Source organism: Streptomyces sp. WZ-12, from assembly GCF_028898845.1.
Taxonomy (GTDB): domain Bacteria; phylum Actinomycetota; class Actinomycetes; order Streptomycetales; family Streptomycetaceae; genus Streptomyces.
The window spans coordinates 1761757-1877099 of sequence record NZ_CP118574.1 but is presented as its reverse complement, the minus strand read 5'-3'; the positions used below and the strand labels follow the sequence as shown (position 1 = coordinate 1877099).

Genomic DNA, 115343 nt, shown 5'->3' with positions numbered 1-115343 from the left:
CGCCCGGCCCGCGCCGATCAACCGGGGCAGCCGCACCGTCCCGCCGTCGATCAGCGGGACGCCCCACCGCCGACAGAACACCCCGAAGACCGCGCCCTCCTCCGCCACCCGCAGATCGCACCAGAGCGCCAACTCCAGGCCGCCGGCCACCGCGTGCCCGGCGACCGCCGCGATCACCGGCTTGCGCAGCCGCATCCGGGTCGGCCCCATCGGCCCGTCGCCGTCCGGCGCCACCCGGTTGCCGCGCGCGGTGCCCACCGCCTTCAGATCGGCGCCGGCGCAGAACGTGCCGCCCGCGCCCCACAGCACCGCCGCCCGCGCCTCCGGATCGGCGTCGAACGCGCGGAACGCGTCGGCGAGTTGACGGGCCGTCGGGCCGTCCACCGCGTTCCGGGCCGCGGGCCGGGACAGCACCACCGTCGTCACCGGCCCGGCCCGCTCGACCCGTACGGCCGCCTCGGGCTCGTCGGCCATCAGCCGGCGTCCGCGCCGGTCCGGGCGCGCCCGAGGACCGCGGCGTGGTCCACGCCGGGCGGCAGGGTGCCGAAGGCGTGCCCCCACTCGCCGTCCAACCGGGAGGCGCAGAACGCGTCGGCGACCGCCGGGGTGCTGTGCCGCACCAGCAACGACCCCTGGAGCACCAGCGCCAGCCGCTCCGCCAGCGAACGGGCCATGAGCTGGGCCCGCTCCGGGTCGCCCAGGGAGCCGAGCAGCTTCCGCAGCCCGGCCACCGCCGCGTCCAGTCGACGGTCGGCGCCGGCCGCGGCGTCCACCTCGGCGAAGTAGGCGTCCAGCGCGGCCGGTTCGCGGGTCAGCGCGCGCAGCACGTCGAGCGCGGCGACATTGCCCGAGCCCTCCCAGATCGACAGCAGCGGCGCCTCCCGGTAGAGCCGCGGCATCCCGGAGTCCTCGACGTAGCCGTTGCCGCCCAGGCACTCCAGGGCCTCCGCGGCATGGCCGCTGCCCCGCTTGCACACCCAGTACTTCCCGGCCGCCAGGGCCAGCCGGCGCAGCGCCGCCTCCCCGGCGTCGCCGGCCGCCGACCGGTCGACCGCGGCCGCCAGCCGCATCCCCAGCACGGTGGCCGCCTCCGACTCCACCGCCAGGTCGGCCAGGACCGCGCGCATCAGCGGCTGGCGGTCCAACTCCCGCCCGAACGCCCGCCGGTGGGCGGTGTGGTGCAGCGCCTGCCGCAGTCCCGCCCGCATTCCGGCCGCCGAGCCCAGCACGCAGTCCAGCCGGGTCATGTTCACCATCTCGACGATGGTCCGCACCCCGCGGCCGGGCTCGCCCACCGGCCAGGCGACGGCGTCCTCGTACTCGATCTCCGACGAGGCGTTGGAGCGGTTGCCCAGCTTGTCCTTCAGGCGCATCAGCCGCAGCCCGTTGCGGCTGCCGTCCGGCAGCACCCGCGGTACCAGGAAGCAGGTCAGCCCCTCGGGGGTCTGCGCCAGGGTCAGGAAGACGTCGCTCATCGGGGCCGAGGTGAACCACTTGTGGCCGGTGAGGCGGTAGCTCCCGTCCCCGGTGGGCACCGCGGCGGTGGTGTTGGCCCGCACGTCCGAGCCGCCCTGCTTCTCGGTCATCGACATGCCGGCGATCAGCCCGCGCTTGCTCAGCGGGGCGCGCAGCCCGAAGTCGTAAGCGCGGGCGGCGAGCAACGGCTCGTACTGCGCGGCGAGTTCGGGTGCGGCGCGCAGCGCGGGCACCGCGGCGTAGGTCATCGAGATCGGGCAGCCGTGGCCGGCCTCGGCCTGCGACCAGACGTAGAACTTGGCGGCGCGCACCAGATGCGCCCCCGGGCGCCGGTCGGTCCACGGCGCGGCGTGCAGCCCGTGTTCCACCGCGGTGGTCATCAACTGGTGCCAGGCCGGGTGGAATTCGACCTCGTCCACCCGGTGCCCGTACCGGTCGTGGGTGTGCAGCCGGGGCGGCTGCTGCTCCGCCCAGTGGGCCTGGTCTTGCACCTTCGCGGACCCGGCCAGCGCGCCGAGCTCGACCACCTCGGCCTCGCCCCAGGCGCCGCCCTCCCGGCGCAGCGCCGCCAGCAACGCGGGCTCGTCCGCCGCGCTGAAACCGGTCAGCGGCGGGGCCTGATTGGTTACTTCATGGGTGACGGTCATAGCCATGACGTTACAGATTTCATACGGCTGGAGGAAGGGCGTAAGGGCGGCGCGGCGTGGGAGGCCGACCGCCTTGGGGCGCACACCGCGTCCGCATCCCGTCCGCCCCGCCCGTCCGCACGACCTAGACTTCCGGCACCTATGAACGACGCCCCCCTCGCCCTCCGGCCGTTGACCGCCCGCTCCGTCGTGCTGAGCACGCTTCTCGGCCACCACCCGCCGCGGCTGCCGGTGCGCGCGCTGGTGCGGGTCGGTGAACTCTTCGGCATCGCCGAGGGCACCGTCCGGGTCGCGCTCTCCCGGATGGTGGCGGCCGGCGACCTCCGCCAACGGGCGGGCAGTTACGCGCTGACCACCCGGCTGCTGGAGCGCCAGGCCCGGCAGGACGAGAGCCGTGCGCCCCGGACCCGCCCCTGGTCGGGCGAGTGGGAGATCGCCGTGGTCAGCGCGGACGGCAGCCGACCACCGGCCGAACGCGCCGCGCTGCGCCAGGCGATGGCCGCGCTGCGGCTGGCCGAGCTGCGCGAGGGCAACTGGCTGCGCCCCGCCAACCTCGACCGGCCCCGCTCCGAGGTGGCCACCGCGCAGTGCACCTGGTTCACCGGCAGCCCCGACGGCGATCCGGCCGCACTCGCCCGCGGCCTGTGGGACCTGGACGGCTGGGCGGCCCGCGCCGGTGAGCTGTCGGCCGCGCTGGACCGCGCCGACGCCCCGGCCGACCGCTTCACCGTCGCCGCGGCCGTCCTCCGCCACCTCCTCACCGACCCGCTGCTGCCGGCCCTCCTCCTCCCGGAGACCTGGCCGGGCGCCGCGCTCCGCGCCCGCTACGACGCCTTCGAGGCCGAATTCCGGGAGCTCCTCCAGCAGTTCCTCACCTCCGACAGGGGCTAGGGCCTCTCCGCCCCGCCCATCGGAGAGGCCCCAGTGCGCTTGCCCCGCGTACGTGCCACCCCGTTGGCGCGGTGCTCCCCGACCCCCGCGGCCGGCGGGTCGGCGGGGTGGAGGGGCGCACGGGCGGCGCGGCGACGCGCGCGGATGCGGAGCATGCGGGCGGGGGCGGGAGCGCACGGGGCGGGCCGGCCGGGGCGGTCTCGGTGCGCCGGGCCGCTGCGCGCCGCGCGCCCGGCCGCCGGCCGCCGGGCGACCTGCCAACTCCCGCCGAAACCCGGGTGGTTGCACCGCGTCGCGGACCGTGCGCGGCCCGTGCGGCCCCCCGCCGCGCATATGCACCGACGCCGGCGTAGCCACGGGGGGTGACACCCCGAAGTCGAACGGGCGGGCGACTGTCGCCCGGTCCGGCACCCCGGGCACGAAGGGTGCGCCCCTACCCGCCGGGCCCGTGCGCCATGCGGAGGATTCCGTACCCCTTCCGACGGCGAGGGGGCGGGCTGGCCGTCGGAGGCGCTACCGCGCGCCCTGCCCATGCCGACGCGGCCCATGGTTGTCTCTTCCTCGTCGAATTCGATGCACCGCAGAAACGCACCGCAGAAACGCACCGAAGAACGCACCGAAGAACGCACCGAAGAAAACGCACCGGAGAAAAGCGCGCCGCGGAAACCATCCGACGATCCCGAATCCCAGAACTCGCCGAAATCGCTGACACCTCTGCGCACTCGCCGGAATACCGGCCCGACCGGAACCCCGGAACGAGTGACACATCAGTACGCACAGCACAAGCGACGGGAGCACGAACATGGAAACTCAGCAGGTACCGGAGACGCAGGAATCGCCCGCGGCGCAGGAATGCCGGGCAGCGGAAACCCGCGAACCGGCGGACCGGACCACCCGCGGCGAGGCACTGCGCGGCCGGGGGGCCCGGGGCGTCACCGCGGCCGCCGTCCTGCTGGCGGCCGGTGCGCTGGGCGCGGTGTCCGACGAGCCGGCCGAGGCCGCCAGCACCGGCACCTGGGACCGTCTGGCCCGGTGCGAAAGCGGCGGCAACTGGCGGATCGACACCGGTAACGGTTTCTCCGGAGGTCTTCAGTTCGGCCACTCGACCTGGCACTCCTACGGCGGCGGCGCCTACGCGGCGCGTGCCTCCCGGGCCTCGCGAGCGCAGCAGATCCAGGTCGCCGAGCGGGTCCTGGCCCGCCAGGGCTGGGGCGCCTGGCCCGCCTGCTCGGCCTCGCTCGGGCTGCGCGGCACTCCCCACGGCGGCCGCGTGCACACCCTGCCGGCCCGGAGCCACGCCGCGCCGAAACACACCCACAAGCACCACCACGTGCCCGCGGAAAAGACCCACAAGAAGCCGTTGCGCCGGATTTCCGGCGCAATCGTGACGGTCAATATCGGGGACACGCTGAGCGGTATCGCGAACGTCCACGGAAAGCCGTGGCAGGAAATCTACCGCAAGAACCGCCAGGTTATCGGCGAGAACCCGAACCTCATCTACCCGGGTACCCAACTGCGGGTCCACGGCTCCGCTGCGGAGTGAGAAAAGGCGACTGATCGGCCTCCGTAGCCGCTCCTCGTCCGGTCGAATGCGCCGGGAATTCGACCGGACGAGGTCAGCGGTGGATACGGAAATGCCAAGGGTCTTCAGGGGGAAGTGAAAAACGCCCCCCTGGAGAATCCTGGGGAATCCAGAGGCTTTCCGGGGAGTTTCCGAGCCGGCCGCGAGGGGGGAGCGGGCGGGCCGTCCGTGGCGCCGCGGACGGCCCGCCCGACACCGGCCCTAGCTCCGTCGGACCCGTCGCCGGATTTCGTAGGCGGCCAGTACGACACCCAGAGTGAGCAGGCTCAGCCAGAACTGCGCCCGGCTGTCCGGCAGTACCGCCATCGCCCCGATCACCAGCGTCATCAGCGCGATGGTCAGCCGGCTCAGCCACGGATAGCCCCACATCCGCAGGGTCAGCCGCTCCGGCGCGTCGCGCTCCAGCCGGCGCCGCATCCGAAGCTGCGCCACCGCGATCGCCAGATAGACGAACAGGGCAATGGCGCCATAGGAGTTGATGAGGAACTGGAAGACGACATCGGGCGAGATCCAGGCCGCGATCACCGACAGATATCCGACCGAGGTCCCGGCCAGCAGCGCGCGCCGCGGCACCCCGCTCGCACTGACCTTGGTGAAGCCGCGCGGCGCGTCCCCATTGCGGGTGAGCGCGAAGAGCATCCGGGACGAGGTGTAGAGCGCGGAATTGAGGCAGGAGAGCACCGCGATCAACACCAGCGCGTTCATCACCGTGCCGGCTGCGGGCACCGCCAGCCGGTCCAGCACCGCCGCGTACGGACTGACCTCTATCGCCTTCGATGTCCAGGGCACCACCGCGACCACCAGGAAGATCGACAGCACGTAGAACGCGACCACCCGCAGCACGATGGACCGGATGGCGGTGGCCACCGCCCGCTCCGGCTCCACCGACTCCGCGGCGGCGATGGTCACGATCTCCGCGCCGGTGAAGAAGCCGACGCACGGCACGACGGCGGCCAGCACCGCCCCGATGCCCTCCGGCGCGAAGCCGCCGTGCGCGGTGAGCTGCGCCAGCCCGCCGGACGAGCCGGGCCACAGCCCGAGCACATACAGCGCGCCCAGGAACAGGAACACCACGATCGCCACGACCTTGATCGACGAGAACCAGTACTCGAACTCGCCGTAGGAGCGCGCCGACACCAGGTTCGTCGCCGTCAGCAGTGCCATCAGTACCAGGCTGACCGCCCACAACGGGGCGCCGGGCAGCCACAGCCGGATGATCCGGCCGCCGGCCACCGCCTCCACGGCGACCACGATCACGAAGAAGTACCAGTACAGCCAGCCCACCGCGAACCCCGCGCGGTGGCCGAGGGTCTCCCGCACATGCGCGTAGAACGAGCCGAGCGCCGGGCGGGCCACCGTCATCTCGGCCAGCATCCGCATGATCAGCACGGTGAGCACGCCGGCGGCCAGGAACGACAGCACCGCGGCCGGCCCCGCCGAGCGGACCACCACCCCGCTGCCGACGAACAACCCGGCCCCGATCACCCCGCCCAGCGCGATCAGTTGCATATGGCGGCGTTTGAGGCCCTGTTGGAGCCCCGCGCCGGCGGCCGCCGCGCCCGGTTCCGCGGGGGCGTCGGGCCGCGGGCTGGTGTCCGGCGCGGCACCGCCGCCGGAGGCTGTGGTTCCCGTACTCATGGGGCGCGACGCTAACGCGCCAATCCTGCAAGGGTGTTGCGGCAGTGTTTCGGGCGCGTCGGCCGCCCGCCGCGGGCCGCCGCGCCCCGCGGATCACCGCGGCAGCGCGCAGACCGCCATCGGCGCCGGGAACGGCTCGCCCACCCGCACCAGCGTCCCGGCCCGGGCGTCCACCGCGAACACCGTCACCGACCCGGACTTCTGGTTCGCGGCGAACAGCCACCGCTCGTCCGGCGAGAACGCGATCTGCCGGGGGAAGTCCCCGCCCACCGGCACCGTGTCCAGCAGCCGCAGCCGGGCCCCGCCGGCCTCCACGGCGTACCGGGTGAGGGTGTTGTCGCCGCGGTTGGCGAGGAAGGCGAACCGGCCGTCCCGGGTGACCAGGAACTGCGCCGGATAACTGACCCCGGGCCGGGTCCCGGTGGACTGCGGCGCACCGGGCACCAGCCGCCCGGTGGGCGGGTCGTAGCCGCAGACCACCGCGGTGTTGTCGACCTCGTTCGCCAGGTACGCGAACGCCCCCGAGGGGTGGAAGGTCAGATGGCGGGGGCCGGCGCCGGGCCGCAGCGTCGCGTACGACACCTGGGCCAGCGTCCCGGCCCGCGGGTCGAGCCGGTAGCTGTAGACGGTGTCGTTGCCCAGGTCCACGGCGAGCACATGGCGGCCGTCCGGGGCGGTGACGATCTGGTGCGCGTGCGGCCCGGTCTGCCCGGGGCCGGGTGGCGGGCTGTCGTGGACCACCAGGTCGGTCCGCGGCCCCAGCGCGCCGCCGGGCAGGACCGGGTGCACGGCCACGCTCCCGGACAGGTAGTTGGCGCTCAGCAGCCACCGCCCACTGGGGTGCACCGACAGATGGCACGGCCCCGCCCCGCCGGTGGGCTGACCGCCGAGCACCGTCGGCGCGCCGCCGCCCGGCGGCAGGGCGAGCGCCGTCACCGCGCCGTCCTGCTGCTCGTCGACCGCGTACAGCGTCCGGCCGTCCGGTGCCGGCGCCAGGTACGAGGGGTCGGCGACGCCCGGGACGACCCCGGTGGCGGTCAGGGCGCCGCTGGCGGGGTCGTAGGCGGCCAGCCCGATGCCGGTGCCGCCGCCCGGTTTAGAGGTGTACGTCCCAAGGAACAGCGGCCGTGGCCGCGGTGCCGCCCGCGCCGTCCGTGCGCCCCCGGCGGCGAGGGCCACCGCTCCGACCGCCCCGACGAACCCCCGTCGCCCGATCCCGCCCCGGACCCCAGCCGCCTCGCCCATGTCCACCTCCGGTGTCGTGCCGGTCAGCCTGATTCCACCGCCCATCACCCCGCCAGGGCAACGGTCTTGACGTCTCGTCAGTGATCCGGACCCCGAGGACCCCGTACATCCCGATGATGACCAGCACCCCCGCACGTAGCACTCCAGTCGTACGTCACAACCCATACGCGGACGGATTCGCCGCACCCCCTGCCTTCCGTACGTTTGCGATCAAGGCAAACGCTTGATCGAAAGGTCGCGGATCGATGTACGGCAAGGCATTCGCCCCCGAGTACCAGGGCGAACTCGGCTCGGCGCTGAGCGTGAACTCCTCCTATGAGGAGGTACTGGCCACCGCGCACCGGACACTCACCGCCGCGGGCACCGCGCTGGAGCGGTCCAGAGCCCAACTGGCCGTCGCCGAGGCCAATCGGCGGCTGGGCCGGGTGGACGCGGCGGGCGCGGCCTGGCGCGCCGCCTACCGCAGTGCCCGCACCGCCGGCGAACCGGCCGCGATGGCCTGGGCGTTGTGGAGCGGCGGAACCCTGGCCCGCCAGTGCGGCACCCTGCCGCTCGCCCGGCGGCTGCTCGCCCACGCGGTGGCGCTGGCCGAGACCGGCGGCGACCGCCTGGCGCACGGCTACTCCCTCGCCGGGCTCGCCGAGACCGGCCGCATCCAGGGCGACTACGCCGCCGTCGCCGAGCTCCACGAGCAACTCCTCGCGCAGGCCAGGGAGCACGGCGAGGCCCGGCACATGGTCTGGGCGATGTCCGGCATAGCCCAGATGCACCGCAACACCGGCGAGCACGGCAAGGCCCTGGAACTCTTCGAGGAGTCCGCCCGGATCGCCGCCGAGGCCGACGACTTCCGCGGCCGGGCCTGGTCGCTGCGCGGGGTGGCCGACGTGCTCTCGGTCCGCGGCGAACCGGACCGGGCGCTGGCCCTGCTGTCCGAGGCGGAGACCATCTGCCGCACCATGGACCTCGCCGGCGCGCTCGCCTACAACCACAAGATGCGCGGCAACGTCCTCTACCGCGCCGGCCGGTACGCCGAGGCCCGCGACACCTACGCCCTCGCGCTGGGCGAGTTCCGCGAGATGAGCGAGCCGCGCGGGGAGGCGCTCTCCCGGCTGGGCCTGACCAAGTCCCGTGCCCACCTGGGCCGCGACCCGATCGGCACGCTGGCCGAACTCGACGTCCTGGAAGGCGACTTCGCCCGCATCGGGCTCCGGCACGCCCGTGAGATGGTCATCGCCTTCCGGAAAGAGATGACCGCGACACCGGAGGCAGGAATTCCCGCTCCGCGGTCCGGTGCCACCACTCTCCGGTCTCCCGCAGTTCCCACCAGGTCGTGAAGCGGTAACGGAAGACCCGCGCCCGCACCCGGGCCGGCGGCAGATCCGGGAACGGATTGCGGCGCAACAGCCGCACGGTGTCCCGGTCGTTCTCCAACAGCCGCGCCACCAGCGGCACGAACCACGGTCGGGCGTAGGACGGCGACAGCGCCGCGAACCACATCAGCCAGTCCAACCGCAGGTGGTACGGGGCGAACTGGCGGGGCAGGCGCGCGACGTCGCCGGGCTTGCCGTGGAACTCGTAGGCGCGCCACGTCGTGCCGGGCCCGGAGACCGCGTCCGCCGTCCCTTCGAGGACGATCTCCCGACGGACCCGGGTGACGCTGCCGAACGCCCCGTAGGAGTTGACCAGGTGCAGCGGCTCGTACGAGGTGTTCATCAACTGCCCCCGGGTGACGAGGTTGCGCGCCGGACGGTAGCTGAGCGCGGCGACGCCGACCGCGGCGGCGATCACCAGCACCTCGAACCACCCCGGCGGGGCGCCCTGCGCCACCGGGGGACCGGCCCACAGGGGGGCGGCGGTCGACATGGCCAGCGCGATGGTGATCCAGTTCAACCAGGCGAAGTTGCCGGACAGCACCAGCCAGAGCTGGGTGACCGCCATCCCCAGCGCCGCCCACCCGGCCACCGGCTGCGGGGTGAACAACAGGACCGGCAGGACGAGTTGGGCGACGTGGTTGGCGGCCGTCTCGACCCGGTGCAGCGGCCTCGGCAGATGGTGGAAGAACCAGCTCAGCGGGCCCGGCATCGGCTGCGTCTCATGATGGAAGTAGAGGCAGGTCAGATCCCGCCAGCAGCGGTCGCCGCGCAGCTTGATCAGTCCGGCGCCGAACTCCACCCGGAACAGCAGCCAGCGCAGCAGCCACACGAACAGCACCGGGGGAGCGGTGTCGGCGTTGCCGAGGAAGACCGCCAGCGCCCCCGCCTCCAACAAAAGGGTCTCCCACCCGAACCCGTACCAGGTCTGACCGACGTTGACGATGGACAGGTACATCGCCCACAGCACTGCCCACAGCAGCATCGCCGCCCCCAGCGGCACCGCGTCCGCCGCCCCCGCCGCGACCGCCGCCGCCAACACCGCCCCGCCCCAGGCCCAGCCCGCGAAGAAGCGGTCCGAGTAGTGGAGGTGGAAGACCGAAGGGGACAGCCGGAACGGCACCCGCGCCGTGAACGCGGGGATCGGCAACAGCCCCCGGGTCCCCAACAGCGCCCGGAACTGCCGGGCCGCGGCGACGAACGCGACCACGTACAGCACCGCGAGCATCCGCTGGAAGACCAGCCGGCCGAGCCATGCACCAGGATCCGAGAACCATTCCACCCGCCCATGGGTAGCACCGCGGCCAGCGGCGCACGGACCCGGCGCGCGGGGCGGGGCCCTCGCGCATACGGACTACCTTTCCACGCTACGGATCCGCCCCGAACCGGCAACCGCACGGCCCAAGAGCGCGGCGCGCGAGGGGGACGGTCGCCCGAACGGGTGAATGACGGCGCGTGTTCCGGTGCCCGGGTGCGCCCCTTGGCGCCGGGCGGCATTTCCGCCTTCCCGAGACGGGTGGTTATCGCCGAAAAAGTCGCGCGGTCCGCGAGCGGCGCCGATACCCTGGAGGACGACGGACGACCCACCTGGGAGACGCCAACACCATTGGCCCGTCGCGGGAACGCCATGAACCCTGGCCGACCTCCCGGTCCGAGAACAAGGCGCCACCGCGTCGGAACCAATACCTCGAAGAAGGAGTGCGTGGTGGCAGTGCACAAGGCTCAACACAAGCAGCCCCCTTTGAAGCAGGGCGAGCGCCCCGGGCGAATCAAGGAAGTCCGCAATCTTGAGGCGTGGGATCGCTGTTCGCCGGTGCGACTGGCCGGCTGCGAGGACGATCCCATCGAACCCCATATCGTCCGCGGCATCGACTGAGCCCAGAGCCCGGCCGCGGGCGCCCGCCGGCCCCGACCCCTCAGTGGGGTCGGGGCCGGTTTCCTCTTTCTCAGCGGTCAGGGTCGGCGACCGAGCAGACACAGCAGCCGGGTCAGCGCGTCGGCGCCGGCCGGGGGTTGCACCGGCGCGGCGAACAACCCGGAGCCCTCCAACGCCCCGGCGTACGGCTCCACCTCGCGCAGCGCCGCGACCACCAGCGACTCCGGCAGCCGCTCCTCGGCGCCGATCGCCCGCGACAGGTCCCAGGTGTGCACCACGGCATCGGCGGTCATCTGCGTGCAGTACGCGTCGGCCGGGGTGGTGCCGTAGGAGAGGTGGACCGAGCGGTGCAGCGCGCCCGGTTCGGCGAACGCCGCGACGGCCGCCGCCGCGGCGCGGTCCCAGGCCCCGACCGGGTCCTCGCCGAGCTGGTCGCCGTCGAAGTCCCCGTCCAGCGCGGCGATCGTGGACCCGTCGCGCACCAGACGGGGCACCCAGAGCTGCTCCGCGGTCAGGTGGTTGACCAGATCGAACACCGACCACTCCGTGCACGGGGTGGGTGCCTCCCACTGGTCCTCGCGGACGGCGTGGACCCGGGTGCCGAAGAGCGCCAACGCCTCGCCGTGGGAGCGCAGGATGTCGTTGTTTCCCATGGCCCCGAGGATAGGAGCGGCCACCGACGGCGGCGCCCCGTGCGGGGCGATCGGAGCACCGCGCCGCGGGTGCGCCGGGGATGGCGCGGGGCGCTCTGGTGGGCGCGTGACCGTTGGCTGTTCAATGAGCCGGACCGGTGTGCGCCGGTCCTGGCCGCTCCCTCCTGGAGGCACCATGGAAGCCGTCGCACCGTCCACCGTCGGCGCCCCCGCCATCCGCTGCGCCGGGCACGAACGTGGTTATCCGGAGTTCCTCGACCGCGCCGCACGGATCGCAACGGGCCTGGCAGAGCTGGGAGTCGGGCCCGGCGACCGGGTCGCGGTGGTGCTCCGCAACGAGCCCGCGCACCTGGAGATCACCACCGCCGCCGCCCAGCTCGGCGCCGCCGCCGTCCCGGTCAACTGGCACTTCCGCGCGGACGACCTGGGCCATGTGCTCACCGACAGCGGCAGCGCGGTGGTCTTCGCCCACACCGACCTGCTGCCCGCGGTGGCCGCCGTGCTGCCCGACGGCGTCCACGTCATCGAGGTGCCGGTGCCGCCCGGCGTGGCCGCCGCCTGCGGGCTGGCCGTCCCGCCCGTCACCGGCCGGTACCCGCTGCTGGACGCCTGGTTGGCCGACCGGCTCCCGCTGGCCCGTCCCGCCGACGCCCGACCGCCCACCGTGATCTACAGCTCCGGAACGACCGGCCGCCCCAAGGGAGTTCTGCGCGAGCCGGTCACCCAGGAGACGCTCACCGAGGCGGTCGGCGGCTTCCTCGAATACTTCGCGGTCGAGCCCGGCGGCCGGACCCTGATCCCCGCCCCGCTCTACCACGCCTCGCCCAGCCAGCACGCGGTCCTGGCGCTGGCGGCCGGTCTGGACATCACCTTGATGCCGCACTTCGACGCGGAGGAGTTCCTGCGGCTGGTCGAGCGGCACCGCATCGCCCAGACGCAGGTGGTCCCCACCATGTTCGTCCGGCTGTTGCGGCTGCCCAAGGACGTCCGCGAGCGCTACGACATCTCCTCGCTGACCTCAGTGGTGCACGCCGCCGCGCCCTGCCCGCCCCATATCAAACACGCCATGATCGACTGGCTGGGTCCGGTGCTTCGGGAGTACTACGGCGGCAGCGAGACCGGCGCGGTGACCTGGTGCGACAGCGCGGAGTGGCTCGCCCACCCCGGCACCGTGGGGCGCGCCCAGGGCACCTGCGAGGTCGCCGTCCTCGGGCCCGACGGGGCGGCGCTGCCGCCCGGCGCCACGGGCGAGATCTACGTCCGGCCCGCCGACACCTGGCCCCGCTTCAGCTACCTCGGCGACGCGGAGAAACGCGCCGCCATGGAAGCACCGGGCCTGCCCGGTTTCGTCACCCTCGGCGACATCGGCCACCTCGACGACGACGGCTACCTCTACCTCAGCGACCGGCGCAACGACTTGGTGATCTCCGGCGGCGTCAACATCTACCCGGCGGAGATCGAGGGGTGCCTGCTCTCGCTCGAAGGCGTGCGGGACGCCGCGGTGTTCGGCATCCCGGACGAGGAGTTCGGCGAGGCCCTCGCCGCGCACCTGGAGACCGAGGCCGGGGTGCGGCTCACCGCCGCGGCGGTCCGCGACCACGTCGCCGGGCGGCTCGCCGCGTACAAGGTGCCGCGGACCGTGGTGTTCGAGCAGCGGCTGCCGCGGGACGAGTCCGGCAAGCTCTTCAAACGGCAGTTGCGGGACCCCTATTGGGAGGGGCACGGCCGCCGGATCTGAGCCCGGCGACCGCGGCACCGCGCGGCGCTCAGCCGGCCAGCGCGTCGAGCAACGGGATCAACTGCTGCTCCTCGTAGGTCAGATGGGCCTCCAGCTCGTCCGTGAGGCGCTCGACCTCGGCGCGGACCCCGCCGGGCGCGGCGGACGGCTCCGCCAGCGTCCGCCGCAGTTCGGCGAGGAGCGCCGCGATGCGCCGGTGCTCCTCGTCCAGCCGGTCCAGCGCGGGGGCCAACTCCGGCCACCGGTGGCGGAGCGCCGGGAACATCCCGCGCTCCTCGCCGGTGTGGTGGTTGCCCAGGCCCTGGCACAGCGCCAGGCAGTTGACCCGGAGCTGGGCGCCGAGCAGCGGTCCCGAGGCGGTCAATTCCTTCCGGATGGTGCGTAGTTCCCGTCGGAAGGCGTCGTGCACCAGCGTCAGGGTGGCGCCGGGCGTGGCACCGGCGAAGCGCGGCGGGCCGTTCTCGGCCGAGGCCAGCGCCACCACCGGGAGGATGCGGCGGGTCTTGTCCTGGTAGGCGGCCCAGCCGGGGTCGGCCTCCACGGCGCGGGCGAAGAGCCGGTCGCGTGCGGCGCCGGTCAGCACCTCGGCCCGCGCCTCGTAGTCGAACACCCCGGTTTCCACGGTGACCTGGGGGTGTGCGACGAGGTTGTGGTACCAGGCCGGGTGGCGCGGGGCGCCGCCGGCCGAGGCGATGACGAGGATCCGCTCGCCGTCGGGGAGGTAGCCGACCGGGGTGGTGTGCCGGGCGCCGCTGCGGGCGCCGGTGGTGGTCAGCAGGATCAGCCGGCCGCCCTCGAAGGGGCCGCCGACCCGGCCGGCGTTGGTCCGGAATTCGTCGATGACCTGCTGGTTGAAGTCATGGGGCATGAAGGGGTGGTCTCCAGAGGAAGGTGGGGTGCCCAAAGCGCGCGGGCAGCGCGGAGCGACCACGCGACGGCGGCGGTGCGGCGCAGCGGGTCGCGGCGCGGCACGCGGAAGCGCGCGCGGCGGAGGCGCGGAAGAGAAGGAGAAACAGGAGGGGGTGGGAGGCGGGGGCGGGGCTCTCACCCGCCGCGCGGTCACGGAGTGACCGGGTGCCTCACTCGCTCATGGCCCATGGCCGACCCGGTAGTCACGGCCCCCACGTTACGGGCACACGCGTGCGATGCGCAATCCGGCCCTCCGCGCGCCGGCGCACCACCGCCCCTTCCGCCGGCGCGAGTTGGCTGCCACGATGTCCCCCGCTCACTCAAGTGCAGAAACGCTGTTCGTGTACGTGAATATCCATCGCTTCCGTCCCGGAGGGGTGTTCATGGAACGCCGGCACATCCCCACCGTTGCCGTACTGCGCCGGGTCGCCGACCACTGGATCGGCGCGCACCACGACCCCGGTGACAACCAATGGGCCCGGGCCACCTTCTTCTGCGGCCTGTTGGCCCTGCACCGCCTCACCCGCGAACCGCGTTACCTCGCCCACGCCCACGCCTGGGCCGAGCGGCACGCCTACGGCCTGCGCAACGGCCCCACCACCCGGCGCGCCGACGACCAGTGCGCCGGCCAGGTCTACCTCGACCTCTACGCCCTGGACCCGGCGCCCGACCCGGCGAAGCCGGCCGCCATCGAGCAGGCGGTACGGGCGATGGCCGACACCGTCGAACAGCGCCACGACGACTGGTGGTGGGACGACGCGCTGCACATGGCGATGCCGTCGTTCGCCCGGCTCGGTGCGCTGCGCGAGGAGCCCGCCTACTGGGAGGCGATGCACGCCCTCTACCGGCACGCCCGGGACGCCGAGGGCGGGCCCGGCCTGTACGACCCGGCCAGCGCCCTGTGGTACCGCGACAAGCGCTTCCTGCCCGGCGGGATCACCTCGCCGGACGGCGGACCGGTGCGCTGGTCCCGCGGCAACGGATGGGTCGCCGCCGCGCACGCCAAGGTGCTGGCGGTGCTGCCCGACACCTTCGCGCCGGCCGCGGCCTACCGCCGCACCCTGGCCGACCAACTGGCCGCGCTGCGCGCCGTGCAGCGCCCGGACGGCTTCTGGAACGTCAACCTCGCCGACCCCCGGCACCTGCCCGGCCCGGAGACCAGCGGCACCGCGCTGTTCGCCTACGCCGTCGCCGCCGCGATCCGCGCCGGCGTGGTGCCGCGCGAGGGCTATCTGCCGATGGCCGAGCGCGCCTGGGCGGGCATGGTGGCCACCGCCGTGCGCCCCGACGGCTTCCTGGGCTACGTCCAAGGCATCGGTGACCGGCCGGAGTCGGGCCAGCCGGTCACCCGTGACTCCACCGCCGACTTCGGCGTGGGGGCCTTCCTGATGGCCGGCGCGGAGCTCGCCGCGCTCGGCGTGTGAGCGGCCCGCACCGCCCGTCGGCCGCTACTTCTGCGGCAGCACCACCGCCTTGACGGCGTCCGGTTCGCGGGCGCCGGCGGTCAGGGCGCGCTCGGCGTCCGCGAGGCCGTAGCGGTGGGTGACCAGTCGGTCCAGGTCGACCGTGCCGGAGGTGACCAGGGCGAGCGCGGTTGGCCAGGTCCGGGCGTAGCGGAAGGTGCCGGTGACCTCCAACTCGTAGTTCTGGAGGCGGGCGAGCGGGAGGGTGACCTCGTCGCCGCCCATGCCCACCAGGACGACCCGGCCGGCCCGCGCCACCTGGTGGACCGCCTCGGTGGTCGCCGCGCCCGAGCCGGAGCACTCCAGCAGCACGTCGGGCGCGAAACCGGCCTCGGCCAGCGGCCGTTCGGCCACGTTGACCACCTCGGTGGCGCCCAACTCCCGGGCCAGTGCCAGCCGGTGCGGATTGACGTCGCTGACGACGACCTCCTGGGCGCCGAAGGCCCGCGCGCTCTGCAGCGCCACCAGACCGATCGGGCCGGCGCCGGTCACCAGCACCCGGTCGCCGGGGGCGACCCGCGCCTTGCGGCAGGCCCAGACGGCCACCGACAGCGGTTCCAGCAGCGCCGCGGCCTCGTCGGAGACGCCGTCCGGCACCGGATGCACGAAGTCCTCGTGGGCCAGCACGTATTCGGCGAACGCGCCGTCGGCCTGCCCGGGAACGGCGTAGAAGTGCATCGCCGGGCAGAGGTTGTACCGGCCGGCGCGGCACTGTTCGCAGCGGCCGCAGCAGGTGCCCGGCTCGATGGAAACGCGCTCGTTCAGGGAGCGCCGGGTCGATCCCGGGCCGGTCGCGACGATCACGCCGCTGGGCTCGTGGCCCAGGATCAGCGGCCCGTCCGCCCGGAAGCCGCCCAACTCGCCGTGCTCGTAGAAGTGCACGTCGGAGCCGCAGGTGCCGACCGCCAGGACGCGCACCAGGAGTTGGCCCGGGCCCGGCACGGGGACCGGGACCTCCTCGACGGCGAGTTGACGGGGGCCGCGCTGGACGGCGGCGCGCATGGTGGCCGGGACCGCCCGGCCCGCCGCGGCCGTCACGCCGCCGGTCCGCTCGGGACGATCTGCAGCTTGCGTCCGGTGCCCTTCTGGAAGGTCTCCAGGGCGGCGGCGTACGCGTCGAGTCCGAACCGGTGGGTGATCATGGTCTCGCAGTCGATGACGCCCTTGCCGAGCAGCTCCACCGCGCGCCCGTAGCTGTGCAGGATCGCCATGCTGCCGACGATCCGGATCTCGTCGTTGTAGATCCGGAACGGCGAGAACCGCGCGGACTCCTGGTCGGGCGCGCAGCCGAACTGCTGGAAGGTGCCGCCGCGGGCCGGCCGGGTCAGCCCGTCCTCGATGGCCCGGACGTTGCCGGTGCAGTCGGTGACCACCTCCCAGCCGCGCGGGTGGGCGTCGGCCAGCGCGTCGGCGCTGGTGGCGACGGCGTCCGCGCCCAACTGCCGGGCCACCGCCAGCCGGTCCTCGTTGAGGTCCACCACCGAGACCGAGGCGGCGCCGGAGCGCTGGGCGACCTGGAGGTAGAGCAGGCCCATGGTGCCGGCGCCGTAGATCAGGAAGTTGTCGCCCAGTTTGGGGGCGACGATGTCGAAGCCGCGCACGATGGTCGACAGCGGCTCGATCAGCGGGGCGTGCGCCAGCGACAGGCCCTCGGGCAGCCGGTAGCAGTTGCGGACCGGCACCGAGACGTACTCGGCGCAGGCGCCGTCGACGGTGATGCCGATGGTGCCCCAGCGCTCGCAGAGGTTGCCGTGGCCGATGGAACAGTAGTGACAGGCCCCGCAGTAGATCGCCGGGTCGGCCGCGACCGCGTCGCCCGCGGCGAACCCGGTGACCTCGGCGCCCACCGCGACCACCTCGCCGGCGAACTCGTGCCCGGGGACGACCGGATAGCGGGTCGGCCCGAACTCGCCCGCCAGCATGTGCACATCGGTTCCGCACAGGCCCGCCGCCGCGACCTTGACGACCACCTCGTCGGGGCCGGGCGTCGGATCCGGGACGGTGGTGACGTTGAGCCGGTGCGGTTCCTCGATGACTACTGCGCGCATGGACCGTGACCGCCTTTCGGGAGAGGGAGGTTGGGGAGCCGAGGAGGGGAGCGCGGGGGAGCGGGTCTTATGCCGCGCGCAGGTTGCGCGACTCGACCTGCTTGATCTTCTCCACCTTGGGGGCCGAACGGCCGCCGGCGAAGTCGGAGTCCAGCCAGTGCCGCAGGCACACCAGCGCCGCCTCCACGCCCATCGTGCGGCTGCCGAAGCAGGCGATCTGGGCGTCGTTGGACTTGCGGGCCCGTTCGGCGCTGTAGCTGTCGGGGATCTGCGCGGCCCGGATGCCGGGGACCTTGTTGGCGGCGATCGCCATGCCGATGCCGGTGCCGCAGATCAGCACCGCGCGCTCGTGCTCGCCGCGGGCCACGCTGCGCGCGACCCGCTCGGCGACGTCGGGGTAGTCCTCGTCGGCGGTGGCGCTCAGGTCCGTGACGGGATAGCCGTGCTCGGTGAGGTAGGCGGCGATCGCGTCCTTCATGGCGGTGGCGGCGTCGTCGGCGCCGAGCGCGATCGGAGGGGTGCGGGTCACGGTGGGCTCCTCGGGACGGGATGGACGGGTCAGCGGCTGGAGATCTCTTCGAGGACCCTGCGCAGGCCCTCGGGGTCGTGGGCGAGCCGGCCCAGGAAGAGCCCGTCGACGGCACCGGCCAGCTCGCCGTAGGTGCCGGGGCCCGCGGTCCCGCCGTAGATCAGCCGGCCGCGCACGTCGTGGTCGTGCAGCGCGCCCCGGATCGCCGCGGCGATCGCGCGGACGTGCCCGGCGGGCGCCGGTTCGCGGGCGCCGATCGCCCACACCGGCTCGTAGGCGACGATCACCTCGCTGCCGGGTGCGGCACCGGCCAGCGCGGCCCGCACCTGGGTCAGGGTCTCCTCGGCGGCCGCGGTCGGGTCCGCGGCGCGGTGCTCGCCGGCGCAGATCACCGGGACCAGGCCGGCCGCGGTGGCGGCCCGGGTCTTGGCGGCCACCGTCTCGTCGGTCTCGCCGAAGTGCCGGCGGCGCTCGGCGTGGCCGACCTCGACGTAGCGGGCGCCGGTCTCGGCGAGCATTCCGGCCGAGACCTCGCCGGTCCAGGCGCCGTGTTCGGCCCAGTGCACGTCCTGCGCGCCGTAGCCGATGCCGGTGCCGGACAGCAGCTCCCGGGCGTCCGCCAGGGCCGGGAAGGACGGCAGGACGAAGAGGTCGACGGGGCGGGGGAGGCGGGCCAACACCGGGGCGAGGGTGGCGACTTCGCCGAGCCAGGCCCGGGTCTGCGCCAGCCCGAAGTACAGCTTCAGCGAGACGCCCACCACCGGGCGGGGCGCGGCGTCGGCGTCCGCCGCGTGGTGCGGAAGCACGGCCTCAGGAATCACGTCGCTCATGATGTTTCCAACAGAAGCACATGTGAAGTTCTCAAATCAAGACGTGAACTTCACGAGATGTCTGTGATTTTTGGGCCCCTCGGGGTCGGCCGTCGCCCCTACCGCCGGCGCCTCCCGGCCGAGACTCACCCGCCCTCTGATCGCCGGCGCACGCCCCCGATAAAGTCGCCTCACCACAGCAGACCAGGGCAGACCGGCACAGACGCCACCGCTGCCGCACGTTCCGGGGGCCGCTGCCCCGGGGGGAGGACGAACCGCGAAATGAGCCGCCGTTCCCAGGGATTACTCGGCATCTGGGCCGAGGCGCAGCGCCAGCAGCAACGCCGGACGGAGGCCGAGCACCGCGCCCGCGTGCAGCAGCAACGGGAACAGGAACGGCAGGCCCGCGCCGCCGAGCGCGCCATGGCCCGCATGCACCGCGAGCGGCAGACCGCCTACCGCCGGCAGCGCGAGGCCGACGCCCGCCGCCGCACCGAGGAACTCGACGCCCGCGTCACCGCCCTCACCGACCTGCTCGCCGACGGCTGCCGGGCCCCCGCCTTCACCGCCGACGCCCTGCTCCGCCCCGAGCGCGTCGAACCCTTCGCCCCCGGCGCCCTCGCCACCCCGGTGGCCATGCCCGACCCGGCCCGCTACCAGGCGCCGACCGGCGGGCTGCGCTCCGGCGTCCGCCGCGACCGCGACCGGCAGGAGGCCCGCGCCCGCTTCGAACAGGACTGGTACGCCGCCCAGTCCGCCGAGGCCCAGCGCCAGTCCCAACTGGCCGCCTACCGCCAGCAGTACGACCAGTGGGCGGCCGGCGCCCTCGACGGGATACGCCGGCACAACGCCGGCGTCCGGGAGCTGCTCGACGGCCTGCGCGCCGGCGACGCCGACGCCGTCGTCGAATACTTCTCCGCCGCCCTCTACGCCGGCACCTCCTGGCCCGAGGGCTTCCCCCGCCAACTCAGCGCCGGCTACGACACCGCCGCCCGCCAACTGGTCCTCGACTGGGAACTGCCCGGCTACGACGTCGTCCCCGCCGTCAAGGCCGTCCGCTACCTGCCCACCCCGGACGAGGAGCGGGAGACCGCCCGCCCGGCCGCCCAACGCCGGGCCCTCTACCGCGAGGTCATCGCCCAGAGCATGCTGCTGGTCCTGCACGACCTGTTCGCCGCGGACATCTTCGGCGCCCTGGACTCGGTGGCGCTCAACGGCTTCGTCGACGACGTCGACCCGGTCACCGGACGCCCCGCCACCCTCTTCCTCGCCACCGTCCTGGCCCCCCGCAGCGCCCTGGACTCCTACCACCTGGCCCAGGTCAGCGCCCCGGACTGCCTCACCGACGGGCTCCGCGGCCAGCTCTCCGCCCGCCCCGACCAGTGCACCCAGGTGCGCCCCGGCCGGCGGCCGGACGACGTCGCCGGTGGTGCGGTGGTCTCGCACGGCACCGACGGCGAGGCCGATCTGCACGCGATGGACCCGCTCGCCTTCGAGCAGTTGGTCGCCGAGCTGTTCCGCGCGATGGGCATGCAGGCCGTCACCACCCAGCGCTCGGGCGACGGCGGGATCGACGTGGACGCCCTGGACCCGGACCCGATCCGCGGCGGCAAGATCGTCGTACAGGTCAAGCGCTACCGCAACACCGTCCCGCCCACCGCGGTCCGCGACCTCTACGGGACCGTCCAGTCCGAGGGCGCCAACAAGGGCGTCCTGGTGACGACCTCCCAATTCGGGCCCGGCGCCCACCGCTTCGCCCAGGGGAAGCCGCTCACCCTGATCGCCGGCCCCGAACTCGTCGACCTGCTCGGCCGGTACGGGCTGCGCGGCCGCCTCGGACCCGACGACGCGGGCGCCGGCGCACCGGCGCCCGTCGACGCGGCGCCCGAGCACGTCACCCTCGCCATGAACTGGTCCGGCGCGGCCGCCCTCGACGTCTGCGCCCTGGTCTGCAAGGGCGCCGCGGTGCTCGACGACGACCACTTCGTCTTCTTCAACAACCCGGCCACACCGGACGGTTCGGTGCGGATGCTGTCCGGGGTGACGGAGGACCGCGCCGCGCTGCGGGTGCGCTTCGACACGCTGCCGCCCGCCGCCGACCGGCTGGTCCTGGTCGCCGCGGTCGACCAGGAGACCGACCCGGACGGCGACCTCGGCGGCTTCACCGACGCCCGGATCCGGCTGCTGGACACCGCGGGCGCCGAGTTGGACCGGCTCCCGGTCTCCGACGGGCGGCCCGGCGAACGGGCCCTGGTACTCGGCTCGTTCCGCCGCCGCACCGCCGATGACTGGGACTTCGTCCTCGGCGGCAAGGGCTATCCCGGTGGACTGGCCGCCCTGGTGGGCGACTTCGGCATCGAGGTGAGCTGAGACCGGCCGCCACCGCCGGTCAGCTCTGCCACAGCCGGGTCAGCACCTCGTTGACCACCTCGGGCCGGTCCTGGTGCGAGGCGTGGTCGGCGTCCGGCACCCGCACCAGCAGCGCCCCGGGCAGCCCCTCGTCCCACACCGTCACATGCGGCGGTTCCCCGTCCATGCCGGGCACCCTAGGTGCGGGCTCCCCCAAGGGGGCGCCAACAGGCCGGGGAGCGGGGAGTGTTGCCAGAATGGGTGTCGTAACCGGCTTACGGGGCAGTCGAGTTGGTGGTACATGTGACGGGGGCGGGTGTGCCGTGTGCCGTTGCCGGGTGCGTGCCGGGCCGCCGGGCGGGCGGTCGGGTGCCGCGAGGGGGCGTCACCGGGGCGCCGCGCGCGTTCACGGATGGTGATCGCCCCTGGTTCCCGGCCCGAGTCCCCGCCTGGCTTCCGGGGGCGCCCGCCGGGTCGCGGGACGAGCGGACCGCGATCCTCCGGTACGGTCCGCCCTCGGGGTGTGAAACCCTGGTGAAGGAGTAGTGCCCCGCCGACCGTCAGTGCGGCAGCCCAGGAAAGGACCGGAGGGCAGTGAGCGAGAGTGCGGCCGTCCGGCCCCGTAACCCGCGCGGACAGGGTGAGCGCCTGCGCGAGGAGCTGCTGCGGGCGACCGAACGCCTCCTGGAGGAGGTCGGCAGCGAGGACGCGCTGTCGCTGCGCGCGGTGGCCCGCGAGGCCGGTGTGGCGGCGCCGAGCATCTACCGGCACTTCGCCGACAAGACCGAACTGGTCTGGGCCACCCTGGAGATCAGCTACGAGCGGCTGGCGCACGCCATGACCGACGCCGCCGCGCAGGCCGACGACGGCGACCCGGTGGCCCGGCTGCGCGCCCAGCTCCGCGCCTACTGCCGCTACGCCATAGAGCACCCGGCCAACTACCGGCTGCTCTACGAGACCCGGCAGACCCCGGTCGGTCCCGAGCGGCTCGCCGGCCACCCGGCCGGACTCCTGGTGCGCAGCTGGCACCACGCGCTGACCGCCTGCGAGGAGGCCGGCTGGCGGGTGCGCGGCTCGCGCGCCGAGGCGCCGTACCTGCTGTGGTCGGCGGTGCACGGCCGGGTGATGATCTGGCAGGTCATGCCGAGCCGCAAGGACACCAGCCGGCTGGACGGGTTCGTGGAGGAGCTCATCGAGCTGCTGCTGGAGCGCTGAGCCGGGCTTCGAGGCCGACCGCCCGCTTCTCCTCTTCCCCCTCTCCTCCGCCCGTGGCGCCGCAAGGCCCTGGCCGTTCTCTTCCGGCCGGGGCCTTCGTGCTGTGCGTCCGCCCTCTGCCGGGCGTCGCCGGGTGTTCCCTTCCTCACGTTTCGACGGAAACCCCGGGGCGTTTACCCGATCATTACGTGTGTAAGTTTACAGTCGTTAGGCGAAGGATGACTCATGGCGCACACCCCGCGATGTGCGCACGAGGAGCGAGATGACCGAGATGATCGACACCACAGTTCCCGCGGCCCCGGCGCCGTTGCCCGTCCAGCCCCCGAGCGGCTGCCCCTTCGACCCCCCGACCGAGTTCGGCACCCTGCGCGCCGAGGAGCCGATCTCCAGGATCTCGCTCCCCGACGGCAGTTGGTCCTGGCTGGCCACCCGCTACGCCGACATCCGCGCGATCCTCGGCGACACCCGCTTCAGCTCCGACACCACCCTCCATGGCTACCCACTCAGCGGCATGACCGGCGGCGCCAGCACCAAGAACCGCGGCTTCATCCGCATGGACCCGCCGGAGCACACCCGGCTCCGCCGGATGGTCACCCGCGAGTTCATGGTCAAGCGCGTCGAGGCGCTGCGGCCGGAGATCCAGCGCCTCACCGACGAGCTGTGCGACGCGCTGGAGCGCCGGGCCGGCGAGCCGGTGGACCTGGTCGAGGCGCTCGCGCTGCCCGTCCCCTCGCTCGTCATCAGCCTGCTGCTGGGCGTCCCCTACGACGACCACGATGTCTTCCAGCGACTCACCGGCAAGCTGCTCTCCCGCACCATCGCCGAGGACGAGCGCGAGGCCGCCCGGGGCGAACTCCGCGACTACCTCGACCAGTTGGTCACCGCCAAGGAGAAGGAGCCGGGTGACGACATCCTCGGCCGGCTGATCGTCGAGCAGCAGCAGACCGGCGAGATCACCCACGACGAGGTCGCCGCGTTCGCCGCCCTGCTCCTGGTCGCCGGCCACGAGACCACCGCCAACATGATCGGCCTCAGCGCCCTGACGCTGATGCGCTCCCCGGAGACCGCCGAGCGGCTCCGCAGGGAACCGGGCCTGATCCGCGGTGCCGTCGAGGAACTGCTGCGCTTCCACAGCATCATCCGCAACGGCCCGCGCCGGGTCGCCACCACCGACATCGAGATCGGCGGCCGGCTCATCCGCGCCGGCGAGGGCGTCGTGGTGGCCGTCCCGTCCGGCAACCGCGACGCGACGGTCTTCGAAGCCCCCGACCGCCTCGACATCGCCCGGCCCAACTCCCAGCACCACGTCGCCTTCGGCTACGGCATCCACCAGTGTCTGGGCCAGGCCCTGGCCCGCGTCGAGCTCCAGGTGGTCATAGCCACCCTGCTCCGACGCTTCCCCACCATGCGGCCCGCCGTGCCCCTGGACGAGATCCCGTTCCGCACCGACATGGCCATCTACGGCTGCCACTCCCTGCCCGTCACCTGGTGACCGACCGGCCGCACCGATCGCACCGATCGCACCGACCGTCCCACCACCCGTCGACCGACCCCCACGGAGCCACCCCATGAAGATCACCATCGATGCCGAGAAGTGCTGCGCCGCCGGCCAGTGCGTGCTGGTCGCGCCCGAGGTCTTCGACCAGCGCGACGAGGACGGCGTGGTCGTCCTGCTGGACGCCGAGCCGCCGGCCGAGCAGCACGACGCGGTCCGCGAGGCGGCCGCCATCTGCCCCGCCGCCGTGATCGAGGTCCAGGAATGACCGCCCGCCCGATCGCGGTGGTCGGCGCCTCGGCGGCCGGGATCACCGCCGCCGAGGCCCTGCGCCGGGCCGGCTGGGAGGGCCCGCTGACCCTGATCGGCGACGAGCCCCACCTCCCGTACGACCGGCCGCCGCTGTCCAAGCAACTGCTGCACGGCGCCTGGGAGCCGGAGCGCCTGCTGCTGCGCAGCAAGGAGCAGATCGACCCGCTCGGCCTGGAGTTGCGGCTCGGCACCCGGGCCACCGGCCTCGACGTCGCCACCCGCACCCTCACCCTCGACGACGGCGAGCGCCTCGCCTGCGCCGGCGTGATCATCGCCACCGGCGTGGCGGCCCGCACGCTGCCCGCCGCCGACGGCCTCGCCGGGGTCTTCACCCTGCGCACCCTGGACGACGCACTGGCGCTGCGCGACCGGCTGTCCGGCGGCGCCCGCCGCCTGGTCGTGGTCGGCAACGGCGTCCTGGGCTGCGAAGCCGCCGCGGTCGCCCGGGAGTTGGGGCACGACGTTACCCTGATCGGCCGCCAGCCGGTGCCGATGGTCGCCGCCGTCGGCCCGGGAATCGGCGAGCTGCTCGCCGAGGAGCACACGGCCCGCGGCGTCCGGTTGCTGACCGGTGAGGTCGCCGAGTTCGAGGCCGCGAGCGATCCCGCGCCGGGAGCGCCGGCGCAGATCGGCGGCGTCCGGCTGGCCGACGGCAGCCGGCTCCCGGCCGATCTGGTGCTGCTCGCCATCGGCTCCGAGCCCGCCGTGGGCTGGCTCGCCGACCCGGCGCTGGACACCACCGACGGCCTCGGCTGCGACGCCTACTGCGCCGCCGCCCCCGGCATCTACGCCGCCGGCGACGTGGCCCGCTGGGAGCACCCGCTGCACGGCCGCCCGCTCCGCTTCGAGCACCGGATGAACGCCACCGAGCAGGCCATGGCCGCCGCCCGCAACCTCGTCGCCGAGCTGACCGCCGAGCGCGCCGCCGAGGACGACGGCACGGGCGAGGGTGCGGAACGGCCCGAGCGCCGCCCGTTCGCCCCCGTGCCGTACTTCTGGTCCGACCAGTACGGCCTCAAGCTCCAGGCGTACGGGCTGACCGCCGGCGCCGACCAGGTCGAGACCACCGTCCTGGAGCACGACGCCCGCCGCGCCGTCGCGCTCTTCGGCCGGGACGGCCTGGCCGTCGGCGTGCTGGCCTGCGCCCTGCCGCCGCGCCAGATACGGGCCCTGCGCGCCGTGGTCGCCACCCCCGTCCCCTGGGAGGAGGCGCGCGAGCGGGTCCGGGAGGCCACCACCGCCGGCTAACGGCCCGGCAGTTGCTCAGCAGCCGCTGGTCAGTAACGTTGCTCGCCGCCAGTTGCCTCAGCGGCTGCGGTTCGCCGGCTGCCGCCCACCGGCCGCGGATCACCGTCGTCTTGGGGCCGGACGGCACCCCCCCGTCGGCCGTCCGGCGCCCACGAAGCGGACGCCGGGTGGGCGTCGGCGGAGAGTGGGCGCGCCGACGGGCGCAGCGCCCAGCCCCGGCACCCCGCACGGTGTCCGATCATGGAGAGATGACCGACTCGTACGTGCGGGTGCGCGGCGCCCGTGAGCACAATCTCCGCGGCATCGATGTGGACATCCCGAGGGACGCGCTGGTCGCGTTCACCGGGGTGTCCGGATCGGGCAAGTCCTCGCTCGCCTTCGGCACCCTCTACGCCGAGGCGCAGCGCCGCTACTTCGAGTCGGTCGCCCCCTACGCCCGGCGGCTGATCCACCAGGTCGGCGCGCCCAAGGTCGAGGAGATCAGCGGACTGCCGCCGGCCGTCGCCCTGGAGCAGCGCCGCTCCGCGCCCACCTCCCGCTCCTCGGTCGGCACCGTCACCACCCTCTCCAACACCCTGCGGATGCTCTACTCCCGCGCCGGCGACTACCCGCGGGGCAGCACCGAACGGCTCGACTCCGACGCCTTCTCGCCCAACACCGCCGCCGGCGCCTGCCCGGAGTGCCACGGGCTCGGCACCGTCCACCGCGTCACCGAGGACTCCCTCGTTCCCGACCCGTCGCTCTCCGTCCGCGACGGCGCCGTCGCCGCCTGGCCCGGCGCCTGGCAGGGCAAGAACCTCCGCGACATCCTCGCCACCCTCGGCCATGACATCGACCGCCCCTGGCGCGAGCTCCCGGCCGCCGACCGCGAGTGGATCCTGTTCACCGACGAACAACCCGTCGTCACCGTCCACCCGGTACGCGAGGCCGGCCGCATCCAACGCCCCTACCAGGGCCAGTACATGAGCGCCCGGCGTTACGTCCTGCACACCTTCGCCGACTCCAAGAGCGAGACCCTGCGCAAGCGCGTCCGCCAGTTCATGACCGCCGAGCCGTGCCCGGTGTGCGACGGCCGCCGGCTGCGCCCGGAGGCGCTGGCGGTCACCTTCGAGGGCCGGGACATCGCCGCCCTCGCCGGCCTCCCGCTCAGCACCCTCGCCGCGCTTCTTCGCCCCACCGCGGACCGCCCCGGCGACGACCCCGCCCCCACACTCGCCCGCGACCTCCTCGCCCGCATCGAGGTCCTCACCGAACTCGGCCTGGGCTACCTCAGCATGGACCGCCCGGCGCCCACCCTCTCCGCCGGCGAACTCCAACGCCTGCGCCTGGCCACCCAGTTGCGCTCCGGCCTCTTCGGCGTGGTCTACGTCCTGGACGAACCCTCCGCCGGCCTGCACCCCGCCGACACCGAGGCGCTGCTCACCGTGCTCGGCCGCCTCAAGGAGGCCGGCAACACCCTCTTCGTCGTCGAGCACGACATGGACGTGGTCCGGCGCGCCGACTGGCTCGTGGACATCGGCCCGCGCGCCGGCGAACACGGCGGCCGGGTCCTGCACAGCGGCCCGGTCGCCGCCCTCGCGGACGCCGAGCACTCCGCCACCCGCCGCTTCCTCTTCGCCGCCGAACCGCCCCCCGCCCGCACCCCGCGCGCCCCCACCGGCACCCTCGCCCTGCACGGCGTCACCCTCCACAACCTCCGCGACCTGGACGCGACGTTCCCGCTCGGCGTCTTCACCGCCGTCACCGGCGTCTCCGGTTCCGGCAAGTCCACCTTGGTCACCCGGGTCCTCGCGGAGGCCGTCCAGGACCGCCTGGGCACCGCGGACGCCCGCCCGGGCGCCGACGAGCCGGACGGCACCGACGCGGACGCCCCCGCACCCGCGGCCCGCGCCCAACTCGCCGACGCCACCGGCCTGGACGCCGTGGACCGGCTGGTCCGCGTCGACCAGAAGCCCATCGGCCGCACCCCGCGCTCCAACCTCGCCACCTACACCGGTCTGTTCGACGCCGTCCGCAAGGTCTTCGCCGCCACCGACGAGGCCCGCGCCCGCGGCTACACCGCCGGCCGGTTCTCCTTCAACGTGCCCGCCGGCCGCTGCGAGACCTGCCAGGGCGAGGGCTTCACCGCCGTCGAACTCCTCTTCCTGCCCGGCACCTACGCCCCCTGCGCCAACTGCCGCGGCGCCCGCTACAACCCCGAGACCCTCCAGATCACCCACCGCGGCCGCACCATCGCCGACGTCCTGGCCCTCACCGTCGACGACGCCGCGGAGTTCCTCGCCGACGTCCCCGCCGCCGCCCGCAGCCTGCGCACCCTGAAGGACGTCGGCCTCGGCTACCTCCGGCTCGGCCAGCCCGCCACCGAACTCTCCGGCGGCGAGGCCCAGCGCATCAAGCTCGCCACCGAACTCCAGCGGGCCCGCCGCGGCCACACCCTCTACCTCCTCGACGAGCCCACCACCGGCCTGCACCCCGCCGACACCGAGGTGTTGCTGCGCCAGTTGCACGGCCTGGTCGACGCGGGCAACACCGTCGTGGTCGTGGAGCACGACATGGGCGTGGTGGCGGGCGCCGACCACGTCATCGACCTCGGCCCCGGCGGCGGGGCCGAGGGCGGCCGGATCGTCGCCGCCGGCACCCCCGCCGAGGTCGCCGCGTCCCCCGACAGCCGCACCGCCGGATACCTCGCCCGCCACCGGGGAGACGCGCCCCGGCGGTCGCGCCACGACGGACGCCAGTGACCGGACCTCAGGCCGGGGCTCCGCGCCGGCGGGGCCGCCCTGGGGCGGGCGCTGACCGGCCCGCGCGGCCGGACCAGCACCGCCCTGGTCTCCGCCGCGGTGACCTCAGCGCCCGCCGTCGCCCCGCTGCTGCGCGGCTGAGGCGAGCGCCGCCGGCGTCCCCACCGGCGGCGGCTGGCGGGCTCATCCTCGGGCCCGCACTCCGACGCGTCGAGAGGGTCCCGGGTGGCCCGGCAGAGCGTCAGATGCGCCCCGAATCCGGCGCGTTGGCCAGCTCCGACTTCCGGTAGGAGTACGAGAAGTAGATGACCAGGCCGAGCAGGAACCACACCACGAACCGCACCCAGGTCTGCCACTCCAGGAACGTGATCAGCCACAGCGAGAAGCACACCCCGAGCGCCGGCACCACCGGCATGCCCGGCGTGCGGAACGTCCGCGGCAGCTCCGGGCGCTTGTAGCGCAGCACGATCACCGAGACGCACACCACCACGAACGCCAACAGGATGCCGATGTTGGTCAGTTCGGCGGCCTCCCCGATCGGCAGGAAGCCGGCGATCAGCGCGGAGGCGACCCCGACGATCCAGGTGACCCGGACCGGCACGTGGTGGGTGGCGCTGGTCTTGGCGAACCACTTCGGCAGCAGCCCGTCCCGGCTCATCGAGAACCACACCCGGGTGACTCCCAACATGAAGGTGAACATGACCGTGAGGATGCCGATGATCGCGCCGACCGCGATCACGTCCGCCAGCGCGTCCAGCCCGACCGACTTGAACGCGGTCGAGAAGCCGCTCTCCGGGTCGATGTGCCGGTAGTCCTGCATGCCCGTCAACACCAGGCAGGCCAGCACGTACAGCACCATCGAGATGGCCAGCGAGTACATGATCGCCCTGGGCATGTGGCGCTGCGCGTCCCGGGACTCCTCGGCCGCGGTGCTCATCGCGTCGTAGCCGAAGACCGCGAAGAAGACGGTGGCCGCGCCGGTGAACGCGCCGCCCACCCCGAACGGGAAGAACGGGCGGTAGTTGGCGGTGTCGATGTGGAGGAAGCCGACCGCGATCACCAGCAGCACCACCAGCACCTTCAGCCCGACCACGACCGTCTCGAAGCGGGCGGCGTTCTTGATGCCCAGGGTCAGCAGATAGGCGATCAACAGGCAGAGCACCGAGGCGAAGAGGTCCACCCGGTGCCCGGGTCCGGTGCCGGGTGCGCCGAGCATCCAGGCCGGCAGCCGTAGCCCCAACTCGCCGAGCAGGAAGGCGAAGTAGCCGGAGATGCCGATCGCCACCACCGCGACGATCGCGGTGTACTCCAGCAGCAGGTCCCAGCCGATGAACCAGCCGGCGAGCTCGCCGAGCACCGCATAGCCATAGGTGTAGGCCGAGCCCGCCTTCGGGATCAGCCCGGCGAACTCGGCGTAGGAGAAGGCCGCGGCGGCGCTGGCCACGCCCGCGATGAGGAAGGAGACCAGGACCGCCGGGCCGGCCTTCTCGTGCGCGACGGTGCCGGCCAGGGTGAAGATGCCGGCGCCGATGATGCCGCCGACGCCGATCGCGGTGAGTTGCCACAGCCCCAGCTCGCGGGTGAGTTGCTGGGCGGCGCCGCCCTCCGGCTCCTCGATGTGCTCGATGGGCTTGCGGCGCCATACGCCCTGACCCGCGCGCAACAGGCGTGCCATGGATGATCCTCCGTACGCTCGGTGCGTTCCGTCGTGGTGCGACGGCGGATCATCATGGACTGCCGGCGGGGCCGGACGAAGGCGGCGCGGCGGCGGGGGAGCCAATCGGCCCCGGGGCCTCCTAGTCGGCGCCCTCCAGCCGGAAGCCGACCTTCAGACCGACCTGGTAGTGGTCGATCCGGCCCTCGACGATGTGGCCGCGGACCTGCGTGATCTCGAACCAGTCGAGGTTGCGCAGGGTGCCCGAGGCGCGCCTGATGCCGTTCTGGATCGCGGCGTCCACGCTCTGCTGGGACGTCCCCACGATCTCGGTCACGCGGTACGTGCGGTCGGTCACGGTGGTCTCCCTCGCCGGGGCGGCGCTCCGCCCGTCCACCCTCCACCGTGCCTCAGCCCGGCCCGGCCCACCAGCGGAGCCGGAACGGGCCGGCCGGCGACCTACGGCACGACCGTGACCGGCCACCGCCCGGCCTTGACCAGCCGCACCGCGACCGACCCCATGATGCGGTGCCCGGCCGACTCCGAGGCGCCGACCACCACCGCGTCCGCCTTCAGCTCGTCGGCCATCTGCACCATGCCGTTGTACGGGTCGCCGCGCAGGGTGTGGAACTCCCACCGCAGGTGGTATATCCCGTCGATGCGCTCGGTGGCCTCGCGGATCTCGGCCATCAGTTCCTCGGCGACCTCGTTGGTGGCGTCCATCACCGGCGCGCCCATCGCGGCGCCGGTCGCCAGCACCGGCTGGACGTAGACCATCACCAGCTTCGACCCCTGCCGCCTGGCCAGCCCGGCCGCGTACGCCGCGGCGCGCCAGGACGAGTCGGAGCCGTCGACGCCGACGACGATGACCTTCGGGCCGTCCGTTCCGCGCTCGAAAGGCGCGGCTGCGTTGTCCTCCACACCTGCGAGGTTATCCGCACACGCGTGCTGTCGGGTTCAGGGGCCGGGGAGTTGGGCGTCGCCGCCCTCCGGCGCGGCGGGCGCGGGCGGCCAGCGGCCCGGGTCGAGCACCCCCAGCACGTACGCCCTGGCGACCAGCGCGGTGCGGCCCTGGACGCGCCAGCGGCGGGCCAGCCGGGTCAGGTGGTAGTTGACCCCGTCCACCGTCAGCCCCAGGGCACTGCCGATCGCCGCGGTGGTGGCGCCGCCCGCCGCCAGCGCCAGGATCCGGGCCTCCACGGGGCTGGTGGCGGCGCGCGGCGCGGGCGGCGGGGCGGCGGCCGCGGACCCGGTCTCCTCCCACAACAGGGCCAGCAGCGCCGGCGGTTCGGCGGACGGGTCGCCGACCGGATCGATCGTCAGCTCCCCGTGCCGCTCCGGTTCCCCGGGCGCGGTCCGCCAGCGCACCCGCACCGGATAGCGGGACCGGCGGCCCAGCCGCAGCGCCTCCATGATCCGGACGATCTGCGCCGGGTCGCGGGGCCGGAAGCGGTCGAGCAGGTTGCGGCCGCGGAGTTGGCCGGGGACCGCGCCCCACTGCGCGGCCATCGCCGGATTGGCGATCAGCACCTCACCGTCGGCCCGGCACACCGCGATCGGGGTGGGGATGCGGTACAGCAGCATCACGAAGTAGTCCCGGAACGGGTTCACCGGGGACGGGCCCGGCGGCCGGGAGCACTCCGCCGCCGCGCCCCCGTCGTCCTCCCGGGCACCACCGCCCGTCGCCCTGTCCATCGCCCGGTTTCCGTCCCTTCTCCCGTACACCGGTCGCCCTTGCGCATCCCCGCCGCGGGCGCAAGGGTGCCGGGCGAGGAACCACTGCACAATCATGCAGTTCGCCGGGTAAGGGACGGTCATCGGGCCGGTCACGCTGGAGTCATGACCGACACCATCGCGCCCCAGACGGGCGACCGCGCCACCGCCGCCGCGAGCCTCCCGGTCGCCGACCTCACGACGACCGGGATCAGCAACACGCCCATCCAGCAGGCCATGGAGCTGGCCCGGGTCCACGGCCCGGCGTATCTGCGCAAGTTCGGCGCCCGCGAGACGCTGTTCCTCTCCTCCCTCGACCTAGTCACCGAGGTCTCCGACGAGACCCGCTTCGCCAAGGGCGTCTCGGTGGTGCTGGAGGACGTCCGGGAGTTCGCCGGTGACGGTCTGTTCACCGCCTACAACGAGGAGCCGAACTGGGCCCGCGCCCACGAGGTCCTGATGCCGGCCTTCGCGTTGGGCTCGATGCGGACGTACCACCCGGCGATGCTGAGGGTCGCCCGTCGGGTGACGGCGGCCTGGGACCGACGGCTGGCCGAGGGCCGCCCGGTCGAGGTCGCCGAGGACATGACCCGGATGACGCTGGACACCATCGGACTGGCCGGATTCGGCTTCGACTTCGAGTCGTTCTCCCGGGACACCCCGCATCCCTTCGTCGAGGCGATGGTCCGCTGCCTCCAGTGGAGCATGGCCAAGTTCGCCCGCACGCCCGGCGGCGACCACTCCGCCGCCGACGCGGCGTTCCGCGCGGACGCCGACTACCTCGCCTCCGTCGTCGACGAGGTGATCGCCGCCCGCACGGCCGGTGGGGAGCGCCGCGACGACGACCTGCTGGGCCTGATGCTCGCCGCCACGGAGGCCGGCGGCGCGCACCAGGGGCCGGTCCTGGACCTCGCCAACATCCGCAACCAGGTCATCACCTTCCTGATCGCCGGCCACGAAACCACCTCCGGCGCCCTCTCGTTCGCCCTGTACCACCTGCTGAAGGACCCGCTCGCGCTGCGGCTGGCGCAGCGCGAGGCGGACGAACTCTGGGGCGACGACCCGGACCCGGACCCCACCTTCGAGGACATCGGCAGGCTCCCCTTCACCCGCCAGGTGCTGGGCGAGGCGCTGCGGCTGTGGCCCACCGCCGCCGCCTTCACCCGCCAGGCCCGCACCGACACCGTCCTCGGCGGCCGCTACCCGATCGCCGCCGGCCAACTGGTCACCGTGCTCACGCCGATGCTGCACCGCGACCCGGTCTGGGGCGACAACCCCGACGCGTTCGACCCGTTCCGCTTCACCCCGGAGGCCGAGGCGGCCCGCTCCCCGCACGCCTACAAGCCGTTCGGCACCGGTGAACGCGCCTGCATCGGGCGGCAGTTCGCGCTGCACGAGGCCACCATGCTGCTGGCCCTGCTGGTGCACCGCTACCGGCTGGTCGACCACGCCGACTACCGGCTCCGCATCAAGGAGACCCTCACCCTCAAGCCCGACGGCTTCACCCTCGCCCTGGCCCCGCGCACCCCCGCCGACCGGGCCGCGGTCCGCGCCGCGCTCGCCGTGCTGCCCGGCGGCCCGGTCGACCGGGCCGCCCCCGGCGCCGCGCCCGACGACGGCCTGCCCACCCGCGTCCCGCAGGACACCGGGCTGCTCCTGCTGCACGGCAGCAACTACGGCACCTGCCGGGAGTTCGCCGAGCGGCTCGCCGACGAGGCCACCGGCCTGGGCTTCGCCCCCGAGGTCGCGCCGCTGGACGCGCACGCCGGCGGCCTGCCCACCGACCGCCCGATCGTCCTCGTCGCCGCCTCCTACAACGGCCAACCGACCGACGACGCCGCCGCGTTCACCGCCTGGCTCACCGCCGCCCCCGAGGGATCCACCGCCGGCGTCCACTTCGCCGTGCTGGGCGTCGGCGACCGCAACTGGGCCGCCACCTACCAGCAGGTCCCCACCCTGCTCGACGACCGGCTGGCCGCGCTCGGCGGCGAGCGGCTGCTGCCCCGCGCCGAGGCCGACGCCTCCGGCGAACTGGCCACCGCCGTCGCGCAGTTCGCCGCCGCGCTCCGCACCGAGCTGCTGACCCGCTACGGCGACCCGGCGACCGCCGGCGCCCCCGACGGCACCGGAAGCGAAGCCGCCGACCCCGGCTACGCCGTCACCGAGCTCACCGGCGGCCCGCTCGACGCGCTCGCCGCCCGCCACGGCCTCGTCCCGATGGTCGTCACCGAGGCGCACGACCTGACCGCCGAGGGCTGGCCCCGTCCCAAGCGCTTCCTGCGGCTGGCCTTCCCCGACGGCGTCACCTACCGCACCGCCGACCACCTCGCCGTGCTGCCGGTCAACACCCCCGAGGCGGTGGACCGCGCCGCCCGGGCGCTCGGCGTCGACCTCGACACCCTGCTGTCGCTCCGCCCGCCCACGGGCCGCCCGACCCGCGCCACCCTCCCCGTCGACCGTCCTCTGACGGTGCGCCAACTCCTCACGCATCATGTCGAGTTGGGATCGCGTCCGGGCCGCGAGCAGGTGGCGCTGCTCGCCGCGCACAACCCCTGCCCGCCCGAGCGGCACGCCCTGGAACGCCTCCCCGAGGACGACCCGCGCACCGTCGTCGAGCTGATCGAGGCGCACCCGGCGCTGCGCGGCGCGCTGCCCTGGCCGGCGGTGCTGGAACTGCTGCCCCCGCTGCGCCCGCGGCACTACTCGCTGTCCTCGTCGCCCGCCGCCGACCCCCGGCACGCCGAGCTGATGGTCTCGTTGCTGCCCGGCGGCACCGGCTCCACGCATCTGCACGCAGTGCGCCCCGGTGACGTCCTGCTGGCCCGGGTCCAGCCGTGCCGGGAGGCGTTCCGGCTCGACCCGGCCGACGACACCCCGGTCATCATGGTCGCCGCCGGCACCGGACTGGCGCCGTTCCGCGGCGCCGTCGCCGACCGCGTGGCCGCCGGCCAACGGGGCCCGGCCCGGCTCTACTTCGGCTGCGACGACCCCGAAGGCGACTTCCTGCACGCCGCCGAGTTCGCCGCCGCCGAGCGGGCCGGTGCGGTCGCCGTCCACCCCGTCTTCAGCGCCCGCCCCGAGAACGGCCACCGCTTCGTCCAGCACCGGATCGCGGCCGAGGCCGAGGAGGTGTGGGAGCTGCTGCGGGCCGGCGCCCGGGTCTACGTCTGCGGCGACGGCAGCCGGATGGCGCCCGGCGTGCGGGACGCCTTCCGCGCGGTGCACCGGGCCGCCACCGGCGCCTCGGAGCGGGAGTCCGAGGCGTGGCTGCGCGAACTGACCGCCGCCGGCCGCTACATCGAGGACGTCTACGCGGCCGGCTGACGCCCGGTCACACCCCGGCGGCGGGCGCGGGACCACCCCGCACCCGCCGCCGCCTCACTTGCCCGACTTCCCGGACTTCCCGGAGCGGGCCGCCGGCGCCGGCGCCGACTTCCCCGACAACTGCACCACCAGCAACACCACGCCGGTCATCAGGAAGTTGCGGACCGCGGCCTCCACCCCGTTCCACGCCTTCGACTGCCACATCGCGAACCACTCGCCGCCGATCGCCCAGAACCCGGCGCCGAACAGCAGCATCATCATCAGCAGCCCGGTGGTGGCCAGCCGCCGCGCCGCCGCGTCACCGGATCCCCGGCGGAGCACCCCCACCGCCGTCGCCGCCACCAGCGCCGCCACCGACTCCCAGGCGATGATGCCCACGTAGGCGGCGTCCTGCACCGAGTGCGAGGTGATGGCCCGCCACATCAGGTCCGGGTCCTTGAAGGTGGTGTCCATCGCCAGGACATGGCGGACATATGCCTGATTGGTTCCGAAGTCGGTGATGTTGCCGAAGGCGACCAGCGCGATGTAGAGCGCGACGATCCCCGTCAACACCACCGCCGCCCATGACAGTCCGCCCGACCCCGTCCCGCCGTTCCCCCGGTTCCGCATCCGTACATCCTTTCGTTTCGGTGGTTCGCGACGCCGACCGTATCGCGTCCGTTCCGGTGTCCGCTCCGCACCTCCTGCCGCGCCGTCAACTCCCGTACGCTCCTGACTGACCAGGCAGGACGCGAGGGGAAGCGGGGAACATGAACCGGAAGCGGTGTGCGGGAACGGTCGCCGTGGCGGCGGCGGCGATGATCGCGGCACCCGGCGCGGCAGGCGCCGAGACGACCGCCACGACGACCTCCACCGGCTACGGCACCAGCACCGCCGTCGGCGTCCACAACGCCTACGAGAAGGCCAAGTACCCCTACTTCGCCGACGCGTTGGACTCCGGCGCCGCGCTCATCGAGGTGGACGTGTGGACCAACGGCCTGGGCGGCACCTGGCGCGTCTCGCACAGCAACCCGATGGGGAACTACAGCAACTGCGTGGGCGCCGGCACCGCCGCCGAACTGCGCACCAAGGACCGCAACCAGGACTTCGCCGGCTGCCTCGCCGACCTCCGCGCCTGGCACGACGCGCACCCCGGCCACCGCCCGATCCTCATCAAGGTCGAGATGAAGGACGGCTTCAACGCCAAGAAGGGCCGCGGCCCGGCCGAGTTCGACGCGCTGGTCCGCGACAAGCTGGGGGACGCCGTCTACGGGCCCGGCGACCTCGCGGCCGGCCACGCCACCCTGGACGAGGCGGTCCGGTCCGGCGGCTGGCCGTCCCGCGCCGACCTGACCGGCACCTTCCTCTTCGAGCTCATACCGGGCACCGTCGAGGAGCACAACCCGCTCGACCGGCTGTGGACCGACGTCGAATACGCCGGCCACCTCAAGGACCTCGCCGCGCGGGGCGAGTTGAGGCGAGCCACCGCGTTCCCCGCCGTACACGGCGCCGCCCCCGGCGACCCCCGGGAGCGCTACGCCGACCCCGCCCTGCGCCCCTGGTTCGTGGTCTTCGACGGCGACGCGGCCACCTACCTGGGCGGCACCATCGACACGTCCTGGTACGACACCCGCCACTACCTGCTCATCATGACCGACGCCCACAAGGTCCCGCCGGCCCTGGACGCCACCCACCCCACCGAGGCCGAGGCCCGCGCCCGGGTCGCGCAACTCGCCGCCGCGCACGCCAGCTTCGCCACCGCCGACTGGTACCCGCTGCCGGCCGTCCTGCGCACCGTGCTGCCGCGCGGCGGCGCCTGACCGACCGGCGGGCCCGCCCGGTCACCCCCGGGTGGCCCGCCGGTACAGCGCCGCCACGTCCGCCCCGAAGCGGCTGCTGTACGACGTGGCGTCGTCGCCGCCCTCGTCCTGGCCGCCGATCACCCCGATCAGCGAGCCGGTGCCGGTCACCTGGTCGACGTCGGTGAGCAGCGGGCCGCCACTGGTCCCGGCCGGGAAGCCGGCGCAGGGGAAGCGGACCTGGTTCGGTCCCTCGGCCTCCGCGGTGTGCCGGCAGCCGACCGGGGTGTCGCTGTCCCCGGGATAGCCGGTCAACTGCGCCGGCCGGCCCGGCGGGGCGTCGAACCGGATTCGCTCGGCGCCCGTGACGTCCTCGATCCGCTGCTCGGTGCTGCCGTGCCGACGCACCCGGAGGAACGCCACGTCGTGGTTCGGGTCCCGGTCGCTGATCCAGCGCGGGTCCACGTCGATCCGGGTCGGCACCCACAGCCCGTACGGCGCGAGCCCGTCGTGCAGGCCGGGCGCGAAGACCAGCCGGGTGCGGAAGCCGCCGTCGTGGACGCAGTGCGCGGCGGTGGCGATGAGGTTGCCGGCGGGGGAGTGCACCACGCTCGCGGTGCAGTAGTGCGTGGCGGCGCCGTCGTCGCCGGGCGAGAACAGCGCACCGACCGGCGGCGCGGGCGTCGCCGGGCTGGCCATCAGGGGGCGGGAGGCGGGCAGCGGGGCCGGAGTACCGCCGGCGGGACGCGCCACGGCCATCGCCGCGCCCGGCAACTCCCGGTAGGGGCCGGCCAGTACCGCGGCCGCCGCCCGGTCACCGTTGGTCCGGGACGCCAGATAGGTCCCGGTCACCGGGTCCCCGGGCGCCAGGAACGGGTCCTGCCGGGCGGCCTTCAACGCCAGCGCCGCGCCGCCCACGACGACCGTCAGCGCCCCGAGCACCGCGGTCACCCGCAGCGGCACGCCGGCCCGGGCCCGCCCGGTGCGGACCGGCCCGCCGGACGCGTCCGGCGCCGCCCCGGACGCCTCCTCCTGATCCGCCGCCTCGGGCCCGCGTTCGCTCGTCTCCACCAGTGCCGCCTTGCCTCGACTCAAGCCGGCACCGCCTGCCCGCGCACCGCGGGACGGGACGACGGGGGCGACGCCGGAACCAGACATTTCAACCAGTCTGATGCACGACGGCCCGCGCAGGTTCGGTCCGACGGCCGATCACGTGCCCGGCTGGGCCACCAGGGTGACGCCGCGCCCGGCCAGGTTGTGCCCGATCAGCGTCCCGGCCATCCCGAACTCGTTGGGGAAGTCCATCGGGACGATGCCCAGCCCCCGCCAGGCGCTGCCCGCGCCCTCCAGCAGGCCCTTGACGCGTGGGTTGAGACGGTCGGCGTTGGAGCGCGGCGGCAGCAGGGCGGCGGTGGAGACGTAGTTGACGAACAGCTTGCCCGGCTGGTCGACCGCCTTGCGGAACTCCGCCTCGACCTTGGGGTACTTCCCGATCGGCTCGGTCATGTAGTCGTCCTGGATGTCGAAGAGCGCCGGGTCGGCGTACCGCACCCCGCCCAGCCCGTCGGCGTCCGCCAGCAGCACGACCCGGCCCCGGGCCTGCCCCAGCGTCGGCAGCCCCGCGTCCAACCGGAACAGCGAGCGGTACCCCTTGGCGTCCAGGTAGGTGCCGAAGATCCCGCGGAACTCCTCGGCGGAGACCTCCGAGTACTCCTGCTTGACCCGCATCAACACGGTCTCGGACGGGTGCGCCCGGAGGAAGTCCCGGCAGGCGTTGAGCACGTCGCCGAACATCAACTCCTGGTAGAACGCGCCGTGGTGGATCGCGAAGACGCCGTCGATGGCCCGGCAGCGGACGTCCAGGAACCGTATGCCGGAGGCCAGTTGCTCGGCGATCGAGGTGTTCTGGCAGGCCACCCAGGGGCCGCCGATCCGGGCGCCGGAATCGTGGGTGCCGGGGACGGTCAGCCGCTGCACCGGCGTGGCGTCGCCGAGCGCGGACATCCAGTCCTGCGCGGTGACCGCGGCCGGTGCCGCGGCCACCGCGGTGCCCCCGCCGCCGAGGCCCGCCAACACCCCGGCGGCGGACAGCCCCGCCGCGCCCCTGAGGAAACTCCGCCGATCCAGCGCCGTGCCCATGCCCTGCCCCTGTCGTCGAGCCCGTCCGGTCCCGCACGCGGCGGGGCGCGCCCGGCTACGCGTACGGATGTGCGATCGGGGCATCGAACCACATCGGCGGGGAGGTGGGCACCCGGCGGGCGGAAACGGTCAGAGCCGAAGCGCCAGCGACAGGGCGAACCGCCCGGCACTGTCCGTCCACCACTCCGTCAACTTCAGTCCGGACGCGGCGAGTTCGGAGCGCACCCCGTCTTCCCGGAACTTCGCGGAGACCTCGGTGCGCAGCTCCTCGCCGGCCGCGAACGGCACGGCCAGATCGACGCCGGGGATCTTGACGGTCAGGTCGTCCCGGGCCCGCAGCCGCATCTCGATCCACTCCCGCTCCGCGTTCCACCGCGCGACGTGGTCGAAGTCCGCCGGGTCGAAGTCGCCGCCCAACTCGCGGTTGATGACCTCCAGGACGTTCTTGTTGAAGGCGGCGGTCACCCCGCGGGCGTCGTCGTACGCGGCGACCAGCGTGGCCTCGTCCTTGACCAGGTCGGTGCCGAGCAGCAGGGCGTCCCCGGGAGAGAGCAACGCGTGCACCGAGTCCAGGAACGCGGCCCGTTCCGCCGGCAGCAGGTTGCCGATGGTGCCGCCGAGGAACGCCAGCAGCCGCGGCCCGGGCGTCTTTGGCAGCGTCAGGCCCCGCTGGAAGTCGGCGACCAGGGCGTGCACGGTCAGCCCCGGGTGCTCGGTCAACAGCGCCTCCCCGGCCGCCCGTAGCGCCGACTCGCTGACGTCGACGGGCAGATACGTCTGCAACCCGGTCAGGGCGCGCAGCAGGTGGCGGGTCTTGTCGGACGAGCCGGAGCCCAGCTCGATCAGGGTGCGGGCGCCGGTGGCGGCGGCGATCCGGTCCGCGGTGGCGCGCAGGATCTCGCGCTCGGCGCGGGTCGGGTAGTACTCGGGAAGCGTGGTGATCTCGTCGAACAGCTCGCTGCCGCGGGCGTCGTAGAACCACTTCGGCGGCAGGTGCTTGGGCGTGCGGGACAGCCCCTCGGTGACGTCGGCGCGCAGCGCGGCCGCGGTGGCATCGGGGGGCAGGGTGCGAGTGATGCTGAGGGGGCTCACGTTGCGGGCTCCTTGAGCGGGGTGAGGTGGACCTCGGCGCGGGTGGCGCGCAGCAGCGTGCGGTCGGGGACCTCGGTCCAGTGGGGGGAGGTGTCATAGGGCTCGGAGGCGACGACCCGGCCGCCGTCGGGGAGGGCCAGGTGGAACAGGGTGTCGCCCCAGGTGGTGGCGGCGATGCCGGTGCCGTCCGTCAGCAGCAGGTTCAGTCGGGAGCCGGGCGCGGCCGCGGCGACCTCCCGGACGGTCTCGGCCAGCGCCTCGCCCGGGTCGTCGCCGCGGGCCAACCGGTGCTGCACCAGGGCCCACAGGAACGCGGTGTCGTTGCGGGCCGCCAACCGCAGCAGCTCCCGCGCGGGCAGCCCGGCGGCCAGCGGCGCCATGGTGTCCGGCCAGCCGGCCACCGCGCCGTTGTGGCTGAAGAGGTACCGCCCGGCCGCGAACGGCGCGGCGGCCGCCTCGGCGTCCGCCCCGGCCACGGTGGCGTCCCGGACGGCGGCCAGCAGCGCCCCGGAGCGGATCACCCGCCCCAGATCGGGCAGTTGCTCGTCGGCCCACATCGGGCCGGCCCGCCGGTAGCGGGCCGGTAGCGGGTCGTCGGGCGCGTACCAGCCGATGCCGAAGCCGTCCGCGTTGACCGTGCCGTGCCGCTGGTGGCGCGGCGCCCAGGACTGCCGGTACAGGCCGTGCGGCGGCTCCAGGACCACCTGTCCGAACGGGATCTGAGGTCCCAGATACGCCAGATGACGGCACATCAGGCACCGCCCCCGAGCGCCGGATCGGCGTCCCGGGCGGTGCGGAACCCGGAGAAGATCTGCCGCCGCACCGGGAGGTCCCAGTTGCGGAAGGTGCCGCGGCAGGCGACCGGGTCGACGCCGAACGAGCCGCCGCGCAGCACCTTGTACGGGCCGCCGAAGAACACCTCGGAGTACTCGCGGTAGGGGAAGGCGGCGAAGCCGGGATAGGGCAGGAAGTCGCTGGCCGTCCACTCCCAGACATCGCCGATGAGTTGGCGGACGCCGAGCGGCGAGGCGCCTTCGGGGTAGCTGCCGACCGGGGCCGGCCGCAGGTGCCGCTGGCCGAGGTTGGCGTGCTCCGGGGTCGGGTCCGCGTCGCCCCAGGGGTAGCGCCTCGCCCGCCCGGAGTCCGGGTCGTGGCGGGCGGCCTTCTCCCACTCGGCCTCGGTGGGCAGCCGCCGGCCGGCCCACCGCGCGTAGGCGTCCGCCTCGTACCAACTGACGTGCAGCACCGGCTCGTCCGGCGGCACCGGCTCGGTCACCCCGAACCGGCGGCGCAGCCACTGCCGGCCCTCGCGGCGCCAGAACAGCGGGGCCCGCAGCCGGTGTTCGCGCACCTGGGCCCAGCCCTCCGGCGCCCACCAACGCGGCTCCTCGTAGCCGCCGTCGTCGATGAAGCGCTGGTAGGCGGCGTTGCTGACCGGGGTGGTGTCGAGGAAGAAGGGCGACACCGTCCGCTCGTGCGCGGGGCGCTCGTTGTCCAGCGCCCACGGCTCGGTGGAGGTGCCCATCAGGAACGGGCCGCCGGGGACGAGGACCTCGGCCGGCAGCGGACCGTCGGGCGCGGGCGGCGGCTCGGGCGCGCTCAGCACCGGCGGGCCCTTCCGCAACTGATGGGTGATCAACATCGTTTCGTCGTGCTGCTGTTCGTGCTGCGCGATCATCCCGAAGGCGAAGCCGGCGGAGCGCAGCGGGCCGCCGTGCAGCGCGGTGCGCTCCAGGACGTCCAGCACCCGGCCGCGCACCTCGGCGACATAGCCGCGGGCCTCGGCCGGGCCCAGCAGCGGCAGCGTGGGACGCTCGGCGCGCGGGTGCTCGAAGGCGTCGTAGAGGGAGTCGATGTCCGGGCGCAGCGGGTCGCGGCCGCCGACGGCGCGCAGCAGCCACTGCTCCTCCTGATTGCCGATGTGCGCCAGGTCCCACACCAGGGGCGACATCAACGGGGAGTGCTGGGCGACCAGATCGGGGTCCTCGACGCTGGTGGTCAGCAGGCGGGTGCGGTCGCGGGCGGCGAGCAGTGCCGCCGCGGCCCGCTCCCGGAACGGCTCGGGGTCGATGGTCACTGGCTGTCCTTCCCGAGGAGGGGGCGGCCCCTGGCCGCGGTGCCGGGCGCCTCGCCGGCCGGGTCCGGGCCGCCGCCGGCGTCCGCCGCGGCCAGCGTGTCGAGCTGGTCGTCGGCGGGGCACCGGCCGCGCGCCACATGGCGTTCGACGAACTCCGCGACCGCCGCCCGGATTCCGGGGGTGGCGCCGAGCCGGGGCAGCGCCTCCTGCGCGGCGGCGAAGCAGGCCACCGCGGCCGCGTGCAGCTCGGGGTCGGTCAACCCGGCCCGGGCCGCTTTCCGCCACAGCGGATTCCCCGGCGCCGGACGCCAACCGGCCGTCTCCGCAAGCGGTTTGACGGTGCGGTAGGCGAACTCGGCGGCCGCCGGATCGTCGAACAGCGCGGCCGTGACGGCCAACGGCACGATCCACCCGTCCGGCCCCGGCTGCGCGTCGATCATCCGCAGCTCCAGATGACCGCGCGGCCGCACCGGCGGGAAGAGGGTGGTGACGTGGTAGTCCAGGTCCTCCCGGGTCGGCGGACGCGGCACGCCGGTGCGCAGCCACTCGCGGAAGGTCAGCCCCTCCGGCGCGTCCCACGGGCCGTCCGGACGCCGGACGCACATCACCGGGGCGTCCAGCACGTAACGGGCCCACGCGGCGCGCGGGTCGGCGTCCTGGGGCGGGGCGAGCGTGCGGCCCGGGTCGAGCTGCGCCCAGATGGCCTGGCGGGTGGTGCGGTAGCCGGTCGGACACCCCTCGGCGAGCGGGGAGTTGGCGAACGCGGCGGCCAGCACCGCGCCCAACAGGTGCGCCAGCAGCCAGCGCCGGCCGAACCCCAGCGGCCCGGGCTCCTCATGGCCGGCGTCCAGGCAGACCTGGACGGAGGCGGTGCCGCACATCATGGACCGCCCCGCCGGGCCGCGCCGGTCGAAGTACGCCTCCATGGCGTCGTAACGGGGAGCGAGGAGCACCCGCCGCGGGGGGTGCCAGGGGTTGTGCCCGTGGCCCGAGAGTTCCAGGCCCCACTCCCGCAGGACGGGGCGGACCCGGGCGAGATCGGCCCTCACCGCCTCGACGCAGGCGGTGAGGGAGGCGGCGGGCAGCGAGCTGAGCTCCAGCTGGCCGCCGGGTTCGAAGGTGAGGGCGGAGTGCAGCGGCAGGGCGCGCAGGGCGTCTTGCGCGGCGTGCATCCGGGTCGGTGGGACCGGACATCGGGGGTTGCGGGCGTCGTGCACCAGAAGCTCGATCTCGACGCCTATGCGGCGCGGGGGACCCGTTTTGAAACAGATCCCGCGCAGGTGGGCCTCAAGTTCCGCTTCCGACACTGCCGGTCGTACGGGCATCGCTTCCCTTCCCCTTTGGGGCGGCGGCTGGATTGCCGCCCTCCACCTAAGCCCTTGCGGGCGGTCCGCTCAAGAGCGCCTGCCCGCGGCGGACCGCCCGGGGCGGGGGACCGGCCAGGTGGGGAGGGGGCGGGCGGCCGGGGAAAACGGTACGCCCGTTCGAGTGTCGCGGGGTCGCGGCCGGGGGTTTGCGCCCGCCCTCCCGGCCGCGGGGTCGCCGCTACTGCCGGTACCCGGCGAGGAAGCGCCCGATCCGGCTGATCGCCGCGTCGAGGTCGTCGGCGCGCGGCAGGGTGAGGATGCGGAAGTGGTCCGGGCGCGGCCAGTTGAAGCCGGTGCCCTGGACGACCTGGATCTTCTCCCGCAGCAGCAGGTCGAGGACGAACTTCTCGTCGTCGTGGATCTTGTGGACCGCCGGGTCCAGGCGCGGGAAGGCGTAGAGCGCGCCCTTGGGCTTGACGCAGCTCACGCCCGGGATCTCGTTGAGGCGCTCCCAGGCCCGGTCGCGCTGCTCGCACAGCCGGCCGCCGGGGAGCACCAGGTCCGTGATGGTCTGCCGGCCGCCGAGCGCGGCCTGAATGGCGTACTGCGCAGGGGCGTTGGGGCACAGCCGCATGGAGGCGAGGGTGCCCAGCCCCTCCAGGTAGTCCGCCGCGTGCTCCTTGGGGCCGGAGACCACGAGCCAACCGGAGCGGAACCCGGCCACCCGGTACGCCTTGGACAGACCGCTGAAGGTCAGGCAGACCACGTCCGGGGCGAGGACCGCGGCGTGGTGGTGGACCGCGTCGTCGTAGACGATCCGGTCGTAGATCTCGTCGGCGAAGACCATCAGTTGGTGGCGGCGGGCCAGGTCGAGCATGCCCTCCAGCACCTCGCGCGGATAGACCGCGCCGGTGGGGTTGTTGGGGTTGATGATGACCAGCGCGCGGGTCCGGTCGGTGATCTTGGAGGCCAGGTCGTCCAGGTCCGGCAGCCAGTCGGCGGACTCGTCGCACACGTAGTGCACCGGCTTCCCGCCGGCGAGCGAGGTGACCGCCGTCCACAGCGGGAAGTCCGGCGCGGGGATGAGGACTTCGTCCCCGTCCTCCAGCAGCGCCTGCACGGCCATGGAGATCAGCTCCGAGACGCCGTTGCCGAGGTAGATGTCATCGACGTCCACGTCCGTCAGCCCGGCGTCCTGGTAGCGCTGGGCCACCGCGCGGCGGGCGGAGAGGATGCCCCGGGATTCCGTGTAGCCGTGTGCGCGGGAGAGGTTGCGCATCACGTCCTGGAGGATCTCCTCGGGACACTCGAAGCCGAACAGCGCCGGGTTGCCGGTGTTCAGCCGCAGCACGCTGTGGCCGGCCTCCTCCAGCGCGTCCGCGTGCTCGATCACCGGCCCGCGGATCTCGTAGCAGACGTCGGACATCTTGCTGGACTGCTTGAACTGCATGCGGCGGCCTCCCACTTCCTGCGCCCACCGCCGGTCGCGGTAGCACTCGACACCGTACTTGGTTTTCCCAATTTCTCACTTGGAAAATCCAATCACATGTCTATGCTGGTGTCATGCCGCGCCGAAGTTATGACCAGTACTGCGCCGTCGCCCGGGCCCTGGACGCCGTGGGCGACCGGTGGACGCTGCTGATCGCCCGGGAGCTGCTCGGCGGCCCCCGGCGCTACACCGACCTCCACGCCGACCTCCCGGGCGTCAGTACGGACATGCTCGCCTCCCGCCTGAAGGACATGGAGCGCGACGACCTGTTGACCCGCCGCCGGCTCCCCCGGCCCGGCACCGCCTCGGTCTACGAACTCACCGCGCGCGGCCGGGCGTTGCTCCCCGTCCTCGCCGCGCTCGCCGACTGGGGCGCCCCCGCGCTCGACGAGCAGCGCCCCACCGACGCGGTCCGCGCCCACTGGTTCGCCGTCCCACTTCTGGCCCGCCTCGCCCGGTACTTCGCCGACGCACCGGTGCGGGTCATCGACATCGCCCTGGACGAGGGCGCCTTCCACATCGTCCTGGACCCGGACGACCCGACCGCCGGCCACTACGCCGACGGCCCCGCCCCCCACCCCGACACCGCCCTGCGCATGACCGCCGCCACCTGTGCCGCCCTCGCCCACGACCGCTTCTCGCTCGCCGAGGCCCTGGCCGCCGGCTGGATCGACCAGTCCCACCCGGACGACCACACCGCGGCCCCCGCCACCGCCTGACCGGCGGCCCACCGACTCCGTCGCCCGCTCGACGGCGACGGTGCGGGGCAATACGCCGAGGGCCTCCCCAACGGGCCCACCCGGCCCGCCATTCGGCCCCGTAGGCGGCGCACCGGTCGCCGCCCCGGGCCACGCTCGGGAGATGAGACGAGGATGGCGGTTCCTGGGGCGGTCCGGCGGGGCGTGGCTGTTGGCCGCGGTGTTGGTGGCGGGCGCGGTGCCGTCGTCCGCGGCGGTCGGGGCGGCCCGGCCGGGCGAGCGGCGGCCGCGGATGTCGGCCTGGTTGCCGTTCTGGGGCGACGTCGACGGTGCCTACCGGGACGCGCTGGCGCACGCCGATCAGCTACGCACCGTCAGCCCCTTCTGGTACGAGACCACCTCCGGGCGCGCGGTCACCGGCCGACCCGGCGCCGTCCGGCCGGACTTCGTGGCGGGGCTGCGCCGCGCCGGCCTCGCCGTCGTGCCGACGGTGACCGAGACGCCGGACGCCCCGACCATGGCGGCCCTGCTGCACGACCCGACCCGCCGCCGGGCCCACGTCGACGCGCTGCTGGCGGTGGTCCGCAGCCAGGACTACGACGGCATCGACCTGGACTACGAAACCATGGCCGTCACCGGGGACGCGGCGACCCGGGAACGGGTGCGCAGCGGCTACGTCGCGCTCGTCGGCGAGCTCTGCGCCCGGCTGCACCGGCGCGGCAAGACGTGCGTGGTGACGGTGATGCCCTCGCACCCGGCCTTCGACTACGGCCGGTTGGGCGCGCTCGCCGACACCGTGCGGTACATGGGCTACGACCTGCACTGGTCCATGGGCGAGCCGGGACCGTTGTCCTCGAAGGACTGGTACGCGCAGATCCTGCGACAGGCCACCGCCGACATCCCCCGCGACCGGATCGAGTTGGCCTTCCCGGGCTACGGCTGGGACTGGGTGCCCGGCAGCGGCCGGCGCGCCACGCACCGGACCTGGTGGGAGGCCGAGGCGCTGCGCAAGCGGGTGGGCGCCCCCTACACCTTCGACGCGGCCTCCGGCACCCCGCACTTCTCCTACGAACAAGGCGGCGCGCACCACGAGGTCTGGTACCAGGACGCCCGCGGCGTACGGGCCCAACTGCCGCTGCTGGCGGCGTACGGGGTGCGGGGGAGGGGGCTGTGGGCGCTCGGGTTCGAGGACCCGGGCGTCTGGGAGGTCTTCCGCGGCGAGTAGGCGTGGCGCGGCGGCCGGGATGCCCGTCCCCGCCAAGGGCAGCCACCCGCCCCCGGGGTGGGGAGGTGCGCCCGCGAAGGGTCCGGCCGGAACTGTTCCTTCACCGATACCGACCGCTTAGTATGCCCCGTGGCGAGGGTCGGATCCGACCCCGCACCGGCCCGGTCGACCCACCATCTGTGGAGGCATCAGGTGAAGGCATGGCGCGTGCACGCGAACGGGGAGCCGCGAGCGGTGATGCGGCTGGAGGAGGTGCCCGATCCGCAGCCGGGCCCGGGCCAACTGCTGCTGCGGGTACGGGCCGCCGGCGTCAACTTCCCCGATGCGCTGCTGTGCCGGGGCCAGTACCAGGTCCGGCCGCCGCTCCCGTTCACCCCCGGCGTGGAGATCTGCGGCGAGGTGCTGGCCGCGGGCGAGGGCGCGGCCGGCGAGATCGGCGCGCGGGTGCTGGCCCAACCGGCGCTGCCCGGCGGCGGTTTCGCGGAGCTGGCGGTGGTCGACGCCGTGACCGTCCGGCCGGCCCCCGAGGCGCTGGACGACGCCGAGGCCGCCGCGCTGCACATCGGCTACCAGACGGGCTGGTTCGGCCTGCACCGCCGGGCCCGGCTCCAGGCGGGCGAGACGCTGCTGGTGCACGCCGCCGCCGGGGGCGTCGGCAGCGCCGCCGTCCAACTCGGCAAGGCCACCGGCGCCCGGGTCATCGGCGTCGTCGGCGGCCCCGAAAAGGCCCGTGCCGCCCGCGCGTTGGGCTGCGACCTGGTGCTCGACCGGCGCACCGACGACCTCGTCGCCGCGGTCAAGGACGCCACCGACGGGCGCGGCGCCGACGTGGTCTACGACCCGGTGGGCGGCGACGCCTACGCCAAGTCCACCAAGTGCATCGCCTTCGAGGGCCGGATCGTCGTCGTCGGCTTCGCCGGCGGCGCCATCCCCACCCCCGGCCTCAACCACGCCCTGGTCAAGAACTACGCGATCCTGGGCCTGCATTGGGGGCTCTACAACACCAAGGACCCGGCCGCCGTCGACGCCTGCCACGAGGAGCTGACCAAGCTGGCGGCCCAGGGCGCGATCAAGCCGCTGATCGGCGGGCGGGTGCCGCTGGCCGAGGCCGCCGACGCCGTCCAGCGGGTCGCCGACGGGGACTCCGTCGGCCGCCTCGTGGTGGTCCCCGGAACGGGGGAGCCCCGATGACCGACGCCGCCGACCTGCGCCGCCGCACCGCCGACCTGCTCGCCGCCCACACTCCGGGCACCACCGACCGGTTGGACTTCCTCCGCGCCCGCTTCGACGCCGGCCTCGCCTGGGTCCACTTCCCCCAGGGGCTCGGCGGCCTGGACGCCCCGCGCGCCCTCCAGGCCGTCGTGGACGCCGAGTTGGCGGCCGTCGACGCCCCGGACAACGACCCCGGCCGGATCGGCATCGGCCTCGGCATGGCCGCGCCGACGATCCTCCGCTACGGCACCGAGGAGCAGAAACGGCGCTTCCTGCGGCCGCTGTGGACCGGCGAGGAGGTGTGGTGCCAACTGTTCAGCGAGCCCGGCGCCGGCTCCGACCTCGCCGCGCTCGCCACCCGCGCCGTCCGGGACGCGGACGGGAACTGGTTGGTCGACGGCCAGAAGGTCTGGACCTCCAGTGCCCACCTGGCGCGTTGGGCGATCCTGGTCGCCCGCACCGACCCGGCCGTGCCCAAGCACCGCGGACTGACGTACTTCGTCTGCGACATGACCGACCCCGGCGTCGAGGTGCGCCCGCTGCGCCAGATCACCGGCGAGGCGGAGTTCAACGAGGTCTTCCTCACCGGCGTCCGCATCCCCGACGCCCACCGCCTCGGCGCGGTCGGCGACGGCTGGCAGGTCGCCCGGACCACGCTGATGAACGAACGGGTCGCCATCGGCGGCGCCCGCACCCCGCGCGAGGGCGGGATGATCCAGGTGGCGTCGACCGCCTGGCGCGACCACCCCGAACTGCGCACCCACGACCTCCACCAACGCCTGCTGAAACTCTGGGTGGACGCCGAGGTCGCCCGCCTCACCGGCGAACGGCTGCGCCAGCAACTGTCCCCCACTCTCAACTCCGTTCGAGCGGGAGGTACCCCCCTGGGCCAACCCGGCCCCGAAGGCAGCGGCATGAAGCTGGCCTTCGCCCGCCTCGCCCAGCAGATCAGCGGCTGGGAGGTGGAGTTCCGCGGCGAGGCGGGCCTCACCTACGACGACTGGACGCTGCGCCGCCCGGAGGGCGTCGACTTCACCGGCCGCGAGGCCGGCTACCGCTACCTGCGCGCCAAGGGGAACTCCATTGAGGGAGGCACCTCCGAAGTGCTGCTCAACATCGTCGCCGAGCGCGTCCTCGGCCTCCCGCCCGAACCGCGCACCGACAAGGACATCGCGTGGAAGGACCTCCCCCGATGACCCTCACGACCCCCGAGCCCGAGCCCGACCTCCTCTACTCCGCGGAGGAGGACGCCCTGCGCGCCGCCGTACGGGCCCTGCTCGCCGACCGCTGCGATCCGGCCACCGTGCTCGCCGGCCTGGAGAGCGGCCGGCCCCACGACCCGGGCCTGTGGCGGGCGTTGGCCACCGAGATCGGCGTCACCGGCCTGCTGGTCCCGGAAGGGCTCGGCGGCGCCGGCGCGACCGCCCGCGAGGCCGCCGTCGTCCTCGAAGAACTGGGCCGCGCCATGGCCCCCGTGCCGTACCTCACCAGCGCGATCCTCGCGGTCACCGCGCTCCTCGGCTGCGAAACCGACCGTGCGGAGGTCGCCGACTCCCTGGCCGCGCTCGCCGAGGGCCGCACGCTCGGGGCGCTCGCCGTCCCGCTGACCACAGCGCCAGGCGACACCGGCCCGGCCCCCGTACGGGCGGACGCCGCCGGCCGGCTCACCGGGCGCGTCACCTCGGTCGCGGACGTCGCCGGCGCCGGGCTGCTGCTCGTCCCGGCCGAGGGCCCCGGCGGCCCGGAGCTGCACGCGGTCGACGCCACCGCGGACGGGGTGCGCACCGAGCCGGTCACCCCGCTCGACCTCACCCGCCCCCTGGGGCACCTCACCCTCGACGCCGCCGCCGGCCGCCCACTGGCCCGCGGCGACCGGGCCCGCGCCGCGCTCGACCGCGCGCTGCTCACCGGCGCCGGACTCCTCGCCTCGGAACAACTCGGCCTCGCCGACTGGTGCCTGACCGAAACCGTGCGGTACACCGGCGAGCGCACCCAATTCGGCCGCCCCGTAGGCTCGTTCCAGGCCCTCAAACACCGCATGGCCGCCCTCTGGCTCGACGTCGCCTCGGCCCGGGCCGCGGCCCGCAACTCCGCCGACGCCCTGTCCGGCAACGACCCCGAGGCGCCACTGGCGGTCGCCGTGGCCCAGTCCTTCTGTGCCCCGGTGGCCGTCCGCGCCGCCGAGGAGTGCATCCAACTCCACGGCGGCCTCGGCATGACCTGGGAACACCCGGCCCATCTCTACCTCAAGCGCGCCAAGGCCGACGAACTCGCCCTCGGCACACCGGGACGCCACCGGGAGACGCTGGCAGGACTGGTGGACTTGGCGGCGCCGTAAGAGCCGTAAGAGGGGGAGAGGGAAGGGGCCGGCCGGCGCCGGGCGCACCGGACGCCCGCCACCGGGGCGCCCGCGGGGTGGTGACTTCCGCTCCCACCCGGCCGGTTGGCCCCGGTGCGCCGAGACCAACACGCCACGGCGTGGCCGGACCGACCGGTCCGGCCACGCCGTGGCTGAGCGGATCTCCCCGCCAACTCCCTTCCGCGTTCCCTCACTTGGTGATGGCGAACGGCCGGCTGAAGGCGCGCGTGGTGTCGTTCCCGGCGGCCACCTCCAGGGCGTACTTCGATCCGGGCGGGACCGCGGGGAGCGTCACCAGGGCCTCGCCCGCCGGTGCGGCGCCGGCCTTGGGGGAGACCAGGGCCAGTCGCTGTATGCGGCCGTGGCCGGCGGCGGCGCTGAGCCAGACGTCCACCTCGGTGCCGGTGGTGTTGGTCCAGGTCACCGGGAAGCTGCCGTTGGGCCGCAGGCTCATCGGGCCGGCCGGCGCGGTGATCCGGATCCGGCCGGCGCCGGGGGGCGCCGCACCGGGCCGGGGGCCGGTGCGGCGCCCGAGCGCGGCGGTCGCGGCCCGGGCCGCCGCCGCCCCGCCGGGTCCGACGGGGCGCTGTGCCCCGTCGTGGGCGACGGCGGTGTTGGCGCGGCCGGGGGCGGCGGGCTGTCCGATGCCGGGGTGGTGTGCGGGGGCCAGTTCGAGGACCAGCGTGCAGCCGACCGCGGTGGCGGCGACGGCGATGGCGAGGGAGTTCGCCGCCTCGGCGACCCTGCTCATGGTGTCCTCCTTTCCTCGGGGAGGGGCGAGCCGGAGCATCCCCGGCGACCTTGATCATCAAAAAGCCGCGCCCGGCGACCACCTGCATGGGCAGTTCCGGCGCGACAGGGTCCGCGCGGGGCGGGATACTCAGCGCCGCAGCGCGACGATCAGTAAAGAATCCGTAAATTGGCGAGGGTGTCTTGAAAGTGCGGTTCAGGTAGCGTCGGAGCCATGAAGACCGCCTCCCGCCGTGTGCTGATCGGACCGGTGCTCCTGCTGCTGGCCGCCCTCCTCGCGATGGTCACCGCGGCCGCACCCGGTGCACACGCCGCAGGTGGACTGGACGAGGCGGCCGCCGCCCTGCGGAAGGGCCCGGTCTACGTCGACCCCCGCGCCTCGGGTCAGTTTTCGGCCAGCCAGGCGGACGCCCTGGCCAAGAAGATCAAGGACTCCGGCAAACCGGTCTTCGTCGCCGTCCTGCCCCGCACCTCCGACTACCAGCCGTCCACGCTGCTCCAGGACCTGCGCACCAAGGTCGGCATCAGCGGCGTCTACGCCGTGGAGTTCGGCGACGGCTTCAACGCCGGCGCCGACCCCCGCGTGATGCCGCGCACCGCCGTCCAGAACCTCGTCGGCGCCGTCAAGCGCTCCCAGTACCCCACCGTCTCCGAGCGCCTCAACAGCTTCGTCGACACCGCCACCACCGAGGCCCGCGGTCGCGCCCCGGCCTCCTGGGGCGGCACCGGCGGCGGCATCGACACCGGCACCGTCGTCGGCCTCGGCGCGCTGATCGCCATCGGCGGCGGTGGCGCCTACGCCATCGCCCGCCGCAACCGCCGCAAGCGGGCCGAGGAGGAGCGCGCCGCCCTCGAAGACCTGCGGGTCGTGGTCGACGAGGACATCACCGCCTTCGGCGAGGAGCTGGACCGGCTGGACTTCGACCCGGGCGAGCCCGGCGCCGACGACGCGATGCGCGCCGACTACGCCCACGCCCTGGACGCCTACGAGGACGCCAAGTCGGCGATGGCCTCGGCCGAACACCCCGGCGACGTCCAGGCGGTGACCAAGGAACTGGACGAGGGCCGGTTCGCCCTCGCCACCCTCGCCGCCCGCCGCGAGGGCCGGCCACTGCCCGAGCGCCGGCTGCCGTGCTTCTTCGACCCCCGGCACGGCCCGTCGATCGCCGACGCCACCTGGGCCCCGCCCGGCGGCGCCCCGCGCACCGTCCCGGTATGCGCCGCCGACCAGAGCCGCCTGGCGGACGGCCTCGAACCGCTGGCCCGTACGGTCCGCACCCCGCAGGGCGACCGCCCCTACTGGGACGCGGGCCCCGCCTACGCCCCCTGGGCCGGCGGCTACTTCGGCGGCGGCCTGCTCCCCGGCCTCCTCGTCGGCACCGCGCTCGGCCACATGATGATGACCACCCCCGCCTACGGCGCCGACTTCGGCGGCTACGGCGGCGCCGAGGGCGGCGACGTCACGGGTGCCGACTTCGACCCCGGTGACTTCGGGGGCGGTTTCGGCGGCGGCGACTTCGGCGGCGGGGGAGACGGGGGCTTCGGCGGGGACTTCTGAGCGGCCCACCCCGGCCCGTTCCCACCCGTCCCGCCAGCGCTGCCGGGTAAGACCCCGGCAGCGCCCTCGCGGCTCCCGGGCGCCCCGCCCCTCCGGCACAGCCGCAGCGCGCCCCCGCCACCTGGCATGACGGACATTCAGGTGCCCCGGCTCCCAGATGGCGGGCGGCCGAGCAGGGGACGTTCCGCGGTGCCCCGGATGGTGCGTCGATCCAGACCGGGCCGCGGACGGCGGGGACTTGAGGGCGCGCGGGGGAACTCGGCGGGCATGGGTGCCGACCGGCTCCCTGGTGCTGCCCGCCACGGTGTCGACGAGTCTCGTTGCACGTCCGAGTCCGGGCCCGACGTGCACTCGACACCGCGAGGAGACCCCGATGGAACGCCGCACCTCCCAGGCCGCACTCGTCAGCGCGGCGGCCGCCGCCGTGTTGGCGGCCGTCGTCCCCACCGGCCCGGCACGGGCCCTGCCGCACTCCGACCCCGGCCCTGGGCCCACCTCGCGCGCCGGCATGCTCGACGCGATGCGCCGGGACCTCGGCCTGTCGTCGGCCCAGACCAGGACCCGGCTCGCGCAGGAGGCCCGGGCGCAGCAGGCCGCCCTCGCGGTGCGCCGGGCGCTGGCCGCGCCGCCCGCCGGGATGTGGTTCGACAAGGTGGCCGGCCGCCTCGTGGTCGCCGTCACCGACCCCGCCGACGCCCGCCGGGTGCGAGCCGCCGGCGCGCTGCCGCGGACCGTCCGGCACAGCCGGGCGACGCTCCTCGGTGTGGTCCGGCAGATCGCCGACCGGGCCGGCCGGGGCGTCCCGGGCGTCACCGGCTGGGGCATCGACGAGCGCGCCAACGCGGTGGCGGTGCGGGTCGACCGCTCGACGCGCACCCTGCGCACCGCCGGCTTCGAGAGCGCGGTGCGGCAACTCGCCGCCCGCTCGCGGGTCCCGGTCACCGTCGAGCGCGACGACCAGGCGCCGCGCCAGCAGAACGGCACCGTCGTCGGCGGCGAGCGCTGGATGCCGGGCGCCGACGGGATCTGCTCCATCGGCTTCTCGGTGACCGGCGCCCGCGGCGCCCGCGGCTTCGTGACGGCCGGTCACTGCACCCTCAAGCCCAACCAGCCCGCGTTCGGCAAGGACGGCACCCGGCTGGGGACCTCCAACCCGCAGGGCACCCACAGCGTCAACGGGCAGGAGGGCGACTTCGGCCTGGTGGCGGTCGACCAGCCGGGCTGGAAGGTGAGCCCCACGGTGGCCGGCGAGGGCGGCAGCCCGGTCACCATCACCGGCTTCCAACAGGGCATCGTCGGGATGTCGATCTGCCACTCAGGCCAGACCAGCGGCTGGCGCTGCGGTGAGATCACCCGCACCGACCAGACCGTCGACTACGGCAACACCGTCATCCCCGGGCTCTCGTTCACCAACGCCTGCTCCGCGGCCGGGGATTCGGGCGGTTCCTACGTCACCCAGCCCGGCGCCCCGAAGGCCGTCGGGGTGCACTCCGGCGGCGGCGCGGCGACCTGCGACACCGGCGGAGACACCGTCACCATCTTCCAACCCATCGACAAGCCGCTCCGGAAGTGGAACCTGAGACTGGTGACCGGCACCTCCTGACGCCCCGCCCCGCCCCGCCCCGGCCAACACCGTCATTTTCCAGCCACCGGGGACCGATTCATGACCCCGCTTTTACGACTGCTTTAATGGCAACCGCACAAATGCGAGCCATTCGCAACAACAGTCGATCTCCAAGAGGGGTGTGGGCATGACCTCCCGGTCCATACGGCGAGTGGCCGCCACGGCGCTGGCGGCCACGATGGCGCTCACCGCGGCGGCCTGCGCCGCTCCGGACGAGGGCCGGGGCAGCGGCAAGCCCACCGACACCGCGGTCGTCGGCATCGCCTTCGAGCCGGAGACGCTCAGCCCGCTGCTGGGCTACGGCAAGGACGGCAACTCCAAGATCTTCGACGGGCTGCTCACCCACGACGCCGACATGCGCCTGACGCCCGCGCTCGCCGCCGAACTGCCCAAGGTCACCGACGGCGGGAAGACCTACACCTACGCCCTCCGCCAGGGCGTGAAGTTCAGCGACGGCAAGCCCCTCACCGCCGACGACGTGGTCTTCACCTACGCCACCATCCTCGACGAGAAGACCAACAACGCCTCCAAGGCCGAACTCGACGCCCTGGACAAGGTCGAGAAGAAGGACGACCGGACCGTCGTCTTCCACCTGAAGTACCCCTACGCACCGTTCGCCGAGCGCACCGTCCTGCCCATCGCGCCGCAGCACATCGCCGGCCAACAGGACGTCAACACCGGCGACTTCACCACCCACCCCGTCGGCACCGGCCCCTACGTCCTCACCAAGTGGTCCAAGGGCGAGAAGCTCACCTTCACCGCCAACCCCCACTACTGGGGCGGCGCGCCCAAGGTGAAGCACCTCACCATGGCGGTCATCAAGGACGACGACATCCGCGCCACCAGGCTGCGCTCCGGCGACCTCGACGGCGCCATCCTGCCGCCCGAACTCGCCGCCACCTTCAAGGGCGACAAGAACCGCACCACCCTCGCCGCCAAGACCTTCGACTACCGCAACGTCACCCTCCCCACCGCCAACCCCGTCACCGGCGACCTGGCCGTGCGCCGCGCACTGGACCTCGCCGTCGACCGCCAGGCCATGGTCAAGGGCATCCTCAGCGGCGCCGGCAAGCCCGCCTACGGGCCGGTCCCCACCGACAGCCCCTGGTTCGCCAAGGGCACCGAGCGCCCCCACGACCTCGCCAAGGCCCAGCAACTCCTCGACGACGCCGGCTGGAAGAAGGGCCCCGACGGCATCCGTGCCAAGGACGGGAAGCGCGCCTCCTTCACCCTCTGGTACCTCTCCGGCGACAAGCTCCGCCAGGAGCACGCCCTCGCCTTCGCCTCCGACGCCAAGAAGGCCGGCATCGAGGCCAAGGTCGAGTCCGGCACCTGGGAGGCCATCGAGCCCAACATGAAGCAGGACGCCGTCCTCGCCGGCGGCGGCAGCCCCGCCGACCCCGACTTCGACCAGTACCTGCTGCTGCACTCCTCGCTCGCCGGCGACGGCTTCAACAACATGTCCCGGTACGCCAACAAGACCGTCGACGACCAACTCGTCGCGGCCCGCCGCACCGACGACCGCCAGGCCCGCAAGGCCGCCTACGACGCCGTCCAGCGCGAACTCGCCAAGGACCCGGCCTACGTCTTCCTCACCCACGTCGACCACGTCTACGTGACCGACAAGCGCTGGAAGGACCTCACCACCCAGGTCGAACCGCACGACCACGGCCTGGCCTCCGGCCCCTGGTGGAACGTCGAGGACTGGCAGCCCACCAAGTGACCACGCGCCACCGCCCCTTGCCCTGGGGGCCGATGGCGCGGATGACGGCACGGCGGGCGCTGACCGCCGTGCCCGTCCTCCTCGCCGTCACCCTCGGGGTGTTCGCGATCGCCGCGGCCTCACCCTTCGACCCGGTGCGCGCCTACGCCGGCGGCGCCGGGCTCACCGCCTCCCAGGAGAACCTCGACCAACTCCGCCACAACCTGGGCGTCGACCAACCCCTGCTGACCCGTTGGTGGCACTGGCTCACCCACGCCCTCACCGGCGACCTCGGCGACTCCACCAGCCTGCGCGCCCCCGTCTCCCAGGTCATCGGCGAACGCCTGGGCTGGTCCCTGCTGTTGTGCGCGCTGGCCTTCGCCCTCGCGGTGCTCGCCGGCACCGTCCTCGGCGTACTGGCCGCCCGGCGCCGCGGCGGCGCCTTCGACCGCGCCGTCACCTCCGTCGCCTACGTCCTGGAGGCCGCCCCGCCGTACTGGCTCGGCCTGCTCGTGGTCTGGCTCTGCGCGCTCAAGCTGGGCGTCCTCCCGGCCGGCGGCCTCACCGACACCGGCAGCCAACTCGTCACCGCCGACCAGATAGCCCGCCACCTCGCGCTGCCGACCGTGGTGCTGGCCGTCTCCCAACTCCCGTGGTTCGTGCTCTACGTCCGCCAGGGCGTCGGCGACGCGCTCGACGAGGACCCGGTGCGCGGCGCCCGCGCCCGCGGGCTGCGCGAGCGCACCGTCCTGCTCCACCACGCCCTGCGCTCCGGCCTGCTCCCCGTCCTCACCCTCATCGGCTCCCGGGTGCCCGAACTCATCACCGGCGCGCTCCTGGTGGAGACCGTCTTCAGCTGGCCCGGCATCGCCGCCGCCACCGTCCAGGCCGCCACCAGCGTCGACTTCCCCCTGCTGGCCGCGCTCACGGTGCTCGCCACCGCCGCCGTCCTCGCCGGCAACCTGCTCTCCGACCTGCTCTACGGACTGGCCGACCCGAGGGTGGGATTCGATGGCTAGCACCACCACGTCCAGCACGTCCGCCACGTCGACCAAGGCGGCGCGCCGCCGCGACACCGCGCCGCGGCACGCCCGCCGGCTCCGCGCCTGCCTCGCGCTGCTCGCCGTGATCGTCCTCGTCGTCGTCCTCGTGCCGCTGCTGTTCCCCCTGGACCGGCAGGCCGTGGACCTGGCCGCCAAGCTCCAACCGCCGTCCGCCGCCCACCCGTTCGGCACCGACGAGGTCGGCCGCGACCTGCTGCTCCGCTGCGTCTACGGACTGCGGGTCTCGCTGCTCGTCGGCGTGGTGGCCGCGCTGGTCGCCACCGTCATCGGCACCGCCGTCGGCGCACTGGCCGGCGCACTCGGCGGGTGGGTCGACCGCACCGTGATGCGCCTGGTCGACCTCTTCTCCTCGGTGCCGCACCTGCTGCTCGGCATCTTCATCGTCGCCATGTTCCGGCCCGGCGTCTGGCCGGTGATCATCTCGGTGGCGCTCACCCACTGGCTCTCCACCGCCCGGATCGTCCGCGCCGAGGTGCTCTCGCTGCGCTCCCGGCCCTACCTCGACGCCGCCCTGTCCGGCGGCGCCTCCCGCTGGCGGGTGACGACCCGTCACCTCCTACCCGGCGTACTGCCACAGGCCGGCCTGGCCGCCGTCCTGATGGTGCCGCACGCCATCTGGCACGAGTCCGCCCTGTCGTTCCTCGGCCTCGGGCTGCCCGCCCACGAGGCGAGCCTGGGCATCATGGCCAACGCCGCCCGCAGCTCCCTGCTGGCCGGCGACTGGTGGCCCACCCTCTTCCCCGGCCTGTTCATCATCGTCCCCACCCTCGCCGTCGCGGGCCTGGCCGGCGCCTGGCGGGAACGGCTCAACCCGCGCCGCCGATCGGAGTTGATGCTGTGAACGCCAACGGGATTCCGCCGGAGACCGACGTCACCGAGGCGCCGCTCCTCTCGGTGCGCGGGCTGACCGTGCGCTTCCGGATGTCCGGCGGCCGCTCCGTCGCCGCGGTCACCGACGCCGCCTTCGACCTGGCGCCGGGCGAATGCCTGGTCCTCGTCGGCGAGAGCGGCTGCGGCAAGTCCGTCCTGGCCTCCGCGCTCCTCGGACTGCTGCCCGGCAACGCCGAGGCAACCGGGACCGCGCACCTCGCCGACGCCCACGGCCCGACCGACCTGCTCGCCGCCTCCGAGGCCGAGCTCGCCCGGTCCGTCCGCGGCCGCCGGATCGGCCTGATCCCGCAGAGCCCGGCCGCCCACCTCACCCCCGTCCGCACCGTCCGTTCCCAACTGGAGGAGACCGTACGGGAGTTGACCGGAGCCCCGCGCGGCCCCGAGCTGCGCGCGGCCGCCGAACGGGCCGCGGAACGCGCCGCCTTCCCCGCCGACCACCTCGACCGCCATCCGCACCAGCTCTCCGGCGGCCTCGCCCAGCGCGCCGCCACCGCGCTCGCGCTGTCCGGCGACGCCCCGCTCCTGCTCGCCGACGAACCGACCACCGGCCTCGACCGCGACCTGGTCGACCGCACCGTCGACGAACTCCGCCGCCACCTCGCCGCACCGTCACGACCCGCCCCGTCCGCCCCCACCGGCGCCGGCCGCGCGCTGCTGATGATCACCCACGACCTCCGGGCGGCCGAGCGGATCGCCGACCGGGTCGCCGTGATGTACGCCGGCCGGATCGTCGAACTCGCCGACGCCCGACGGTTCTTCGGCGCCCCCGGCCCCCGCCACCCCTACGCCCGCGGCCTGCTGGACGCGCTGCCCGACCGCGCCTTCACCCCCATCCCCGGGATGCCGCCCGCACTCGGCGACCTGCCGGCCGGCTGCGCGTTCGCCGCCCGCTGCGACCGCGCCACCGACACCTGCGCGACGCTCCCCGCGCCGCGCGACGGCGTCGCCTGCCACCACCCGCTGCCGCCGGCGGCCCCGGTGCCGCCCGGGAGAGAGAGCTGACCGTGCTCGAACTGCGCGACATCACCGCGGGATACGACCGCGGCGCCCCCGTCGTCCGCGGCGCGTCCCTGACCCTCGCCCCGGGCGAGGCGGTCGGCCTGCTCGGCCCCAGCGGCTGCGGCAAGTCCACCCTCGCCCGGGTCGCCGCCCTGCTGCACCGCCCCGACGCCGGCACCGTCCTTCTGGACGGCACCCCCGCCGCCGGCTGGCGGCACCGCGCCCCCCGCGCCCAACGCACCGCCTTCGGCGTCGTCTTCCAACAGCCCCGGCTCTCCGCCGACCCCCGCCTGCGCCTCGCCGACCTCATCGCCGAACCGCTCCGCGCCACCGGCCGCAAGGCCGAAGTCCAAGACCGCCTGCGGGAGTTGGCGCCCGACGTCGGCCTCACCGACGACCTGCTCGCCCGCCGCCCGCACGAGGTCAGCGACGGGCAGTTGCAACGCGCCTGCCTGGCCCGCGCCCTGGTCCTCCGCCCCCGCTGGCTGATCTGCGACGAGATGACCGCGATGCTGGACGCCTCCACCACCGCCGCGCTCGTCGCCGTCGTCGAGTCCTACCGTGCGCGCAGCGGCGCCGGACTGCTCGCCGTCGGCCACGACCGGATGCTGCTCCGGCGCTGGTGCGACCGCGTCGTGAGCTGGGCGGAACTCGGCACGGAGGGCGGAATGCCGGGCACCGGCTGAGCGTTCCCCCCTACGATGGGCCGGCATGTGGTCCCTGGGGAGACAGGAGCGATCGTGACCGAAGTGGCACCTGTGACGACGGCGGCGGGCGCGGACGGGCCCTTCACCGTGCCGATCACCGTCCGCGGCTACGAGACCGACACCCAGGGGCACCTCAACCAGAGCGTCTACCTCCAGTACGCCGAGCACGCCCGCTGGTCCGCCCTCCAGGCCGCCGGCGTCCCGCAGAGCACGCTGGTCGCCCGCGGCATCGGCCCGGTGACCCTGGAGACCACCATCCGCTACCGCAGGGAACTGCGCGCCGGCGACGAGGTCGACGTCTCCTGCGCGTTCATCTGGCGCGGCGGCAAGGCCCGAGGCAAGACCTTCGTGATCGAGCAGAGCGTGCGCAAGGCCGACGGCACCCTCTCCGCCGAGATCAGCGCCGTCTGCGGACTCCTGGACCTCACCGAGCGCCACCTCGTCACCGACCCGCGGGCGACCCTGCGCGAACTGGCCACGCACCCCGGGGTGTTGGGGCTGGCGGAGGAGTAGGGGCGGCTCCGGGAAGGCCCCTGGGGGAGCGGCGAACGGATCCCGTAGGGGGTGCGCGGGCCCCCTCGGGGCCATCAACGGCCGGGCGGGGGCGGGGTATTCCCGTCGCGACACCACACAGGAGCGCGGCAGGGGCCGAGCCCGTCCCTCACCCCCGCTGCTCCACCACCCGCACCTCCGTACCCGCCGCCCGGACCGCCCGGATCTGGTCCGCCGGCAGGCCGTCATCGGTGATCAACAGGTCGAAGTCGGTCAGCGGCGCCAGCGCGTACAGGCCGTCCTTGCGGAACTTGGTGTGGTCGGCGACCAGCACCCGGCGCGCCGCGCTCGCCATCATCGCCCGCTTGACCAGCACCGTCTCCGGCGAGGTGTGATAGCAACGGCCCTTGGCGACGGCCGTCGTCGACAGGAACAGCACATCGGCCCGGTACGCCCGGACCGCGTCCGCGGTGTGCAGCCCCATGAACGCGTCATACGCCGGGAAGTACGCCCCGCCCAGCGTGATCAGCGAGATCCCCGGCTCCTTGGCCAGCGTGGTGATCGCCGGCAGCGAATTGGTCAGCACGGTCAACGGCGCGTGCTCGGGCATCTGGTGCGCCAGCATCAGACACGTCGTGCTGTCGTCCAGCATCACCGTCTGCCCCGGCACCAGCAGCTCGGCGGCGGACCGCGCCAACTGCTGCTTGGTCGCCGCCATGGTCGCCATGCGCTCCGCGACCGTCCCGTGGAACTGTGCCGACGGCAGTCCCGTCGCCCCGCCCCGCACCTTCCGCAACCACCCCTGCGCCTGGAGCGCGTCCAGATCCCGATGGGCGGTCATCAGACTGACCCCGAACTCGGCGGCCAGCTCCGAGGTCCGCACGAACCCCCGCGAGATCACCGACTCCCGGATGTGGCGCCGCCGTTCCTCCTGGGCCTCTATCCGGTCCATCGCCCCGTTCCCTCCGGTTCGCACCGCGGTCACCCGAGTGAAGGCGCCGCGTGATGTTCGCACGAATGTAACGCGGCGCCACGGGCCCGCGTGCCCGCCGAGGGCGGTTCCGCACCGACGCATCACGGCAGGTCGCCCCGGCAATGGGAAGATTCCGGTCACCCTTGACGCCCCTTTTACGCGGGCGGTTGCATCACCGCGTCGTCCACCGGCCGCGCGCCCCACCGCACCCCCCGCCGGCCCGGACCCACCCGCACCCGTCCCGCCGCAGAAGAAGGGGAGCTTCGATGACGAACCCTCCGCTGCCCGCGCCCCGCGCGCTCCTGACCCGCCTGGGCATCCCCCCGACGCTCGCCTGGGGCTACCTCGGCCTGCTCCTCTTCATGATCGGCGACGGCGTCGAGTCCGGATACCTCTCCCCGTACCTCATCGACCGCGGCGTCCCCGAACCCCGCGTCGCGCTCCTCTTCACCGTCTACGGCATCGCCGCCGCCCTCGCCGCCTGGCTCTCCGGCGTCCTCGCCGACCTGTGGGGACCGCGCCGCGTGATGTGGACCGGCCTCGCCCTCTGGGCCGCCTTCCAACTCCTCTTCCTCACCGCCGCCCTGCCGCTCAGCAGCTACCCGCTGATGCTCCTCGGCTACGGCCTGCGCGGCCTGGGCTACCCGCTCTTCGCCTACGGCTTCCTCGTCTGGATCGCCGGCGTCGCACCCCGCGCCCGCCTCGGCACCGCCATGGGCTGGTTCTGGTTCGCCTTCACCGGCGGCCTGCCCACCCTCGGCTCCCTCGTCGCCAGCGCCCTGATCCCGCACATCGGCGCCTACGCCACCCTCTGGTCCGCCCTGGTGCTGGTGGCCGCCGGCGGACTGCTCGCCCTCCTGCTGGTCCGCGACGAACAGGGCGCCCCGCGGCCGCGCGGCGCGGGCGAGGGCCCGCTGGCCACCCTCGTCGGCAGCGTCACCGTCCTGTGGCGCAACCCCCGGGTCGGCGCCGGCGCACTGGTCCGGGTCGTCAACACCGCCTCCCAGTTCGGCTTCTTCGTCATCCTGCCGGTGTACTTCACCAAGACCGTGGGGTTCTCCCTCACCCAGTGGCTGCACCTGCTCAGCGCGATGTTCGCCACCAACATCGTCGCCAACCTCGCGTTCGGCGCGCTCGGTGACCGCATCGGCTGGCGCGCCACCATCGCCTGGTGCGGCGGCGCCGGCTGCACCCTGAGCACCCTCCTGCTGTTCTACGTCCCCACTACGGCTGGCCCGAACTTCCCGCTCGCCCTCCTGGTCGCCGCGTGCTACGGCGCTACTCTGGCGGGATACGTACCGATATCAGCGTTGATGCCCTCCCTGGAGCCGCGGCACAAGGGACAGGCACTGGCGGCCCTCAACCTCGGCGCCGGCGCCAGCACCTTCGTCGGACCCGCCGTCGTCGCCGCCTTCGTCGGGCCACTCGGCGTCGAAGGGGTGGTCTGGATCTTCGCGGGGATGTACGCGGTGAGTTGCGTCCTCACCCTCTTCCTGAAACTGCCGGACGGGCCGGAACCGGCGGCGGCCGACCACGCCGCCGCACCGCACACCCACCCGGCCTCGGCGTGAAAGGACCCCGCTGATGTCCGTACTCACCATCGACGCCGGCACCACCGTCATCAAGTCCGTCGTCTTCGACGACCAGGGCAACGAGATCGCCGTCTCCCGCGTCGCCACCCACGTCACCCGCCCCCACCCCGGCTGGGCCGAACAGGACATGGACGCCGTCTGGCAGGCCGTCGTCCGCACCGTCCGCGAGGTCCTCACCGACCTCAACGACCCCGTCTGGCTGGTCTCGTTCACCGCCCAGGGCGACGGCGCCTGGCTGGTCGACGACCACGGCCGCCCCACCGGCCCCGCCATCCTCTGGTCCGACGGCCGCGCCGGCGACCTGCTCACCACCTGGCAGCGCGACGGCCTCCTCGAAGCCGCCTTCCGCCGCAACGGCTCACTGACCTGCGCCGGCATGCCCAACGCCCTCTTCGCCTGGCTCGCCGCCCACGACCCCGACCGGCTCGCCCGCTCCACCACCTCCCTCACCGCCGCCGGCTGGCTCTTCCTCCGCCTCACCGGCGTCCGCGCCACCGACGAATCCGACGCCTCCGCCCCCTTCCTCGACCACACCACCGGCCAGTACGACCCCGCCATCCTGGAACTCTTCGGCCTCACCGCACACGCCCGGCTGCTCCCCACCGTCCTCGCCGAGGACCAGCGCATCGCCGAGCTCACCACCGACGCCGCCGCCCAACTCGGCCTGCCCGCCGGCCTCCCCGTCGTCATGGCCCCCTACGACATCGCCGCCACCGCCCGCGGCGTCGGCGTCGTCAACCCCGGCCAGGCATGCAGCATCCTCGGCACCACCCTGTGCACCGAGATCGTCCGCACCGGCATCGACACCAGCGGCGAACCCTCCGGCGTCCACATCGCCTACCGTGGCCGCGAACGCGTCCTGCGCGCCTTCCCCACCCTCAACGGCGCCGAGGTCCTCGGCTGGGCCGCCCGCCTCCTCCACCTCCCCGGCCCGCCCGAACTCGCCCGGCTCGCCTTCGAATCCGAACCCGGCGCCCACGGCCTGATGTTCCTGCCCTACCTCTCACCCGCCGGCGAACGCGCCCCCTTCCTCGACCCCGGCGCCCGCGGCTCCTTCTGGGGCCTGACCCTCGAACACACCCCCGCCGACCTCGCCCGCGCCGTCTTCGACGGACTCTCCCTCGTGCTGCGCGACTGCCTGACCGCCGCCCGCACCGACACAACCGAACTACGGCTGTGCGGTGGCGGCGCCAACAGCGACGCCTGGTGCGCCCTCATCGCCGACGCCACCGGCGTGCCCACCGCCCGCTCCGGCGACACCGAGATCGGCGCCAAGGGAGCGTTCCTCACCGGCCTGGTCCGCACCGGCGCCGCCAGCAGCATGCACCGCGCCGCCGACACCTACGTCCGCATGCAGCGCACCTGGCAACCCGACCCCGAACGCGCCGCCTTCTACGCCGCCCTGCACGACGACTTCCTCGCCTGGCGCGACCTGGCCCGCACCGCCGGCTGGCAGGGCGCCGCCACCCGCCGCCCGCGCCCCACCGCCCACCGCACCGACCGCACCCACCACCCCGCCGAGACCCCCGCCCCAGGAGGCATCCGTGTCTGACCCGCACGCCCCCGGTCCCACCGGCCCAGGACCCGCCCCCGACGACATCTGGCTCGGCCTCGACCTCGGCACCCAGAGCGCCCGTTGCCTCGCCGTCGACGGCACCGGCACCCTCCTGGCCACCGCCACCCGCCCGCTCACCAGCAAACGCACCGGCAACCGCCACGAACAGGACCCCACCGAGTGGTGGACCGCCCTCGCCGACGCCTGCCGCGAGGCCCTCACCGGCCTCGACACCAGCCGGATCCGGGCCCTGGCGATCGACGGCACCTCCGGCACCCTCCTCCTCACCGACCCCCACGGCACCCCCCTCACCCCCGGCCTGATGTACGACGACGGCCGCGCCACCGACCAGACCGACGCCATCAACGCCGCCGGCGCCGCCGTCTGGCAGGAACTCGGCTACCGCACCATGCCGCCCTCCTGGGCCCTGCCCAAACTCCGCTGGCTCCTGGAGCACGACCCCACCCTGCGCACCGGCACCCGCCTCCTGCACCAAGTCGACCTCATCACCTGGAAACTGGCCGGCCGTCAACTCCCCAGCGACGCCAGCCACGCCCTCAAGACCGGCTACCACCTCATCGCCGAACGCTGGCCCCACGACGTCACCGACCCCCTCGGCATCCCCGCCGACCTGCTGCCCGACGTCGTCCGCCCCGGCACCGCCCTCGGCACCGTGCACGCCGACGCCGCCCACGCCACCGGCATCCCCACCGGCACCACCATCGTCGCCGGCATGACCGACGGCTGCGCCGCCCAGATCGGCGCCGGCGCCCTCACCCCCGGCGCCTGGAACTCCGTCCTCGGCACCACCCTCGTCCTCAAAGGCAGCAGCGACCACCTCGTCCGCGACCCCGCCGGCGTCGTCTACTGCCACCGCGGCCCCGACGCCACCTGGCTCCCCGGCGGCGCCTCCGGCAGCGGCGCCGGCGTCATCTCCCAGTACTTCCACGGCGAGAACCTCGACGTCCTCACCGACCAGGCCGCCGCCCTCGACCCCGACGCCGTCGCCTACCCCCTGGTCTCCACCGGCGGCGAACGCTTCCCCTTCCACGCCCCCGAAGCCGAACCCTTCCTCCTCGGCGACATCCCCAACCGCGCCACCGAGTTCCACGCCTACCTCCTCGGCGTCGCCTGCCTCGAACGCCTCTGCTTCGACTACCTCGACCACCTCGGCGCCCCCACCGACGGCCCCCTCACCTTCACCGGCGGCGGCGCCCGTAACGCCTACTGGTGCCGCCTGCGCGCCGAAGTCCTCGGCCGCACCGTCCACGTCCCCGAACACGCCGAAGGCGCCCTCGGCATGGCCGTCCTCGCCGCCACCTCCTCCGGCGCCACCCTCGCCGAGGCCGCCGCCGCCATGGTCCGCCCCGGCACCGAGATCCGCCCCGCCCCCGACCGCACCACCCGCCACCTGCCCACCTACCGCCGCTTCGTCGACGAGCTCACCCACCGCGGCTGGCTCGACCCCGCCGTCGCCGACCACGCCCTCAGGAAGGCCACCTTGTGACCGACTTCCTCCTCGTCCGCCACGGCGAAACCATCTGGCACGCCGAGAACCGCTACGCCGGCCGCACCGACGTCCCGCTCACCGACCGCGGCCGCGAACAGGCCCGCACCCTCGCCCACTGGGCCACCACCGCCCACCTCACCGCCATCTGGAGCTCCCCCCTCTCCCGCGCCCGCCTCACCGCCGCCCCCGCCGCCGACGCCTGCGACCTCCCCCTCCACATCGACGAACGGCTCTACGAACTCGACTTCGGCCAGGGCGAGGGCCTCACCCGCGACGAGATGCGCGGGCGCTTCCCCCACCACCTGGCCGCCTTCCTCACCGACCCCGCCGACCACCACCTCCCCGGCGGCGAACACCCCCGCCACGCCGCCGAACGCGCCGCCGCCTGCCTCGCCGACCTCGCCCGCGACCACCCCCACGGCCGCATCCTGATCGTCGCCCACTCCACCCTCCTCCGGCTCCTCCTCTGCCACCTGCTGGGCATCCCGCTCGCCGCCTACCGCCGCACCTTCCCCCAACTCCACAACGGCGCCCTCACCGAGATCCGCATCGAGGACGAACACACCGCCCTGCTCCGCCTCAACGCCCCCGCCCTCACCGCGGCCCCCGCCCTGCCCTGACGACCACCACACCCCTCACCACCCCAACAACCCCACCGATCGCAGGAGAAGAACCCCGCATGACCACCACCGTCCTCGCCGCCGGCAACCACTTCATCCGCCCCGGCCTCTTCAGCGCCGCCGTCCGCAAGGCGGCCGGGGACACCCCCCTCGCGATACGCGAGCTCCAATTCGGCTGGCCACACACCCCGTTCGGACCCGTCGCCGAGGTCATCGAGGCATCCGGCACCGAGGACGACATGATCGAGGCCCTCCAGGGCGTCGAGATCTGCGTCACCGAACACGGCCCCCTCACCGCCCGCATCCTCGCCAACTGCCCCGACCTCAAGCTCTTCTGCACCAGCCGAGGCGGCCCCGTCAACGCCAACCTCGAAGCCGCCACCCGCCACGGCGTCGCCGTCTGCAACGCCCCCGGCCGCAACGCCACCGCCACCGCCGAACACACCCTCACCCTGCTGCTGGCCGCCGCCCGCGGCGTCGGCGACACCCACACCGACCTCCGCCGCGGCGTCTGGCGCGGCGACTACTACGACTACGACAACTGCGGCATCGAGATCGACGGCACCACCATCGGCCTGATCGGCTTCGGCGCCATCGGCAGCCGCGTCGCCAAGGTCCTGCGCGCCATGGGCGCCCACGTCCTCGTCCATGACCCCTATATCCGCCCCGAGGCCCTCGCCAGCCTCGCCGAACAGGTCCCCCTCGACGAACTCCTCACCCGCTCCCGCATCGTCTCCCTGCACGCCCGGGTCACCCCCGAGACCACCGGCATGATCGGCCGCGCCCAGATCGCCGCGATGCCCCGCGGCTCGATCCTCGTCAACTGCGCCCGCGGCGCCCTCCTCGACTACGACGCGGTCTGCGACGCCCTCGCCTCCGGCCAACTCGCCGGCGCCGGCTTCGACGTCTTCCCCGAAGAGCCCGTCCCCGCCGACTCCCGCCTCCTCACCGCCCCCGGCGTCGTCCTCACCCCGCACATCGCCGGCGGCAGCCAACAAGTCGCCCACAAGGCCGCCGACATCGCCGCCGCCGAGGTCGGCCGCTACCTCCGCGGCGAACCCCTCCGCCACCAGGCCAACGCCTAACACCCACGCGAACGAAAGCGCCGGACGGGCTGGAGGAAAATCCAGCCCGTCCGGCGCTTGAGGACCAACTCCGGGCGGAGCCCCGTGCGTCCGGACCGAACCGCCCGGACGCCGGCGCCCCGCGCGATCAGCGCTTACGCACCAACGGGAACGGCAGCGTCTCCCGGATCGACAGACCCGTCAGGAACATCACCAGCCGGTCCACGCCGATGCCCAGACCACCGGTCGGCGGCATCGCGTACTCCAGCGCCTGGAGGAAGTCCTCGTCCAACTCCATCGCCTCCGGGTCCCCGCCGGCCGCCAACAGCGACTGCGCGGTCAACCGCCGCCGCTGCTCGACCGGATCGGTCAACTCCGAGTACGCGGTGCCCAACTCGGTGCCGAACGCCACCAGGTCCCAACGCTCCGCCAACCGCGGATCCACCCGGTGCTGACGCGTCAACGGCGAGACGTCCGTGGGGAAGTCCTTGTAGAACGTCGGCAGCGTGGTCTTCTCCTCCACCAGCCGCTCGTACATCTCCAACACCACGTCGCCCCGACCCATCTCCGGGGTCACCGGCACCGAAGCGCCCAGACACAGCCTCCGCAGCACATCCGGCTCGGTATCGGCCGTCACCTCTTCCCCGAGCGCCTCGGAGATCGCGCCGTACACCGTCTTCACCGGCCAGACGCCCGAGATGTCGTGCTCGACCAACCGCCCGTTCTTGTCCGCCTTACGAGCGGTGGCGCTCCCGAACGCGGCGACCGCCGCACCCTGGATCAACTCCCGGGTCAGATTGAGCATCACGTCATAGTCGGCGAACGCCTGGTACGCCTCCAACATCGTGAACTCGGGGTTGTGCTTGTACGAGATGCCCTCGTTCCGGAACGTCCGCCCCATCTCGAAGACCTTCTCCATACCGCCCACACAGAGCCGCTTCAGATACAGCTCCGGCGCGATCCGCAGATACAGGTCCAGGTCGTAGGCGTTGATGTGGGTGTGGAACGGCCGGGCGTTGGCACCACCGTGGATCTGCTGGAGCATCGGCGTCTCGACCTCCAGGTAACCCCGGTCGATCAGCCCCTGCCGCAGCGCCTGCACCGCCGTGCTGCGCGCCCGCACGGTCTCCCGCGCCTCCGACGAGACCACCAGGTCCACATACCGCTGACGGACCCGCGCCTCCGGGTCGGACAGCCCCCGCCGCTTGTCCGGCAGCGGACGCAGACACTTCGCCGTCAGCCGCCACCCGGTGACGAACACCGTCAACTCGCCGCGGTCACTGGCCCCGACCTCGCCCTCGGCCTCCACATGGTCACCGAGATCCACATCCGTACCGAAACGGTCCAGCAACTCACCGGCGTCCCGCGTCAGCGCGATCTGCAGATCGCCCGACCAGTCCCGCAACTCCGCGAACAGCACCCCGCCGTGATCCCGGACCAGCAACACCCGCCCGGCCACCGTCACGGTCTTGCCGGTGCGCTCCCCGGCCGCCAGCCCCCGGTGCTCCTCGCGCACCTGACCCAGCGTGTGCGTCCGCTGCACGCCCACCGGATACGGGTCGACGCCCGTCTCCCGCAGCCGCTCCAACTTCTGGTGCCGCACCCGCACCTGCTCCGGCAGCGCCGCCAACTCCTGCGCGCGCCGCTCCTCTTCGGTGGCCGGCTCGGACGCCACCAGACCCAACTCGTCGAGCGACGGCAGACCCGCCGTGCTCGCCGGGGCCAACACCCGCTTCTTGTGCCCCTTGCCCCACAGCTTGCCCAGGCTCGGCACCGCCACGAAGCCCTCGGCGATACCCGAGGCCATACCGATCCGCGCCAGCGCACCGGCATCCGCGTAGCACAGGAACCGCGGGTACCACTCCGGGTGGTACTTCGAGTTCGAGCGGTACAGCGCCTCCAACTGCCACCAACGGGAGAAGAACAGCAGCAGCCGCCGCCAGACCTTCAACACCGGCCCGGCACCGATCCGGGAACCCTCCTCGAAGGCGGACCGGAACACCGCGAAGTTCAGCGAGATCCGGCGCACTCCCAGCGCCCCGGCCTGCGCACACACCTGCGCGACCATGTACTCCATCACGCCGTTCGGCGCACTGCGGTCGCGCCGCATCAGATCCAGCGAGATGCCGTCCTTGCCCCACGGCACGAACGACAGCAGCGCGATCATCCTGCCGTCGCTGTCGAACGCCTCCGCCAGCAGACAGTCACCGTCCTGCCCGTCCCCGAGCCGGTCCAGCGCCATCGAGAAGCCACGCTCGGTCTCGGTGTCCCGCCACGCGTCCGCCCGGTGGATGACCTCCTGCATCTCCGCGTCGGTCAGCTCCGCGTGACGCCGCACCCGGAACGTCGCACCGGTCCGCTGGACGCGGTTGACGGCCTGGCGGGTGACCCGCATGTCCCGGCCGTCCAGATCGAAGTTCGTCACCTGCAGGATCGCCTCGTCACCGAGCTGCAACGCACCCAGCCCGGCGCGCGCGAACGCCTTCGCGCCGTCCTCGCTCGCCCCCATGACCGCCGGCTGCCAGCCGTACCGACCGGCGACTTCCAGCCACGCATCAATGGCCGGACCCCACGCCTCCCGGTCACCGACCGGGTCACCACTGGCCAGACAGACACCGGCCTCGACCCGATACGTGACCGCGGCCTTGCCGCTGGGGGAGAAGACCACGGCCTTGTCGCGACGCGTGGCGAAGTAGCCGAGCGAGTCCTGACTGCCGTACTTCGACAGCAGCGCCCGGATCCGGGCCTCCTCGTCACCGTGCAGCGCGGCTTCCATCCGCTGCGAACGGAACAGTGCGGCGGCGGCGTTGAGCAGCGCCAGCGCGCCCAGCAGACCGAGCAGGGTGCCGATCCAGTGCGGCGGGTGCCCCTCGACGATCCGGCCGCCGACCAGCCCACCGCAGACGCGATTGGCCGCCCACAGCAGCCGGTTGCCGCCGCCGTGCTCCAGCGAACCGGGCACCAGCGACACCAGGCCCCAGCCGATCAGCACCGCGGTCACCAGACCGCCGACGAGCACCAACGCGGCCCGCAGGAACGCCCCGCGCCGGGTGATCGCGTAGAACTCCCGGTGCGACACCACCAACAGCACCAGCGCCCCGGCGCACAGCACCAGGGAGAAGCCGAACTCCCAGTACCCGGCGGCCAGGAACAGCGCGTCAGCGAGGACGTTCAACACCATGTACGCGGCCACGAACCACAGGGCCACCCGTTTCCGGGCGGTCATCGCCGCGGCCAGGAGGAAGAGGAACGCGGCGTAGGCGAAGTTCGGCGCCACCGGGATGGTGAGCGTGTCCAGCCAGTAGATCACTGAGTGGAGAGCGCGCCGAAGGGGCCCGATCAGCGCTGTCAGGGCACAGAAGAGCCCCAGCAAGCTGAAGATGATGGCAAAGCCATTGGGGACGCGGCGCCGGAAGCGTCGCCACCCCGTGAGTTGATCCTGGTCCTGCACGGTGCTCATTCCGTCACATTAGGCTCTGAAAGGGGTCGGCAGTCCAACACGAGGCGCGAGCTCCCCGCCTCCGTTCCACTGCCACTGCGACCGGCCGACCCGCCGGCCCCGCCCCCTGCGTTGTCTGTCCCTCGCGAGGAGGGTCGGGTGACCGCCACGGGGTCACCCACCTGGACCTTGCCATAAAGCCGGCGTAAGTCCGAGTCCGGGTGTGATGTACGCGTCAGAATCGAGGTCCGCCCGGACGGCCGGACTCCGACCCACGGTGAACCGCAGCCCGTAGTCCTTGGTGAAGAACCGCCCGCCGCCGGAGTCCACGCCATTCAGCTCGGCCCGCAGGGTCACCGCGGTGCCCGGCTTCCACGCCTGCTCCGGACGCCAGATGATCCGGTCCCGACCGCCGCGGGAGGTCTCCCACGTCCACCCGCCTTCGGTGCCGTTGTCCGTGGTCACCTCCAGTCGCCGCTCCACCGCCGCCCGGTTGCGCACCGGGAAGGCGAAGGTCAGCGTGATCGGATCGTCGGCGTCGACCACCTCGCCGTGCGGGCGCGGGCTGATCGTCAACCGGTTCCGCTTGACCACCTTCCCGGTCGTCAACGACTCCTTGGCCTCGCTCGTCCCGCCCTGCGGGCTCCTGGTCCGGGCGAGCACGGAGTACTTGGTGTCCGGCGCGGCCTTGGCCCGCGACGTCCACACCGTCCCGCCCTGACTGAACCCGCCGACCAACTGCCGCCCGCGCGGATCGGTCACCGTGACCTCGGTCAGCACCCCACCCTGCGCGCTCACCTGCAAACGGTCGCCGGCCTGTACCGTCGGCTGCCCGTCGGCCGAACCCAGCCCCACCCGCACCGGCCGCTCCTGGCTCGCCGAGGCCCGGGCCGCGTCGCACGCCGCGAGCGTGCCGACGCCGAGCACCGGCATCAGCACGAGGGCGACGCACAGCGACCGGGACGGCCTCAACGACCGGGCGTGGCTCAGGCTCATGGGGCGGGCTTTCCGTCGGGGGGTACGGGAGCGGCGGCAATGTCGGCCGCTAAGACGGTCAATCGCCGCACCACGTTGCGAGGGGTGGGGTGATCCATGCCACTTCTTTACCGGCGGTCGAGAAACCCCTCGAACGTGGCGCTCCGGTGCGGAAGTTGAGCCGGCCCGCAGTCCCCGCCCCGAACGCCGCCGTCGCGCCCCGGCGCCACCCCGCCCCGTAACCCGCAGTGATCACCCATTAGGAGCACCACGCCGCGAACCGCACATACCCCGAAATGCGCCAAACTGGCCACCGCTCGCCGCCCGTTCGGGCGCTGGTCGAGGAGGTGTTGTGTCCGTGGCCGTCTCCGTCTCCGTCATCCTCTTGTTGGTGGTCCTGATCGTGATCTTCCTGCGCAGCGGAAAGCTGAAGATCTCGCACGCCGTCGTGTGCGGACTGCTCGGCTTCTACCTCGCGGGCAGCAGCCTCGCCCCGGACATCCACCACGGCCTCGCCGGCGCCGCCGAGGTCGTCAGCAGCGTCCGCCCCTAGGTGCTCCCCTGACTCACCCCCGATAATCACCCTAGGTAGCAAAGTCCAGGAACGAACGACTCTCCGTAATCGTTGCCGAAACAAGGAAGAGCAAGCGGCGGCCGGCACGGACACCCGGCAGGCACCCGCCCGTCTCGCCCCGCTCATCTCGCCTCACCTGTCCTGGCCCATCTCACCTGCCCTGACCCATCACCGGTCCACCGCGCCGCCGCATCGGGCTCGCCTTCCGCCCCGCGCCGCCCAACGCCCCGCGCCGCCGCCTCGGTGGGCGCCTCGGTGGCCGACTCCACCGGCGGGGCCGACGCCTCAGCCGGTGGAGAAAACGCCCACCGCGTTGGCCACCCGGCGTTCCCTGCCGTCCGTGGGGTGGTTGCGGACCTGCTCCTCATCGTGCTGGTCGCGGGTGACGAAGGTCGAGGAGCCCCCGCCGTCGAGGTCCAGCGCGTCACGGGCGCCGAGGCGGACCATCAGGTCGGCCAGTTCGCGCACGGTGAGGCCGGTCTGGTGCTGGCCCTTCTCGCCGTCCAGGGCCATCAGGAGCAGGGTGCGGCCGTGGTGGGCGGTGCCGGCGGAGGTGCGCATCGTCACCGCGGCGGTGTCCAGGCCGCCCGCCGGGCGACCGTTGCGCAGGACCGGGAAGCCGCCGACGGCGCAGCGGAGTCGGCCCGGCAGGCGGGGGGCGAGCCGGTGGGCCAGGCGCACCCGTTGGCCGATGTGGAGCGTGCGCAGTCGACGGGCGCCCGCCTCGCGGCCGAGCAGGACGACCGAGCCCGGTTCGATCACGCCGGCGCCGGGGCGTTCGGCGGTCTCCGTCACGCGGCCGTTGCGGACCGTCACCTCGGCGGTGTCGGTGTCGCAGCCGGCGGCGCGGTCGGTGTCGGTGCCGCAGACCGCCCGTTTCCGGGACACCTGGCCCCATTGGGCGGTGTACGCGCCGATGCCGCCCTCCGGGAGCGCGTACTGGTTCAGGCCGCGCAGTGGCCAGGAGCCGTGGGGGGTGCGGATCGTGCCGTGCAGTGTCAGTCGGTCCAGGCGCGCGCGGTGGTCGTAGCCGACGCCGAGCACGTCCTCGGTGGTGGCGCCGGGTGGAAGGGCGGGGCCGAAGCGTTGGCCGTTGGGGACCGCGGCCTTGAGCTCCCGCCCGGAGGACACCGCGGGGCCGACCGAGGAGCCGGTGGCCTCGACCCCGGGGTGCTGGGCCTCGGAGATGTTGAAGAAGTCGCCGTTGACCGCCCCGACCGCGTCCCGCTCCCCGGCCAGTTCGGACACCCGGGTGCGGGCGGCGACGGCGGCCGGGTGGAGCAGGTCCACCGTGACCGCCGGAGCGGACAGGTCCACGGTCAGCAGGTGCCCGTGGACGAGGCCGCGCGGCAGTGGCATGCGGAATTCGGTGTAGGTCACCCCGGGCGCCAGTCGCAACGGGGTGGATCGGGTGAGGCCGTCGTCCGCGGCGTTCGCCCGTGTCGTGCCGGCGGCGGCGCCACCGACCAGGACGCCCCAGGCGACGGCGACCGCCGTCACCGTTCGGGCCTTGCTCAACCGCTGTTTCACATCAGCCCCCTGACGTTGCGTCAACTGTCCCAGGCGGTGGCGGTGGTGCTGTGGCCCGCGGATGGCGGAGTGCCGAACATCCGCGGAACGGTGTAGCGGGGTGAGGGGGAAGCGGGCGGCGGATGGGGCGGGTGAGCTGGGTGATGATGTTGTGTCGCCCGATGTCGCCCGGTGTCGCCCGGTGTTATCTGGGGCGGGTGGTTGGGGTGTGGTGCGTGGGGCGGTTCGGCGGGTGTGGGCGGGTCCGGGCCTGGTTGCCCTATGAGGCGTCAGGTGGTCGGGTCAGGCGTCCAGGAGGTTTTCCCAGAAGGCCATGCCGTTGACCAGCTCCATGTAGTGGGCCCAGTCCCAGTACTGGCCGGGGTCGGTGTGGTCGGTTCCGGGGACCTCGACGTGGCCGATGATGTGCTTGCGGTCCTTGGGGATGCCGTAGCGCTCGCAGATGGCGGCGGTGAGCATCGCGGAGTGGGCGTAGAGCGACTCGGTGAACCACTTCGGGTCGTCGATCCAGCCCTCGTGCTCGATGCCGATGCTGCGGGTGTTGTAGCTCCAGTTGCCGGCGTGCCAGGCGACGTCCCGTTCGTGGACGCACTGGGCGGTGAAGCCGTCGGAGGAGCGGACGACGTAGTGGGCGGCGGCCTTGTGGGTGGAGTCCTGGAAGAGCCGCAGGGTGTCCGGGAAGGTCTCCTGGGTCACGTGGATGATGACGGTGTCGATGGCGTACTGCGCCGGGCGGTCGGCGGCGGAGTAGTTGGCGGGGTCGGCCGGGGTCCAGTGGACGGGCGGGTAGTCGGCGGGCTGGGCGGAGCGTTTGCGCGGGGCCGCGGCGGCCGGGGTGAGGGGGGTGAGCGCGGCGGCCGCGGCGAGTGCGGCGGCGCTGGTGAGCAGCCGCCGGCGGGCCGGGAAGTGCTGGGCGGGTTCCATGTGAACTCCTGACAAGGACCGAGGGGGTGGTCGCGTACATGTCACGCACATGCCGGTGCGTTCATCATGCGCAACAGTGCGCGTCCTGCCAAGGGAATGGCCGTTGCGTCAATGGCTTGACCAAAGAAGGCCCGGGACGGGTCAAAAGCGCTCAACGTTCCCTGATCGGCCCAACGCCCCAATGATTCCAGGGGTGGTCGCACGAACGCACCCGGGTGCCGCGCCGCACCTCCGGCCCCTTACGGGGCGTCAGTGCGGCGGCGGCACCCGGGTGGTGACGTCTCCGGTCCGGTCGACGGGGGCGGTGCCCCGGCCCGGTCGGTCAGCGGCCGATCTCGACGTCCTCCAGGATGCCCAGCGCGTCCGGCACCAGCACCGCCGCCGAATGGTAGGCGCTGACCAGGTACTTGATGATGGCCTGGTCGTTGATGCCCATGAAGCGGACCGAGAGGCCCGGGCGGTACTCGTCGGGGATGCCGGTCTGGTGGAGGCCGACGACGCCCTGGTTCTCCTCGCCGACGCGCATCGCGAGGATCGAGCTGGTCTGGTCCGGGTTGATCGGGATCTTGTTGCAGGGCAGCAGCGGGATGCCGCGCCAGGCGCGCACGGGTGTGCCGTCGAAGTCCACCGTCGCCGGGTAGATGCCGCGGGCGTTCCACTCGCGGCCGATGGCGGCGATGGTCCGCGGGTGCGCCAGCAGGAACTGGGTCTTGCGGCGCCTGGAGATCAGCTCGTCCAGGTCGTCGGGGGTGGGCGGGCCGCTGTGGGTGTGGATGCGCTGCTTGAGGTCGGCGTTGTACAGCAGGCCGAACTCCCGGTTGTTGACCAGCTCGTGCTCCTGGCGCTCGCGCAGCGCCTCCACCGTGAGCCGCAACTGCTGGTCGAGCTGGTTCATCGGGTCGTTGTAGAGGTCGGCGACCCGGGAGTGGATCTTCAGCACGGTCTGCGCGACGCTGAGCGAGTACTCCCGCGGCGCTCGCTCGTAGTCCACGAACGTGCCCGGCAGTTCGGGCTCGCCGCTGTGGCCGGCGGCCAGTTCGATGGCGGCCTCGCCGTGCTTGTTCTGCGCCGGGACCAGGGCCGTGCGGACGCCCTCGATGTGCGCGCGGAGCGCCGCGGAACGGCCGAGCACCTCCTCGTAGTCGCCGCGGGAGAGGGTGAGGATGGTGCCGCGGGTGGCGGCGCGCAGGGTGAACTCCCATTCCGCGTCCGGCGCGAGCAGTGCCGCCTCGCCGGCCGCCCCGCCGCCGGCGAGGACGCCGAGCACCCGCTCGTCGCCGTACTTGCCGGTGCCGATGCGCTCGAACTTGCCGTGCGCGATGAGGATGATCTGGTCGGTCGTCGCACCCCGCTCGGCGAGCACGTCTCCGGGGACGATGTCGCGCTGGACGAAGCGCCCGGCGAGCTCCTGGAGGGTGGCGTCGTCGGTGAGGCCGCGCAGCGGGGGGAGCTCCCGCAACTCCTGGGGGATCACCCGGACTTCGGAGCCCTCGGTGATGAACTCCACCTCGCCGTCGCCGAGGGTGTGGGTCAGCCGCCGGTTGACGCGGTACGTGCCGCCGGAGACCTGTACCCAGGGCAGGATGCGCAGCAGCCAGCGCGAGGAGATGCCCTGCATCTGCGGCGGGGTCTTGGTGGTGGTCGCCAAGTTGCGGGCGGCCGTGGGGTCCAGGCTGGACCGGAGCTGCTCGGTGCCGTCGGTCTGCGGGCCGGACGTGGGGTCCACGGATGTGGTCATGACGGGAAGTCACCTGTTCCGTTCGGTGCGTGAAACGTCGCTGCGGAGATTTCCGGGAAAGCACCGGAAAGCGGGGGAGTTGGGTGCGGAGGGTTTCTACTGGCCCGTTGCGGGCGGCAGTTGTCCCTCCTGTTCGTCCGCTCAGTGCCCGATTTCCACGTCCTGGAGGAGTCCCACCGCGTCGGGTACGAGAATGGCCGCCGAATAGTAGGCGCTGACGAGGTAGTTGGCGATGGCCTTGTCGTCGATGCCCATGAAACGCACCGAAAGGCTCGGTTCGTATTCATCGGGAATTCCGCTGCGGTGTAGCCCCACGACACCCTGCTTCTCCTCGCCGGTGCGCAGTACCAGCACCGAGCTGGTGCCCTCCTTCGTCACCGGGATCTTGTTGCAGGGGAAGATCGGCACGCCGCGCCAGGACGGCACCGAGTGGCCCATGAAGTCGACCGCGTCCGGGTAGAGGCCGCGGGCGCTGCACTCCCGGCCGATCGCGGCGATCACCTTGGGGTGGGCCAGCAGGAAGCTGGGGTCCTTCCACACCGTCGCGAGGAGTTCGTCCAGGTCGTCGGGGGTGGGTGGGCCGCTGCGGGGGTGGATGCGCTGCTTGAGGTCGGTGTTGTGGAGCAGCCCGAAGCCGGGGTTGTTGATCATCTCGTGCTCCTGGCGCTCGCGCAGCGCCTGCACGGTGAGCTTGAGCTGCTCCTCGACCTGGTTCATCGGGTCGCTGTAGAGGTCGCCGACGCGGGTGTGGGTGCGCAGGACGGTCTGCGCGACGCTGAGTTCGTACTCCCGCGGGGCCGGCTCGTAGTCGACGAAGGTGCTGGGCAGGGCGGGCTCGCCGTGGTGGCCGGAGGCGAGCGCGACCTCGGACTCGCCGCTGGCGTTGGCCGGTCGGCCGTCGCCACTCGGGTCCGTCGCGAGGTGGTCGCGCAGGGCCGGGGAGCGGCCGATGACCTCCTGGGCGTCCTGCCGCGCCAGGGCCATCACCGTCACCCGGGTCACCGCCCGGTAGCTGAACTCCCATTGGCCGTCGGCGGCGTTGAGCGGGGCGTCACCGAGGTGGTCGCCGCCGGCCAGCGCTTCGAGGACGGCCTCGTCACCGTATTTTCCGGTGCCGATCCGGTCGACGCGGCCGTGCGCGATCAGAACCAGGCGGTCGTGCGGGGTGCCGGCCTGGGCGATCACCTCGCCCGGCGCGTACTCGTGTTGAGTGAACCTTTCGCCAAGCGCGGCGAGCACCTGGGTGTCGGTGAAGTCCTGGAGGACGGGGAGTTCGCGCAGCTCGTCGGGGATGATCGAGACCGAGGTGCCGTTGATGTCGAAGTCGATCCGCCCGTCGCCGACGGTGTACGCCAGCCGCCGGTTGACGCGGTAGGTGCCGCCGGAGACCTGCACCCAGGGCAGCAGCCGCAGCAGCCAGCGGGACGTGATGCCCTGCATCTGCGGCGCGGTCTTGGTGGTCGTCGCCAGATTCCGCGCGGCCGCGGTGGTCAGGCTGGAAATCTGGCTCTCTTCGGCGCTTCCGGACAGCGTTTCGCCGGCAATCGTCACCATGTCACCTATCTCGTGGAGGCTGCGGCACCGTACACCGGGGAAAGTCAGGAATGTCCGCCGGCAGCTCACCGCCGCCTTGAAGATAGTGGTGCTGTTTTTATCAGCACAATCGCTCGAATGGGTGGCATGGAAAATGCTTTCCCTGGAAAGGGTTTAGCGTTTTTTCGATGTGGGCACGGTGTGCCGGGGTGATTGCCCCGTCGGTCAACTGCCCCACAGGAGCGCCGCGTTGCTCAGTGTGGCAGTCAATCTCCCCCAGGTGGCGGTGTCTTGCTCCCGGGCCGGGTATTCCGCGCCGCGGGCCGTGCCCCAACGGCGCGCCACCGCCGCCGGATCCTCCTCCAGTAGCAGCCCGGCCGCCTGCGCCGCCGCCCCCAGTGCGGCGAGCTCGTCGGCGTCGGGCACCACCACCGGCCGGCCGGAGAGCCGGCGCACGGTCTCCCGCCAGGCGTCGCCCCGGGCCCCGCCGCCGATCAGCAGCAGCGGCGCGCCGGGCGCGGCGTCCGTCCCCGGCAGCTCGTCCAGCGCCCGCAGCAGCGCGAACACCGCGCCGTCATAGGCGGCTTGGAGCAGTTGGCCGGCGGTGGTGTCGTGGCGCAGGCCGTGCAGCAGGCCCGAGGCGTGCGGCAGATTCGGGGTCCGCTCGCCGTCCAGGAAGGGCAGCAACACGGCGTCGCCGCCCGGCTCGACGGCCTCCCGGTCGCGGCCGAGCAGCGCGGCCACCCGGTCCACGGCGAGCGTGCAGTTGAGCGTGCAGGCCAGGGGGAGCCAGTCGCCTCGGGCGTCGGCGAAGCCCGCGACCGTGCCGGTGGGGTCGGCGGGCCGGCGGGTGCTGACCGCGTAGACGGTGCCGGAGGTGCCCAGGCTCAGCACCGGCTGCCCGGGGCGCAGGCCCAGGCCGAGCGCCGCCGCCATGTTGTCGCCCGTTCCAGCGGCCACCAACGCCCCGTGGGGCAACGGTAGTTCGTCGGTCCGCACGGTGCCGGCGGCCTCTCCGGGGAGCGCCACCCGCGGGAGCATGGCGGGGGCCAGCCCGACCCGTTCCAGCACCTCCGGGTCGTAGGCCCCGGTGGTGGACGACCACCAGCCGGTGCCGGAGGCGTCGCCGCGGTCGGTGACCGGCTGGCCGGTCAGCCGCTGGACGAGGTAGTCGTGCGGTAGTCGAACGGCGGCGGTGGCGGCGGCCGCCGCCGGCTCATGGGCGCGCAGCCAGGCCCACTTGGCGACCGTGAACGCCGGGCCCGGGACGCTCCCGATCCGTTTCGCCCACGCCGCCGGTCCGCCGCCGTCGGCGATCAACTGCTCGCTCTCGCGGGCCGGTCGGACGTCGTTCCACAGCAGCGCCGGGCGGACCGGCTCGCCGGCCGCGTCCAACGTGACCAGGCCGTGCTGCTGTCCGGCGACCGAGACCGCGGACGCCTGGCGCGCGGCGGGCCCGCACTGCGCCAGTGCCTCGCCCAACGCCCGCCACCACTGCCGGGGGTCGCTCTCCTTGCCCGCCGTGCCGTCGACCGTGTGCGGTGCCTGCCCCCGGGCCAGCACCTCGCCGGTGGACGCGTCCACCACCAGCGCCTTGGTGGACTGCGTCGAGCTGTCCACCCCGACGACCAGCGGTCCGACCGACTCTGCGCCCATCGAGCACTCTCCCTCGGCGGCCGGTGGCCCAGGCCCTGGCGGCGGGGCCCCGGCCGCTTCGGACCCCGTGCGCTGCCGCATAGTAATGCGCGCGCGACGGCTCCCGCGGCGCCTGTGGACGACACGCGCCGGGCCCGCCGGCGGGTGTGGATCGGGCGCCGAGCGGCCTGCGGAGGGGCGGATCTCCGCGGCGTGCCGTCCGTCCTCGTCGCTCTCGCGGAGGGTGTCGCCGCATCGCCAACTGCCGCTCGTCGGCGCTGTGGTGAGGGGCGGCGAAGCCGGTGGGCGGCGGGGCGAACTCGTCGCGCGGCGCGGTGTCGACGTGGTCGCGCCGGCCGGCGAGGGGGCGGGGCAGTTCGCTGCTCGGGCCCGGGGCGGCGCGCTTCGGCCCGGTGAGGTCGGCGAAGGTGGTGCACCCTCCGGGTAGTGAAGTGGCCACGTCAGGCACGTTAGGGTCTGTCCGGGCGATCGGGGCCGGGAACCGTCCGTACCGGGCCGCGGGTCGTCAACGGTGGCCGCAGGGCGGACATTTCGCGTCGGAACGGTCCGGAGCGGTCGCCGGGTCCCTGACTCCACACCGAAGAAGCGATCAACTCCGCATGAGCTTTCCCCCGCCTCCGCAGTCCAACCAGCCGCCGCAGCCGCCCCAGGGTGGAGGGGGCGGTTTCGGTCCGCCAACGGGCGGCGCGTGCGGCCCGAGTGGTTTCGGTCCCAGGGGTTACGGGCCGTCGACGCCGCAGGCCGGGCAGCCGCCCGCCGGCCCGTACGGCGCACCCGCTGGCTTCGGCCCTGCCGGGGGTGCTGGTCCGGGCGGCGGCAACGGGGGCTGGCAGCAGCCGTCCGCACCGCCCTCCGGCGGCGGCAACGGCACCACCGTCGCGCTGATCATCGGTGCCGGCGTGCTCGTCCTCGCGTTGGTCATCGGCGGCTTCGTCTGGGCCAACGGCGGTGCCGGCGGCGGCAAGCAGGCCAGCCCGGGCCCCGGCACCGGCGCGAGCGCCACCCCGTCGGCCACCGCCCCGACCCCCTCCGACTCCGCGACCCCGAGCGCCCCGGAGAGCTCCACGGCCACGCCCACCGGCGCCACCGCCCCCTTCTACCGGCTGAGGACCGGCGACTGCTACGACATCCCGCCGGGCGGCAACGGTGGCAACAACGAGCGGGCCTCCTGCCACGCCCCGCACGACGCCGAGGTGGTCTTCGTCTACACCCTGCCGCGCGGCCTGACCTCCGAGAACGAGATCAAGGACAAGGCGGCCGCGCTGTGTTCGGTCGAACTCCACGACCGCGCGGCCAAGCAGCCCAAGGGGACGGCCGAGGGCACCTACGTGCAGTTCCCCAACGCCGAGGGCTACAAGGTGGGCATCAGGTCCGTGGTGTGCAGCCTGACCGGCAACCGCAGCGGCAGCAAGAAGCTGACGGCGCCGTTGCGTTGAGCCGGCAACCGGGAGCGGCCGGCGCGCGCTGTGAGGCGGGCCGGCCGGCCGCCGGGTCCGCGCCGCCCACCTCGTCCACCTCGGTGGCCGCCGGGTTGAGGACGCGGGTCAGGAACGCCCGGGTCCGCTCGTGCCGGGGCGCGCCGACCACCGTTTCCGGGGTGCCCTCCTCAACGATCAGCCCGCCGTCCAGGAAGGCGACCCGGTCGGCGACCTCCCGGGCGAAGCCCATCTCGTGCGTGACGACCAGCATCGTCATCCCGTCCCGGGCCAGTGCCCGCATCACCGCCAGGACGTCGCCGACTAGCTCCGGGTCCAGCGCCGAGGTCGGCTCGTCGAAGAGCATCAGCTCCGGGTCCATCGCCAACGCGCGGGCGATCGCCACCCGTTGCTGCTGCCCGCCGGACAGCCGTGCCGGATAGGCGGCCGCCTTGTCGGCCAGTCCCACCCGGGCCAACTGGTCCCGGGCGATCCGTTCGGCCGTGGCGCGGTCCCGGTGGAGCACCCTGCGCTGGGCGATGGCGAGGTTCTCCAGGGCGGTCAGGTGCGGGAAGAGGTTGAAGGACTGGAAGACCATGCCGATCCGGCGCCGCAGCCGGTCGATGTCGACGTCCGGGTCGGTGACCTCGGTGCCGGCGACGGTGATGCGGCCCGCGGTCGGCTCCTCCAGCAGGTTCACGCAGCGCAGCAGCGTGGACTTGCCCGAACCGGACGGCCCGATGAGGCACACCACCTCGCCCCGGCCCACCGAGAGGTCGATCCCGCGCAGCACCTCCAGGTCGCCGAACGCCTTGCGCAGCCCGCGCACTTCGATGGCGATGTCGTGTCCGCCGCCGGTCATCGATTCCCCTCCCGTTTTCCCACCTGTCTGCCCCGGCGCCTCATCTGGCCCGCGCCGTACGGGATTCCAGCCGCCGGACCACCTGGCCCAGCGGAAGGGTGATCACCAGATAGAGCAGCCCGGCGATCAGTACCGGGGTGAGGCTCTTGTGCTCGTTCAGCGCGTCCCGCCCGAAGTTGGCCAGCTCGAACTGGTTGAGCGACAGCCCCAGCAGATAGACCAGCGAGGAGTCCTTCGTCAGCAGGATCAGCTCGTTGGTCAGCGGCGGCAGCACGATCCGGAACGCCTGCGGAAGGACGATCGAGACCATCGCCCGGCCCCGCGACATGCCCAGCGAACGGGCCGCCTCCGTCTGCCCCTTGGGCACCGCCTGGATTCCGGCCCGCAGGGTCTCGGCGATGTAGGCCGCGCCCACCAGCCCCAGGGACAGCATCACCGTGGCGCTCTGGTCGAGCGCGACCTGGAACGCCAGCGGCACCCCGAAGCCGAGCGCGATGAAGACCAACAGGGCGGGGATCCCGCGGAAGAACTCGATGTAGACCACCGCCAGCCAGCGGTACGGCGGTACCGACGACAGCCGCAGCAGCGCCAGCACCATGCCGAGGGCGAGCCCGAAGCCGAAGCCGAGGAGGGTGTAGCGCACGGTGTTGACCAGCGCGGTGGTGAGGACGTCGGGGAACAGCGCCCCGGCGACGGCGGGGTCGAAGAACGCCGTCCCCAACTGGTGCCAGTCAGCGAACAGGGCGAGTGCCGCGACCGCGGCGACCAGCACGCCGTAGTGCGCGCCGCGGACCAGTAGGGCCCGGCGGCGCCGGGAGCGCGGCCGGGGCATCAACCGAACCACTTCCGGTGGATCCGGTCGTAGCTCCCGTCCCGTTGTGCCTTGGCCAGGGCCGTGTCGATGCGCCGCCGCAGCGCGTCGTTGCCCTTGCGGACGGCGAACCCGTAGCGCTCGCCGGTGTCGAACTCCGCGGTCACGGCGGTGTCCTGGTTGTGCTTGGCGTAGTCCAGGAGCACGCCGTTGTCGTTGATGCCGGCGTCGACCTGGCCGGATCGCACCGCCGCGAGCAGCAGCCCGACGTCCTCGAACTCGACGAGCTCGACGCCCGGTCCGTGGTCCTTGGCGTAGCTGGCGCCGGTCGTGGCCTTCAGGTAGCCGAGCTTCTTTCCCTTCAGGTCCGCGATCTTCCTGACCGGGGTGGCGCCGCGCCTGACCAGGAGCGCCTGGGTGGCGTCGAAGTACGGGTCGGAGAAGTCCATGACCTTGGCGCGGGCGGGGGTGATGGTCATGCCCGCGGCGGCGAGGTCGCAGGTGCGGATGGCGAAGTCCTGGCCGGTTTCGACGCCCTCGAACGGGGTGTTGACGATCCGCTGGGTGACGCCTAGATCCTTGGCGACGAGGTCCACCAGGTCGACGTCGAAGCCGACGATCTTGCCGTTCCGGGTCTCCTCGAACGGGGCGTAGGGCAGGTGCGTACAGGTCACCAGGGTCCCGGGGCGGACCAGTTCGGCGCCGGCGCCCTGCTTCCCGTTGGGGGCGGTGCTGGTGCAGCCCGCCAGGAGGGCGGCTACCGCCGCGGCGGCTGATACGGGCAACGCGGAGCGAGCGGTCACAGGTCCTCCAGGAGTGCCGTGCCGGGCAACCGGGCCGTGGGTGCGGCGAGTTGGCCTGCATCCTGCCATCGGCCGGGGGCGCTGTCGCCGGTGCGTCCCGTTGCGGCTCCGTAACGCCCCCAAGGGGCGGCGCCGGGCCGCGCTGCCCCTTGGGGGCGACTCAGCGCAGCGTCCAGAGCCAGCCGAGCGGGGTGAGGCCGAGGGCGCGGGCGACCGAACGGGAGGCGTGGTTGCCGGCGGTGGTGCTGTAGAAGAGCACCTCCTTGTGCCGGGCGATGCGGTGGGCCCAGGTGGCGACGACGGCCGGCGCCAGCCGGCGGCCGTGGAAGTCCGCGCGGGTCCAGATCCCGCCTCCGCGGCGGTGGCGTTGGCCTCCGGGGTGTGGCAGATGGACACCGGCGCGGGGCCGTCCAGGGCCATCGCCCACTCCCCGGCGGCACCGGAGATCAACTCCGCCCACTCGTCGGGCTCCCAGTTGCCGGGCCGCTCCAGTTGCCCCGCGGCCCGGCGGCCGTCGGCGTCCGAGACGATCACCGGCAGCTCCGCCGGGGGCGGCGCCGGGAGGTGGCGGGGGAAGACCAACGACGGGCCGCCCTCGATGGCGGCGTCCGGGTCGGCCACCCCCAGGGCACGGGCCAACCGCACCAGCTCCAGGGGAGCCTCCTCCGGGGCGTAGGGCTGCTCCTGGTTACCGGTGGTGGCGGGGGGCGGCAACGGGCCGGTCACGCCCGGCCCCAGTGCCAGCAGTCGGGCGCGCGGCGACCAGGCCCAGACGGCCTTGACCGGTTTGTCCGTCACGGTCGCCGGGCCGTCGGCGGTGGCCGGTACCAGCCCGTAGATGGTGTCCACTTCCAGCGCGAGCAACGCCGCGTCGTCCCACTCCATGGCGGGAGGCTAACGGGGCGCGCCGGTGGTCGGCGCCCCGTTTTCCGGGGGCCGGTCAGCGGCCCAGTACGGCCGCCAGTTCGGCGATGGTCTCCGGGCCGACCCGGCAGCAGCCGCCGATCAACCGGGCGCCCGAAGCGACCCAGCCGGCCACCCGGTCGGCGGGGAACGCCGGGCTGCCGCGCCAGGTCCGGGCCGCGGCGTCCCAGTGCTCGCCGCTGTTCGGATAGACCACCACCGGCTTGCCGGTGATGTGCGCCGCGAGGGCCACCGCCGCGTCGGCGTCGTCCGGCGCACAGCAGTTGACGCCGACCGCGATCAGCTCGTCCGCGTCGGCGAGCGCCGCGAACGCCTCGGCCAGCGGCTGCCCGGCGCGGGTGCGGTCCCCGGCGATGCTGTACGACAGGTAGGCGGGGACGCCGAGGCCGCGCACCGCCCGCAGCAGCGCCCGCGCCTCGTCCGCGTCCGGCACCGTCTCCAGGGCCAGGACGTCCGGCCGGGCGGCGGCCAGGACCTCCAGGCGCGGTCGGTGGAAGCGCTCCAACGCGCCCACGGACAGCCCGTATTGGCCGCGGTATTCGGAGCCGTCCGCCAGCATCGCCCCGTACGGGCCCGCGGACGCGGCGACGTACAGCGGGCCGGCGGTCCCGGCCGCGCCGGCCCGCGCGGCCGCCTCGCGGGCCAGTGCGACGCTCCGGCGCAGCAGCCCGGCGGCCTCTTCGGGCCCGGTGCCGCGCCGCGCGAACCCCTCGAACGTGGCCTGGTAGCTGGCGGTGATGGCCACTTGGGCGCCGGCCCGGTAGTACGCCAGGTGGGCGCGCACCACGGCCTCGGGGTCCTCGGCGAGCAGCCGGGCCGACCACAGGGCGTCGCTCAGGTCGCGCCCGTCGGCCTCCAGTTGGTTGGACAGGCCGCCGTCGAGGACCACCGGGCCGGCGGCGAGCGCCTCGGCCAGTGAGGGCGACGGCTTTGGTGACGGGCCGGTCATGGCGACCACCTCTCCGTGCGTGGCTACTCGGGCCGGACCGCCTGGATGTCCAGCTCGATCCGGATCGTAGCGCCGATCGCCGCGATGCCCCTGGCGAGCATCTTGCGCCAGTCCAGGGTGAAGTCCTCGCGGTGCAGTTCGGTGACGGCCTGGCAGGCGGTGCGGGTCTCGCCCATGATGCCGGTGCCGATGCCCAGGTAGCGGGTGTCCAGTTGGATGGTGCGGCTGACGCCGTGCAGGTAGAGCACGCCCTGCACGGCCCACCGGCCGCCCCCCTTGTGGACGAACTTGTCGCTGACGAACTGGAGGTGGGGGTATCGGTCCACGTCCAGGAATTCCGCCGAACGCAGGTGGTCGTCGCGCATCCGCACGCCGGTGTCGATGCTGGCCGCGTCGATGGTCACGTCGACCCGGGAGTCCTGCATCCGCTCGCCGATCCACAGCCCGCCCTCGAAGCGGTTGAACCGGCCGTGGATCTCGGCCAGTCCGATGTGCCGGGCGGTGAAGCGGATGGCGCTGTGGTCGGGGTCGAGCCGCCACTGGCCGGCCTCCGGGAGGGGCAGGGCGGGCGCCAGCTCCAGGGTGACCGGGAGGGGCGCGGTCCGGTCGCCCGCCACCACCACGGCCTCGAAACGGGCCGGCTGGAAGCCGTCGGAGGTCACGACGACCCGGTAGGGGCCGGGCTGCAGGGTCACCGTGAGCCGGCCGTTGGGGTCGGTCCGGCCGTGCGTGACGTCCCGGCCCCCGGCGTCCCGGATGGCGATCTCCACTCCGGCCATCGGCAGTCCGACGGGATCGTTGACGCACAGGTCCAGCGCGCCCGCCCCGTGCGGGAGGGTCGGCTGCGGGCTGTGCGGCGTGCGGTCGCGCAGGCGGCGGAGGATGGCGAGCGGCATGGCAGGACGGGGCCTAACGGTCGGATCGGTCGGACGGGGGCGTATGCGGACGCAAGTGGGCGGCGTCGCGGAATGAATCGCACGAAAAGGGTGCGGATTCGGTTCCATCCTGTCATTGGTGGCGACCCGAACTGACCACCAGGTGTCAAGGCTTGGGCAAACGTGAGGTTTCTCGCATCACGGGGGGATTCCCCTACGGGTGCACATCGGGTAGCTCTGCCGCGACCCCGGCCAGCGCCGCCACCGGATCGTCCGCCGCCGGCCCCGCGGGCGCCCACCGCCCGCCCTCCTTGCGGAACGGCCACCACCGGCCGTCGCGCCCGTAGCGGAGCTGGGTGCCGCCGCCCACGACCGTCCAGCGGTTGCCGACGGCCCGCAGCCGGGGCCGGGGCGTCGCGTCGGCCCAGGCGTCCGCCAGCCGGTCCCGCGCCCGCGCCGCCACCTCCGGCGCCGGCACCCACTCCTCCTCAAGGGCCGCCAGTCCGGCCGCACCGCCCAACTGCCAGGCGCGGACGGCCAGTACGAGGCCCCGCGCATCGCGCCCCGAACCGTCCGCCAGCCGCGCCGCGGCCGTCGCCCCCGGACCGGCGGCCGCCAGCCGCACCGCGTCCTGCGCGGGCGTCAGGGACGGCGCCGGCGGACCGTCCGCGTGCCCGGGGGACAGCGCCTCGGCCAACATCTGCTGGGCGCGCGCCGCCGCGTCGGCGAGCAGGAACTCCAGGGCGTCCGCGGCCACTTCGGGCGGTGGGGTGCCGCCCGTTAGCGACGGTGCCGGGCCCGGTGCCGCGACCGGCGGCGGGGGCGGGGGCGCGGGCAGCGGCGGCGGTGCATCCGGTGCCGCGTATGCCGCGCCGGCCGGGACACCCGCCGCGTCCGCGTCCGTGCGGCCGTCCCCGGCCGCCGTGCCGGCCCGGGACGCGCTGCGTCGCTGGAGCTCGGCCAGCAGCTCCTCGACTCCGGGTCGGCCTGCCGGTGCAGATGCAGGGCGATCAGGGTGAGGGTCTTGCCCAGGCCCATGTCGTCGGCCAGGCAGCCGCCCAGGCCGAGCGAGGTCATCCGGTGCAACCAGTCCAGGCCGCGCACCTGATAGTCGCGCAACGTGGCGGTGAGGCCGGCCGGTTGCCCGATGGACGGCCCCTGTGCCTGCTCCTGGTCGGCCAGCCGGTCGCGCAACTGCGCCAGCCAGCCCGCCGCTTGGACCTCCACCGGCCGGCCGTCCTCGTCCCGGGCGGAACCGGTGAGCGCCGCCCCCAGGACGTCCAACGGGGCGACGGCGCGGTCCTCGCGCTCCCGGGCGGCGCGCACCTGCTCCGGGCCCAACAGGACCCAACGGCCGTGCAGGCGCACCAGGGGCGCCGGGCCTCGGCGAGCCGGTCCAACTCCGCCCGGTCGATATCCCGGTCGCCGACGGCGAACCGCCAACTGAACGACAGCAGCGCCTCGGTGGAGACCAGCGAGGGCACCCCACCGGGCCCGGCACCGTACGCGCCGGCGGCCGGCCCGTCCGGCGGCCCCACCACGGCCCGCGTGGTCAGCGTCCGCGTCAGCTCCGCGGGCCAGTGGACCCGGACGCCGACGGCGGCCAGCGCGCCGGAGGCCGGCCCCAGCAGCTCGGCGACCTCCTCGTCCGCCAGCTCCAGCGCATCGGGTACCGCGGCGCTCAGCAGCGGCGTCAGCGGCTCCCAGGCCCCGGCCGTCCGGCGCAGTGTCAGCAGCGTCTCCGCCCGCGCCCGCGCGCCGAACTCGCGCCCCGCCGGTGCCGTTCCCGCCCACACCTCGGCGGCGTCGGCGACCACGGTGGGGTCGGAGGCGCTGTGCACCTGGACGACGGCGGAGAACGTCGCCCCCGAGGGCGCGGCGCCCGCCCCCTCCGTACCGGGCGCCTCGCCGCCACCCCTTGCCAACGGGCCCGCCGCCCCGCTTCCCGCCCGCACTCGGGGCGTACCCGACGCACCCGTGGGCTCCCCGGTCGCCGGCGCCGCCGGCCGTCCCAGGTCCACGCCGTGCACCTCCACCCGCAGGGAGAGCCGCACCCCCGCGTCGTGCCCGGCGGCCACCTCCGTCGCCCAGGGCCGCAGCTCGGGGAGGCGCTGCGGGGCCGGCGCGGCGAACGCCGGCCCGCCGGCGACGAGTTCGGCGGCGGGCGTACGGGGCAGCCCGTCGGCGACCGCGTCCAGGAAGGCCCGCACCCGGTGCTCCGGTTCCGGCAGCCGCACCGGGGCGGAACCGGGGAGCGGGGTGGCGTGGGCGTGCGGTGGCATCGCGGCGGCCAGCTCACGCAGCCGCGCCATGTCGTCGAGGTCGAGCGGGCCGGCCCGCCAGGCGTCGTGGTCGGTGGGGGACAGACCGGGCAGCAGCCGACCGCGGGCCGCGAGGTGGAGCGCCAGCAGGGCGGCCGCGCCCCAGAAGGCGGCGGCCGGATGGGCGTCGCGGCGGCCCCGTATACGGGTGAGGAGGGGGAGCGCCTCGGCGACCGGGAGCACCAGGGCCGACACGGCACGCACGGCGATGGCGTCGCCGTCTTCGGTCCAGGCGCTGCCCGCCGGCCCCGTGGGCAGCGCGACCGGCAGGTCCTCCAGTACAGGAGCCCGTCCACCGTCCCCAGGGGAGGCGGCCCGTAGGGCGGTGTCCAGGGCACCCTCGCCGTCCGGATGCCAGAAGGCGACCCGTCCGAGCCGCGGCGGGTTGGACGGCAGGAAGACCGCCGCGCAGCGGGAGAGTGCGCAGAGCAGCGAGGGCGTGACGGAGGGGAGGGAACCCACTGGACCGGTACTCCTCAAATTTGACTACTGGCGTGGAGCGGCCGGGAGTACAGCACATTCCGCCCCGTGAGGGAACCTCCGGCGCCGAACCGGCGTTCAATGGAATACGACAGAGCGCGGCACGCGCCGCAGAAAGGGCGTGAAGGATGTCCACACAGGCGAAGGTCGCGATCGGCGGCGTCGCGGTGGGAGTGATCCTGCTGTGGCTGCTGCCCTTCTGGGCGGCCGTCTTGGTCATGGTCGGGATCCCGGCCGCCGCGTATCTGACGCTGGACCCCTCCCAGCGGCGCCGGCTGCGCAGGGCGAGCCGCAAGGAGCTCGGCCGCTGAGTCGACGGGCCCCACCGGGCCGCGGATGAGCGCGGCCCGGGGCGCCGCCGTCAGACGGGGCGGGCCGCCAGTCCGTCCAATGAGGCCAGCAGGCCGGGCAGTTCGGGCCCCCGGCCCACCGGGTGCACCTGGCCCGGCTCGTCGTCCAACAGGACGAGCGCGATGTCGTCGGTGCGGGCCACCATGCTCCACCCCGGGCCGTCGACCCGCAGTGTGCGGGCCCCGCCCGCGGCGAACGACGACCGCACCCGGCCGGGCGGCGGCGGGTCGGCCACATAGCCGCGGGCCTCGGCCAGCACCCGCCGCACGCCCCGGTGACGCTCCTCGCCGGGCTCCGCGAAGGTCACGTCCGCGTCCTCGACCTGGGCGCGCCAGGAGGCCCACTGGAGCGCTATCTCGTCCGCGCCCAGCCGCCGTTGGGCGGGCCCCCAGCCGGCGGCGTCCGGCGGCGCCAGCGGTGCCCGGTCGCCCGTGTGCGGCTCCGGGTCGTGCGGCTGCGGGACCCCGGGGGCCGACACCGCGAGCGCCAGCGGCCAGCCCGGCAGCGCCGCCACCATGCTCTCCTCACTGGGCGACAGGTCGTACTCCATGCCGCAGTCCCAGGCCGCGATCGCGCAGGCCACCAGCGACACGTCCTCGGTGGCCACGGTCCAGCGCGCCCCGGCGCCGTCCTGCCCGAGCAGCAACCCGTAGCCCTCCGCGTACGGTTCGAGACCGAGCCCCGCGCACACCTCGGGATAGTCGTCGCCGAGCACGCTCGGGAACTGCGCGGGCGTGAGCAGCACCGCCGTCAGCACGAACAACTGATCGCCGTCGCCGCTCTCGATCGTGGGCACGCCGGGTCTCCCTCCATCGGGTCCGCACTTCGCCGCGCACCCTAATTGGCCGGGAGCGACCTTGTCACCAGCCGTACGCTGCGACGATGCGACCGGTACCGGGACGCGGGGCCGCCGGCCCGTAGGAGCGGCGGCAACTCGGTCTCCTCCGGGGCGAGGTGTCCTCCGCAGCCCTTACTGTGAGAACTACGGCGACGAAGGGACGGACGACCGGTGCAGCGCTTCGACTGGCTCAAGGAGATCCAACGGCTCGACCCCGAGCGCGACTTCTTACGGATCCACCGCATCACCTACGCCCACGAGTTCCCCTGGGACATCACCAGGGCCCTGGAGTTGGCGCTCTACCGCACCTACGCGGTGCCGAGCATCGGGCGGTTGCTCGCCGAGACCGCAGAGCTCACGGACCGCACGCAAAAGCGGTACGACGACACCGCGTTGCTCCTGGACACCGTCATCGAGCACGGCTTCGAGACCGGCGACGGCCGGACCGCGATCCGCCGCATCAACCAGATGCACCGCAGCTACGACATCAGCAACGAGGACATGCGCTATGTGCTGTGCACCTTCGTGGCGGTCCCGATCCGCTGGATCGAGCGGTACGGCTGGCGGCGGCTGAGCGAACACGAGAAGCGCGCCATCGCCGCGTACTACCGCACCCTCGGCCGCCACATGGGGATCAGCGACATCCCGGAGACCTACCAGGAGTTCGAGAGCTGCCTGGACGCCTACGAGGAGGCCCACTTCGGGTGGGACCCCGGTGCCCGCCGGGTGGCCGACGCCTCCCTGGATCTGATGGCGGGCTGGTACGGCCCGCTCGCCCCCGCGGTGCGCGGCGCCAGCAAGGCCCTCCTGGACGACACTCTGCTGGACGCCTTCCGCTACGACCGGCCCCGGCCCGCCGTGCGGACGGTGGTGCAGACGGCCCTGAAGCTGCGCGCCAAGGCCGTGCGGCTGCTGCCGCCGCGTCGCACGCCCCACTACGCCCGCCAGAACCCCGAGATCAAGGGCTACCCGAACGGCTACCGGGTCGCCGAACTCGGGACCTTCCCCAAGTCCCGTGGGCTCGGCGGCTGTCCCGTTCACCCCGTCGGCGACGCTGCCGCCCAGGAGGACCCGGCGTCCTGAGGCGCGCGGCGGTCCGCCAGGGGCGCGTCATCCCCGCCGGACCGCCAGTGCCAGATAGCGGCTGTCCTCGTCGGTGTACTGGCGAAGCTCCCAGCCACTGCTGGCCAGGAGGGGCCGCAGTCGGGGTTCGGCGCGCAGGTCGTCGGGGGTGAGCGGGCGCCCCTTGCGGGCGGCGAGGGCGGCCCGCCCGATGGGGTGGAAGAGCGCCAGCCGCCCACCGGGGCGCACCACTCTGGCGAGTTCGGCCAGCCCGCCCGCGGAGTCGGACAGATGGGAGATCAGCCCGGCGGCGAACACGGCGTCCAACGTCGCGGACGGGAGGGGGAGTCGGGCCACATCGGCGAGCAACAGGCCCGCGCAGGCGCCTCGTCCGGCCCGCACGGCGGCCGCCAGCATCTCCGGGGTGAGATCCGCGCCCAGCACCGTCCCGTGCGGCCCCACGGCCGCTCTGAGGGCCGGCAGGGCGCGTCCGGTGCCGCAGCCGGCGTCCAGCACCCGCTGGCCCGGTCGGAGGCCCAACTCGGCCACGCCGGCGGCGTAAGCGGGGCCGTCGTCGGGGAACTTGGCGTCCCAGCCGGCGGCGCGGACGCCGAAGAACGCGCGGACGTCGTGCGGATGGCTGCTGTGCGGGCCGGTCATCGGTCTCCTTCGGGTGCTGCGGTACGGGCCAGAGGTGCGGTGAGGGCGTAGAGGGCGCCCGCGACGAGCAGCGCGGCCACCACGCCGAGGTTCATGGCGCCCAGCGTGCCGTGCGCGGCGCCGTCGCCCAGCAGAAAGCCGGTGGCGCGGGCGAGGTTGGGGTCGGCGGAGGTGATAAGGCCGAGCCCGACGGCGGTGGCCACGGTGAGCGAGAGGAGCGCGGGCCACCTGACGGCGGGTGCCGCGGCCAGTCCGGTACCGGAGCGGCGGGCGCGCCACCGCTCCACCAGGAAGATCGCCGTCCACGCGGCCATCGCCACCCCGACCACCGACAGGAACGCCTGGAACGTGGCGAAGAAACTGGGCGAGACGAACAGCACGTACCAGCCGCCGGCGGCCATCAACGCCCCGTCCACCAGCACCGCGAGGTGCCGGCGGACGGGCACCCCGAGGGCCAGCAGTGACATCCCCGAACTGTAGATGTCCATGATCGCCCCGGAGGCGAACCCCCCGATGGCGGTGAGCAGATAGGGCACCAGGAACCAGGTCGGCAGCGTGGCCGCCAGCGCGCCCACCGGGTCGGCGGCGGCCGCGGCGGCCAGCGTGGGGTCGCCGGCGTTCAGCAGCACCCCGAAGACCAGCAGCACCACCGGGGCCAGCACCCCGCCCAGCGTCGTCCAGCCGGCAACAGCCCGGGCGCTGCTGTCCCGCGGCAGGTAACGGCTGTAGTCCGCGGCACAGTTGACCCACCCCAGCCCCAACAGGGTCATCGCGAAGACCACGCCCCCGATGGCGGTGCCGAGAGTGGCCGGCCGGCCCGCCCCGAGGGCGGAGAGGTGGATCCGGTCCGCCATCAGCGCCAGGTAGGCCGCGGTCATCGCGGTGATGGCGGCGGTCAGGTACTTCTGCACCTTCATGATCAGCGCGTGCCCGTAGACGCCGACGACCACCACCGTCACGGCGGTCACGGCGAAGCACAGGGCCTGGGCCCCGGTGGTGGGCGTCCGCCCGTCCGCCCGCGCGAAGACCGCCGGCGCAACGCGCGCCAGGATGGTGGCGCCGCCCAGGGAGGAGAGCGCGACCAGGACCGTCTCCCAGCCGACGTTGGAGACGTAACTGAACACGGTGGGCAGCGCGTTGCCCCGACGGCCGAAGACGGTCCGCCCGATGGCCATGGTGGGCGCGCCGGTTCGCGTCCCGGCCACCGACACCAGGCCCACCAGGAGGAACGACAGCACATAGCCCACCGTCCCGGTGACCACCGCCTGCCAGGTATTGAGGCCGAGGCCCATGACGTAGATCCCGTAGGCGATGCCGAGCAGGGACAGTCCGGAGGCGGCCCAGGGCCAGAACAACGCGCGGGGCGCGCCGTGCCGTTCGGCGTCCGGCACCGGGTCGATGCCGTTGCGTTCCACGGTCGCCGCCGAGGGGGTGGCCCCGGCGGCCGTCGGGCGCCGCTCCGGCGACCGCGCTGCCCGCTGCTGCGTCATGCGCACATGATTCCCCATGGCCGGCGCGGGCAGGGAACGCCCGTACGACAACTCCGGCCCGAGGCGGCCGCGGTCCACGGTGGGCATGGCCGAATGCCAGCGCACCGTACGGGCCGGCACCGGCTTTCCCGAATCCGAGGACATCCCGATCAGCGGGAGGTACGGTCCTCGCCATGGTTCCGGACGGCACGCGGTGCCGCAGCCGGCCCCATCGCTGTGCCCTGGATCCGCACACCCGCGCCGCGCGGGACCTCGCACCTTGGAGGAGACGGCCGATGAACGCCGTGCAAGGGCCCCCGGAGGACACGCCCCCACCCCCTGCCCCCGATATGGCCCTGAAGGTCTTGGTGGCGGGTGGTTTCGGCGTGGGCAAGACGACTCTGGTGGGCGCGGTGAGCGAGATCCGGCCGCTGCGCACCGAGGAGCAACTCAGCGAGGCGGGACGGGTGGTCGACGACGCCGGGGGAGTGGTGGGCAAGACCAGCACCACCGTGGCGATGGATTTCGGCCGCATCACCATACGGGCGGGGCTCTCCCTGTATCTCTTCGGCACCCCGGGCCAGGACCGCTTCTGGTTCCTGTGGGACGACCTCTCCGAGGGGGCGCTGGGCGCGGTGGTACTGGCCGACACCCGGCGGCTGCCGGACTGCTTCCCGGCCGTGGACTACTTCGAGCGCCGCGACCTGCCGTTCGTGGTGGCCGTCAACTGCTTCCCGGGGGCCGGCTCTTACGGGGCCGACGAGGTCTCCCGCGCCCTGGACCTGGGCCGTGGGACGCCTGTTGTGTTGTGCGACGCCCGGGACCGCGACTCGGGCAAGGAGGTGCTGGTCCGGCTGGTCGAGCACGCCGGGCGGAGGCACTCCGTCCGGTAGGTGGGACCGGCGGGCTGACCGGCACCGGGCGCGGGCGCCGGCCAGCGGGCCCGTTCCTCAGTCCGCGACCCCGGCGAGCGCCACCGCCTTGTCGATCCGGACCCGCACCACCAGTTCGCCCGGGACGCCGTTGCGGGCCCCGTACTCCTCCGCGCGCTCCTCGCCCACGTAGCGCGCCGCGATCCGGGTCGCCCAGTGCCGCACGTCCGACAGCTCGTCGCCCAGCTCCGCCGTTCCCTGCACGACCACGAACGAGAACGGCGGCCGCTCGTCGTCGACGCACAGCGCCACCCTGCCGTCGCGGGCCAGATTGCGGCCCTTGACCGTGTCCCGACCGGTGTTGAACACCAGCTCGTCGCCGTCCATGAGGAACCACACCGGGGCGATGTGCGGACTGCCGTCGGCCCGCACCGTCGAGAGTTTTCCGGTTCGGGTGCCCTCGGAAAGGAACGCCCGCCACTCATCCTTCGTCATCCTGTGTGCCATGCCGCCATCCTCGCCGTCGGCACGATCAGCACCGCACGTGGCGCGCCGCTGCGGGGCCGCTTGCCGAGACGGCGGAGGTGGGACAGGCTGGCACGGCGGCCCGCCGACGGGCCGCGAACTGCCGTCCGGCCAGACCGCGGACGGGGATACGGGGAGGGAGCGGCATGGCACTGAGCAGCGGACTCGACTGGCTGCTGGACGACCTGACCAAGCGGGTCGAGTTGGTGCGGCACGCGTTGGTGCTGTCCAACGACGGGCTGGTGACCGGCGCGAGCCAGGAGCTGGCGGGGGCGGACGCCGAGCACCTCGCCGCGGTCGCCTCCGGACTGCACAGCCTCGCGAAGGGATCCGCGCTGCACTTCGGCGTCGGTCGGGTGCGGCAGACGATGATCGAGTATGACGACGGGGTGTTGTTCGTGACGGCGGCGGGGGACGGCAGTTGTCTGTGCGTGCTGGCCGGCGCCGACGCCGACATGGGCCAGATCGCCTACGAGATGACGCTGTTGGTCAACCGGGTCGGGGAGCACCTGGGCGTCGCGGCCCGCCGGCCGGAGAGTTATCCACAGGCCCGAAGCAAGCATTGACGCGCTGTCACCGCCAGCGGCTAACGTCGTAACCGTCAGTGAACGACGAACGAGTCGCAGGGGGAAACCACCATGACGGTGACAGTGATGTGCGACGGGCAGCAGACGCTCTCGACGGGGCGCGCCGCCCAGGAACTCCAGTTGCGGACCGGCGAGTTCGAGCTCGCCATCCAGCTCGGGGAGGTCCGTACGGTCCCGGCCGGGTTCGACGGCCGGCAGGGAAGCGGGGGGCCGCCCGGCCGGCGCCGGGTGCCGGCGGAGGAGGTCGCCCGCCTCCAGATCGAGCCGGGCTTTCCCGAGGCGCTCCGCAGTCGCCTCCGTACGGTCACCACCCATGAGGCGGCCGCACTGATGGGCGTCGGCCCCGGCCGGGCGCTGCGGCTCACCCGCGCCGGCTGCGTGGGCCCGGTCCGCTTCTATGTGAACCGCTTCGGTGCCGTGGTCTGGCTCTATCTCGCCGCGGAGATCGCGGAGTTCGCCGACCGGGAGCCGGAGCTGCTGCGGGGCAACACCCCGATCGCGATGCGGGTGATGCTCACCAGCGGGCAGGACTGGCGGGCCCGTCAGTGGCGCAGCCGCCGGGTCGCCCAACTCATGGGCCGGACCGACGATCCATGGGAGTCGGCGGCGGTGATCGCCGCCGTCCTGCCGCCGGAGGAACTGGCGTCGGTGGCCGAGGACGCGCTGGAGCGCGCCGTGCTCCGCCGGCTCCGGCCCGCCCTCGCCTCCGCGATCACGGCCACCCCGGCGGCCCGGGAGTCCTTCGAACGGGTCCTGGTGGCGGAGGAGTTCGACGAGGTGCTGTGGTACCGCGTCAATCTCTCCCGCGCCCTGGAAACCGCCCGCCGGGAGGACCCGGGCCGGGCCCGCCCCGCGGCCGCCCAGCGCACCGGCCGGCCACCGAGCCTGCGGAACGCCCCCACGTGGCCGGCCGGCGCCAGAAACCTCACCGTGCGGGGCTAGGCCGCGTCTGACGGATCTCCGCGGCGTCGCGACGCCTGGCGCGCCCGCTGGCGGCACGCGATCCGGCCGCCGTGGGCGGGGACGTGACGGCTGCACCGGCGCGGGCGATGGGCCAGGAGGCGTCGCCCACCGTCACCGGTGGGGTTGCCCGGCGTCCCTCTCGTCCGACGGCTCCGACAGCACGGCCCGGGCGATCGTCGACAGGGTCACGGTGCGCTCCGCGCCGATGACCAACCAGCCCTTGTCGAGCAGGGACTGCAGCAACGGGCGGGCCTCGTCGCCCAGTTCGTCGGCCAGTTCGTCATCCGTCGGGGGCGCGCCGGCCCGCAGTCGGACGGCGATCTGGCGGACGACGGCCTGCTCAGCCGCGGTGAGGGTGAAGTCCACGAGTCGAGCGTAGGACTTCGGCGCCGCTCGCCGTGCGGGCCCCGTCAGTCGCCCAAGGTGCGGAAGAGCCCCTCCTGGACGACGGAGACCAGCAGGCGGCCGGCGCGGTCGTAGATGCGGCCGCGCGCCAGGCCCCGGCCGCCGGTGGCGATTGGGGACTCCTGGTCGTAGAGGAACCACTCGTCCGCGCGGAACGGGCGGTGGAACCACATCGCGTGATCGAGGGAGGCCATGTCGAAGCCGCGCGGGCCCCACAGGGGTTCGATCGGGATGCGGACCGCGTCCAGCAACGTCATATCGCTGGCGTAGGTCAGCGCGCAGGTGTGCACCAACGGGTCATCGCCCAGCGGCCCGACGGCGCGCATCCAGACCGCGCTGCGCGGCTCCGCGCCCTCGATCTCCTCCGGCGTCCAGCGCAACCGGTCGACGTACCGGATGTCGAACGGCTGTCGGCGCGCCATCCGCTCCAGCGCCTCGGGCAGACCGCCCAGGTGCGCGCGGACCTCTTCCGCGACGTTGGGCAGTTCCTCCGGGTCGGGCAGCGCCCGGTGCATCGGCAGTTGGTGTTCGAAGCCGGGTTCCGGCTTGTGGAAGGAGGCGGTCAGATTGAAGATCGTGCGTCCCTGCTGGACGGCGACGACCCGACGGGTGGTGAACGACCGCCCGTCCCGGACCCGTTCGACCTGGTACACGATCGGCACCCCCGGCCGGCCCGGCCGGAGGAAGTACGCGTGCAGCGAGTGGACCGGGCGGTCTCCGTCCGTCGTCCGCCCGGCGGCCACCAGCGCCTGGCCGGCGACCTGTCCGCCGAAGACCCGCTGGAGGCTCTCCTGGGGGCTGCGGCCCCGGAAGATGTTCACCTCGATCTGTTCGAGGTCCAGCAGATCGACCAGTTTCTCGGCCGGATTCGTCGTCACCGGTGGCCCTCCGTCGTCTTCCCCGGCGGCCTCGGTCGAGGCCGCCGCCTCACAACTGCCCCACCTCGGCGACCCGCACGACGGCGCGGCCCTCCTCGTCGGAGGCGGCCAGGTCCACCTCGGCCGAGATGCCCCAGTCGTGGTCACCGTTCGGGTCGGCGAAAGTCTGCCGCACCCTCCACAGCCCGTGCTCGGCATCCTCCTCGATCTGCAGGAGCTTGGGGCCGCGGGCGTCCGGGCCGGTGCCCAGGTCCTCGTACTCGTCCCAGTAGGCGTCCATCGCCTCGCCCCAGGCGTCGGCGTCCCAGCCGGACTCGCCGTCCATCTCGCCGAGTTCCTCGACCTTGTCCAGCGCCGCCAGCTCCACCCGCCGGAACATCGCGTTGCGGACCAGCACGCGAAACGCCCGGGCGTTGGCGGTGACCGGCCGGACCTGGTCGGCGCGCTCGGCCGCCTGCTCCGCCGTCTCCACTTCCGGGTTGGCCAACTGCTCCCACTCGTCCAGCAGGCTGGAGTCGACCTGCCGGACCATCTCGCCGAGCCAGGCCACGATGTCCTGGAAGTCCTCCGACTTCAGGTCGTCGGGCACGGTGTGGTCCAGCGCCTTGTACGCGCTGGCGAGGTAGCGCAGCACGATGCCCTCGGTGCGCGCCAGCTCGTAGAAGGAGGTGAACTCCGTGAAGGTCATGGCGCGTTCGTACATGTCGCGGATGACCGACTTCGGCGACAGCGGGTGGTCGCCGACCCACGGGTGGCTCTTGCGGTAGAGGCCGTAGGCGTGCGACAGCACCTCGTCCAGCGGCTTGGGGTACTCGACGTCCATGAGGCGCTCCATGCGCTCCTCGTACTCGACGCCGTCGGCCTTCATCTGCGCGACCGCCTCGCCGCGCGCCTTGTTCTGCTGTGCGGCCAGGATCTGCCGGGGGTCGTCCAGCGTCGACTCCACCACCGAGACCATGTCCAGGGCGTAGGAGGGGGATTCGGGGTCGAGCAGGTCGAAGGCGGCCAGCGCGAACGTCGACAGCGGCTGGTTGAGCGCGAAGTCCTGCTGGAGGTCCACGGTGAGCCGGACGATCCGGCCCTCCGCGTCCGGCTCCGGGAGCCGTTCGACGATGCCGCCGTCCACGAGGGAGCGGTAGATCGCGATCGCGCGGCGGATGTGGCGCAGTTGGTTCCGGCGCGGCTCGTGGTTGTCCTCCAACAGCCGCCGCATCGCCTCGAAGGCATTGCCCGGCCGGGCGATCACCGACAGCAGCATCGCGTGCGTCACCCGGAAACGGGACGTGAGCGGCTCCGGATCGGAGGCGATCAGCTTCTCGAAGGTGTTCTCGTTCCAGTTGACGAAGCCCTCCGGCGCCTTCTTGCGGACCACCTTGCGGCGCTTCTTCGGATCGTCGCCCGCCTTGGCCAGCGCCTTCTCGTTCTCCACCACGTGCTCGGGCGCCTGCGCCACCACGAAGCCGGCGGTGTCGAAGCCGGCCCGCCCGGCGCGGCCCGCGATCTGGTGGAACTCCCGCGCCCGCAGCGTCCGCACCCGCGTCCCGTCGTACTTGGTCAGCGCGGTGAACAGCACGGTGCGGATGGGGACGTTGACGCCCACGCCAAGGGTGTCGGTGCCGCAGATCACCTTCAGCAGCCCCGCCTGCGCCAGCTTCTCCACCAGCCGTCGGTACTTCGGCAGCATGCCCGCGTGGTGCACGCCGATGCCGTGCCGGACGTACCGCGAGAGGTTCCGCCCGAACTTGGTGGTGAACCGGAAGTTCCCGATCAGCTTGGCGATCTCGTCCTTCTCGGCGCGGGTGCACATGTTGATGCTCATCAGCGCCTGCGCCCGCTCCACGGCGGCGGCCTGGGTGAAGTGCACGATGTAGACCGGCGACTGGCGGGTCTCCAGCAGCTCGGTCAGCGTCTCCGTCATCGCCGTGGTGCGGTACTCGTACGACAGCGGCACGGGGCGGGTCGCGGAGCGGACCACCGACGTGGGCCGGCCGGTGCGCCGGGTCAGGTCCTCCTCGAAGCGCGACATGTCGCCGAGCGTCGCCGACATCAGCACGAACTGCGCCTGCGGCAGCTCCAGCAGCGGGATCTGCCAGGCCCAGCCGCGGTCCGGTTCGGCGTAGAAGTGGAACTCGTCCATCACGACCTGGCCGATGTCGGCGTGCTTGCCGTCACGCAGCGCGATCGAGGCGAGCACCTCGGCGGTGCAGCAGATCACCGGGGCGTCGGAGTTGACGGAGGCGTCGCCGGTGAGCATCCCGACGTTCTCGGTGCCGAACAGCTTGCACAGGTCGAAGAACTTCTCCGAGACCAGCGCCTTGATCGGCGCGGTGTAGAAGGTGACCTGGTCGCTTGCGAGGGCGGTGAAGTGCGCGCCGGCGGCCACCAGGCTCTTGCCGGAGCCGGTGGGGGTGGAGAGCACGACGTTCGCCCCCGAGACCACTTCGATCAGCGCCTCCTCCTGGGCAGGGTAGAGCGCGATGCCCTGCTGTTCGGCCCAGCCCGAAAAGGCTTCGAAGAGGGCGTCGGGGTCGGCGGTGTTCGGCAGATGATCGATGAGGGTCACGCCCCCCATACTGCCTGCCCGGCACCCGGATCCGGGAACCGGTGCTCCGGATGGAGATCAACCGGAGACCAACGACGGTCGGGGGAGGCTGTCCTGTGCCCCGGTGTACGAGGGGGCGCACACCCCGCGCACGGCCGCGTGCGGACCGTGTCCGACCCTGCCGTCGGTGCCGGCGGGCCGGTGCACCCGCTCCTCGGACGGAGATCGTTTGACGCTACGCTGAGTTGCCGACCGGGCGTCAGAAGCGCAGAACAAGGGGTGGGGAACAACCATGATGGGACCGGCGCACTCGCTGTCGGGAGCCGCGGCCTGGCTGGGGGTGGGAGCGGCGGCCTACGGCGCAGGGCATCCGATGCCCTGGCCGGTCTTGGTCAGTGGTGCGCTGATCTGTGCCGGGGCCGCGCTCGCTCCGGACCTCGACCACAAGGCGGCCACCATCTCGCGCGCCTTCGGGCCGCTGTCGCGGTGGCTGTGCGAAGTGGTCGACGCCCTCTCGCACGCTGTTTACAAGGCGACCAAGATGCGCGGCGACGCGAACCGTTCCGGCGGGCACCGGACGCTGACCCACACCTGGCTGTGGGCGGTGCTGGTCGGTGGTGGCATGTCGCTGCTGGCCACGGAGGGTGGCCGCTGGGCGGTGCTCGGCATCCTCTTCGTGCACATGGTGCTCGCCATCGAAGGGCTGCTGTGGCGGGTGGCGCGGGTCTCCAGCGACGTGCTGGTGTGGCTGCTCGGCGCCACGACGGCCTGGATCCTGGCGCAGGTGATGGACGAGCCGGGCAACGGCGCGAACTGGCTGTTCGCCGGGCCGGGCCAGGAGTACCTCTGGCTGGGCCTGCCGATCATGTTGGGCGCGCTGGTGCACGACATCGGCGACGCGCTGACCGTCTCGGGCTGCCCGATCCTGTGGCCGATCCCGATAGGCCGGAAGCGGTGGTACCCGCTGGGCACACCCAAGCCGATGCGGTTCCGGGCCGGGAGCTGGGTGGAGATCAAGGTGCTGATGCCGGTGTTCATGCTGCTGGGCGGCATAGGGGCGTTGGGGGCCCTGGGCTACGTCTGATCCGCCGCGCCGGCTCGCGGATGCGGGGCGGAGCACGGGCGGTCCGGCTCGGCGTATCGACGGTCCGTTCCGGTGCGTCGGGGATGCCTCTGGGACTGTCGGGGGCGCGTCGCGCCGGGGCGGCCCGGTGTGTCACGGCGCAGCGGCGCGCGGGTGGCGCACCGCCGCATGTCGGGGCGCCACCCTGCGTCGTCCGCGGCTCAGCCGTGCCAGGAGCTCCACAGCGCCGCGTATGCGCCGCCGGCCGCGACCAGTTCGCGGTGGCTGCCCAGTTCGCTGATCCGGCCGTCCTCGACGACCGCGATGACATCGGCGTCGTGTGCGGTGTGCAGCCGGTGGGCGATGGCCACCACCGTGCGTCCGTCGAGGACCTTGCCCAGGGACCGCTCCAACTGGCGGGCGGCCCGCGGGTCCAGCAGCGACGTCGCCTCGTCCAGGACCAGGGTGTGCGGGTCGGCCAGCACCAGGCGGGCCAGCGCGATCTGTTGGGCCTGGGCCGGGGTCAGTGCCGCGCCGCCGGAGCCCACCTCGGCGTCCAGGCCGCCGGGCAGCGCGCCGGCCCAGGCGTCCGCGTCCACCGCGCCCAGCGCCGCCCAGAGTTCGGCGTCGGCCGCGTCCGTGCGGGCCAGCAGCAGGTTGTCCCGGAGCGTCCCGACGAAGACGTGGTGCTCCTGGTTGACCAGGGCGACGTGTTCCCGGACGCGCTCGGTCGGCATCGTGGACAGCTCCGTGCCGCCCAAAGACACCGAGCCGGCCCGCGGCCCGTAGATGCCGGCCAACAGCCGGCCCAGGGTGGACTTTCCGGCGCCCGACGGGCCGACCAGCGCCACCCTGCTGCCCGGCCGGACGCGCAGGGACACCTCGCGCAGCACGTCGACGCCGGCGCGGTAGCCGAAGGTGACGTCCTCGGCGCGCACCTCCCGGCCGTCGGGCGCCGCCGAGGCGTCGGCCGCCTCCGGTTCGATCTCCCGGACGCCGACGAGCCGGGCGATCGACACCTGGGCCACCTGGAGTTCGTCGTACCAGCGCAGCACGAGGTTGACTGGTTCGGTCAGCATCTGGGCCAGCAGCGCGCCGGTCGTCAACTGCCCCGGGGTGAGCCAGCCGCGCAGCACGAAGGCCCCACCGAGCACCACGACCGCACCGAGGACCAGTACGTGGGTGACGTTGATGACCGGGAAGAGGACCGAGCGCAGGGAGAGGGTGTAGCGCTCCCACTGGGTCCAGGTGCGGATCCGGCGCTCGGACAGGGCGATCCGGCGGGCGCCCATCCGGTGCGCCTCGATGGTGCGGCCGGCGTCCACGGACTCGGTGAGGACGGCGGAGACCGCGGCGTAGCCGGCGGCCTCGGAGCGGTAGGCGGCGGGCGCGCGCTTGAAGTACCAGCGGCAGCCCACGCACAGCACCGGCAGCGCGATCAGCACGGACAGCGCGAGCGGCGGGGCGGTGACGGTGAGCCCGCCGATCAGCAGCCCGATCCACACCACGCCGATCGACAGTTGCGGCACGGCCTCCCGCATCGCCTCGGCGAGCCGGTCGATGTCGGTGGTGATCCGGGACAGCAGGTCGCCGGTGCCGGCCCGCTCCAGTACGCCCGGCGGCAGCGCCACCGACCGGACCAGGAAGTCCTCGCGCAGGTCCGCCAACATCCGCTCGCCGAGCATCGCACCGCGCAGCCGCACCATCCGGACGAAGACCGTCTGGACGATCAGCGCGAGGGCGAACAGGCCGATGGTGCGGCCGAGTTGGATCTGTCCGCCGCGGCCCGCCGACAGGTCCTCGACCAGCCCGCCGAGGAGGTAGGGCCCGACCATCGAGGCGATCACGGCGACGGCGTTGACGGTGACCAGCACGGTGAACGGCCCGCGGTGCCGGCGGATCAGCTCGCCGACATAGGCGCGGACCGTCGCCGGCGAGCCGACCGGCAGGGTGGCGGCGGTCGGTGGCGTGCCGGCGTCCTGCTCCGGCGGGGCCAGGCCGATCATGCGGTCTCCTCGATGGTGGGTTCGGCGCGGGGCGCCGACGCGACGGGGGCGGGGTCGGGTTCGCGGGTGACGACGGCGCGGTATTCGGGGTGGGTGACGAGCAGTTCGCGGTGCGGGGCCTCGCCGGCGACCTTGCCGCCCTGGACGAACACCACCTGGTCGGCGCGGTCCAGGAGCAGCGGGCTGGAGGTGAGGACCACGGTCGTGCGGCCCGTCCTGATATCCCGCAGACCGTCCGCGACCCGGGCCTCGGTGTGGGCGTCGACCGCGCTGGTCGGCTCGTCCAGCACCAGCACCTCGGGGTCGGCGACCAGCGAGCGGGCCAGGGCCAGGCGCTGGCGCTGGCCGCCGGAGAGCGACCGGCCGCGTTCGGTGAGGCGGCTGCGCATCGGGTCGGCGCGGTCGTCGGCGGACGCCCGGGCCAACGCGGCCAGTACATCGGCGCAGTGGGCCGCGTCGAGCGCCGCGGTGGCGGTCACCCGGCCGGACGCCGGGACGTCGAGGAGTTCCCCGAGCGTCCCGGAGAGCAGTACCGGGTCCTTGTCCTGGACGAGCACCGCGGCCCGGGCGGTGTCGCGGGGGAGGTCGTCCAGCGGGGTGCCGCCGAGCGCGACGGAGGGCGAACTGTCCCGTTCTACGGGGGAGTTGACGGTGTCGAGGCGGGCCGGGTCGTGGTGGTCCGGGACGGTCTGGTCCGTGTCGCGTCGGCCTGCTCCGTGGCGCGGCGGGGTCGGTTCGCCGGCCGTTGGAGCGGGGTTCGTGGCTGCGACGGCGTCAGCCTCGGCCTCGATGCCGGCCTCGACGTCAGTGCCGGTGTCGGCGCCGAGGTCAGGAGGGAGATCCGGGCGCGGGGGCGGGGCGGTGTGCAGCGGGTGGCCGCCGAGCCGGTCGGCGAGCCGGCCGGCGGCGTCCGGGTCGCCGCAGACCACGGCGGTCAACTGCCCGGCCCGGGCGGTCAGTCCGCTCACCGGGTCGTGCAGGTCGCCGGTGGGCGGCTCCGCGGCGGTCAGCCGGCCCTCCACCGGCCGGCTCAGCGCCAGCACGCGGGCCGTGCGTCCCGCCGAGGGGAGGGAGAACGACCAGGACATCGTGACCTCTTCGAAGTGGCGCAGCGGGTACAGCAGGAAGGACACCGCGCCGTAGACGGTGACGAGTTCGCCGATGGCGATGCTGCCGTCGAGCGCGAGGCGGACGCCGTACCAGACCACCGCGATCAGCAACAGGCCCGGCAGCGCGACCTGGACGGCCGAGATCAGCGACCACATGCGGGCGCTGCGGACGGCGGCCCGGCGGACCTCCTGGGAGGCGTCGCGGTAGCGGCCGAGGAAGAGGTCCTCGCCGCCGATGCCGCGCAGCACCCGGAGTCCGGCGACGGTGTCGGAGGCGAGTTCGGTGGCCCGCCCGGCCTTGTCGCGCTGGTCGTCGGCCCGGCGGGTGGCCGGCGGCAGCAGCGGCAGCACGGCCAGTGCCAGGACGGGCGTGCCGAGGGCGACGATGAGGCCGAGTGTGGGCTGGTAGCCGACGAGCGCCAGGCAGACGCCGACCGAGGCCACCAGCGCCGCGGTGAACCGCGAGAGCGCCTCGACGAACCAGCCGATGCGCTCCAGGTCACCGGTGCTGACGGCCACGATCTCGCCGGCGGCCACCCGTCGGGTCATCGCCCCGCCCAGCTCCGCGGTCTTGCGGCTGAGCAGTTGCTGCATCCGGGCCACCGTGACGATCCAGTTGGTCACGGACGCGCGGTGCAGCATGATGTCGCTGACCGCGACCGCGGTGCCGAGCAGCGCCAACACCCCGCCCGCCAGCACCAGTCGGGAGCCGCGGCCGTCGACCGCGGCCTGTACGGCCAGGCCCACCGGCAGCGGGAAGGCGGCCAGCGAACCCATGTGCACCAGCCCCCAGAAGAGGGCCTTGAGCAACCCGCCGCGCTGTTGCCGGCACAGCCAGGCGAGGAATCGGCCGCCGCTGCGGACGTCCGGGACGCCGGGGTCGGGATGGGGTAGGTCACGAATGCGCATGATGTCCAAGGGAGTTGTCGCGGTGGTCGAGGGGCGGGCCGCGTGCGTGCTGCGGCTGGTGCGGTGTCTTGCGGGCAGGCCGGAGTGGCCCTCGCGGCCGGCCGTGACGGGCCCCGGCGCGAGCGGCGGCACAGGGAAGCGTGGCGTGTTGAGGGGCCTGGCTTCAAACCGTTTTTCACCAGAAAGGTGGTTAAGCCGCCGGAACGGCTTTACCGTCCCACTCGTTGGGGGTCGATGGCCCGTCAGGGTGGGATGGGAGCATGGGCGTCATGCGGACGGTGGGCGGTGCGATGAGGGTGGCGGCGGTGGCCGTGGCGACGGTGGTCCTGCTGGCCGGTTGCGGTGCCGGCCACGGGGGCGACGGGCGGCGGGACGCCAAGGGCGAGGGGGCCGGGGCCCGGGAGCGGCCCGGCGGTCCGGCCCGCGGGGACTCGGCCACCACCCGTCACAAGGACCTCCCGGAGGTCGGCGTCGCGCTGCGGTCCCGGATTCCGGCCGGCAGTCGCCAGGTCGTCGCGGTGTACGGGGCGGGCCCGAACTCCCCGGACGCGACCGTGGTGCTGTACGACCGCGAGGGCAACGACTGGGTGAGTGAGGGGAGTTGGCCGGCGCACAACGGTCGGCGCGGGTGGACGGTGGATCACCACGAGGACGATCAGCGCAGCCCGGTCGGGGTGTTCCGGCTGACCGACGCTGGCGGGGTGCGCGCCGATCCGGGGACCCGGCTCCCGTACACCCACTCGGCGGCCTTCACCCCGCCGTCGTACTGGTCGAAGAACACCCGCCACGACTTCGACTACGTGGTGGCGATCGACTACAACCGGGTCGCGGGGGCCTCCCCGTTGGACCCCACGCGCCCGCAGGGGCAGTCCAAGGGCGGCGGGGTCTGGCTCCATGTGGACCACGGGAGCGGGACCTCGGCCTGCGTCAGCGTGGCCGAGCCGGCGATGGCGGCGCTGCTGCGGGCGCTCGACCCGGCGCGGCAGCCGGTGGTGGTGATGGGGGACAAGGCGCACCTGTCGGGGTGAACCGGGGAGGGGCGGGCCGGGGCGAGGGAAGCCACCGCGCCGCTCTTCTTGGATCAAGCTCCAAGATTTTCCCGGAAGTTGCACCGTCCTCTTCCGGCGTGATCGGCAACCGGCCATAGTGACGGACTTCGGAAGTCCACTTCCGTACTCCAAAATCCGTCCATGGAGGAGTGCCCGTGCCGCACGCCACCGGAACCCTCGTCCGCCGCGCCGGACGACTGCTGCGCACCAGCCTGTTCGCCCAGGTCTTGCTCGCCCTGCTGCTCGGTGTCCTGGTAGGACGCCTCTGGCCGCAGGCGGGCGGCTCGCTCCAGCCGTTGGGCGACGGCTTCGTCCGCCTCATCAAGGCGGTGATCTCCCCGCTCGTCTTCTGCGTCGTGGTCGCCGGCATCACCAAAGCCGGCGACCTGAAGTCCTTCGGCCGGATCGGCGTCAAGGCCCTGATCTGGTTCGAGGTCGCGACCAGCGCCGCCCTGGTCGTGGGCCTGCTGGCGGGCAACGTCTTCGCGCCCGGCGCGGGGATGCACATCGATCCGGCCACGCTCGACAAGGGTGCGGTCAACGCCCAGACCGGCGGCGGAAAGCTGCCCTCCGCCGCCCAGTTCGTCCTGGAGGCGCTGCCGAACAGCGCGGTCGGCGCGTTCGCCGAGAACTCGCTGCTGCAAGTCCTGGTCCTGGCCTGCCTGGTGGGCGCGGCACTGCTGCACCTCGGGCAGCAGCGGGTGCCCCAGGTGCTGCCGCTGATCGAGCAGACCCAGGACGTGGTCTTCACCATCGTCGGCTACCTCATGCGCCTCGCCCCGCTCGCGGTCTTCGGGGCCACCGCCCACCTCGTCGCCCAATACGGGCTGGGCGCGATGTCCACGTACGGCAAGCTGATCGCGGTCTGCTACGGCGTCGCGCTGGTCTTCCTGGTCCTGCTGGGCCTCGCCCTCAAGGCCGTGACCGGGCTGAGCCTGTGGAGGTTCGTCCGCTACACCCGCGAGGAGCTGCTGCTGGCGCTGGGCACCGGATCGAGCGAGACGGTGATGCCCCGGATGATGCAGAAGCTGCGCGCCGCCGGCTGCCGGGACGACGCGGTGGGTCTGGTGCTGCCCACCGGCTACTCCTTCAACCTCGACGGCGCCTCCATCTACCTCTCCGTCGGCACCCTCTTCATCGCGCAGGCCATCGGCGTGCACCTCTCGCTCGGCCAGCAACTCACCGTCGTGCTGGTGCTGATGCTGACCAGCAAGGGCATGGCGGGGGTACCCGGTTCGGCGTTCCTGGCGCTCTCCGCGACCGCCTCCGCGCTGGGCGTCATCCCGGCCGCCGCGGTCGCCCTGCTGCTCGGCGTCGACCGGCTCATGGACTCGATGCGGGTGGCGACCAACCTGCTCGGCAACTGCGTCGCGGTCTTCGCGGTGTCCCGTTGGGAGGGTGCGCTGGACCGGGTGACGGCGAAGCAGGTACTGGCCGGCGCGGCCCCGGCCGGGCGGTCGCCGGCGACGCCCGCCCCCGCCGGCCAGGAGGAGCCGGACGGCACCGCCGTCGCGCCCGGCGAGCAGTGACCCACCGGGGTCCGGCGGCCCCCACCGGCCACCGGACCCCGGAGCCATGCCGGGGGGCAAGTCCCCCGTTACTCGGTCGGTTTGGGCGAGTCCATCCCGGGCCGCGCCTTGTGCCACAGCCCGCGGGTGAAGTCCGGGATCTCCTGCGGCATGCCCTTCGCCCTCAGCGAGCGGTCGCTCAGCGGCACCGGTGCGGACCAGGTCGCCGCGTCGTAGACGTCGAAGTCCGGTACCAGGCCGAGGCGCAGGCACTGGGTCAGCCGGAAGACCAGCATGTAGTCCATCCCGCCGTGGCCGCCGGGCGGGTTGGCGTGCTCCTTCCACAACCAGTGGTCCCACTCGGCGTACTTGCCGAAGTCGCCCCACTCGTCGTTGCCCTGGTCCGGCTCCAGATAGATCCGCTCGGGATAGTCCTCGAAGACCCCCTTGGTCCCGCCGAGGCTGTTGATCCGGCTGTACGGGTGCGGGGTGGAGACGTCGTGCTCCAGCCGGATCACCCGGCCCTTGGCCGTCTGCACCAGGCTGATCGTCCGGTCGCTCTCGACGTACGACTCCCGCCAACTCGGGTCGCCGGGCGGCATGTGCTGCTTGCGGTACGCGGCCAGGCCCAGCGCGGGCGTGCCGAAGCTGGCGATCCGCACCACCCGGTCGCCGCGGTTGACGTCCATGTAGCTGGCGACCGGACCGAAGCCGTGGGTGGGGTAGAGGTCGCCGCGCAGCCGGGTGTGCCACAGCCGGCGCCAGGGCCCCTCGTAGTACGTCGGGTCGAACATCAGGCCCCGCAGGTCGTGGAGGTACGCCCCGGCGCCGTGCAGCAGTTCGCCGAAGAGGCCGGCGTGCGCCATCCGCAGCACCCGCATCTCGTTTCTGCCGTAACAGCAGTTCTCCAACTGCAGGCAGTGTCTGCGGGTGCGCTCCGAGAGGTCCACCAGTTCCCAGAGCTGGTCCAGCCGCAGCGCCAGCGGGCATTCGGTGCCCACGTGCTTGCCGTTGAGCAGGGCGGTCTTCGCCATCTCGAAGTGCCGGTCCCAGGGCGTCGCCGCGTAGACGAAGTCGATGTCGGTGCGCCGACAGAGGTTTTCGAAGTCGTGGTCCCCGTTGGTGTAGACGGCCGGGGCGGGTTGGCCGGCCTTGGTCACCTTGGCGACGGCCCTGGCGACCTTCTCCTTCACCGGGTCGCAGAGCGCCACCACGCGGACGTGCGGGACCGCCAGGAAGAGGTCGATCATGCTGTCGCCCCGGTTGCCGAGGCCGATGATGCCGACCCGCACCGTGCTGCGCGGCGCGAACGGCACCCCGATCATGGTCTTGCCCTGCGGCTTCGGGGCGGTCGCTGCGGCCTCGGCGGTGCCGTCCGCGCCGGGTGCGGCCGCGGCCGCCGGGCCGGTGCCGAGAGCGGCGAGCCCCAGCCCGGCGGCGCCCGCCGCGCCGGCGGTCCACAGCACCGAGCGGCGGCTGGGGCCGGTCTCCTCGGGCTCCTGGTTCTGCGGTGGTGCCTCGTGCATCGGTCCTCCAAGGGAGCGGATCGTACGCGGGACAGTCGTGAACCTCGGTGAGGACCTTGACGGTTGGGCGGCCTGGGGCACAAGAGGGCACATTGGACTCCTGGTGCGCGTAGCTGGACTTTTCGCACCGGGGCGCGTGCCCGGCCGTCGAGGGCGCGGCGCGGCGCTCCGCCCGGCACGGCCGGTGTCTTTCGCAAGAGCCTGAAAAGCCTTGCCGAAAACCTTGACGTGTCCACGCACGAAAAGGCAGGCTCCGGAACGGAAATCCCCCCATGGCGGCCTGGCGCGTGGCTGCTCTCGTGGGCGCGGTCCCCGTGCCCCATGACGAAGGAGCCGCAACGATGCAGCGACGCAGGAGCCGCCCCGCACGGCGACCCGGAAGCCCAACGGCCCGACGCCGGGCCCGTGTTCTGGGCGGGGCGCTGACCGGGATGGTGACCGCGGTCGGCCTGACCGTCCTGGCCCCCTGGCCCTCGCAGGCCACCCCACCAGGCGACCGGACCGTCACCGCCACCCTCTTCGAGTGGAAGTACGCGGACGTCGCCCGGGCCTGCACCGACCAACTGGGCCCGGCCGGCTACGGCTACGTGGAGGTCTCACCCGCCAGCGAGCACATCCAGGGCGACCAGTGGTGGACGTCGTACCAGCCGGTCAGCTACAAGATCGCCGGCCGGCTCGGGGACCGCACCGCGTTCGCCTCGATGGTCAACGCCTGCCACGGCGCCGGCGTCAAGGTCATCGCCGACGCCGTCATCAACCACATGTCGGCCGGCTCCGGGACCGGCACCGGCGGTACCCAGTACACCAAGTACAACTACCCCGGCTACTACCAGGACTGGGACTTCCACACCTGCCGCAAGCCGATCTCCGACTACACCAACCGCTCCGACGTCCAGAACTGCGAACTGGTCGGCCTCGCCGACCTCGACACCGGCAGCGACTACGTCCGGACCACCCTCGCCAAGTACCTCGACGACCTGCGGTCGTTGGGCGCGGACGGCTTCCGGATCGATGCCGCCAAGCACATCGCCGCCACCGACCTCGCCGCCATCAAGGGCAAGATGAAGGACCCCGGCTACTGGGTGCAGGAGGTCGTCTACGGCGCCAACGAGGCCGTCCAGCCCGACGAGTACACCGGCACCGGCGACGTCGACGAGTTCCGCTACGGCACCCACCTCAAGAGCGCCTTCCAGGGCGGCAACCTCGCCCAGCTGAAGTCCGTCGCCGATGGCAAACTGGGCAGCGACAACGCCCGTACGTTCGTCGACAATTGGGACACCGAGCGGAACGGCTCCACCCTCAGCTACAAGGACGGCGCGGCCTACACCCTGGCCAACGTCTTCATGCTCGCCTCGCCGTACGGCTCGCCCAACGTCTACTCCGGCTACACCTGGACCGACAAGGACGCCGGCCCGCCGCCGTCGGGCAGTTCCGGGTGGACCGACGAGCACGCCAAGCGGGAGATCACCGGGATGGTGGGGTTCCGTAATGCGGTGGGGTCGGCGGGGCTGACCAACTGGTGGGACAACGGGGGCAACGCGATCGCGTTCGGGCGGGGGTCGACGGGGTTCGTCGCCCTCAACGGCGGGGACGGGGAGGTGAAGCGGACGTTCGCGACGTCGTTGCCGGCCGGCACGTACTGTGACGTGGTCGCGGCGGATCCGTCGGCGTGCGCTGGGCACACGGTGAGCGTGGGCGGGGACGGCTCGGCGGCGATCACGGTGCCGGCGCACGGCGCGGTGGCGCTGCACATCGCTCGCTGACGCCCGCTCGCCCTCACCCTCCGGACGGGCTGGAGTGTCCCGGCCGTGTCGCCCACTCCAGCGCCAGGAGGGCCGAGCGGTAGCCGCGGCCCCCCGTGGCGTGGTCCATGCCGATCTCGCACATGCGGTTGGCCGAGAGGTGGGCGTCGAAGTGGCGGGCGGTGACCTCCGCGGCCTCCCTCGCGGTGGCGGACTCGGTGAGTTCCGGGTGGAGCATGCCGCGGTCGCCGGCGAACGCGCAGCAGCCCGCGTCGTCCGGCACCACCACCTCGTCGGCGCACGCCTCGGCGACCCGCCGCAACTGCTCCTCGTCCCCCAAGTGCTGCATGGAACAGGTGGGGTGGAGGACGGCGGAGCCGAGGGTGCGCCCGATCTCCAGGTGGGGGAGGAGCTCCGTGGCCCAGACGATCGAGTCGACGACGGTCAGTTCGGCGTGCAGCGCGCGGTTGGGCGGCGTGAGGTAGGGGACGACTTCGCGGGCCAGGCCCAGGGCGCAGGAGGACGCGTCCACGATCAGCGGGAGTTGGCCGCCGGCCGTCCAGCCCCAGGCCGCCTCGACGACGCGGTTGGCCATCAGGCGGTTGCCCCGCTCGTAGCCCTTGGAGTGCCAGATGGTGGCGCAGCAGGTGCCGGTGGTGTCCGGGGGGATCCAGACCGGGCGGTCGGCCCGGCGGGCGAGCGCCACCACGGCCTCGGGGAGGGACGGGCCGTGGTGGTCGGTGGGGCCGCCGAAGATCCGGTTGACGCAGGCCGGGTAGTACACGGCGGCGGCGCCCGGCCGGCGGGTCGCGGGCAGGCGGCGGGCCGCCGCGCCGGGGAGTTGGGGCAGCCACTCCGGTACCAGATCGGGGCGGACGGCCTTACGGGCGGCGCCGGTCAGCGAGGTCAACAGGCGGTCGTCGAGCCGGTCCGCGGCGGCCACCGCCAGCCGGGCGGCCCGCTCGACGACGGCGAAGTGCCGGGCGGTCCGCTCGGCCATCCGCTCCTCGCGCGGGGAGTGCCGCCGGTGCCGGAAGTCCTTCATCAGCGCGCCGGTGTCGATGCCGACCGGGCAGGCCAGTTTGCAGGTGGAGTCGCCGGCGCAGGTGTCGACCGCGTCATAGCCGTAGGCGGCCAGCAGGGCGTCGTTGACGGCGGAGCGGGGCGGCTGGCGCAGCATCTCGCGGCGCAGCACGATGCGTTGGCGGGGCGTGGTGGTCAGGTCCTCGCTGGGGCAGGTCGGTTCGCAGAAACCGCACTCGATGCAGGGGTCGGCGAGCGCCTCGACCTGCGGGATGGTCTTCAGCCCGCGCAGGTGCGCCCGCGGATCACGGTCGAGGAGGATCCGCGGGGCGAGGATGCCCCGCGGGTCCACGATCTCCTTGATCCGCCACATCAACTCGGTGGCCCGCGGCCCCCATTCGAGCTCCAGGAACGGCGCGATGTTCCGGCCGGTGGCGTGCTCGGCCTTGAGGGAGCCGTCGAAGCGCTCGACGGTCAGCCGGCAGAAGTCGTCCATGAAGGCGGCGTAGCGGGCCACGTCGTCGGGGTCGCCGGCGTCGAAGGCGAGCAGGAAGTGCAGGTTGCCGTGGGCGGCGTGCCCGGCGACCGCCGCGTCGAAGCCGTGCCGGGCCTGGAGCTCCAGCAGCGCCGTGCAGGCGTCGGCGAGCCGGGCCGGCGGCACCGCGAAGTCCTCGGTGATCAGCGTCGTGCCGGAGGGCCGGGAGCCGCCCACCGCGGTGACGAACGCCTTGCGAGCCTTCCAGTAGCCGGTGATGGTGGCCGCGTCCCGGGTGAAGGCGTTGTCGACCGACGGCACCGGGGCGACCAGCTCCAGCCCCGCCAACACCCCGGCCGCCGCCTCTTCCCGGGCCCGCTGCGCGGCCTCGTCCGGCGCCCGGAACTCCACCAGCAGCGCAGCGGTCTCCTTGGGCAACTCCGCCCAGTCCGCGGGCACTCCGGCCACGCTGACCGACGCGCGCAGGGTGTTGCCGTCCATCAGCTCCACGGCCCGGGCGCCGGCCTCGTTGAAGCGCGGGACGGCCCTCGCCGCGGCGGCCAGGGTGGGGAAGAACAGCAGCGCGGTGGAGGTGCACCGGTCCAGCGGCAGGGTCGTGAAGACCGTCTCGGCGATGAAGCCGAGGGTGCCCTCGGAGCCGACCATCAGGCCGCGCAGGATCTCCGTCGGCGTCCGCCCGTCGAGGAGGGCGTCCAGGCGGTAGCCGTTGGTGTTCTTGAGCGCGTACTTGGCGCGGATCCGGGCGACCAGCTCAGGGTCCGCCTCGATCTCCGCCTTGAGGGCCAACAGCTCGGTGCAGAGCACCGGTTCGGCCCGGGCCAGATGGGCGTCGGCGTCCGGCCGGGCGGTGTCGACGACGGTGCCGGACGGCAGCACGAGGGTCAGCGAGGACAGCGTGCGGTAGGAGTTGCGGGTGGTGCCGGCGGTCATGCCGGAGGCGTTGTTGGCGACCACGCCGCCCACCGTGCAGGCGATGGCGCTGGCCGGGTCGGGGCCGAGCAGCCGGCCGTACCGGGCGAGCGTGGCGTTGGCCCGCAGGACGGTGGTGCCGGGCCGGATCCTGGCCCGGGCGCCGTCGTCCAGCACCTCGATGCCGGACCAGTGCCGGCGCACGTCGACGAGGATGTCCTCGCCCTGCGCCTGGCCGTTGAGCGAGGTGCCGGCGGCCCGGAAGACCACGTGGCGGCCGTGCGCGCGGGCGTAGCCGAAGACCGCCGCGATGTCGTCGGCGGTCTCGGCGATCACCACGACCTGCGGGAGGAAGCGGTAGGGGCTGGCGTCGGAGGCGTACCGGACCAGGTCGGAGACCCCGTGCCGCACCTTGTCCGCGCCGAGCAGGGCGATCAGGTCGCCGCGCAACGGTTCCGGAGTGCCGCCCGCCAGCCGCTCGGGCACCCGGTCGGATGCGGGCCGGGTCGCGGTGGGCCGCAGGGCCTCGGGGGTGGGCTCCAGCAGGGGCACGGTGACCTCCGGTTGACGGTGCGTCAGTGCGGCGGGCCGGGCGGCCCCGTCAGTGCGGTTCGCCCGGACCGTCGACGAGGGTGGACAGCAGGCCGCCGAGCTCCGCGCGCTGTTCGGCGGTGAGTGGAGCCAGGATCTCCTCCGCGGCGGCCCGACGGGCGCCGCGCAACGCCCGCAGCGCGGACCGGCCGGTGTCGGTCAGCTCGATCCGCACCACCCGGCGGTTGGTCGGATCGGGCACCCGGCGCACCGCGCCGTTCGCCTCCAGCGCGTCCACCAGCGTCGTCACCGCGCGGGGCACCACCTCCAGCCGCTCGGCGAGGTCGGCCATCCGCGGCGGGGCGTCGTGGCAGTGGCCGACGATCCGCAGCAGACGGGACTGCGCGGGGGTGAACGCGAGATCCAGGTCGGCCATGTGGCGCTTCTGGCTGCGGTGCATCCGACGGGTCAGTCGCACCAGTTGCTCGGCGACGTTGGCGCTGACCGACGGCTCGGGGGAGGACATGGCCCCAGGGTACAGGACAAGATTCATTGTGAGTATAGGTAACAATGAGCTAAGCTCGGCAAAGTTCCCATCCGCCCAGCCTTCTGGTTCCCGCCCCCTCGAAGGAGCCCATGCGTCCCGAACCGCCCGCACCGGACTGGACCCCGCCGCCCAAGGACCCCGACGCCCCGGTCCAACTCCGCCGGATCCTCGCGCTGTTCCGGCCCTACCGCGCCCGGCTGGCTCTGGTCGGCCTGCTCGTCGCCGCGTCCTCCCTGGTCTCGGTGGCCTCCCCCTTCCTCCTCCGGGAGGTCCTGGACGTCGCCATACCCGACCGGCGCACCGGCCTGCTCACCCTGCTCGCCCTCGGCATGATCGCCACCGCGGTCACCACCAGCGTCTTCGGCGTCCTGCAGACCCTGATCTCCACCACCGTCGGCCAGCGCGTCATGCACGACCTGCGCACCGCCGTCTACGCCAAGCTCCAGCGGATGCCGCTGGCGTTCTTCACCCGCACCCGCACCGGCGAGGTCCAGTCCCGGATCGCCAACGACATCGGCGGGATGCAGGCCACCGTCACCTCCACCGCGACGTCCCTGGTCTC

The 115343-nt window shown here is 73.6% G+C and carries 97 protein-coding genes (2 of these 97 only partly in view); 44 read left to right on the top strand and 53 right to left on the bottom strand.

All coding sequences use genetic code 11. The annotated features are described in order from the left end of the window. On the bottom strand, positions 1-474 hold the 5' portion of the coding sequence (locus tag PV796_RS08060; RefSeq protein ID WP_274912237.1) for a crotonase/enoyl-CoA hydratase family protein. Its footprint begins 312 nt before the window's first position; the window shows 474 of its 786 coding nt (coding positions 1-474); it begins with the start codon at positions 472-474; its stop codon lies beyond the left edge, outside the window. Further along, positions 474-2123 (bottom strand): acyl-CoA dehydrogenase family protein, encoded by a 1650-nt coding sequence (locus PV796_RS08055; RefSeq protein WP_274912236.1) that lies wholly within the window; start codon positions 2121-2123, stop codon positions 474-476. Before PV796_RS08055 ends, PV796_RS08060 begins: the two co-directional genes overlap by 1 nt. Positions 2124-2264: 141 nt before the next feature. On the opposite strand from PV796_RS08055, the gene PV796_RS08050 reads away from it, so the two are divergent. Together PV796_RS08050 and PV796_RS08045 are read left to right on the top strand one after the other, a co-directional pair. After that, positions 2265-3014, top strand: coding sequence for a PaaX family transcriptional regulator C-terminal domain-containing protein (locus PV796_RS08050; protein WP_274912235.1), 750 nt, complete (start codon positions 2265-2267; stop codon positions 3012-3014). An 802-nt stretch (positions 3015-3816) separates the two neighbouring features. Then, positions 3817-4557 (top strand): LysM peptidoglycan-binding domain-containing protein, encoded by a 741-nt coding sequence (locus tag PV796_RS08045; RefSeq protein ID WP_274912234.1) that lies wholly within the window; start codon positions 3817-3819, stop codon positions 4555-4557. A gap of 240 nt (positions 4558-4797) precedes the next feature. Here PV796_RS08045 and PV796_RS08040 read toward each other — a convergent pair whose 3' ends face one another. Continuing rightward, positions 4798-6234, bottom strand: a complete 1437-nt coding sequence (locus PV796_RS08040; protein WP_274912233.1) for an amino acid permease — start codon at positions 6232-6234, stop codon at positions 4798-4800. Between the two features lie 93 nt (positions 6235-6327). Continuing rightward, positions 6328-7479, bottom strand: coding sequence for a lactonase family protein (locus PV796_RS08035; protein WP_274918906.1), 1152 nt, complete (start codon positions 7477-7479; stop codon positions 6328-6330). 245 nt (positions 7480-7724) lie between these two features. Between PV796_RS08035 and PV796_RS08030 the strand changes: the two genes are divergently transcribed. Continuing rightward, entirely contained in the window at positions 7725-8813 is a 1089-nt protein-coding gene (locus PV796_RS08030; RefSeq protein WP_274912232.1) for a tetratricopeptide repeat protein, read from the top strand. On the opposite strand, the gene PV796_RS08025 is transcribed toward PV796_RS08030, so the two are convergent. Next, complete coding sequence (locus tag PV796_RS08025; protein ID WP_274912231.1) at positions 8707-10131, bottom strand: lipase maturation factor family protein; 1425 nt, start codon at positions 10129-10131, stop codon at positions 8707-8709. The genes PV796_RS08030 and PV796_RS08025 overlap by 107 nt on opposite strands. Positions 10132-10554: 423 nt before the next feature. Here PV796_RS08025 and PV796_RS08020 point away from each other — a divergent pair, with 423 nt between their 5' ends. Continuing rightward, positions 10555-10725 carry a hypothetical protein gene (locus PV796_RS08020; protein ID WP_274919404.1) on the top strand — a complete coding sequence of 57 codons (171 nt, stop codon included), beginning with the start codon at positions 10555-10557 and terminating at the stop codon, positions 10723-10725. Between the two features lie 77 nt (positions 10726-10802). On the opposite strand, the gene PV796_RS08015 is transcribed toward PV796_RS08020, so the two are convergent. Beyond that, positions 10803-11378, bottom strand: coding sequence for a TIGR03086 family metal-binding protein (locus tag PV796_RS08015; protein ID WP_274912230.1), 576 nt, complete (start codon positions 11376-11378; stop codon positions 10803-10805). Between the two features lie 175 nt (positions 11379-11553). Between PV796_RS08015 and PV796_RS08010 the strand changes: the two genes are divergently transcribed. Further along, positions 11554-13116 (top strand): AMP-binding protein, encoded by a 1563-nt coding sequence (locus tag PV796_RS08010; RefSeq protein WP_274912229.1) that lies wholly within the window; start codon positions 11554-11556, stop codon positions 13114-13116. A gap of 28 nt (positions 13117-13144) precedes the next feature. Here the strand turns inward: PV796_RS08010 and PV796_RS08005 are convergent, their stop codons facing one another. Continuing rightward, positions 13145-13984, bottom strand: a complete 840-nt coding sequence (locus PV796_RS08005) for a nitroreductase/quinone reductase family protein (protein WP_274912228.1) — start codon at positions 13982-13984, stop codon at positions 13145-13147. A gap of 424 nt (positions 13985-14408) precedes the next feature. Here PV796_RS08005 and PV796_RS08000 point away from each other — a divergent pair, with 424 nt between their 5' ends. Beyond that, positions 14409-15449: a glycoside hydrolase family 88 protein gene (locus tag PV796_RS08000; RefSeq protein ID WP_274912227.1), complete on the top strand. Its 1041-nt coding sequence runs from the start codon at positions 14409-14411 to the stop codon at positions 15447-15449. Positions 15450-15473: 24 nt separating this feature from the next. Here PV796_RS08000 and PV796_RS07995 read toward each other — a convergent pair whose 3' ends face one another. From PV796_RS07995 to PV796_RS07980, 4 genes are all read right to left on the bottom strand, one after another. Next, positions 15474-16526, bottom strand: coding sequence for an NAD(P)-dependent alcohol dehydrogenase (locus PV796_RS07995; protein ID WP_274912226.1), 1053 nt, complete (start codon positions 16524-16526; stop codon positions 15474-15476). After that, positions 16523-17536, bottom strand: a complete 1014-nt coding sequence (locus PV796_RS07990; protein ID WP_274912225.1) for a zinc-dependent alcohol dehydrogenase family protein — start codon at positions 17534-17536, stop codon at positions 16523-16525. Before PV796_RS07990 ends, PV796_RS07995 begins: the two co-directional genes overlap by 4 nt. 67 nt (positions 17537-17603) lie before the next feature. Next, positions 17604-18065 carry an RpiB/LacA/LacB family sugar-phosphate isomerase gene (locus PV796_RS07985; protein WP_274912224.1) on the bottom strand — a complete coding sequence of 154 codons (462 nt, stop codon included), beginning with the start codon at positions 18063-18065 and terminating at the stop codon, positions 17604-17606. A 29-nt stretch (positions 18066-18094) separates the two neighbouring features. Continuing rightward, the gene (locus PV796_RS07980) at positions 18095-18895 is read right to left on the bottom strand and encodes a triose-phosphate isomerase family protein (protein ID WP_274912223.1); all 801 of its coding nucleotides are present in this window, start codon (positions 18893-18895) and stop codon (positions 18095-18097) included. Between the two features lie 261 nt (positions 18896-19156). Here PV796_RS07980 and PV796_RS07975 point away from each other — a divergent pair, with 261 nt between their 5' ends. Further along, positions 19157-21244 carry a restriction endonuclease gene (locus PV796_RS07975; RefSeq protein WP_274912222.1) on the top strand — a complete coding sequence of 696 codons (2088 nt, stop codon included), beginning with the start codon at positions 19157-19159 and terminating at the stop codon, positions 21242-21244. 19 nt (positions 21245-21263) lie between these two features. Here the strand turns inward: PV796_RS07975 and PV796_RS07970 are convergent, their stop codons facing one another. After that, the gene (locus PV796_RS07970) at positions 21264-21410 is read right to left on the bottom strand and encodes a hypothetical protein (protein WP_274912221.1); all 147 of its coding nucleotides are present in this window, start codon (positions 21408-21410) and stop codon (positions 21264-21266) included. A gap of 407 nt (positions 21411-21817) precedes the next feature. On the opposite strand from PV796_RS07970, the gene PV796_RS07965 reads away from it, so the two are divergent. From PV796_RS07965 to uvrA, 5 genes are all read left to right on the top strand, one after another. Further along, positions 21818-22438: a TetR/AcrR family transcriptional regulator gene (locus tag PV796_RS07965; protein WP_274912220.1), complete on the top strand. Its 621-nt coding sequence runs from the start codon at positions 21818-21820 to the stop codon at positions 22436-22438. A 262-nt stretch (positions 22439-22700) separates the two neighbouring features. Continuing rightward, entirely contained in the window at positions 22701-23930 is a 1230-nt protein-coding gene (locus PV796_RS07960; RefSeq protein WP_274912219.1) for a cytochrome P450, read from the top strand. A gap of 76 nt (positions 23931-24006) precedes the next feature. Next, positions 24007-24201, top strand: coding sequence for a ferredoxin (locus PV796_RS07955; protein WP_274912218.1), 195 nt, complete (start codon positions 24007-24009; stop codon positions 24199-24201). Then, a complete protein-coding gene (locus tag PV796_RS07950; protein ID WP_274912217.1) occupies positions 24198-25493 on the top strand; it encodes an NAD(P)/FAD-dependent oxidoreductase in 1296 nt (431 codons plus the stop codon). The genes PV796_RS07955 and PV796_RS07950 overlap by 4 nt, the downstream gene beginning before the upstream one ends. Positions 25494-25741: 248 nt before the next feature. Beyond that, positions 25742-28234, top strand: coding sequence for an excinuclease ABC subunit UvrA (gene uvrA, locus PV796_RS07945; RefSeq protein WP_274912216.1), 2493 nt, complete (start codon positions 25742-25744; stop codon positions 28232-28234). Positions 28235-28475: 241 nt separating this feature from the next. Here the strand turns inward: uvrA and PV796_RS07940 are convergent, their stop codons facing one another. From PV796_RS07940 to PV796_RS07925, 4 genes are all read right to left on the bottom strand, one after another. Beyond that, positions 28476-29909 carry an amino acid permease gene (locus PV796_RS07940; RefSeq protein WP_274912215.1) on the bottom strand — a complete coding sequence of 478 codons (1434 nt, stop codon included), beginning with the start codon at positions 29907-29909 and terminating at the stop codon, positions 28476-28478. Positions 29910-30030: 121 nt separating this feature from the next. Next, complete coding sequence (locus PV796_RS07935; RefSeq protein WP_274912214.1) at positions 30031-30246, bottom strand: dodecin; 216 nt, start codon at positions 30244-30246, stop codon at positions 30031-30033. A 101-nt stretch (positions 30247-30347) separates the two neighbouring features. After that, a complete protein-coding gene (locus PV796_RS07930; RefSeq protein ID WP_274912213.1) occupies positions 30348-30809 on the bottom strand; it encodes a universal stress protein in 462 nt (153 codons plus the stop codon). Between the two features lie 36 nt (positions 30810-30845). Beyond that, positions 30846-31583 carry a PAS domain-containing protein gene (locus PV796_RS07925; RefSeq protein ID WP_446750571.1) on the bottom strand — a complete coding sequence of 246 codons (738 nt, stop codon included), beginning with the start codon at positions 31581-31583 and terminating at the stop codon, positions 30846-30848. Between the two features lie 144 nt (positions 31584-31727). On the opposite strand from PV796_RS07925, the gene PV796_RS07920 reads away from it, so the two are divergent. Continuing rightward, positions 31728-34925, top strand: coding sequence for a cytochrome P450 (locus tag PV796_RS07920; RefSeq protein WP_274912212.1), 3198 nt, complete (start codon positions 31728-31730; stop codon positions 34923-34925). 54 nt (positions 34926-34979) lie between these two features. Here PV796_RS07920 and PV796_RS07915 read toward each other — a convergent pair whose 3' ends face one another. Beyond that, the gene (locus PV796_RS07915; protein WP_274912211.1) at positions 34980-35534 is read right to left on the bottom strand and encodes a DUF2165 domain-containing protein; all 555 of its coding nucleotides are present in this window, start codon (positions 35532-35534) and stop codon (positions 34980-34982) included. 140 nt (positions 35535-35674) lie between these two features. Here PV796_RS07915 and PV796_RS07910 point away from each other — a divergent pair, with 140 nt between their 5' ends. Then, positions 35675-36724, top strand: a complete 1050-nt coding sequence (locus tag PV796_RS07910) for a phosphatidylinositol-specific phospholipase C domain-containing protein (protein WP_274912210.1) — start codon at positions 35675-35677, stop codon at positions 36722-36724. Between the two features lie 21 nt (positions 36725-36745). Here PV796_RS07910 and PV796_RS07905 read toward each other — a convergent pair whose 3' ends face one another. The 7 genes from PV796_RS07905 to PV796_RS07875 all read right to left on the bottom strand — a co-directional run bounded on the left by PV796_RS07905 (position 36746) and on the right by PV796_RS07875 (position 44768). Further along, positions 36746-37774 (bottom strand): trypsin-like serine peptidase, encoded by a 1029-nt coding sequence (locus PV796_RS07905; RefSeq protein WP_274912209.1) that lies wholly within the window; start codon positions 37772-37774, stop codon positions 36746-36748. A 138-nt stretch (positions 37775-37912) separates the two neighbouring features. After that, on the bottom strand, positions 37913-38842 hold the full coding sequence (locus PV796_RS07900) for a phosphatidylinositol-specific phospholipase C (protein ID WP_274912208.1): 930 nt from the start codon (positions 38840-38842) through the stop codon (positions 37913-37915). Between the two features lie 129 nt (positions 38843-38971). Next, positions 38972-39934 (bottom strand): L-histidine N(alpha)-methyltransferase, encoded by a 963-nt coding sequence (gene egtD, locus PV796_RS07895; protein ID WP_274912207.1) that lies wholly within the window; start codon positions 39932-39934, stop codon positions 38972-38974. Next, positions 39931-40686 (bottom strand): ergothioneine biosynthesis protein EgtC, encoded by a 756-nt coding sequence (gene egtC / locus PV796_RS07890; protein WP_274912206.1) that lies wholly within the window; start codon positions 40684-40686, stop codon positions 39931-39933. The genes egtD and egtC overlap by 4 nt, the downstream gene beginning before the upstream one ends. Continuing rightward, positions 40686-42011 (bottom strand): ergothioneine biosynthesis protein EgtB, encoded by a 1326-nt coding sequence (egtB, locus tag PV796_RS07885; RefSeq protein ID WP_274912205.1) that lies wholly within the window; start codon positions 42009-42011, stop codon positions 40686-40688. Before egtB ends, egtC begins: the two co-directional genes overlap by 1 nt. Then, positions 42008-43336 (bottom strand): ergothioneine biosynthesis glutamate--cysteine ligase EgtA, encoded by a 1329-nt coding sequence (egtA, locus tag PV796_RS07880; protein ID WP_274912204.1) that lies wholly within the window; start codon positions 43334-43336, stop codon positions 42008-42010. Before egtA ends, egtB begins: the two co-directional genes overlap by 4 nt. Positions 43337-43556: 220 nt before the next feature. Continuing rightward, a complete protein-coding gene (locus PV796_RS07875) occupies positions 43557-44768 on the bottom strand; it encodes a pyridoxal phosphate-dependent aminotransferase (protein ID WP_274912203.1) in 1212 nt (403 codons plus the stop codon). A gap of 113 nt (positions 44769-44881) precedes the next feature. Here PV796_RS07875 and PV796_RS07870 point away from each other — a divergent pair, with 113 nt between their 5' ends. The 5 genes from PV796_RS07870 to PV796_RS07850 all read left to right on the top strand — a co-directional run bounded on the left by PV796_RS07870 (position 44882) and on the right by PV796_RS07850 (position 50280). Then, positions 44882-45526 carry a winged helix-turn-helix transcriptional regulator gene (locus PV796_RS07870; protein WP_274912202.1) on the top strand — a complete coding sequence of 215 codons (645 nt, stop codon included), beginning with the start codon at positions 44882-44884 and terminating at the stop codon, positions 45524-45526. A gap of 142 nt (positions 45527-45668) precedes the next feature. Further along, a complete protein-coding gene (locus tag PV796_RS07865; protein WP_274912201.1) occupies positions 45669-46730 on the top strand; it encodes a glycosyl hydrolase family 18 protein in 1062 nt (353 codons plus the stop codon). A 192-nt stretch (positions 46731-46922) separates the two neighbouring features. Further along, positions 46923-47921: an NADPH:quinone oxidoreductase family protein gene (locus PV796_RS07860; RefSeq protein WP_274912200.1), complete on the top strand. Its 999-nt coding sequence runs from the start codon at positions 46923-46925 to the stop codon at positions 47919-47921. Next, positions 47918-49138: an acyl-CoA dehydrogenase family protein gene (locus tag PV796_RS07855; protein WP_274912199.1), complete on the top strand. Its 1221-nt coding sequence runs from the start codon at positions 47918-47920 to the stop codon at positions 49136-49138. Before PV796_RS07860 ends, PV796_RS07855 begins: the two co-directional genes overlap by 4 nt. Beyond that, positions 49135-50280, top strand: coding sequence for an acyl-CoA dehydrogenase family protein (locus PV796_RS07850; RefSeq protein WP_274912198.1), 1146 nt, complete (start codon positions 49135-49137; stop codon positions 50278-50280). The genes PV796_RS07855 and PV796_RS07850 overlap by 4 nt, the downstream gene beginning before the upstream one ends. A 211-nt stretch (positions 50281-50491) precedes the next feature. On the opposite strand, the gene PV796_RS07845 is transcribed toward PV796_RS07850, so the two are convergent. After that, positions 50492-51052, bottom strand: coding sequence for a hypothetical protein (locus PV796_RS07845; protein ID WP_274912197.1), 561 nt, complete (start codon positions 51050-51052; stop codon positions 50492-50494). A gap of 213 nt (positions 51053-51265) precedes the next feature. Between PV796_RS07845 and PV796_RS07840 the strand changes: the two genes are divergently transcribed. The 8 genes from PV796_RS07840 to PV796_RS07805 all read left to right on the top strand — a co-directional run bounded on the left by PV796_RS07840 (position 51266) and on the right by PV796_RS07805 (position 60109). Then, complete coding sequence (locus PV796_RS07840; protein ID WP_274912196.1) at positions 51266-52609, top strand: hypothetical protein; 1344 nt, start codon at positions 51266-51268, stop codon at positions 52607-52609. Between the two features lie 373 nt (positions 52610-52982). Further along, a complete protein-coding gene (locus tag PV796_RS07835) occupies positions 52983-54212 on the top strand; it encodes a S1 family peptidase (RefSeq protein ID WP_274912195.1) in 1230 nt (409 codons plus the stop codon). A 148-nt stretch (positions 54213-54360) separates the two neighbouring features. Then, the gene (locus tag PV796_RS07830; protein ID WP_274912194.1) at positions 54361-55956 is read left to right on the top strand and encodes an ABC transporter substrate-binding protein; all 1596 of its coding nucleotides are present in this window, start codon (positions 54361-54363) and stop codon (positions 55954-55956) included. 41 nt (positions 55957-55997) lie between these two features. Next, complete coding sequence (locus PV796_RS07825) at positions 55998-56954, top strand: ABC transporter permease (protein ID WP_274912193.1); 957 nt, start codon at positions 55998-56000, stop codon at positions 56952-56954. Next, positions 56947-57840 carry an ABC transporter permease gene (locus tag PV796_RS07820; RefSeq protein WP_274912192.1) on the top strand — a complete coding sequence of 298 codons (894 nt, stop codon included), beginning with the start codon at positions 56947-56949 and terminating at the stop codon, positions 57838-57840. The genes PV796_RS07825 and PV796_RS07820 overlap by 8 nt, the downstream gene beginning before the upstream one ends. An 80-nt stretch (positions 57841-57920) precedes the next feature. Further along, entirely contained in the window at positions 57921-58892 is a 972-nt protein-coding gene (locus PV796_RS07815; RefSeq protein WP_274918902.1) for an ABC transporter ATP-binding protein, read from the top strand. 2 nt (positions 58893-58894) lie between these two features. After that, complete coding sequence (locus PV796_RS07810) at positions 58895-59575, top strand: ABC transporter ATP-binding protein (protein ID WP_274912191.1); 681 nt, start codon at positions 58895-58897, stop codon at positions 59573-59575. Between the two features lie 54 nt (positions 59576-59629). Then, a complete protein-coding gene (locus PV796_RS07805) occupies positions 59630-60109 on the top strand; it encodes an acyl-CoA thioesterase (RefSeq protein ID WP_274912190.1) in 480 nt (159 codons plus the stop codon). A gap of 148 nt (positions 60110-60257) precedes the next feature. Here the strand turns inward: PV796_RS07805 and PV796_RS07800 are convergent, their stop codons facing one another. Beyond that, entirely contained in the window at positions 60258-61040 is a 783-nt protein-coding gene (locus PV796_RS07800) for a DeoR/GlpR family DNA-binding transcription regulator (RefSeq protein ID WP_274912189.1), read from the bottom strand. A gap of 287 nt (positions 61041-61327) precedes the next feature. Here PV796_RS07800 and PV796_RS07795 point away from each other — a divergent pair, with 287 nt between their 5' ends. Genes PV796_RS07795 through PV796_RS07775 form a run of 5 tightly spaced genes read left to right on the top strand, consistent with a single transcriptional unit; the run spans position 61328 to position 67423 of the window. Then, positions 61328-62632 (top strand): MFS transporter, encoded by a 1305-nt coding sequence (locus PV796_RS07795; RefSeq protein WP_274912188.1) that lies wholly within the window; start codon positions 61328-61330, stop codon positions 62630-62632. A 13-nt stretch (positions 62633-62645) separates the two neighbouring features. After that, complete coding sequence (locus PV796_RS07790) at positions 62646-64205, top strand: FGGY-family carbohydrate kinase (RefSeq protein WP_274912187.1); 1560 nt, start codon at positions 62646-62648, stop codon at positions 64203-64205. Beyond that, complete coding sequence (locus PV796_RS07785) at positions 64198-65715, top strand: FGGY-family carbohydrate kinase (protein ID WP_274912186.1); 1518 nt, start codon at positions 64198-64200, stop codon at positions 65713-65715. The genes PV796_RS07790 and PV796_RS07785 overlap by 8 nt, the downstream gene beginning before the upstream one ends. Continuing rightward, on the top strand, positions 65712-66338 hold the full coding sequence (locus PV796_RS07780; protein WP_274912185.1) for a histidine phosphatase family protein: 627 nt from the start codon (positions 65712-65714) through the stop codon (positions 66336-66338). Before PV796_RS07785 ends, PV796_RS07780 begins: the two co-directional genes overlap by 4 nt. 59 nt (positions 66339-66397) lie before the next feature. Next, positions 66398-67423: a 2-hydroxyacid dehydrogenase gene (locus PV796_RS07775; RefSeq protein WP_274912184.1), complete on the top strand. Its 1026-nt coding sequence runs from the start codon at positions 66398-66400 to the stop codon at positions 67421-67423. Positions 67424-67550: 127 nt separating this feature from the next. On the opposite strand, the gene lysX is transcribed toward PV796_RS07775, so the two are convergent. Both lysX and PV796_RS07765 read right to left on the bottom strand, forming a co-directional pair. Further along, positions 67551-70862, bottom strand: a complete 3312-nt coding sequence (lysX, locus tag PV796_RS07770; protein ID WP_274912183.1) for a bifunctional lysylphosphatidylglycerol synthetase/lysine--tRNA ligase LysX — start codon at positions 70860-70862, stop codon at positions 67551-67553. A 153-nt stretch (positions 70863-71015) separates the two neighbouring features. Beyond that, positions 71016-71837, bottom strand: a complete 822-nt coding sequence (locus PV796_RS07765) for an Ig-like domain-containing protein (protein ID WP_274912182.1) — start codon at positions 71835-71837, stop codon at positions 71016-71018. A gap of 337 nt (positions 71838-72174) precedes the next feature. Here PV796_RS07765 and PV796_RS07760 point away from each other — a divergent pair, with 337 nt between their 5' ends. After that, positions 72175-72369, top strand: a complete 195-nt coding sequence (locus tag PV796_RS07760) for a hypothetical protein (RefSeq protein ID WP_274918901.1) — start codon at positions 72175-72177, stop codon at positions 72367-72369. 306 nt (positions 72370-72675) lie between these two features. Here the strand turns inward: PV796_RS07760 and PV796_RS07755 are convergent, their stop codons facing one another. From PV796_RS07755 to xylB, 5 genes are all read right to left on the bottom strand, one after another. Further along, entirely contained in the window at positions 72676-73920 is a 1245-nt protein-coding gene (locus PV796_RS07755; RefSeq protein ID WP_274912181.1) for a phosphodiester glycosidase family protein, read from the bottom strand. A gap of 282 nt (positions 73921-74202) precedes the next feature. Further along, on the bottom strand, positions 74203-74844 hold the full coding sequence (locus PV796_RS07750; RefSeq protein WP_274912180.1) for an N-acetylmuramoyl-L-alanine amidase: 642 nt from the start codon (positions 74842-74844) through the stop codon (positions 74203-74205). A 322-nt stretch (positions 74845-75166) separates the two neighbouring features. Then, entirely contained in the window at positions 75167-76582 is a 1416-nt protein-coding gene (locus PV796_RS07745) for a family 2B encapsulin nanocompartment shell protein (protein WP_274912179.1), read from the bottom strand. A 141-nt stretch (positions 76583-76723) separates the two neighbouring features. Beyond that, the gene (locus PV796_RS07740; protein WP_274912178.1) at positions 76724-78136 is read right to left on the bottom strand and encodes a family 2B encapsulin nanocompartment shell protein; all 1413 of its coding nucleotides are present in this window, start codon (positions 78134-78136) and stop codon (positions 76724-76726) included. A gap of 204 nt (positions 78137-78340) precedes the next feature. Continuing rightward, entirely contained in the window at positions 78341-79771 is a 1431-nt protein-coding gene (gene xylB / locus PV796_RS07735) for a xylulokinase (protein ID WP_274912177.1), read from the bottom strand. 599 nt (positions 79772-80370) lie between these two features. On the opposite strand from xylB, the gene PV796_RS07730 reads away from it, so the two are divergent. Beyond that, the gene (locus tag PV796_RS07730) at positions 80371-81207 is read left to right on the top strand and encodes a septum formation family protein (protein WP_274912176.1); all 837 of its coding nucleotides are present in this window, start codon (positions 80371-80373) and stop codon (positions 81205-81207) included. On the opposite strand, the gene PV796_RS07725 is transcribed toward PV796_RS07730, so the two are convergent. The 8 genes from PV796_RS07725 to PV796_RS07695 form a co-directional block, all read right to left on the bottom strand. After that, positions 81137-82048, bottom strand: coding sequence for an amino acid ABC transporter ATP-binding protein (locus PV796_RS07725; protein ID WP_274912175.1), 912 nt, complete (start codon positions 82046-82048; stop codon positions 81137-81139). The two genes, PV796_RS07730 and PV796_RS07725, sit on opposite strands and share 71 nt — an antisense overlap. Before the next feature lie 40 nt (positions 82049-82088). After that, positions 82089-82880, bottom strand: a complete 792-nt coding sequence (locus PV796_RS07720) for an amino acid ABC transporter permease (protein WP_274912174.1) — start codon at positions 82878-82880, stop codon at positions 82089-82091. Further along, complete coding sequence (locus tag PV796_RS07715) at positions 82880-83662, bottom strand: ABC transporter substrate-binding protein (protein WP_274918900.1); 783 nt, start codon at positions 83660-83662, stop codon at positions 82880-82882. The genes PV796_RS07720 and PV796_RS07715 overlap by 1 nt, the downstream gene beginning before the upstream one ends. A gap of 940 nt (positions 83663-84602) precedes the next feature. After that, positions 84603-85535, bottom strand: coding sequence for a homocysteine S-methyltransferase (gene mmuM, locus PV796_RS07710; RefSeq protein WP_274912173.1), 933 nt, complete (start codon positions 85533-85535; stop codon positions 84603-84605). Positions 85536-85558: 23 nt separating this feature from the next. After that, positions 85559-86431 carry a YceI family protein gene (locus PV796_RS07705; RefSeq protein ID WP_274912172.1) on the bottom strand — a complete coding sequence of 291 codons (873 nt, stop codon included), beginning with the start codon at positions 86429-86431 and terminating at the stop codon, positions 85559-85561. Positions 86432-86624: 193 nt separating this feature from the next. Beyond that, entirely contained in the window at positions 86625-87167 is a 543-nt protein-coding gene (locus tag PV796_RS07700; protein ID WP_342456892.1) for a hypothetical protein, read from the bottom strand. Between the two features lie 23 nt (positions 87168-87190). Then, a complete protein-coding gene (locus PV796_RS42300; RefSeq protein WP_446750570.1) occupies positions 87191-87487 on the bottom strand; it encodes an SNF2-related protein in 297 nt (98 codons plus the stop codon). Then, positions 87484-89193, bottom strand: coding sequence for an SNF2 helicase-associated domain-containing protein (locus PV796_RS07695; RefSeq protein ID WP_446750569.1), 1710 nt, complete (start codon positions 89191-89193; stop codon positions 87484-87486). Before PV796_RS07695 ends, PV796_RS42300 begins: the two co-directional genes overlap by 4 nt. A gap of 146 nt (positions 89194-89339) precedes the next feature. On the opposite strand from PV796_RS07695, the gene PV796_RS07690 reads away from it, so the two are divergent. Continuing rightward, the gene (locus PV796_RS07690) at positions 89340-89522 is read left to right on the top strand and encodes a hypothetical protein (RefSeq protein ID WP_274912171.1); all 183 of its coding nucleotides are present in this window, start codon (positions 89340-89342) and stop codon (positions 89520-89522) included. A gap of 50 nt (positions 89523-89572) precedes the next feature. Here PV796_RS07690 and PV796_RS07685 read toward each other — a convergent pair whose 3' ends face one another. After that, on the bottom strand, positions 89573-90358 hold the full coding sequence (locus PV796_RS07685) for a hypothetical protein (protein WP_274912170.1): 786 nt from the start codon (positions 90356-90358) through the stop codon (positions 89573-89575). Between the two features lie 213 nt (positions 90359-90571). On the opposite strand from PV796_RS07685, the gene PV796_RS07680 reads away from it, so the two are divergent. Continuing rightward, complete coding sequence (locus tag PV796_RS07680) at positions 90572-91483, top strand: oxygenase MpaB family protein (protein ID WP_274912169.1); 912 nt, start codon at positions 90572-90574, stop codon at positions 91481-91483. Between the two features lie 27 nt (positions 91484-91510). Here PV796_RS07680 and PV796_RS07675 read toward each other — a convergent pair whose 3' ends face one another. Together PV796_RS07675 and PV796_RS07670 are read right to left on the bottom strand one after the other, a co-directional pair. Further along, positions 91511-92122 carry a class I SAM-dependent methyltransferase gene (locus PV796_RS07675; protein ID WP_274912168.1) on the bottom strand — a complete coding sequence of 204 codons (612 nt, stop codon included), beginning with the start codon at positions 92120-92122 and terminating at the stop codon, positions 91511-91513. Further along, complete coding sequence (locus PV796_RS07670) at positions 92119-93699, bottom strand: purine-cytosine permease family protein (protein ID WP_274912167.1); 1581 nt, start codon at positions 93697-93699, stop codon at positions 92119-92121. Before PV796_RS07670 ends, PV796_RS07675 begins: the two co-directional genes overlap by 4 nt. A 188-nt stretch (positions 93700-93887) precedes the next feature. On the opposite strand from PV796_RS07670, the gene PV796_RS07665 reads away from it, so the two are divergent. Then, positions 93888-94484 (top strand): GTP-binding protein, encoded by a 597-nt coding sequence (locus PV796_RS07665; RefSeq protein WP_274912166.1) that lies wholly within the window; start codon positions 93888-93890, stop codon positions 94482-94484. Positions 94485-94541: 57 nt separating this feature from the next. Here the strand turns inward: PV796_RS07665 and PV796_RS07660 are convergent, their stop codons facing one another. Continuing rightward, positions 94542-94970: a PPOX class F420-dependent oxidoreductase gene (locus PV796_RS07660; RefSeq protein WP_274912165.1), complete on the bottom strand. Its 429-nt coding sequence runs from the start codon at positions 94968-94970 to the stop codon at positions 94542-94544. 164 nt (positions 94971-95134) lie between these two features. Here PV796_RS07660 and PV796_RS07655 point away from each other — a divergent pair, with 164 nt between their 5' ends. After that, complete coding sequence (locus PV796_RS07655) at positions 95135-95554, top strand: roadblock/LC7 domain-containing protein (protein ID WP_274912164.1); 420 nt, start codon at positions 95135-95137, stop codon at positions 95552-95554. Between the two features lie 72 nt (positions 95555-95626). Continuing rightward, the gene (locus tag PV796_RS07650; RefSeq protein ID WP_274912163.1) at positions 95627-96517 is read left to right on the top strand and encodes a DUF6397 family protein; all 891 of its coding nucleotides are present in this window, start codon (positions 95627-95629) and stop codon (positions 96515-96517) included. Positions 96518-96649: 132 nt separating this feature from the next. Here PV796_RS07650 and PV796_RS07645 read toward each other — a convergent pair whose 3' ends face one another. The 3 genes from PV796_RS07645 to PV796_RS07635 are packed head-to-tail and all read right to left on the bottom strand — an operon-like array spanning position 96650 to position 100384. Further along, complete coding sequence (locus PV796_RS07645) at positions 96650-96904, bottom strand: hypothetical protein (protein WP_274912162.1); 255 nt, start codon at positions 96902-96904, stop codon at positions 96650-96652. Between the two features lie 44 nt (positions 96905-96948). Continuing rightward, positions 96949-97821: an acyl-CoA thioesterase gene (locus tag PV796_RS07640; protein WP_274912161.1), complete on the bottom strand. Its 873-nt coding sequence runs from the start codon at positions 97819-97821 to the stop codon at positions 96949-96951. Between the two features lie 49 nt (positions 97822-97870). After that, entirely contained in the window at positions 97871-100384 is a 2514-nt protein-coding gene (locus PV796_RS07635) for a DEAD/DEAH box helicase (RefSeq protein ID WP_274912160.1), read from the bottom strand. A gap of 271 nt (positions 100385-100655) precedes the next feature. On the opposite strand from PV796_RS07635, the gene PV796_RS07630 reads away from it, so the two are divergent. Then, complete coding sequence (locus tag PV796_RS07630; RefSeq protein WP_274912159.1) at positions 100656-101447, top strand: metal-dependent hydrolase; 792 nt, start codon at positions 100656-100658, stop codon at positions 101445-101447. A 200-nt stretch (positions 101448-101647) separates the two neighbouring features. On the opposite strand, the gene PV796_RS07625 is transcribed toward PV796_RS07630, so the two are convergent. Next, positions 101648-103432: an ABC transporter ATP-binding protein gene (locus tag PV796_RS07625; RefSeq protein WP_274912158.1), complete on the bottom strand. Its 1785-nt coding sequence runs from the start codon at positions 103430-103432 to the stop codon at positions 101648-101650. After that, entirely contained in the window at positions 103429-105450 is a 2022-nt protein-coding gene (locus PV796_RS07620) for an ABC transporter transmembrane domain-containing protein (RefSeq protein WP_274912157.1), read from the bottom strand. Before PV796_RS07620 ends, PV796_RS07625 begins: the two co-directional genes overlap by 4 nt. Before the next feature lie 260 nt (positions 105451-105710). Between PV796_RS07620 and PV796_RS07615 the strand changes: the two genes are divergently transcribed. Together PV796_RS07615 and PV796_RS07610 are read left to right on the top strand one after the other, a co-directional pair. After that, a complete protein-coding gene (locus tag PV796_RS07615) occupies positions 105711-106478 on the top strand; it encodes a hypothetical protein (protein ID WP_274912156.1) in 768 nt (255 codons plus the stop codon). A gap of 176 nt (positions 106479-106654) precedes the next feature. After that, complete coding sequence (locus tag PV796_RS07610; RefSeq protein WP_274912155.1) at positions 106655-108028, top strand: cation:dicarboxylate symporter family transporter; 1374 nt, start codon at positions 106655-106657, stop codon at positions 108026-108028. 68 nt (positions 108029-108096) lie between these two features. Here PV796_RS07610 and PV796_RS07605 read toward each other — a convergent pair whose 3' ends face one another. Further along, a complete protein-coding gene (locus PV796_RS07605) occupies positions 108097-109533 on the bottom strand; it encodes a Gfo/Idh/MocA family protein (RefSeq protein ID WP_274912154.1) in 1437 nt (478 codons plus the stop codon). A gap of 341 nt (positions 109534-109874) precedes the next feature. Between PV796_RS07605 and PV796_RS07600 the strand changes: the two genes are divergently transcribed. Continuing rightward, the gene (locus PV796_RS07600; protein WP_446750568.1) at positions 109875-111296 is read left to right on the top strand and encodes an alpha-amylase; all 1422 of its coding nucleotides are present in this window, start codon (positions 109875-109877) and stop codon (positions 111294-111296) included. A 13-nt stretch (positions 111297-111309) separates the two neighbouring features. Here the strand turns inward: PV796_RS07600 and PV796_RS07595 are convergent, their stop codons facing one another. Beyond that, on the bottom strand, positions 111310-114255 hold the full coding sequence (locus PV796_RS07595; RefSeq protein WP_274912153.1) for an FAD-binding and (Fe-S)-binding domain-containing protein: 2946 nt from the start codon (positions 114253-114255) through the stop codon (positions 111310-111312). Positions 114256-114304: 49 nt separating this feature from the next. Next, positions 114305-114760 carry a MarR family winged helix-turn-helix transcriptional regulator gene (locus PV796_RS07590; protein ID WP_274912152.1) on the bottom strand — a complete coding sequence of 152 codons (456 nt, stop codon included), beginning with the start codon at positions 114758-114760 and terminating at the stop codon, positions 114305-114307. Positions 114761-114870: 110 nt separating this feature from the next. Here PV796_RS07590 and PV796_RS07585 point away from each other — a divergent pair, with 110 nt between their 5' ends. After that, a protein-coding gene (locus tag PV796_RS07585) for an ABC transporter ATP-binding protein (protein WP_274912151.1) crosses the window boundary here: on the top strand, positions 114871-115343 show its 5' portion. 1387 nt of this gene lie beyond the right edge of the window; only the first 473 of its 1860 coding nucleotides appear in the window; its start codon is at positions 114871-114873; its stop codon lies off the right edge, out of view.

Coding starts and splice junctions, on each gene's coding strand:
- PV796_RS07620 (WP_274912157.1), bottom strand. CDS start 105,450: ATGCGCATTCGTGACCTACCCCATCCCGACCCCGGCGTCCCGGACGTC.
- PV796_RS07625 (WP_274912158.1), bottom strand. CDS start 103,432: ATGATCGGCCTGGCCCCGCCGGAGCAGGACGCCGGCACGCCACCGACC.
- xylB (WP_274912177.1), bottom strand. CDS start 79,771: ATGGGCGCAGAGTCGGTCGGACCGCTGGTCGTCGGGGTGGACAGCTCG.
- PV796_RS07730 (WP_274912176.1), top strand. CDS start 80,371: ATGAGCTTTCCCCCGCCTCCGCAGTCCAACCAGCCGCCGCAGCCGCCC.
- PV796_RS07925 (WP_446750571.1), bottom strand. CDS start 31,583: ATGGACAGGGCGACGGGCGGTGGTGCCCGGGAGGACGACGGGGGCGCG.
- mmuM (WP_274912173.1), bottom strand. CDS start 85,535: ATGACCGGCCCGTCACCAAAGCCGTCGCCCTCACTGGCCGAGGCGCTC.
- PV796_RS07815 (WP_274918902.1), top strand. CDS start 57,921: ATGTCCGGCGGCCGCTCCGTCGCCGCGGTCACCGACGCCGCCTTCGAC.
- PV796_RS08040 (WP_274912233.1), bottom strand. CDS start 6,234: ATGAGTACGGGAACCACAGCCTCCGGCGGCGGTGCCGCGCCGGACACC.
- PV796_RS07940 (WP_274912215.1), bottom strand. CDS start 29,909: ATGGCACGCCTGTTGCGCGCGGGTCAGGGCGTATGGCGCCGCAAGCCC.
- uvrA (WP_274912216.1), top strand. CDS start 25,742: ATGACCGACTCGTACGTGCGGGTGCGCGGCGCCCGTGAGCACAATCTC.
- PV796_RS07590 (WP_274912152.1), bottom strand. CDS start 114,760: ATGTCCTCCCCCGAGCCGTCGGTCAGCGCCAACGTCGCCGAGCAACTG.
- PV796_RS07955 (WP_274912218.1), top strand. CDS start 24,007: ATGAAGATCACCATCGATGCCGAGAAGTGCTGCGCCGCCGGCCAGTGC.
- PV796_RS07870 (WP_274912202.1), top strand. CDS start 44,882: ATGCCGCGCCGAAGTTATGACCAGTACTGCGCCGTCGCCCGGGCCCTG.
- PV796_RS08005 (WP_274912228.1), bottom strand. CDS start 13,984: ATGCCCCATGACTTCAACCAGCAGGTCATCGACGAATTCCGGACCAAC.
- PV796_RS07775 (WP_274912184.1), top strand. CDS start 66,398: ATGACCACCACCGTCCTCGCCGCCGGCAACCACTTCATCCGCCCCGGC.
- PV796_RS07795 (WP_274912188.1), top strand. CDS start 61,328: ATGACGAACCCTCCGCTGCCCGCGCCCCGCGCGCTCCTGACCCGCCTG.
- PV796_RS07865 (WP_274912201.1), top strand. CDS start 45,669: ATGAGACGAGGATGGCGGTTCCTGGGGCGGTCCGGCGGGGCGTGGCTG.
- PV796_RS07910 (WP_274912210.1), top strand. CDS start 35,675: ATGAACCGGAAGCGGTGTGCGGGAACGGTCGCCGTGGCGGCGGCGGCG.
- egtA (WP_274912204.1), bottom strand. CDS start 43,336: ATGCCCGTACGACCGGCAGTGTCGGAAGCGGAACTTGAGGCCCACCTG.
- PV796_RS07950 (WP_274912217.1), top strand. CDS start 24,198: ATGACCGCCCGCCCGATCGCGGTGGTCGGCGCCTCGGCGGCCGGGATC.
- PV796_RS07600 (WP_446750568.1), top strand. CDS start 109,875: ATGCAGCGACGCAGGAGCCGCCCCGCACGGCGACCCGGAAGCCCAACG.
- PV796_RS07675 (WP_274912168.1), bottom strand. CDS start 92,122: ATGACCGGCCCGCACAGCAGCCATCCGCACGACGTCCGCGCGTTCTTC.
- PV796_RS07990 (WP_274912225.1), bottom strand. CDS start 17,536: ATGCGCGCAGTAGTCATCGAGGAACCGCACCGGCTCAACGTCACCACC.
- PV796_RS07690 (WP_274912171.1), top strand. CDS start 89,340: ATGTCCACACAGGCGAAGGTCGCGATCGGCGGCGTCGCGGTGGGAGTG.
- PV796_RS07655 (WP_274912164.1), top strand. CDS start 95,135: ATGGCACTGAGCAGCGGACTCGACTGGCTGCTGGACGACCTGACCAAG.
- PV796_RS07850 (WP_274912198.1), top strand. CDS start 49,135: ATGACCCTCACGACCCCCGAGCCCGAGCCCGACCTCCTCTACTCCGCG.
- PV796_RS07705 (WP_274912172.1), bottom strand. CDS start 86,431: ATGCCGCTCGCCATCCTCCGCCGCCTGCGCGACCGCACGCCGCACAGC.
- PV796_RS08010 (WP_274912229.1), top strand. CDS start 11,554: ATGGAAGCCGTCGCACCGTCCACCGTCGGCGCCCCCGCCATCCGCTGC.
- PV796_RS07630 (WP_274912159.1), top strand. CDS start 100,656: ATGATGGGACCGGCGCACTCGCTGTCGGGAGCCGCGGCCTGGCTGGGG.
- PV796_RS07605 (WP_274912154.1), bottom strand. CDS start 109,533: ATGCACGAGGCACCACCGCAGAACCAGGAGCCCGAGGAGACCGGCCCC.
- PV796_RS07800 (WP_274912189.1), bottom strand. CDS start 61,040: ATGGACCGGATAGAGGCCCAGGAGGAACGGCGGCGCCACATCCGGGAG.
- PV796_RS42300 (WP_446750570.1), bottom strand. CDS start 87,487: ATGACCTCGCTCGGCCTGGGCGGCTGCCTGGCCGACGACATGGGCCTG.
- PV796_RS07615 (WP_274912156.1), top strand. CDS start 105,711: ATGGGCGTCATGCGGACGGTGGGCGGTGCGATGAGGGTGGCGGCGGTG.
- PV796_RS07970 (WP_274912221.1), bottom strand. CDS start 21,410: ATGGACGGGGAACCGCCGCATGTGACGGTGTGGGACGAGGGGCTGCCC.
- lysX (WP_274912183.1), bottom strand. CDS start 70,862: ATGAGCACCGTGCAGGACCAGGATCAACTCACGGGGTGGCGACGCTTC.
- PV796_RS08055 (WP_274912236.1), bottom strand. CDS start 2,123: ATGACCGTCACCCATGAAGTAACCAATCAGGCCCCGCCGCTGACCGGT.
- PV796_RS07720 (WP_274912174.1), bottom strand. CDS start 82,880: ATGCCCCGGCCGCGCTCCCGGCGCCGCCGGGCCCTACTGGTCCGCGGC.
- PV796_RS07855 (WP_274912199.1), top strand. CDS start 47,918: ATGACCGACGCCGCCGACCTGCGCCGCCGCACCGCCGACCTGCTCGCC.
- PV796_RS07670 (WP_274912167.1), bottom strand. CDS start 93,699: ATGCCCACCGTGGACCGCGGCCGCCTCGGGCCGGAGTTGTCGTACGGG.
- PV796_RS07960 (WP_274912219.1), top strand. CDS start 22,701: ATGACCGAGATGATCGACACCACAGTTCCCGCGGCCCCGGCGCCGTTG.
- PV796_RS08050 (WP_274912235.1), top strand. CDS start 2,265: ATGAACGACGCCCCCCTCGCCCTCCGGCCGTTGACCGCCCGCTCCGTC.
- PV796_RS08045 (WP_274912234.1), top strand. CDS start 3,817: ATGGAAACTCAGCAGGTACCGGAGACGCAGGAATCGCCCGCGGCGCAG.
- PV796_RS07740 (WP_274912178.1), bottom strand. CDS start 78,136: ATGGTGACGATTGCCGGCGAAACGCTGTCCGGAAGCGCCGAAGAGAGC.
- PV796_RS07725 (WP_274912175.1), bottom strand. CDS start 82,048: ATGACCGGCGGCGGACACGACATCGCCATCGAAGTGCGCGGGCTGCGC.
- PV796_RS07745 (WP_274912179.1), bottom strand. CDS start 76,582: ATGACCACATCCGTGGACCCCACGTCCGGCCCGCAGACCGACGGCACC.
- PV796_RS07825 (WP_274912193.1), top strand. CDS start 55,998: ATGACGGCACGGCGGGCGCTGACCGCCGTGCCCGTCCTCCTCGCCGTC.
- PV796_RS07750 (WP_274912180.1), bottom strand. CDS start 74,844: ATGGAACCCGCCCAGCACTTCCCGGCCCGCCGGCGGCTGCTCACCAGC.
- PV796_RS07920 (WP_274912212.1), top strand. CDS start 31,728: ATGACCGACACCATCGCGCCCCAGACGGGCGACCGCGCCACCGCCGCC.
- PV796_RS07915 (WP_274912211.1), bottom strand. CDS start 35,534: ATGCGGAACCGGGGGAACGGCGGGACGGGGTCGGGCGGACTGTCATGG.
- PV796_RS07650 (WP_274912163.1), top strand. CDS start 95,627: ATGACGGTGACAGTGATGTGCGACGGGCAGCAGACGCTCTCGACGGGG.
- PV796_RS08015 (WP_274912230.1), bottom strand. CDS start 11,378: ATGGGAAACAACGACATCCTGCGCTCCCACGGCGAGGCGTTGGCGCTC.
- PV796_RS07820 (WP_274912192.1), top strand. CDS start 56,947: ATGGCTAGCACCACCACGTCCAGCACGTCCGCCACGTCGACCAAGGCG.
- PV796_RS07765 (WP_274912182.1), bottom strand. CDS start 71,837: ATGAGCCTGAGCCACGCCCGGTCGTTGAGGCCGTCCCGGTCGCTGTGC.
- PV796_RS07845 (WP_274912197.1), bottom strand. CDS start 51,052: ATGAGCAGGGTCGCCGAGGCGGCGAACTCCCTCGCCATCGCCGTCGCC.
- PV796_RS08000 (WP_274912227.1), top strand. CDS start 14,409: ATGGAACGCCGGCACATCCCCACCGTTGCCGTACTGCGCCGGGTCGCC.
- PV796_RS07980 (WP_274912223.1), bottom strand. CDS start 18,895: ATGAGCGACGTGATTCCTGAGGCCGTGCTTCCGCACCACGCGGCGGAC.
- PV796_RS07660 (WP_274912165.1), bottom strand. CDS start 94,970: ATGGCACACAGGATGACGAAGGATGAGTGGCGGGCGTTCCTTTCCGAG.
- PV796_RS07835 (WP_274912195.1), top strand. CDS start 52,983: ATGGAACGCCGCACCTCCCAGGCCGCACTCGTCAGCGCGGCGGCCGCC.
- egtC (WP_274912206.1), bottom strand. CDS start 40,686: ATGTGCCGTCATCTGGCGTATCTGGGACCTCAGATCCCGTTCGGACAG.
- PV796_RS07665 (WP_274912166.1), top strand. CDS start 93,888: ATGAACGCCGTGCAAGGGCCCCCGGAGGACACGCCCCCACCCCCTGCC.
- PV796_RS07875 (WP_274912203.1), bottom strand. CDS start 44,768: ATGCAGTTCAAGCAGTCCAGCAAGATGTCCGACGTCTGCTACGAGATC.
- PV796_RS07840 (WP_274912196.1), top strand. CDS start 51,266: ATGAAGACCGCCTCCCGCCGTGTGCTGATCGGACCGGTGCTCCTGCTG.
- PV796_RS07900 (WP_274912208.1), bottom strand. CDS start 38,842: ATGGGCACGGCGCTGGATCGGCGGAGTTTCCTCAGGGGCGCGGCGGGG.
- PV796_RS07790 (WP_274912187.1), top strand. CDS start 62,646: ATGTCCGTACTCACCATCGACGCCGGCACCACCGTCATCAAGTCCGTC.
- PV796_RS07830 (WP_274912194.1), top strand. CDS start 54,361: ATGACCTCCCGGTCCATACGGCGAGTGGCCGCCACGGCGCTGGCGGCC.
- PV796_RS08035 (WP_274918906.1), bottom strand. CDS start 7,479: ATGGGCGAGGCGGCTGGGGTCCGGGGCGGGATCGGGCGACGGGGGTTC.
- PV796_RS08030 (WP_274912232.1), top strand. CDS start 7,725: ATGTACGGCAAGGCATTCGCCCCCGAGTACCAGGGCGAACTCGGCTCG.
- PV796_RS07975 (WP_274912222.1), top strand. CDS start 19,157: ATGAGCCGCCGTTCCCAGGGATTACTCGGCATCTGGGCCGAGGCGCAG.